We start from the raw sequence: 112,215 nt of genomic DNA, 5'->3' as shown, positions 1-112,215 counted from the left end.
GAACAGGTCGGCCATGTGGTGGGAGAGCTCGAGGTAGGCGACGCCGTCGTACCAGGCGCGCTGCTCCGCGCGCCAGCCGGCGATCTCCGGAGGCACGACCGGCACGGTGACCGGCGGCGTGCCCGGCTTCCAGAGGAGCTTCACCGGGCTACCGGCCTGGTCGATGCCGCTCTGCAGGGAGGGAAGGTTCACGTCGTCCTCTGTTCTGGGAGGGGGGCTGAGGAGGTGGTTTGCTCGATCGCGAGCTTGCCGACGGCCCCCGTCCGGAGCGTTTCGAAGGCTGTAGCGACCTCGTCGAAGGGGAAGGTGGCGGTGATCGGTGCGTGCAGCCGGCCGGCACCGACGAGGTCGGCGATGGTGCGAAGTGCGTCCTGGTCGACCTCGGCGCGCACGTTCGTGGCGCGGACGCCGGGCAGGCGGTCGGGGTCGGCCGCGTGACCGGTGCACGCGACCCGGCCCCCGCGGGCGAGCACCCGGGTGGCGAGTGCGGTGAACGTGTCCGTGTTGCGGTTGACCAGGTCGACGATCGCGGCGACGCCGTCGGGGTGCAGGGAGCGGACGCGCTCGGCGAGGTCGCCGGCGGACCAGTCGACGACGTCGGTCGCACCCATGTCCCGGACGTGCCTTTCCTCCTCGCCCGGTCGTGCGGTGGCCACCACTGTCGCGCCGCGGGCCACGAGCATCTGCACGGCGTAGCTGCCGACGCCTCCGGTGGCGCCGTTGACGAGCACCACCTCGCCCGGGGCGGGGGCGACCGCCTCGACGCAGCGGAGCGCCGTGAGCGCAGCCAGTCCCAGCGCCCCGGCGGCTGCGTCCTCCACGCCGTCGGGGACGGGCACGACCCAGTCCCGCGGGACGGCGACCAGCTCGCCGAACGAGCCGCGCGCGGCGACCAGTTCGCGCACCAGCCCGAACACCCGCCGGCCCACCGCAAGGTCGTCGACACCGGCACCGAGGGCCTCGACCGTGCCGGCGAAGTCGCTGCCGAGCACGACGGGGTAGTGGTAAGTCATGTAGCGAGCGGCGCCGCCGCTGGCGACCATGGCGTCGTGCGGGTTGACCGACGACGCGGTCACCCGGACCAGGACCTCGCCGTCGGCCGGCTCGGGCGGCGGGACGTCGCTGAATACCGGCGCAACGCCCTCGGTCGGCAGCACGTAGGCGCGCATCAATAGGCCTCCTGCGCGATGCGGGCCTGGGCGCCCGGGATGCCGAGCTTCAGCAGCTCGGTCTCGTCGGGGGTCAGGGTGTCCCCGCCGGACTCCTGCTTGAGCAGCGCCAGCGACATGTCGGCGACGAACAGGGCACGGTCGCGCCGGCGCTGGAACCAGGCGTCCAGCGCTCGGTCCAGCGTCTGCTGCTCGTCGAGGGCCGCGGCGAGGGTGACAGCGTCCTCCACGGCCATGGCCGCGCCCTGAGCCATGTGCGGGGGAGCCGTGTGGGCGGCGTCACCGGCGATCGCGATCCGCCCGCGGAACCAGGCTTCCCGGACGGTCACGTGGTACAGCGGCGAGTAGCTGACGTAGCTGTCCTCGGTGATGCTGTCGCGCATCTCGCCGATCCGGCCGGAGAAGCCCTGCATGCGCTCCTTCGCGAGCCGGACGAAGTCGGCGGGGTCGAACCTCGGGTTCCCCGGCTCGGGGGTGACGAGCCCGAAGTACATCTGCGCATCGCTGATCGGCGTGAGCACCGCTTTGGCAGGACCGCTGATGGCGAAGGCGATGTGGGTGAGGTCGGCCGGGCGCGGCATGGTGATCCGCCAGCACGCGGACCCGGTGTACTCCGGGGTGTACCGGTCACCGAACAGGTGTTCCCGGATTCTCGAGTGGAGACCGTCGAAACCGACCACCAGGTCGTAGCGGTTGCTGTCGGCGCCCAGGTCGCGGACGGGCGGGGTGCGCTTGCCGGTCCAGGTGGCCAGTTCGACCTCGACGCCGTCGGCGTCCTCCGTCATGTCCCACACGGTGGCCCCGGTGCGGATGCGGGCACCGGCCTTCTCCGCGGCGTCGCGAAGGATGCGGTTGTAGACGGGGCGGCCGATCGCGTTGTTGGACGGCTTGCCGTAGCGCCCGTCCGCCGGCGGGATCGCCGCGACCTGCACTCCCGCCGGGTTCCAGATGGCGAGCGGTTCGAAGGGGAAGCCGACCTCGAGGCAGGCGTCGCGGACACCGATCTCGTCCAGAGCGGTCAAGGCGTTGTTCGGTTGGCTGAGCCCGACGCCGAGGACCGCGTCCGGCCCGGAGGCCTCCACGACATCGACCTCGATGCCACGCTGGCCGAGCGCAGCGGCGAGCGTCAGGCCACCGATCCCCCCGCCCTGGATCAGGACCCTGTGAACGGCGGCCATCAGGGGCACAGCCCGGCGCCGGGGGTGGCACTGGTCAGCACATCAGCCATGGAGTCCTCCTTGAGCGGTGCGGGCGAGGGCCCGCCGTGGTGATGCCGGTCACGGTATGGACGGCGACTGCGGCCGGGAACACACGATTGGCGATGGCGCCTATCGATAGAATCGATATGCCGGGGCGGCTCAGGGGAGCGGCTTGAGCGTGCGGGAGGCGCGCCTCACGAGGGCCCGAAACCACGCGTGGGCCGGGTCGTCGTCGTGGACCGGGTGCCACCACATCGCCACCGTCAGGACGCCGGCGGGGAACGGACAGGGCAGTACCCGGACGTCGTCGCGCGGCGGCAGGGTGTCGACCAGTCGGCGCTGCATCAGAGCGATCCGCTCACTGCCGGCGACGTGCCCGGGCAGGCCCAGGAAGTGCTCGGTGACGACCCGCACGTCCGGCTCCACCCCGATCAGCCGCAGGGCGGCCATGCCCTGCGTCGTCCCCGCCGAGCTGTGGAAGGTGACCACCCACGGCAGCGCGCGCAACTGGTCGAGGGTGAGCGCATCACCGACCGCGGTGTTCGCCGTGGAGACGAGGCAGACCCACTCGTCGCGGTACAGGTCGTCGTGCCTCAGGTCGGTCACGAAGCCGTGCGGCATGACCACCAGGTCGGTGCCCAGCAGTGTCGGGTCGGACGAGTCCAGGGGGCGCGCCGTGTTGGCCACGTGGCGCAGCCGTGCCCTGGGGGCGGCATCGGCAAGCAGATCGGCGACGGGGGAGCCGAGCACCGCTTCCCCGTAGTCGCTGACCTGCAGGGTGAACTCACGATCCGAGGATGCCGGGTCGAACTCGTCGTGGGCGCCGAACACCCGCTCGAGCCCTACCCGAGCCATCCGCGCCCGCTCCCGGAGCTCCAGCGCGAGAGGCGTCAGGTGGTACTCGTTCCCCACGCGGGCCAGCAGGTCGTCACCGAAGTGTCGACGCAGGCGGGCGAGCGAGGAGGACATCGCCGGCTGCCCGACACCGGTCTGCACCGCAGCCTTGCTGACGCTGCGCTGCTGCAGCAGCGCGTCCAGCGCGACGAGCAGGTTCAGATCGAGGCGAGCCAGGTCCATCGCTGCAGTATCGATCCAATCGATGTGCCTGGACAGGCTGTCCCCCGGCGTTGGCTGCTTTCCGTCGAGCGGCCGTGAGTGCGCGTCAGCAGCGGCGGTAAGGGGCCACTGGCAGGCCCGGGAAGCGCCATCAGTCGGTGATGAGCGCCAACTGCTTGTTGATCTCCTTCGGGTTGGTGTCGCCGACCACCTTCTGCAGGAACGGCGTGCGGTCGAAGACGAGGTCCCGGATGGGCTGCAGCGGACGCGGGGCGTGGTGGAACATCTGACCGTTGCGGTAGGCCATGTCCACCTGGAACTTCGTGTGCGGCTTGCGGGGCTCCTCGTAGGACTGCAGTGCCTGGCGTACGGCGGCCAGGTCGGTGAGGTCGACACCCTCGAGCGCGCGGCCGATGAACCAGCCGTCCTCGATCGACATGCCCGCGCCGTAGGCGGCATACGGCGACGTGGCATGCGCTGCATCGCCCGCGAGCGTGATCCGCCCCTTCGACCACTGGTCGAGGTAGCCGCGGTCGCGGAGCACCCAGCGCTGCACGTTCTCCGGCTCGGTGCGCTCGATGAGGTCGGGGAGGGGGTGCAGGAACTCCCGGCCGAGCTCCGTGGCCCGGGCGTGCAGGTCTGTGGGCGCCGGCGCTTCGGGGTCGGTGGCCTCGAGCACCCACCACTGGTAGCCGCTCCGGCCCTTGTGGCGGATCGAGGTCCAGCTGCCCTGGACGCGGCGGCCGTGGCTGATCACGCACATGCCCGTCTCGCCGCCGATGTCGTCGGCGAAGGTGAACCCGGCGATGGTGTGCAGCCGGTGCTCGCGGATCGGCGTCTCACCCCACAGCGTCCTGCGGACGAGCGAGTTGATCCCGTCGGCGCCGACGAGCACGTCCGCCTCGTGGATCGTGCCATCGGCGAAGTACAGCGTCACCCCGCGGTCGTCCTGCTCGATCCGTTCGACCAGCTGGTTCGTGCGGAGCACCCCCGGCGGCAGCGCCGCCAGCATGCGCTCGTAGAGCTCGGGCCGGAGCAGGCCGATGAAGCCGCCACCTCTGCCGTACTGCTCCACGACCTCGGGTGCGGACCTGACCACGGCGCGCACCCTGCCCTTGCTGCTGCGGAACTCCGTCTGGCACGGTGCCCCCAGGTCCTCGGTGTCCACGCCCATCAGGCGCAACGCCTTGAGCGGCGGTGGCCAGAGGTTGAGCACGTTCCCGGCGGGGCGGGCCTCGGGGTAGCGCTCGAAGATCGCCACCTCATGGCCCGCCCCGTGCACCGACAGCGCGGTGGCCATGCCGGCCGGGCCGCCGCCGAGGACGGCGACCCGGCCCCGGGGGCCAGGCGTGCTGGAAGACATCGTTGTCCCTTCGTCGGAGGTCATGCGGGGGTGCTCACGGCGGCCGCCACGCGGCGGGTCACGCCCGGGACGTCGCCCTGGACGTGGTCGAGGTTCCACTGCGCCATCTGCATCGAGGCCTCGACGACGGTGCTCACCCGGTCGAAGCGGCGGGCGGTGAACGCGTCCCACAGCTCGTCGTCGACCCGGTCGCGGGTGGTCAGCAGCTCGGCGAGGACGACGGCGTCCTCGAAGCCCATCGCCGCGCCCTGGGCGATGGTCGGCGGGCAGGTGTGCACCGCGTCGCCGATGAGCACCACCCGGCCGCGGTTCCACGGGGCGTCGAGCAGGTGGTGCTCGAACCACGTGTAGTTCAGGTTCGCCGGGTCGGTGAACGAGTCCCGCACCTCGTCCCAGGGCCCGTGGTACGGGCGGCTGAGCTCCAGGAAGTCCGCGAGCCGCTCCTGGGGCGTCTGGGTCGTCCGGTCCCGGGCCGGCTCCACCAGCGACCAGTAGGCCGTCGTCTCCGAGGTGGGACACACGAGAGCCATGTACGACGGCCCGCCGAAGATGGCGTGGAACTCGGTGATGTCCGCCGGCTTCGGCCCGAACATCCGGAACGCGCCCATGCCCACCGATCGGGTCTCCAGCGGGATCTCGAGCATCCGGCGGGTCCACGACCGCAGCCCGTCGGCGCCGACGACGACGTCGTAGCGACCCGCGGAGCCGTCGGAGAGCGTGACGTCGACGCCGTCGTCGTCCTGGTCGAGGGACTCGATGGTGGTGGAGAAGCGGGTCTTCACCCCGGCCCGATCGGCGCGATCCATGAGGATCCGCGCCAGCTCGGGCCGGTACATGCCCATGGTCGACGGCAGGTCTGCGCCCCCGAACGGGATGTCGTCGACGCGGGCGACGATCGTCGCCGCCGGGTCGGGCACCCGAATCACCAGCTGCGAGAACGGGAAGCCGTACTCGAGGCACTCGTCGAGGGCCCCCAGCTGCCGTAGCACCCGCAGCGCGTTTCCCTGCAGGGTGATCCCGGACCCCAGTGCGGAGACCTCGGGCTTGATCTCCACGAGGTCGACCGCGACCCCGGCCTCGGCGAGCAGGATGGCGGTGGCGGTACCGGCGGCTCCGGCACCCACGACCAGGACGTTGTTCACGGCAGGCACGGCGGACTCCTTCGTCCTCAGCGGTACCGGGTCAGGGCTGGTACGGGTGGACGGCCTCGTTGGGCTGGAAGCGGAACTTGTGGCCCCACATCTCCTGCCGCTTGCCGTTGCGGAAGTTGAGGTTGTTGGGCGAGCGCTTGCTCATGTCGTCGATGGCGAGGCCGCCCCAGCCGTACTCGATCATGAAGCCACCGGCGGTGTGGATGTAGTACGAGATGACCTGGTCGCCGATGTGCCGGCCGAACGCCATCTGGAGGTCGGGGTTGGCGTCGCCGCCCAGCACGTCGTAGTACGAGTAGCCGACGTCGTCGAGGTCGACCGACTCGAGGTAGACGTGGTGCAGGCCGACCGAGTTGGGCACCTCGAGGAAGGCGACGCTGTGGTGGCGGGGGTTCACCCGCAGGAACCACATCTCACCGAGCGGCTCGTTCATCTTGAGGATCTCGCTGGGGATGAAGCCCATCGCGTCGATGTAGAAGTCGACCGCCTTGCGGGCGTCGGGCACCGCGAACACGACGTGGCCGAGGCCCTGCTCCTTGGTGACGAAGCCGGCGTGCGGCCGCGGCGGGTGCCAGAACGAGTAGTTCGACTCCTGGTAGCAGAACAGCTCGAGGGGCTGCCCGAAAGGGTCCTCGAACTGCACCAGCTTGTCGACACCGCGCTGGTCGGCGAGCTGCTGGTCGGCGAAGCGGGGCTTGGCGCCGGCGTCCTCGAGGCGCTTGACCGCGGCGTCCAGGTCGCGGTGGTTGAGCACCTCCCAGCCGGCGTAGAGGAACCGGTAGTCATCGCCGGGGTGGAAGGAGAGCCGGTAGTCCGCGTCGTCGATCTTGAGGCGGACGGCGCCGTCCGCGCCGTCAGGACCGAGCATGCAGCCGAGGACCTCCGGGCCCCAGGTACGGAACTCCTCGTAACGAGGGGTCTGCACCCCGACGTATCCGAGCTTCGCGATGTGGCTGCCCATGGCGCCCCTCCGGTGTGACGTGCGACTGCTGTCCCGACCGACGCTAGGAACGTGCGGAGCCGGGCGGAAATGATTCCCGGCTATCGCTGCGATCCACGGCGCGCATGAGCCAGGTCACACGTCCAGGACGAGTCGGTCCCCGGCTGCCGTGGACACGCAGCTGACGATGCGGGAACCGGCGGCCCGCTCGGCGGCGGTCAGGATCGAGTCCCGGTGCTCGACCGTGCCCTCGAGGACACCGACGACGCAGGCGCCGCAGATGCCGGCGCCGCAGGAGACCGGCACGTCGACCCCGGCCTGGTGCAGAGCCGTCAGGAGCGGCGTCCCTGCCTCGACGCGGACCCGCTCTCTGCGCCGGCCGAGCACGAGCTCGAAAGGACGGGCTGCACCCGACACCCCGACGGGAGCGTCGAACCGCTGCCGGTTCAGCGCGACGTGCTCGGGAGCGGCGTCGGCCACGGCGTCAACGAAGGAGCTGCTGCCCGCCGCGTAGACGGCCGTCCCCGGTGCTGCGTCCGCCAGGGCCGCGAGGGCGTCGTCGGCAGTGGCCACGGTGCGACTGCCCGTTCCCAGGGCGGCGACCTCCTCCCGCAATGTGCGGTGGCGTGCGGAGCGGTCGACGTGCACCAGGGCCCACGGATGGATCCGGGCGGCCGCGACCCACCGGGCCATCGGCAGCAGCGGCGCGATGCCGGAGCCGGAGCCGAGGAAGAGGTAGCGGGCGCCCCCGCCGAGGGCGAAGAGGTGGCGCGGTCCCCGTACCCGCAGCCGGTCCCCGGGGCGTAGCTCGTCGTGGATGTGGGCGGACGCGTCCCCAGGCGCCGAGCGGGCGACCAGCAGCCGCCACGACCGGGCGTCCGCCGGATCCCCGGCGAGCGAGTAGGGCCGAGCGACGCCAATCGGCAGGACGACGTCCACGTGCGCGCCCGGTGCCCAGCGGGGGAAGGGCGCGTCGTCCGCCGGCCCGAGGACGACCTCGACGATGCGGTCGGCGACCGGACCGACGGCGAGGACCGTGACGTCCCGGCCGCGGTCGACCGGCGGAGAGGTCACCCCTCCTCGGCCACGCAACGGTTGCGTTGCGCCCCCAGCCCCTCGATGGCCGTCTCCATCACGTCGCCCGGCTGGAGCCAGCGCTTCCAGTGGCCGCCGTTGCCGGCCGGGCTGCCGGTGAGCAGCAGGTCGCCGGGCAGCAGCACGGCGGCCGCGGACACCGACGCGATCAGTCCCGGGACGTCGAAGAGCATGTTGGCCGGGACGTCGTCCTGCATGCGCTCCCCGTTGAGGTCGAAGGTGATCCGCAGCTGCCGGTGGTCGGCCACCTGGTCGGCCGGGACGAGGAAGGGCCCGGTCGGCAGGAAGGTGGGCCGGCTCTTCGCCCGCAGCCAGTCGCCACCGAGCGCCTTGTGCTGGGGTGGGAACTGCAGGTCCCGGGCGCTGACGTCGTTGCACACGGTGAAGCCGGCGACGTGCTCCATCGCCTGCTCGCGCGGCACCCGATGGGTCCGGCGGCCGATCACCACCGCCAGTTCGGCCTCCCAGTCGACGCGCTCGGCCTCGGGGGGCAGAAGGACGTCGTCGTCCGGGCCGCAGATCGCGCTGGGCAGGGTGACGAAGACGAACGGGCTGCCGGTCCGCGCGGTCTCGTCCATGACCGACTCCGCGTGCCGGCGCAGTTCCTCCTCCGTCCGTGGGTCGTCGACCTCTTTCGAGGACACGATGATCTCGGCGACGTGCGAGCGGTAATTGGCGCCGGCCTGGAAGACCTGCCGTGGCTCGACGGGCGCGAGCACGGCCAGGTCGGCGATCGGCACCCCGTCCGCCTGGCCGACCTCGCTGGCGAGGTCGGCCAGGCGCGGGGCCACGGCCGGCCACTCGTCGAGCAGGGCCTGGTAGGTGGCCCGCCCCTTGACGAGGCCGTCGTCCTGCAGCCGGAGCACCCGGTTCCCGGCGACGAGGCCGGTGAACGGGCCCGCCCCGTCGTCGAACCGGCCCAAGGCGTATCCGTCGACGGACCGCGTCATGCTGTCGCTCATCTCTGTGCGTGGGGGAGGGCGGCCCGGCCCGCGTACTCGGCGCGGTCGCCGAGCTCGCTCTCCAGGCGGAGCAGGCGGTTCCACTTGGCGGTGCGCTCGGAGCGGGTGGTCGACCCGACCTTGATCTGCCCGGTACGCCAGCCGACGGCGAGGTCGGCCAGCCAGTCGTCCTCGGTCTCACCGGACCGGGCCGACAGCACCGTGGCGTACCCGGCGGCGTGCGCGGTGCGGACGACGGAGCGGGCGGTGTCCAGCGTGCCGATCTGGTTGGGCTTCACCAGCACCGCGTTGCCGACCTTCTCGTCGATGCCGCGCTGGAGGCGCTCGGGGTTCGTCACGAACAGGTCGTCGCCCAGGAGTTGCCGGCCCGCGAGCCGCTCGGTGCCGGTCCGCCAGCCCGCCCAGTCGTCCTCGGCGAGCGCGTCCTCGAGCGACACGATCGGATAGGCCGCGCACCAGGCGGCCAGCTCCTCGACCAGGTCGTCGGCGGTGAGCTCACGGTCCTCGGTCGCCAGCACGTAGCGACCGTCGTCCCGCACGAACTGCGTGGCGGCGACGTCGATCGCGATGCCCACATCGTCGCCGGGCCGCAGCCCGGCCCGTTCGATACCGGCGACGAGCACGTCGAGCGCCGACCGGTTGGTGGGCAGCAGGGGACCGAGGCCACCCTCGTCGGCGACCAGGGCGACCGGCAGGCCGCGCGAGACCAGCTCCTCGGCCGTGCCGGCCCGCACCCGGGACGCCCACTCGATCGCGTCGGCGAACGAGTCGGCGCCGACCGGGACGGCGAGAAAGTCCTGCACGTCGATCGACCGGCCGGAGTGGGCGCCGCCGGAGATGATGTTGACCATCGGCAGGGGCAGCAGCGGAGCGGCCCCGTCGTCGGCGACCGCCTCGTGCATCGGCAGTCCTCGCGCGGCGGCCCCGGCGACGGCGGTGGCGACGGACACCGCGAGAACGGCGTTCGCGCCCAGCCGACCCAGGTCCGGTGTGCCGTCGAGCTCGCGCAGCGTGCGGTCGAGCGAGGCCTGGTCAGTGCCGTCCAGTCCACTCACGGCCTCTGCGATCTCGTCGGTCACGTTGGCCACCGCCTGGCGGACCCCGTTGCCGCCGTAGCGGGCACCTCCGTCGCGCAGCTCCCGGGCCTCGTGCCTGCCGGTGGAGGCGCCCGACGGCACGGTCGCCCGCCCGGTCGCGCCGCCGTCGAGCCGCACCTCGCAGCCGACGGTGGGCTTGCCGCGGGAGTCCAGGGCTTCCCAGGCGAGCAGGCCGGTGATGGTGGTGTCGCTCATGCGAGCAGCTCCCAGGCGTCGGTGATGGTTTCCGGGGGGTCGATCAGCAGCCGTCGGGCGAGGTCGCGCACCCGTGGACGTTCGTCGGCCGTGAGGTAGTCGGCCGGGCTCTTGCCGTCGACGCGGGCCAGCAGCAGGCAGCCCGTCTGGCGCACGAGCTGTGCGGGGTCGATCGGCAGCGCGCCGGCGATCGACTCGGTGAAGGCCGTGAGGAAGGCCCGCCCGGCGGCAGCGAAGCCGGCCCCGGCCGCGGGGCGGTGAACCGTCTTGAGCAGCAGGTGGCCGATCGTCCAGGCCGGGTCGAACGTGGGGTCGCCGACGTGGGCGACCTCCCAGTCGATGACCCACAACCTCTCGCCGTCCGGATCGACCAGGACGTTCTTGGGGGTGTAGTCCCCGTGCACGAGGCAGACGCGGGAGGCCGCCATGACGTCGACCGTGTGCCCGATGGCCTCGGCGAGGTCGGGGTGCCGGGCGGCGATCGTGCGGTGGAACGGGTCGACCCGCAGCTGGCCGAACGCCGTGACGTCGCCGAACTCCCGGAGCACGTCGTCCCGGTCGGCCGTGGCGCGCTGGTAGGCACCGAGGACGGATCCGAGGCGGCCGGCGACGGCCGGGTCGGCCGTCCCCTCGAGCAGCTGCTGCTTCCACGGCACCCAGCTGTCGGGCGCCCGCTCGATGACCAGGTAGCCGTCGGAGAGGTCGAACACCTCGGGCGCGGAGCCGGGCGCGATGCGGCCGGCCAGCCGCAGGGCCCGGCCCTCGGTGTCCAGGCGCGCCGGGTCGGCGAGCCACTCCTCGGCGACCCGCAGCCGGCCGAGCGCCTGCTTGACGACCGCGTCGAGGCCCGGCGCCCGCACCGCGACGACGTCGTTGGAGACCCCACCGGCCAGCGGGTGGATCTCCACGCCGGCCGGTGAGGCGGTCAGTCCGCGCGCGACCAGGTGGGCGGTCAGCGCGGCGGTGTCACAGGCCGCGGCTGCCGTCACCGGGGCTCCAGCCCGCGGCGGAGGGCGGGGCTGGTGAGCACCTGGGGGTTGACCACGGTGGCAGGCACTCGCCCCTGCAGCACGTCCACGACGTTCGCGGCCGCCCTCGTGGCGAGCTCGGCCAGTGAGCCGTCGGAGGAGAACGCTGTGTGCGGGGTCAGGACGACGTCGTCGCGCCTGCGCAGGGGATGGTCGGCCGGCAGTGGCTCCGGGTCGGTGACGTCGAGCGCCGCCCCGGCGATCTCGCCGGCGTCGAGGGCGGCGAGCAGCGCCTCGTTGTCGACGAGCGGACCGCGTGCGGTGTTGACCAACCACGCGGTGGGCTTCATGAGCCGCAGCTGCTCGGCGCCGATCAGGTGGTGGGTGGCCGCGGTGAGCGGTACGTGCAGGGACACGGCGTCCGCCTCGGCGAGGACGTGATCCAGCGAGCTCACGACACGCACCCCGGGCACCGGGCGTCCCGACAGGTCGTAGGCGATGACCTCGAGACCGAGCGCCTGGGCGCGGGCGGCCAGCGCCGAGCCGATGACTCCCAGGCCGACCAGGCCCAGGACCTTGCCGCGCAGCCGCGTCCCGGCACCGGGTACGTCCCGGCCCCAGCCACCACGCACGATGTCGCGGTTGAGGGGCAGCAGCCGGCGGGCGAGGGCCAGGATCCCGAGCAGGGCCGAGTCGGCCACCTCGTCGACGCAGTAGACCGGCACGTTGCTCACGACCATGCCGAGTTCGGTGGCGCGGGCGACGTCGATGTTGTCGACGCCGACGCCGTAGCGGGCGACCGTGCGGCAGCGGGGGGCCGCCTCCAGGACCTCGGCCGTCACCTTCGCGAAGCAGGTGAGGATCGCGTCGGCGTCACCCGCGAGTCGAGCCAGCTCGGCCGGCTCCCCGCTCGGCGCGAGGACGAGCTCGGCGCCCGCGGCGGCCAGCACCTCGCGTTCCACGTCGACCGTCGGCCAGGCGACATCGGTGACCAGCACACGCATGCGGACGTCGGACATCGCACCTCCTCGTCGAGTGCACCCGACGCTAGGGAGGACCTGCGTCGACCGGAAATGCACAGCGTGGTTGGCTGCGATCCACGGTCGTGATGGCCGTCACGACGACTGGGACGGAGGAACCGTGAAGCTGGGGCAGGTGGACCTGAACCTGCTGGTGGTGCTGGACGCGCTGTTGCGGGAGAAGAACGTGACGCGCGCGGCCGAGAGCCTGTACCTGTCCCAGCCGGCGACGAGCACCGCCCTGGCGCGGCTGCGACGGGTGCTGGGCGACGAGTTGCTCTACAAGAACGGTCGCTACCTGGAGCTCACCCCGCGCGCCGAATCCCTCATCGAGCCGGTGCGGGAGGTGCTGGCGACCATCGAGCAGACGATCGTCCGGCCGCCGACGTTCGACCCCACCGCCGACACCCGGCGGTTCTCCGTCGTCGGCAGCGACTACGTCGGGGTGATGCTCGTGCGGCCGCTCATCGCCCGGCTCAGCGGGCTGACCACGGCCCTGCGGCTGGACGCCGCTCCCGTCGGCCCGCGCTACCTCGAGGCCCTGCAGCGCGACGAGATCGACCTGGCGATCCTGCCCGACCGGATCGTCGACGAGCGATCGCTGCGGGACTGCTCGGGGATCCCGGTCATCGCCGACCGTTTCGTCGGTGTCGTGTGGACCGGTCACTCGACAGCGGGCGACCGGCTGACCGCAGAGCTCCTGGCGAGCTCGCCGTACCTGGAGTACGTGATCGAGGGGCGGCGGTCGATCGTCGAGGAGGAGCTCGACGCGGCCGGCTGCACCCGGCGGGTCGCCGCCACCGCGGGTGGCTTCCTGCCGATGCCGTTCATGCTCGCCGGGACGGAGCTGGTCGCGGTGTTGCCGGAGCGGCTGGCGAAGCGAGTGGCCGCCGCGGCCGACATCCGGCTCCTGGAGCCGGAGATGGATCTCCAGCCGCTGCGGCAGTCGGCGTTCTGGCACGCTCGCCGGGACCGCGATCCGGGACACGTGTGGCTTCGGGAGCAGCTGCTCACCGTGGCCGGGTCCGAGTACCCGGCGTTGTCGGAAGGGTCAGCACCCCCGGGGGTGTGAGAGCGGCGCCCGCCTCCCCGGGTCGGTGACCGGGGAGGCGGGCGCCGGCGGCTCAGCCCTGGGCCAGGTCGGCGGCGTCCACGACATCGCCGGCGTCCTGCCAGCTCGTGCCGTCGAACTGCAGGATCCGGTACTGGTGGACCAGACGGCTGCCGGGACCGGCCGAGAGCTGCATGTCGGGCAGGATGGCCGGGTTGTCCACGCCGTCGATCGAGTCCCATGCCTCGGCGAAGGCGTCGCCGCCCTCGCCGCCGGACTCCTCGAGCGCAGCGACGATGGCCGCGGCGGCCCCGTATCCCTCGATCGCGAGGTAGGAGTCGGCGTTCGCCTCGTCGCCGTACTCGGCGATGTCCTCCTTGAAGGCCTGCACGCCCTCGTCGTCAGCCCACCGCGGGTCGGCCGGGTCCTTGAAGTACTGCGCCGTGAAGGCGTTCGTCGCGTTCTCCGGGCCGGCGGGGCCGACGGACGTCGCGAGGTCCGACGCGGCGCTGTACAGGTAGGTGGTCGGCTGGTATCCGATGTCGGCCATCGTGCGAAGGGTGGCCGGCTGGGCCGGGCCGACGACGGCGAGGAACAGCGTGTCCACGCCGGCGCCCCGCAGCTCGTTCAGCTGGCTGGTCAGGTCGACCACGCCCGGGGGCACGGTCAGCACCTTGTCCGGAGTGAGCCCCGCCGCTGCCATGCCGTCGACCTGACTGGTGGTCAGGTCGTTGGCGATCCCGAGGACGCCGACGACGGCGTCCGGAGACTCCTCCTGGATGTGCTCGGCGACGACCTGGCCCTCCCAGCTGCCGTCCGGGAACCACCCGCGCGTGTACGGCGTGGTGTCGGTGTCGGAGAGGGCAGCCTGGGTGCCGAAGGCGACGTGCGCCACCTTCTCCCCGTTCAGATAGGGCGCCGTCGCCGAGGAGATGCCGCCGAACGTGAGGACGACGCCTGCGTCCTCCTGGTCGACGAGCTGCCGGGCGTTCTCGGCCTGCCGCGCCGGGTCGTAGCCGTCGTCGAGGACCTGGTAGTCGATCTCGCGTCCGTCGACACCGCCCTCGGCGTTGACGCGCTCGAAGTAGGCGGCGGCACCGTCGGCCACCGCCGCGGCCCCGGAGAGCGGCCCGCTCAGCGGAAAGCTCATGCCGACGACGATGGGCTCGTCCGAGCCGGCACTCGAGCCGGACGCGGATTCGGACGAGTCGTCGGCGCGGCCGCTGCAGGCAGCGGTCAGCAGGAGGCTGCCTGCAGCCAGCGCGACCACCACGCGGCGTCGGACCAGGCCAGGGATATCGGACATGGGGGACCTCGCTCTCCACTGCGACGGCGCAGTGCGGGACGGGGAGGGGACGGCGGGCGCCGGCCCCCGGCGGAACGGGTGGTGCGGTCGTGGGTCAGGCCTTCGAGCGCCTTCGTGGACCTCCCGTGAGCCGGGTGACCAGCCGGCCGGCTCCACCGGCGACTCCGGCTGGGAGGAAGAAGAGGGTCAGGAGGAGGGCCACGGCGTAGACCAGCTGTGACCACTGGCCGCCGGTCGTCGACCCGATGTGCTGGCTGATCACGTCCGGCAGGTAGACGATGAACGCGGCCCCCACCAGGGACCCCGCCCACGTGCGGGACCCGCCGACGACGCAGGCCGACAGCAGGGTGAGCGAGAAGAACATCGAGTAGCTGTCGGGCACCGTGGACGCCAGGACCAGCCCGCCGAGAGCACCGCCCAGCCCGGCCACCGCGCTGCTGATGCCGAACATCGTGAGCGTCAGCCGGTTGACGTCGACACCCTCCGACCTCGCCATCAGCGGATTGACGCGCAGCGCCTCGACGGCCCGGCCGAGCGGACCGGTCGTGAGGTTGCGCAGCAGCACCAGGACCACGGCGAGGACGACGACCAGCAGGAGGAACTGGAACTGCTCTGGCGTCAGCGCCAGCCCGCCGGGCGGCGTGATGGGGGAGCCGGCGAGCTGCAACCCGATCGTGCCGCCGGTGATGCCTTCGAAGCGGGACAGCAGCAGCGGGAAGATCGCGGCGATCGCGATGGTCAGCAGGCCGAGGTTGAGCCCGCGCACCCGCAGCGCCGGGAGGCCGATCAGCCAGCCGGCCGCCCCGGAGACGATCACGGCGGCCAGGACCGCGAGCGGCCAGCCCCAGCCGAGCTCCTTCACCAGGATCATCGCCGTGTAGGCACCCAGCCCGTAGAGGGCACCGTGGCCGGCGCTGATCTGCCCGGCCCGCCCGATGAGCAGGTTCAGCCCGGCGACCGCGATCGCGACCGTCAGCACGCGGGTGGCCTTGAACAGGTCGTAGTCGCTGATCAGGAACGGCACGACCAGCGCGACGACGAACAGCGCCGTCCACGCCCAGGTGACCGGTCGTCGCCACAGCGGGCGCAGCTCGTCCAGAGCCGGCGCCGCCGCCCGTGGCGACCCGGGGGTCGCTGCGACCGTCCGCGTGGCGGGGCCGGAGATGGAGGTGGCCATCAGGCGCGCACCGCCGACGGGCGCCCGAACAGGCCCTGCGGCCGGACGAGCAGGACCAGGAAGATGACGGCGAACGGGACCACCAACTGCAGGTCACCTCCGATGCCGGGGACGTACCGGCTGGCCAGGTTGGACAGGACGCCGATCAGCAGGCCCCCCACGACAGCGCCCAGCCGGCTGGAGAAGCCGCCGAGCGTCACGGCCGCGAGGGCGAGCAGCAACGCGTTGGTCATGAGTTCCGGCGACAGGCCGAGCGTGGGGGCGGCCACCAGGCCGGCGACGGCGCCGACGGCGGCGGCGATGCCCCAGCCGACAGCCAGCATCAGGCCGGTCGAGATGCCGAGCAGCCTGGCGGAGTCGGGGTTGTCGGCGACCGCGCGCAGACGCAGCCCCAGCGGCGTGAACCGGAAGATCGCCCCGCACAGGACCATGGCCGTCAGCACGAGCGCCCCGCCTCCGAGGGCCTGAGCCGTGAAGGTCAGCGGACCGACGTGGTGGACGGCGTCGCCGAAGGGGCTGGGCATCGAACGGACGTCGGTGCCCCAGATCAGCGCCACGACCGCATTGGTGCCGAGAAGCAGCGCGGCGGTGACCGTCAGCAGCGCCAGCGGACCGTTGCCCTCGACCGGCCGCACGAGCAGCCGCTCCACGCCGGCTCCGAACACGAAGGCCAGGACCACGAGCACCGGGACGATCAACCACCACGAGAGCCCGGCGGTGCTGAGGGCGAAGGACACGAAGGCCGCCAGCGTGGCGAACTCGCCCTGGGCGAAGTTCAGCGTGCCGGTGCCCTGGAAGACCAGCGCGATGGCCAGTGCCAGGGCGGCGTAGACCAGCCCCGTCGTCAGCCCCGACACGGTCTGCTGGAGCAGCTCGCTCATGAGGACACCTCCGTCAGGCCGTCGGGGGATTCGCCCAGGTAGGCGGCGCGCAGACCCTCGTCGGCGGCGAGCTCGGCGGCCGGGGCGGAGGCGACGACGCGCCCCCTGGCCAGGACGACGCCGCGGTCGGCGACCTTGAGCGAGGCGCGCGCGTTCTGCTCGGCCAGCAGGACCGACAGCGACCATTCGTCGCGCAGCCGGGCGAGGACGGAGAACATGTCCGCCGACGTCAGCGGGGCCAGACCCAGCGACGGCTCGTCGATGAGCAGCAGCCGCGGCCGGGCGAGCAGCGCCCGGGACAGGGCCAGCATCTGCTGCTGACCTCCCGAGAGCGCGCCCGCCGGCCGGCGGCGCATCTCCCGGAGCACGGGGAACGTCTCGTAGATGCGCTCCACGTCGCCGTCCGCCTGGCCCCGCGTCGAGGCCGGCCGGGAGATGACGCCGAGCCGCACGTTCTCCTCGACCGTGAGGTCGGTGAACGTCCCCCGGCCCTGGGGGACGTGGCCGAGCCCGCCACGGGCGATGCGGGCGGCGCTCGTGCCGGCCAGCGAACGCCCGGCGAAGGCGACCTCGCCGCTGGACCTGACCGTGCCGGACAGCGCCCGGAGCAGCGTCGTCTTCCCGGCGCCGTTCGCACCGAGGACCGCGACGATCTCGTTCTCGCCCACCGCGATGTCGATCCCGTGCAGGACCCGGACCCCGCCGTACCCGGCGGTGAGGCCGGTGACCTCCAGCAGCCCGCTCACAGGGCGTCCCCGGTCGACGCGTGCAGCCGCTCGGGCGCCGGCCCGTCGGCGTCCTCCGCCCCGAGGTAGGCCTCGACGACACGGGGGTCGGCCCGCACCTCGTCAGGGGTCCCGATCGCCAGGAGCCGACCCGAGTCGAGGACGACGACCCGGCGGGCCACGGACATGACGAGCGCGACGTCGTGCTCGACCAGCAGCACGGTCGTGTCCGACCCGGCGTAGGCCTCGACCTCGGCCAGCAGGTCCTGGGCCTCCTCCGCCCCGAGTCCGGCGGCCGGCTCGTCGAGCATCAGGAGGCTGGGGGAGCTCAGCAGGGCGCGGGCGACCTCGACGCGCCGGCGGTCGCCGTGCGCCAGCCCCGCTACCGGGCGGCTCGCGAGCGCGGCGATGCCCAGCCGCTGCAGCAGGGCATACGCACGCTCGAGGGTCTCGCGCTCCTCACGGCGGCGGCGCCGGGTGGACAGCATCGAGTTCACCACCCCGACCCGGCTGTGGGCCACCGCGCCGAGTGCGACGTTCTGCAGAGCCGACTCGACGTCCAGCAGCGCGGGGGTCTGGAACGTGCGCGAGATGCCGCGACGGGCGCGCTGGTGGGGCCGGAGCCTGCCCAGCGGACGGCCGTGCAGTGTCAGTTCGCCCTCGTACCCGTAGAGCCCGCTGATGCAGTTGAACAGCGTGGTCTTCCCGGCTCCGTTGGGGCCGATCACGGCCGAGGTGCCTCCGGCCGGGATCTCGAAGGCCAGATCGTCGAGGGCGCGCAGGCCGGCGAACGACAGGCCGACACCGCGCGCCACCAGGGCGGGCGGAGCGCCGCCCCCGGAGTCGTTCGCGGAGCGATCCGGCGAGATTGCTTGGGTCACAGCGGGGAGTGTGGAGTGGGTCAGGTCACACGGGAAATGGTTCATCCGGATGTGAAGCATTCAGCCGGTGAATGTCGGCAGTACCGTGCGCGACACCACCACGAGGGAGGACCGCATGAACCTGGCGGGAGTGGACCTGAACCTGCTCGTCTCGCTGCGGGCACTGCTGCAGGAACGGAACGTCACGCGGGCGGCGCAGGTGGTCGGGCTGAGCCAGCCGGCGATGAGCAACGCGCTGGCCCGCCTGCGCCGGCAGTTCGGCGACGAGCTCCTGGTCCGCGAGGGGCGCGGCCTGACGCTGACCCCCGTGGCGCGGGAGCTCCAGCACGCCGTGGAGCCTGCCCTGGGGATGGTGGAGCGGGCTTTGCGCATCCAGGCGTCCTTCGACCCGTCGACCGCGGCCCAGGTGTTCCGGATCGCGGCCAGCGACTACGGCATGACGCTGATCGCCGGACGACTGCGCGAACTCGACCGGCTCGCGCCGCGCGTGGTGGTCGACCTGGTGCAGATCGACCACGGTTTCGTGCGGGACAGCGAGGCGGTGATGCGTCGCGTCGACCTCGTCCTGGCCCCTCGTGCGTTCCTCAACGGCTATCCGAACGAAGAGCTCTCCAGTGAGCCCTGGGTCGCGGTGGTCGATGCCGACGACCCCGGCGATCAGCTCTCGGAGGAGGACCTCCGGTCGCGCACGCTCATCGGCCTCTTCCACGACCTCGGCTCCGGTGCGCACATCGAGCGCCTGCTGACCGTCCGCGGCATCACGGCCACCGGATCGGTGAACGCCGAGTCGTTCTCCGCGGTGCCGGCCCTCGTCGAGGGCACCGACCGCATCGCGTTCCTGCCGGCCAGCCTCGCCGCACGGCTGCAGCCCGGGTACCGGGTGCGGACCCGCGCGGCGCCCTTCCTCACGGAGCCGCTGGTGGAGTGCCTGTACTGGCACCGGTCGGCCCAGCGGGACCCCGCCCACCAGTGGTTGCGCCGGCTGGTCCTCGGCACGCGCGCAACGCTTGAGGAGTCGCTGCCATCTGCGCCGTGAATGCCACGGCATACCGAATCAGTGGTTCCGCTCGCCGGACGCACGACCGATGCTGAACGCCGTTGTGTCACCGCCGTCACACGAGGAGTGGACGCTTGCCTGTCGTACCTGCCATCGACGTCCACGCCCATGTCGCCGTCCCCACCGCGGACGCGCTCCTGGAGGGAGAGCCGGGCCTGGCGCAGCAGCGCGGGGTCGATGCGGCCACCCTCGGCCCCGAGTCGCTCGCCTACAACATGCGGCACATCGCCGAACTGGCCCCGAAGCTGACCGATCTCGACCTGCGGCTGACCGCGATGGACGCGGCACGGGTCGACGTGCAGGCGGTCAGCGCGACCCCCTTGCCCCACGCCTGGGCCGACCGCGACCTGGCGGCGCGGCTCGTCGCCGTGACCAACGAGGGCGTCGTCCACGCGTGTGCGAAGCAGCCGGACCGGCTGCTGCCGATCGGGACCGTCTCCCTCCAGCACCCTGACCTGGCCGTCGGACAGCTCGAGACGGCGGTACGCGACCTCGGCATGCGCGGCGTGCAGATCTCGACCTCGGCCGGTCCGGGACGGGAGCTCGACGACCCCTCGCTGGCCGACTTCTGGGCTGCCGCCGAGGAGCTCGGGGCCGCCGTCCTCATCCACCCGTGGGGCTGCACGCTGGGCGAGCGGCTGAACGCCTACTACCTGTTCAACACCGTCGGGAACCCGACCGAGACGGCGCTGGCGCTGTCCCGCCTCGTCTTCTCCGGACTGCTCGAACGGCACCCGCGGCTCCGGGTCTGGTCGGCGCACGGCGGTGGCTACCTCGCCAGCTACGTCGTGCGCGCAGATCACGCCTGGGCCGCGCGCGGCGACGCGCACACCACGGAGCAGCCGCCCTCGACCCTGCTCCGCCGCACCTGGGTGGACTCCCTCGTCTACACGCCCGAGCAGCTGCGCCACCTCGTCTCGGTGATGGGCGCGAGCCAGGTGACGCTCGGCAGCGACTACCCCTTCGACATGGGTGTCGAGGACCCCGTCGACCGCCTGGAAGCGGCCGGGTTCGACCCCTCGACCACCGACGCCATCCGCGGCGGCAACGCCGCCCGACTCCTGGGACTCGACTCGTGAACGGCTACGACATCACGTCGGCCTTCGGACCCGACCCCGAGGCGGCCATCGCCGACTCGGCCAAGCGGTTCAGCAACTGGAACCGCTGGGGGGCCGATGACGCGCTCGGCACGGTGAACCACCTCGACGCGGCCAAGCGCACCGCGGCCGCGGGTCTCGTCCGGCGGGGGGACTCCTTCAGCCTGTCCCTGCCGTTCGACGAGGACGGCCCGCAGTTCGGCTGGAAGCGCCGGGTCAATCCCGTGCGCGTGATGACCTCCACCGGCATGGACACCGCCGAGCAGATGGGTCTCCCGCACGGACTGTCGGTCGCGGACGACTCGGTCTTCATGCCGCTGCAGTGCTCGACGCAGTGGGACGGCCTCGGCCACGTCTTCGACCACGGCGTGGCCTGGAACGGCCGCGTGGCGCGCGAGGTCGTGACCAGTGAGGGCGACTTCGCCACCGGCATCGAGCACCTCGCCGCACCGGTCGTCGGCCGCGGTGTCCTGCTCGACGTCGGCCGGGCGCTGGGTGAGGACGGTGAGCTGCCCGACGGCTGCCCGATCACGAGCGCCGACCTGGAGGAGACGATCCGCCGCCAGGGGGAGACCTCCCGGGTGGGCCGCGGTGACATCGTGCTGCTGCGCACCGGCCAGCTGACCCGGGTGCGCCGCCGCCTCGCCGCGGGCGAAGGGTGGGGTTCCTACGCCGGCGGCCCGGCGCCGGGCCTGTCGTTCGAGACGGCCGGCTGGCTGCACTCGACCGAGATCGCCGCGCTGGCGACCGACACCTGGGGGGCGGAGGTGCGGCCCAACGAGTGGCCGGGCGCCATGCAGCCCCTGCACCAGGTGGCGCTGCCGCACATCGGCCTGCTGCTGGGGGAGATGTGGGACCTCGACGGCCTGGCCGCCGACTGCGCCGAGGACGGCGTCCACGAGTTCCTCATCGCCGCGCAGCCGCTGCCGTTCACCCGCGCCGTCGGCTCGCCGGTCAACCCCGTGGCGGTGAAGTGACGTGCGGCTGACCACCGTGCGGAGCGCCGAGGGTCATCGGGTCGGGGTCCTCGACGGCGACGTGATCAGGCTGCTGGACGCCGGACCGACGCTGCGGGACGTGATCGCAGGCGGGGAGGAGTCGCTCGCCGACGTCGCCCGCCGGCTGCGCTCCGGCGACGGCGTGCCGGTGCCCGACGCCTCGTTCGGCCCGCTGCTGGACCCGCCCAGCGTCCGTGACTTCCTGACCTACGAGGCCCATCTGGCCGAGCTGGCCGGCAGCGTGCCCGACGAGTGGTACGAGAAGCCGCTGTTCTACTTCTCCAACCCCGCGTCCATCACCGGTCCCTACGACGACGTGCGGATCCCCCCGCTGGTCACCCAGCTCGACTACGAGCTCGAGGTGGGGGTCGTCGTGGGCCGCGCGGGCTCGGACCTGACCCCGGCACAGGCCGCTGACCACATCCTCGGCTACACGATCTTCAACGACTGGTCGGCCCGCGACCTGCAGGTCCACGAGTTCAAGTTCCCCATGGGCCCGTCGAAGTCGAAGGACGCGGCCATCACCCTCGGCCCGTGGCTCGTGACCGCCGACGAGCTCGCCGACTTCGTCGTCGACGGCCGGCTCGCCCTGACCACCGAGGTACGGCTCAACGGGGTGCGCACCGGCGGCGACGTCACCTCGAACATGGCCTGGTCGTTCGCCGACCTGGTCGCCTACGCCTCCCGCGGCACCGTTGTCCGCCCCGGGGACGTGATGGGCTCCGGCACCTGCGGCACCGGTTGCCTGGCCGAGATCCGCCGGACCGATCCCGACACCGCGCCGGACTGGCTGGCGCCAGGGGACGTCGTCCGCATCGAGGTCGAGCAGCTCGGGTTCATCGAGAACCGGCTCGTGCCCGGCCCGCAGCCGGTCGAGATCCCGCGCGGCCGGCGCCGGATCGGGGTAGGAGCCTGAGCATGGAGCTGAGGGACGCCGTCGTCGTCGTCACCGGTGCCGGCAGCGGGATCGGCGCCGCGCTGGCCCGGCGGTTCGCCGCCGAAGGGGCCGCTGCCGTCGTCGTGAGCGACCGCGACGGCGAGGCGGCCCTGCGCGTGGCCGAGGAGATCGGCGGGACGGCGGACACGACCGACGTGACCGACGAGGCCGCCGTCGCGGCACTCGTGGAGCGGACCCTGAGTGCGTACGGCCGGGTCGACCTGTTCTGCTCCAACGCCGGCGTCTTCTCCGGCGGGGGAGTGGAGGTGCCGACGGACACCTGGCAGCAGGTGTTCGCGGTCAACGTGCTCGCCCACGTGCACGCCGCCCGCGCCGTCCTGCCATCGATGCTCGAGCGGGGGAGCGGCTACCTGCTCAACGTGGCGTCCGCCGCGGGGCTGCTGACCACCCCCGGCGACGCCCCGTACACGGTGACCAAGCACGGAGCGGTGGCGTTCGCCGAGTGGCTTGCGGTCACCTACGGGGACCGCGGCATCAAGGTCAGTGCCGTCTGCCCGCTGGGCGTGGCGACGCCGCTGCTGCTCGATCCGCTCGAGGAAGGCCGGTCGGCGGCCTCCGTGGTCGCCGCCTCCGGGGCGGTGCTCACGCCCGAGCAGGTCGCGGAGTCGGTCGTCGCGGGGATCGCCGAGGAGCGGTTCCTGATCCTCCCGCACCCGGAGGTCGGCACCTACTGGGCGCAGAAGGCCGCCGACCCCGACCGCTGGCTGGCCGGCGTCCGGAAGCTGGTGCGGAAGACCGTCAGCTGAGCGCCCGGACCCGCTCGGCCACCAGGTCGGCGACCGCTTCCGGGCGGGTGGCGGCGGGGCTGTGGCCGCACGGCCACTCGACGGTTCGCGTCGCGCGCCGGGCCATCGCGCGCTGCCGCTCGGGGTGCACCACCTCGTCGTCCGCGCACACCACGTAGGTCGACGGGACGCTGCGCCAGGCGATGACCTCGGGCACCCCGCGGAAGACCTGGCGGCTCACCGGGCGCAGCCGTGCGGTGGCGGCCGCGGCCACCTTTGCGGGGGCGTCGCCGTACAGGAGCCGCGCGGCCAGGCCCGGATCGAGGCCCACCTGGTCCTCGGACACCCGCATCGCCTCGCCCAGCCGGGTGTCGGGCAGCCCGCCGATCGACCCCGGTCGGCTGACGGACTCGCCGTCGTCCAACTGGTAGGCGGCGACGTACACCAGCTCACGCACCAGGGGGTGCGTGCCGGCGCCCGTGATCACCGCGCCGCCGTAGGAATGCCCGACCAGCACGGCAGGCCGGCCGAAGGCGTCCACGGCGTCGCGTGTGGCCTGCGTGTCGGCGGCGAGGTCGGTGAGCGGCAGCTCCACGGCGGCGCTCTCGATCCCGCGGTCGGCCAGGGCTGCGCGGACGCCGTCCCAGCACCAGGCGCCGTGCCACAGGCCATGCACGAGCACGGCACCCGGCGTGGTCATGCCCAGCGGGGCGCGCGCTTCTCCGCGAACGCCGTCCTGCCCTCGACGTGGTCCGGGTGCGCAGCCGCCTCGCCCTGGTGCCGGGCCTCCAGGGCGAGCAGGGCCTCCAGCGGCAGCTCGCCGGCCGCGCGGAACTGGCTCTTGGTGAGGGCGAACGCCAGCGAGGGGCCGTCCGCCAGCATCCCGGCCAGCTCGCGGGCGCTCGCGGCCAGCTGCTCGGGGGGCAGGACGCGGTTGATCAGGCCGTAGGCCTTCGCTTCGTCGGCGGTGAATGTCCGGCCGAGGGTCGCCACGGCGAACGCGCGGGCATAGCCCAGTTCGCGGACCAGGTGCCAGGAAACCCCGGTGTCGGGGACGAGTCCCACCTTGCCGAATGCGCAGGAGAACGATGCCGACTCCGCTGCCAGGCGCAGGTCGCAGGCGAGCGCCAGGCCGAGGCCGGCCCCGACCGCCGCGCCGTTCACCGCTGCCACCACGGGCTTGGGCATGTCGGCGATCGTCTGGGCGATGGGGTTGTAGGAGCCGGCGACGGTCTCGTCGGCGTGCTCGAGCTCCTCGACAGCGGCGAGGTCCTGGCCCACGCAGAAGGCCCGCCCGGCGCCCGTGAGCACCACGGCCCGCACGTCGTGATCGACCGCGACCTCGCGGAGGGCGCCGATGAGCTCCCAGCGGGTGGACCGGTCGAGCGCGTTCAGCTTGTCCGGCCGGTTGAGGGTGACCGTGGCGACGGCGCCTTCCCGGGTCACGTCGACGGCGGTCACGATGTTCCTCCTGGTCCGTACTGCTGGGCGTCGGGATGGATCGTGCTGCGCTCGGCGCCCGGCACGGAGTAGCCGCGCTCGGCGTAGGGGAACCCCTCGAGCTGGGTCGTCTGCGGGCGCATCTGGTAGTAGCTGCGGATCTCGCGGATCAGCCCGTCCTCGCAGGTGAACCACTCGGCGCCGCGGGTGGCGACCCGCTCGGTCGCGCCCTCGGGCAGCCACCACATCGTCCACTCGATGACCGCCTGCGCGGGTGTGGCGCAGATGCTGTCGACCACCCAGCGGGCCTGCAGCATGCCGGTCACCTTGCGCCAGTAGCGGGCGAGGTGATCACCGCCCGCCACGGCCGCGGACCCGGTGTTGGGCGCCAGGAACCAGTGGACGACGTCGGGGTGCAGCGTCTGCAGCATCAGATCGACGTCGCCCGCGCTGCAGCCGTCGTAGTAGCGGCTGATCAGCGTCGTCCAGGCGGCGGTGGGGTCGGCCGCCGTGCTGGGATCGTCCAACGTCTGCATCACTTCTCCTGGTAGCTGTGGAACCCGGCGCCGGTCTTGCGGCCGAGCCGCCCGGCCGCGACCAGCTCGTGCAGCGTCCGGGCCGGGGAGAGGCGGGGGTCGTCCTCCACGGCGGCCATCGATTCCAGCGCCGCGACGGTGACGTCGAGGCCGATCAGGTCGATCAGCGCCAGGGGCCCCATCGGGTGCCCGGCGCCCTGCACCAGGAGCGCGTCGACCTCCTCGACGGGCACGCCGCTCTCGTGCAGCCGGACGGCGTCGTTGAGGAAGGGGATGAGCAGCCGGTTCACCACGAACCCACGCGAGTCGGCGCACCTGATCGGCGTCTTGCCGATGCCGCGCGCCCAGGCGGTCGCGGCCGCCTGCAGCCCCTCGGCGTCCTCGACGTCGTCCGGCACGACCACCTCGACCAGCTTCATGACCTGCGCCGGGTTGAAGAAGTGCAGCGCCAGCACCGGACGCGGGCCCGCGATGAACGGCTGCAGGTCGGACACCCGGAACGACGACGTGTTGGTGGCCAACGGCACGGACACCGGCAGGGCGGCGTCGAGCCTGCTCACGACGGCCGCCTTGACGTCGAGGTCCTCCGCGACCGCCTCGATGACGACGTCGGTGACCGCGAGGTCGGACGGGTCGAGGGTGAGCGACAGCCGACCGGCGATGGTGTCCCTCGTGGCCTCGTCGAGGCGCCCGCGGGAGACGGCCCGGCCGAGGCTCGACGCCAGCCGGGCACGGAGCCGCTGTCCTGCCTCGTCCGTCCGGGCGAGCACGCGCACCGCCCGGCCGCTCCGCGCGACCGCCTCGACGATGCCGCCGGCCATGTGGCCGGTCCCCACGACCCCGACAGGTCCCGTCCAGGCGACGGTCGGCGAGATGTCCGAGCCGGTAGGGATCTCGTCTCCAGCCGACCCAGGCGACCGAGCCGACCCGGCCGGGAGCGCGAGGCCGCTGAGGTCCTCCGGGCCGTTAGTGGCCAGGAGTTCGAAGGGCCCGACCGGGTGCCCGGCGCCCAGCCGCATGGCGGTGTCGATGTCCTGGGGCGCCGCAGTGCCCCTGGCGGCGAGCAGTGTGGCGTCGGAGAGCAGGCCGGACATCACCCTCAGCGCGTCCTGGTCCGGGGGTGCGCCTCGTTGCGCGGTGTCGGGCACGGTCGTCCTCCGGGTGTCGGGCGGCGCTCCGGTGACCGGCGCCACTCCGAGTCTGCGGACGAGCGGGCCCGACCGGAAATGACTCCTTCCCATGTGCAGCTATCCGCCGCGCCGATACCGCTCCGCGACGGCGCGCCCCTCGGCCCCGGGCCTCACCGCCCGACCGGTCGAGGATGATGACGCGGTGACCGGGCCGGGGGAGGGTGCGCCTTCGGCACCCGGGCTCCGGCAACGGGTGCGCCGGCCGAACGACGTCGCCGGGCTGGCGACCGCCGCGGCGGCCCTCGCCGTCCTCGTGCTGGCCGCCGTCCAGGCGCCGGAGGCGGTCGGAGCCGTCGTCGGCGTGGTCCCCGCCGTGGCCGGCGATCCGCTCCGGACGGTGTTCTCCGTCGCGTCGGCGGTCGCGTCCCTCGCTCTGCTGGGCGTGCTCCTCACGGTCGCGGTCGACGCCGCGCGGCACCGCCGGACGGCGCTGCTGCACGCCCTGGTGGCCCTCGTCCTCGGACTGGTGACGGGTGCAGCGGCGGAACGGCTCGGCGACGCGGTGGGCGGCGCGCTCGCCGTCGTCCTGACCGGTCCCCGGGACGACGCGGCGCTCGTCCCGGTCGTCGCCGCGGTCGCTTTCCTCGTCGGCGCGGACCTGCAGCGGCGCCGCCGCTGGGGGCAGCCCGCGCGGTGGGCCGTCCTCGGCGCCCTCGTCAGCGCCGTGGCCCTCGGCAACCTGACCGTGGCGGGCGCCTTCGCCGGAGTCCTGCTGGGGGCGGTCGCCGGGCTGACCGTGCGGGTGGCCGCCGGGGTGCCGCCCGCGCGTCCGGCCGACGACGTCGTCCGCGCCGAACTGGCCCGGGCCGGTGTCCACGTGGGCGCTCTGCGGGTGGCCGAGCAGACGGCGGGGTTCCTGCGCTTCACCGCAGCGGACGCCACCGGCGACGTCACCATCACCGTCGTGGACCCGGACGGTCGGGGCGTGCCGTTCGTGCGGCGGGCCGGACGTGCCCTGCGCTTCCGGACGTCCGTCGTCGGCCGTCCGTCGCTGACCCAGCGGGGCGGGCTGGAACGGCAGGCGTCGAGCGCCGCCCTGGCCGCCGCCGCCGGGGTGGCCGTGCCCCGGGTCCTGGCACTGCTGTCGGTCGGTCCTGCCCTCGTGCTGGCCGAGCGGCCGCTGACCGGCACGCCGTTGCCGGCGGCGGGGGAGTGCGCCGAGCAGGGGCTGGCCGCGGCGTTCGCCGCGCTGCGCCGGCTGCACGACGTCGGTCTGGCGCACGGCTCGCTCGCGCCCGACTGCGTCGTGGTGTTGTCGGACGGGGAGGCCGGGTTCCGCGACCTGCGGTCCGCGCAGCCGGCGGCCGGTGACCTCCAGCGGGACCTCGACGCGGTGGCCCTGCTCGTCGGTGGCGCGACGGTCGTGGGCGCCGGTCCGGCCGCGTCGGCCCTGCGGGCGGAGTACACCGCGGGCTCGGCAGCGCCCCGGCTGACGGCGCTGCTGCAGCCGGTCGCGTTGCCGCCGGCCGTGCGTCGTTCGGTGCGGGGTGCCGAGGTCCTGGCCGATCTGCGCAAGGAACTCGCCCAGCCGGACGGGACGACGGTTGCCGCGCCTCGCCTCGAGCGCTTCTCCGTGCGCGCGATCCTGACCGTGGCCGCGTCGACGGTCGCCGCGCTGCTCCTGGCCTCGCAGCTGTCGCAGGTGAGCATCGTCGAGTCGCTCCGGCGGGCGGAGGTCCCGTGGCTGCTCGCCGCGGTCGGCGGATCGGCAGTGACGTACGTAGGCGCGGCGCTGGTCCTGGTGGCGTTCGTGCCCACGGCGCTGTCGCTGGGGCGGACGACGCAGGTGCAGCTGGCCACGGCCTGGCTGACGCTCGTGACGCCGCCGACCGTCGGCCACGTGGGGCTCAACATCCGCTATCTGCAGCGCGCGGGGCTGACGGTGACGGGTGCTGCGGCCAGCGTCGCGGTGAGCCAGCTCGCGACGGTGGCGGTCACCGTCGCGATCCTGCTCGTCGTGGCCTGGGCCAGCGGGGTGTCGACGTCCCGGCTGTCGCTGGTACCCAGCTCCGACGTGCTGCTCGTCGTCCTCGGTGCCGTCGTCGTCGTGGGACTGCTGATCGCCGTTGCGCCGGTCCGGCGGATGCTGGGCCGCCGGCTCGAGCCACTGGTCCGGCAGTCGCTGCCCCAGCTGCTCGCCGCGGTCTCCGAGCCTTGCCGGCTGCTCACGGCGCTGGGCGGCATCCTGCTGCAGAACGCCGGGTACGTGCTGGCGCTGGACGCCTCCCTGCGGGCCTTCGACGTCTCCGTCGCCCTGCCCACGGTGATCGGCGTCTACCTCGTCGCCTCCACCGTGGGATCGGTCGCGCCCACGCCCGGCGGGCTCGGGGCGGTGGAGGCCGCGCTCATCGGCGGGCTGACGGCGACCGGCGTCCCGGTGTCCGCGGCGCTGGCGGTGGTCCTCGCCTTCCGGACGGCTACCTTCTGGCTGCCCGCGCCGGTGGGCTGGCTGGCCTTCGTCAGGTTGCAGCGCCGCCACCTCGTCTGACGCCACTCTCCGACGCCGGCCGAGAATTGTCGGTGGTCGCACCTACGTTCGATCCATGCAGCGGATGTCCGGCACCTCCGTCGTGGAGGGCGTGCTGATCGACTGGGTCCTCACCCAGCCGGAGTCCCAGCCGCAGCTGCCCGTGTCCTGGCTCGACGCCGAGGACGTCGCCGCTGAGCTGGAGCGGATCCAGCGCAACCGGGCGCGGGACACGGCAAGGGAAGCGGACCTCGTCCTCCGGCTGGCCGACCTGCGACCCGACGTCGAAGATCCGCCGCCCGGCAGTCCCGGTACCCGGAGCCGGACCTGGCGGAGGACCGACCCGGAGTTCCCCGGGGTGAGCGAGTTCTTCCCCGACGAGGTGGCCCACGCGATGAACGTCGGCCGGGGCACGGCTGCCTTCCGTGTCCGGCGGGCGTGGACCTGGCGGGAGAACCTGCCGGTGACCTTCGAGGCGCTGCGCCACGGCGAGATCGACGAGCGCCGGGCGGGTGTGCTCGCCGAGGCGCTGCAGCACACCTCGCCCGATCTGGCGCGGGCGGTCGAGGAGACGGTCCTGCCGGGCGCGCGCGACCTGTCCCTGGCCGCCCTTCGCCGCGAGGCGCTGGCTCGGCTGGCCGAGCTGGACGCCACCGCGATCGAAGAGCGCCACGAGCAGGCGAAGCGCGCGGCAGACGTGCGGCGCTACGACTGCGGCGACGGCATGGTCGCCTTGGCGACCGACCTGCCGGCCGACGAGGCGGCGGCCTGCTACGACGTGATCGACCAGCTGGCGGCGATGGCCAAGGCAGACGGCGATCCCCGGCCGATCGGGCAGATCCGGTCGGCGATCCACTCGATGCTGATCCTGCGGCCGGCCGATTCCGGCCTCCCGGGAGTGACGGTCAACCTGGCCGTCTCCGCCACCCTCGAGGGGCTCGAGGGCGTCTCGACCTGCGGCGGGGAGGTCAACGGCTTCCCGATCACTGCCGCGCACCTGCGCGACCTGCTTCGCCGACTCGGTGCACTCGGGCTGCAGAAGCCGGACGGCGGGTCGCTCACCGTCGCGATGTCCGACGCCGACGGGCGGCTGCTGGCCACCGTCACCGCTGCTGAGCTCGCCCGCCTGGCCGAGGCCGGCTGCCCCGAGCACCCTGCCGACGCCTGCGAGTGCCCGCTGCTCGGCGTCCCGGAGCCCACCGATCGCTACGAGCCCACGACGGCCCTGCAGCGGTTCGTGAGCACGCGCGACCGCCGGTGCAGGCAGCCCAACTGCGGTCAGCGGTCGGGCTGGGCGGACCACGACCACGTGGTGCCGCACGCCCAGGGCGGCCGGACGACGTGTACGAATCTCTGCTGCCTCTGCCGGTCCCACCACCGGCTGAAGACCTTCGCCCGTGGCTGGACCTTCCGCATGGACGCCGACGGCACGTTGCACGTGACCAGCCCGTCCGGGATCACCCGGACCACCCGGCCACCGGGCCTGCGACCACCAGATCCGGCACCACCCGATCCCGCGCCACCGCCGGACGACCCGCCACCGTTCTGACTCGCCGGGTCAGCCCGGGTCGGGGGTGGCGGGATGTCCGGTCAGTTCGGTCCGATCAGTTGACGACGTGCAGCTGGTCCATCCACCGGATCTGCCACACGTGGCCGTCCGGGTCGGCGAAGCTGCCGGTGTAGGTCGTCTCGTCGTCGGTGGCGGGGCGCGCGGTCCCGCCCGAGGCGAGCGCCGCTTCGACCAGCTCGTCGACCTGCGGTCGGTGCTCGACGGTCAGGCAGTGGACCGCCGTCGGACCGGCCGCGGGATCGCCGACGGGAACCGGGAACGAGTCGCGGGACAGCAGCGTCACCACGATGTTGTCGTCGACGACCACCGCAGCGGTGTGTTCGTCGGAGGAGTGCTCGTTGATCCGGAAGCCGAGAGCCTCGTAGAAGCGCCGCGAGGCCGGCAGGTCCCGCACCGGCAGCGTCACGAACAGCATGGGCACGGCGGTCAGTCCTTCAGCCCGGCGAAGGTGTCGGCCACCCAGTCGGCGACGAAGACACTGACGTGGGGGAGGTGATCCAGGCCGATGTGCTCCGTCGCGCCCTCCTCCGGCGTGAAGATCCGCAGCTCCCGCTTCGGCGAGTTGACGGCCTGCTCGTAGGAGCGGTGCGCGTAGTCGACCGGGATCTGCCGGTCGTTCGCGCCATGGGCGATGAGGAACGGCACCGTGATGTTCTCGACGACACCGTCCAGGTGGACGTCGTCGGCGAACGCCAGGAAGCCATCGAGGTCCTGCTCGCTGCCCTCCTGCCCCCACACCCACAGCACGTGCGACCAGTAGTGGGGAACCGGCCGCTCGCCCTCCCGCTCCTTGCGGCGGCGCTGCACCGCGCCCCAGTTGTGGTTGGCGCCCCAGGCCACGCAGAGCGCGAACCGCTTCTCGAACGCGGCCGCACGGGGCGCGTAGTAGCCGCCGAGCGACCAGCCGACGATGCCGATCCGGGTGCTGTCGACGTCGTCCCGGCTCTCCAGGTAGTCGACGGCGGCCGCGCCCCAGACCTCGGTGTCGATCCGCGCGGTGAGGCCCTGCAGCCGGATGGCCTCACCGGTGCCGGGCTGGTCGAGCATCAGGCACGAGATGCCGCGGGCGGCCAGCTCCTCCCAGTGGTTCGAGGCGTACATGTGCTCCTTGGTGGAGTCCAGGCCGTTGACCAGCACGATGACCGGGGCGGGACCGTCGTCCGTGGCCGGCGCCTGGCTGAAGTAGGCCGGCAGCGTCGTCCCCTCGTAGGGGACCTCCACCCGCGAGACCCGCGGGCTGTGCGTGTCGAACGCCTTCTGCGCGATCTCCAGCATCCGCCGGTAGGTGGGCACCCGGTCGGGGCTGGAGTGCGCGAGCATCCGCTCGGCCTGCGCGAGGTAGTTGTTGGCGCGGAAGTACAGCTGGCCGGCGGTGCGGATGTGCCCGGCCTTCTCGGCGTCCTCCGCCTGGCCGACGAGCTGGTCGGTGAGGGCGGTCCAGGCGCGCAGGAAGTCCGTCGTCCCCGCGTCCTCGCCGGCGCTCGCGGCGTCCTTGATGGGCCGGCAGGCGCGGTCGACCTCGTCGATGAGGCCGCCGGAGTTCAGGGTCGCGACGACGCTGAGGTTCCAGGTGTAGGGGGCAGTGGGGAAGTACTCGAACACAGTGGTTCCTCTCGGTGGTTCTCAGGAGTCGTGGGTAGCCAGGAGTCGCGGGTGGCTAGGAGGCGCGGACGGCGTCGCTGATCGACTTCACGCCGCCGTGGGCGGTCATGCCGCCGTCGACGGGGATCTCCGCGCCGGAGATGAAGGAGGACTCGTCGCTGACGAGGAAGAGCACCAGTGGCGCCACCTCGTCGACGGTCCCGGTGCGGCCGAGCGGTGTCTCGGCGACGTTCGCGTCGCGGAACGCCGGTGCCGCCGAGGCGGTCATCGGCGTCTCGATGTAGCCCGGGTGCACGGTGTTGACCCGGATGCCGCGCGGTCCGAGCTCGAGGCACGCTGCCTTGGCCAGCCCGCGCAGCGCCCACTTGCTGGCGGTGTAGGCGATCGGGAAGTGCCCTGTCAGCGCGGCGACCGAGCCGACGACGACCACGGACCCGCCGTCGGTCATCAGCGGCGTAAGCGCCTGGATGCCCAGGAGGGGGCCGGTCACGTTGACCTCCGACACCCGCGCGAGGTCGGCGGGGTCGAGGTCGGCGAGGCGCGCCCGCCAGGTGACACCGGCGTTGGCGACGAGCCCGTCGACCCGGTCCAGGCTCGCGGCGAGCGCGCTCCAGGCCCGGGCGTCGGTCACGTCGAGCTGCCGGTAGTCGACCCCGGGCAGCTCCTCGGCGGGCTCCGGGGTCAGGTCGCAGCCGACCACCGTCGCGCCCTCGGCCGCGAGCAGCCGCGCCTCGGCGGCCCCCTGGCCCTGGCCCGCGCCGGTGACGACGATCGCCTTGCCCGCCACCCGCCCCCCGACCATCCCCGCGGCCCTCACGAGCGCGTGCGCACCCGCGGTCGCGGCCGCGCCGGTGCCACCGGAGGCAGCTGCAGGCCCTCTACGACGCGGTTGCGGATGGTGCCGAGGCCCTCGACCGTCATCTCGACGACGTCGCCGATCTGCAGCGGCGGGGGAGCGTCGTCTCCCCGGGTGCCCCAGAGCTCGCCGAGGCAGCCGCCGTTGCCGCAGGTCCCGGAGCCGAGGACGTCGCCGGCGCGCACCTCGGTGCCCCGCGACGCGTAGGAGATGAGCTCCTCGAACGGCCAGCCCATGTTCGACAGCAGGTCCTGGCCGATCTGGACGCCGTTCACGGACACCCGCATGTCCAGGGCGAGGAAGCCGTCGTCGTCGCGGTAGGGCTCCAGCTCGTCGGCGGTGACCAGCCAGGGGCCGAGGGTCGTCGCGGAGTCCTTGCCCTTCGCCGGACCGAGCCGGACCGCCATCTCGCGGAACTGCAGGTCGCGGGCCGACCAGTCGTTGAGGATCGTGTACCCGAAGACGTGCTCGCGGGCCTGCTCCGGGCTCAGCGACGCGCCGTCGCGGCCCACCACCACGGCGACCTCGAGCTCGAAGTCGAAGCGCTGCGAACCCGGGGGCACCCGGACGTCGTCGTGCGCCCCGACCAGTGCGTACGGGTTGGTGAAGTAGAACGTGGGCGCCTGGTACCACTCCGGGGGCACGCCGTCACCGCTCGGCGCCACCATCCCCTCGACGTGCTCCTCGAAGGCGACGAAGTCGCGGACGGTCGGGGCCTGGAGCGGGGGCAGCAGGCGCACGGACGCGACCGGGATGGCCGGCCCCTCCATCGCGGCGGCACCGGCCTCGAGCGCGGCTGGGAGCCCCGCACGGACGAGGTCGAGCACCGTCGTCCGCGCGGGGAGTTCGTGGAGGCCGTCATCGGAGACCACTCCGGCGTGGACCTCGCCGGAGGACTCCCAGGTCGCGAAGCGCATCAGACGGGGGGAGCGACGAAGAGACCCTTGTCGGGGTCGTTGAACGACTTCTGGGCGACGAACTCGTTCATCGCGTTCGCCGTGCCCCACTGGTCGCTGACCTCGGGGTTGCTGATGTCGTACAGGTGCGGGTGCCAGGTGTCCTCGTCGAGGGTCTCCAGCTCCGTCGTGTACTCGACGGTGTTGCCGTGGGGGTCCAGGAAGTAGCTGAACGTGTTGTTGCCCGCGAGGTGCCGCCCGGGGCCCCAGACCTTCTCGACGCCCGCGCGCAGCAGGCGGCCGGTGCCGCGCATGTACTCGTCGATGCCCCGCATCTCGAACGAGGCGTGGTGCAGCGAGGCGTGCGGCCCACGCGCGATCGCCATGCTGTGGTGCCAGGCGTTCGTGCGCAGGAACCACATCATGTTGCCCATGCGCGGGTGCATGAGCGTGTCCGACAGCGCGAAGCCGAGGTGCTTGTCGTAGAACGCGACCGTGCCCTCGGGGTCGGTGGAGTTGAGGACGACGTGCGACAGCCGCACCGGGATGGACTCGCCCTCCTCGATCGCGCGGTGCTGCCGCACCTCGACGTCGGAGCTGATCTCGATCGTGCGGCCCTCGTTGTCGAAGAACCGGAAGCCGTAGCCGCCACCGGGCGTCTGCAGCGTGTTCGGCTCGCCGACGAGCTGCACGCCGTCGGCGGCGAGCTGCGCGGCCAGGGTGTCGACGTCCGCGGCGTTCGCCGCCCCGAAGGAGATCAGGTCGATCCGCTTGTCGGTCGCCTGGCGCAGCCGCACGATGTACTGCTCCGGCGAACCCTCGGCGGCCAGGAACGCCAGCCCGGTGTCGGTGTGCTCGGGCGTCAGGCCCCACACCCCGGAGTAGAAGTCGAGCTGCGTGGCGAAGTCGGGCACGGCGAGGTCGACGTGCCGCAGGTGGGTGATCAGGCGCTGGGTCATCGGAAGGTCCTCGTGTCCTTAGGCCGGCTGGCTGGTGAGCATGGCGATGGAGCGCATGAGGCTCGGGATGTCGCCCTGGACGTGGTCGAGCTGCCACTGGGCGAGTGAGTTGGAGGCATCGACGACCGTCTTCGCGCGCTCGTAGCGGCGCGCCATGAAGGCGTCCCACAGGTCCTGGTCGAGCGCGTCCCGCTCGACCAGGAGCTCGGCGAGGACGACGGCGTCCTCCAGGGCCATGGCGCCGCCCTGGGCGATGGTCGGCGGGCAGGTGTGCGCGGCGTCGCCGATGAGCACGACCCGGCCGCGGTTCCACGGTTCGTCGAGGACGTGGGTCTCGAACCACGTGTAGTTGACCCGCGTCGGGTCGGTCAGGCTCTCGCGGATCTCGTCCCACGGGCCGTGGTAGGCCTGCGACAGCTGCTTCATGGTGGCCAGCTGCTCGTCGGGAGTGAGGGCGCTGCGGTCCTGGGCGTCCTCGACGATGTAGGCGTAGAGCGAGTTCTCGCCGGTGGGGCAGTAGCCGGCGATGTAGGACGGTCCGCCGTAGTAGAGGTCGGTCCGCGTCACGCTGGCGGGGCGCGGCCCGAAGGCGCGCCATATGCCCATGCCGACCGATCTCGTCTCCAGGTTCACGCCCAGCGCCCGGCGCGTGTACGACCGGACGCCGTCGGCGCCCACGACCACGTCGTACCGGCCGGCGGAGCCGTCGGAGAAGGTGACGTCGACGCCGTCCGCGTCCTGGGTCAGATCGATGAACGTCGTCCCGAAGCGGACCTTGACACCCACCTCCGTCGCGCGGTCGGCCAGGATGCGGGCCAGCTCGGGCCGGGGCATGCCCATGGCGGCGGGAAGGTCCGGTCCGCCGGTCTTGGCGTCCGGGATCTCCGCCACGACCGTGCCGTTCGGGTCGGGAGCGCGGATGCCGGTGACGTCGAAGGCGTAGCCGGCCGCCTGCACCTGGTCCCACACCCCGAGCGACCGGAGCTCGCGCAGCGCGTTGCCCTGCAGGGTGATGCCGGAGCCGAGGGTGGCCAGGTCCGGCTTGATCTCGACCAGGTCGACGGCGACGCCGGCCGAGGCCAGGTGGATGGCGGTGGCGGCGCCGGCCAGACCACTGCCGACGACGAGCGTGCTGCTGACTGCGGGCACGGGGGGACTCCTTCGTCCGCTACTTGACGGCGATCGGGTTGACCGGGGAGCCGACGGCGCCGGTCACGGGCAGGGGGGCGGCGGTGAGCCAGAAGTCGTAGCGCCCGTCCTGCGCGCAGTCGGCGGCCAGGGCGTCGAGGTCCCACATCTCGCCGATGGACAGGCCGATGTTGGGGATGGCGACCTGGTGCAGGGGCTGGAAGGCCACGTCGAACTCGTTGGGCCGCACCTCGAAGCCCCAGGTGTCGGTGGCGATCCCGGCGATCTCGGTGCCGTGCAGCCAGTCGGCGGTGGTGAAGGACAGGCCGGGGGCGGCGCCGCCGGCGTAGTCACCCCAGCCGCGCCCCTCGGCGATGTCGCGGCGGGCACGGGTGAGCCGACCGGTCCGGACGACCACGAGGTCGCCGCGCCCGACGCGGGACGACTCGCCCTGCGCGGCGATCGTCGCCTCGAGGTGCTGCTGGGTGATGGCGAAGCCGTCGGGCAGTTCGCCGTCGGTGCCCAGGACCCGCCCGACGTCGAGCAGCACGCCGCGGCCGGCGATCAGCGAGGCGACGTTCTCGATGCCGGTGACCAGGTCGCCCTCGCTGGTGACGACGTCGCCGGCCCGGCGGCCGTTCCAGGCGAAGCCGTGGTCGAAGATGTGGCCGAGGCCGTCCCACTGGGTCGAGCACTGCAGGGGCATGGCGATGACGTCGTCGGCGCCCCCGATGCCGTGCGGGAAGCCCTGGTTCCCGCGCTCGGCGTCGGTGCCGGTGTCGGTCATCGTGTGCACGGGGTTGGTCCGGCGGCGCCAGCCCTTCTGCGGGCCGTCGGTGTCGAAGGACTGCGACAGCGAGAAGCTCGCGCCCCGCCGCACCAGGGCCGCACCCTCGACCCGCTTGGCGTCGTCGAGGAAGTTCATGGTGCCGATGACGTCGTCGGCACCCCAGCGGCCCCAGTTCGAGCAGCGCTTCGCGGCGGCCGCGATGGCGCTCTCGGGGTCGGTGCGGTCGAGCGCGGCAGCGGGGTCAGCGGCGGAGTCGTCGGGAGACTGGTGCACGGTCCCGACAGTGGTGCAGCCCACAGGGGTGAGGGAAGACCAGATGTCTGATGACTGGCATCACTGACGTCGATACCGTGCAGGCGTGAACCTCGCGAGCCTGGATCTCAACCTGCTCGTGTCGCTCGACGCCCTGCTCCAGCAGCGCAGCGTGACCCGGGCCGCCGCGCAGATGGGACTCAGCCAGCCCGCGCTGTCCGCGTCGCTCGCCCGGCTGCGCCGGCACTTCGACGACGAGCTGCTCACCCGGGTCGGCAACGACTACCGCCTCACGCCGCTGGCGGTGCAGCTCCGGGAGCTCGCCCGGATCGCGCTCAGCGGTGTCGAGCGCGTCTTCACGGCGCAGCCGGAGTTCGACCCGGCCTCCTCCACGCGCGAGTTCTCGCTGCTGGTGAGCGACTACGTCGTGGCGGTCCTCGGCGACACCGTCGCCGAGTTGCTGGCCGAGGAGGCGCCGAACACCCGCCTGCGGTTGTCGACGCACTCGCCGGCCGTGGTGGACCGTGCGGAGCAGGCGCTCCTCACCGCCGATCTGCTCTTCCTGCCTCCCGGGTTCCTGACCGACCTCTCCCGCCGGGACCTGTACCGCGACGAGTGGGTCTGCGTGGTGGCCGCCGACAACCCGGTCGCGGACGTGGGACTGACGGTCCAGGACCTGGAGACCCTTCCGTGGGTGGCCACCTACCACGGGCCGACGGCGTCGACGCCGGCCGCGCGCCAGATGCGCATGCTGGGCATCGAGCCGCACGTCCAGATCGTCGTCGAGAGCTTCCTGACGGTGCCCGCGCTGATCGCCGGCAGCAACCGCATCGCCCTGCTGCAGCGCCGGCTGGTGGACCTGCTGCCGCTCAACATCGGCATCCGGGCGCTGCCGTGCCCCTTCGACGCGGGACCGCTCATCGAGGCCATGTGGTGGCACCCGGTGTACGACGACGACCCGGAGCACGTCTACCTCCGCGACCTCGTCGTCCGGGCCGCGCAGCTGGCAGTGGGCGGTCCCCACGTCGATATCGACGTCGCTGATACCGCGCAGCAGAAGAAGTGATTTCCGCTCGGTCGCTCCGGTCCTGACACTTCGGCGGCAGTGATGCCCGTCACCGATGTCGGGCACCAAGCGTCGAAGGGATCTTCATGACCCGCTCCTTGCGCCGGCTCGGCGTGACCGCCGTCCTCAGCCTGGTCGCCACCCTGGGACTGGCCGCGTGCGGCTCCTCGGACGAGGACGCCGCCGGTTCCGGCAGCACGGCAGGCGCCGCCGGAGGTGGGTCGGCGGCCACCCAGGACCTGCTCCAGATCGCGTACGAGGGGCAGATGGGCACGCCCCCGACCACCCCGACGACACCGGCCGAGGATGTCGAGCTGTGGGCCATCTCCTGCGGTGAGCAGATCCCGAGCTGTGCCACGCCGACGGCCGCGGTGCAGGAGGCGGCCGAGGCCGTGGGCTGGAGCGTGCGGCTGTGCGACGGCAAGCTCAACCCCAACGGCTGGGGTGACTGCGTGCGCCAGGCGGTCAGCGCCGGCGCCGATGTCGTGGTCCCGGTGGGCATCGACTGCGCCAGCATCCAGCAGCCCTTCCAGGAGGCCAAGGACGCCGGGGGCACCGTCGTGGGCGCCGGTGGCGCCGACTGCGACGCCGTCGGTGGTCAGCCGCTGTGGGCCAGCGAGCGGTTGCAGCTCGAGGACATGAGCGTCCAGGAGAGCTTCGAGCTGCAGGGCAAGCTCGCCGCGGACTGGATCATCGGAAAGACCGACGGACAGGCGAAGGTCCTCCACCTCGTCTTCACCGACCCGCTCTGGGGCCCGTGGCTGGCCGACGGGTTCGAGAAGGAGATCGCCACCTGCGCCGACTGCGAGATCGTCGGCACGCTGGAGGTCGCCAACAACGACGTCATGACCGGAGCGCTGCCGCAGAAGTTCTCGACCGCCCTGCTGCAGGCACCCGACACCGACTCGGTCTTCGTGCCGCTCGGCGGGTGGATGCCGGCCGGTCTGGCGCAGGCCGTCGTCTCCTCCGGCCGCTCGGCCGACCTGAACGTCATCAGCGGCCTGGGCAACGTCGCCAACATGGAGCTGATCCGCTCCGACGGCGGCCAGGACGCCATCGTCGGCTACCCCACCCAGTGGGGCGGCTGGGGATCGGTGGACACCGCGATCCGGGTGCTCAACGGCGAGGAGCCCCTGGTCCAGGGTGACGGCTTCCAGGTCGTCGACGCGGAGAACGGCCTGCCGCCGCAGGGGCAGGACTTCGAGCCGGTCGACTTCCGGGCCGCCTACCAGGAGGCCTGGGGCGTCTGACCGCCCGCTCCGCCATCCCGGTGGCCGCTCCTTCGGGGGCGGCCACCGGCGAAAGGACCACCATGACGAGCACGGAATCCCTTCCGGCCTCCGCGACGGACGTCGTCCTGCGGATCGCGGGGATGACCAAGCGGTTCGGCGCGACGCTCGCCCTCGACGCTGCCGACCTGACGCTGCGGCAGGGCACGGTGCACGCCCTGGTCGGCGGCAACGGGTGCGGCAAGTCCACGACGATCAAAGTCCTGGCCGGGGTCCACCGCGCCGATGCGGGTCGGATCGAGATGGCCGGCTCGTCGTGGTCGGCCGCGGAGTACGACGCCCGCGCCGGGCGCGCCGCCGGCCTGCGCTTCGTCCACCAGGACCTCGGCCTGTTCCCCGAGCTCTCGATCGCGGAGAACGTCGCACTCGACGCCGGGTACCCCCGCGGGGCGACCGGCCGGGTCTCCTGGACGGCGCTGCACCGGCGGGTCGCCGGACTGCTCGCGGACTACGAGATCGACGCGTCGCCCGCGACACCCGTGGCAGCTCTCCGTCCGGCGCAGCGCACCCTCGTGGCGATCGCCCGGGCCCTGCAGGACCAGGAGGACGACCGGCACCTGGTCCTGGTGCTCGACGAGCCCACCGCCACGCTGCCCCAGCACGAGTCGCAGCTCCTCCTCGACGCCGTGCGGCGGCGGGCCGACCACGGGCAGACCGTGCTCATGGTCAGTCACCGGATGCCGGAGGTGCTCTCGGTCTCCGACGACTTCACGGTCTTCCGGGACGGGCGCTCCGTGGCATCCCTGGTGGGCGCACGGCCCACCGAGCGGGACCTGGTGGCCCACATGACCGGGATCGCGGGGAACCCTCCCGGCACCGGGCCGGCTGCCACCGGCGACGCATCCGCCGCGAGCGGCACGCCCGCTGGAACGGACGGTCCCGAGGTGGTCCTGGACGTGTCGGGCGTGTCCGGGGGACCCCTGCGCGGGGTCGACCTCCAGGTCCGGCGCGGCGAGATCGTCGGCGTCACCGGGCTGGTCGGCTCCGGCCGCACCTCCCTGCTCAAGACCGTGTTCGGCGAGCACACCCCCATCGCAGGCAGCGTGCGGATCGCCGCGGGCCCGCCGGGTGCGAGCACGGCCGCCACGGTGGCGGGGCGGATCGCCGGCGGGGTCGCCTACGTGCCCGAGGACCGCGGCGGTGAGGCCGCGTTCGCCGACCTCACGGTCCGGGACAACCTCTCCGCCACGGTCGTCCGCCGGTACTGGCGCCCCTGGGGGATGGCGGCTCGCCGGGAGCGGGTGGACGCCGCCGCGTTGCTCCGGTCGCACACCATCAAGGCCCCCTCCACCGAGGCGCCGTTCGCGGCCCTGTCGGGAGGGAACCAGCAGAAGGCGATCCTGGCCCGGTGGCTGCGTCGCGAGCCCGCGTTGCTGCTCCTCGACGAGCCGACCCAGGGGGTCGACGTCATGTCCCGGGCCGACATCTACCGGATCGTGCGGGAGACCGCCGGTCGCGGCTGCGCCGTCCTCGTCGCCTCCTCCGACCAGCTCGAGCTCTGCGGCCTCTGCGACCGGGTGCTCGTCCTGCGCGACGGACGCGTGGCGGCGGAGCTGAGCGGGCCGGAGCTCACCGCCGACCGCCTCACCGCACTCACCCAGAGCACCGAGCCCGTCGCCGGCCCCGCGCCGGCCCCAGGAGAGCGACGATGACCCTGACGAACACCGAGCACCTCGACACCTCCGACGGGAACGGCTCGGACGCCTCCGCACCCTCCCCGGTCGCCGCCCCGACGCCGTCGTCGCGGCTGAAGGGCTTCGCCGAGCGCAACGCCCTGCTGGCGCTCCTCCTGGCGGTGATCACCTTCTTCGCCGTGTACCCGGAGAGCTCGGCGACGTTCTTCACCAGTCAGAACGCCAGCGTGCTGCTGGGCAACCAGTCCGTGGTCGCCCTCCTCGCCCTCGCGGTCATCCTGCCGCTGGTCACGGGGTACTTCGACTTCTCGCTGGGGGCCATCGCCGCGACCTCCAGCGTCCTCACGGCCGGGCTGATGAGCTTCCACGACCTGCCGCTCGGGCTCGCCGTCGCCGTCGGCGTGGGTGTCGGCGCCGTGATCGGCGGGATCAACGGGTTGCTGGTCACCCGGTTCGGGCTCAACAGCTTCGTCACGACCCTCGGCATGGCGACCCTGCTGGGCGGCCTGATCCAGTGGTACACCGGTGGCCAGACGATCCTGGCCGGCATCGACCCGGCGCTCCCGCGCTTCGGCGGCTCGACCTGGCTCGGGCTGCCGCGGGTCGTCTTCGTCGTCCTGATCACCACCGTCGCCCTCTGGTACCTGCTCGCCCAGACGCCGTTCGGCCGGAGCCTGTACGCGATCGGGTCGAACCCCCGGTCGGCCCGGCTGGTCGGCATCCGTGTCGAGCGGTCCGTGTGGACGACGTTCGTGCTCGCCGGTGCCCTCGCCGGGGTGACGGGAGTGCTGCAGCTGGCCCGGGCCGGCAGCGCCACGGCCGACAACGGGACCAGCCTGCTGTTCCCGGCCCTGGCGGCCGCGTTCCTCGGCGCCACAGCGGTCGTGCCCGGCTTCTTCAACGCCGTGGGGACGATCATCGGCGTGCTGTTCGTCTCCGTGGCCGTGAGCGGGCTGACCCTCTCCGGCGCCAGCGCCTGGGCCAGCCCGGTCTTCAACGGGGCCGCCCTCCTGGTCGCGGTCGGACTGTCGCACTACCTGGGCCGGCACCGCGGGGTGCGGACCGGCTGAGCGGCGTTCCGCGGGCCATCCCGGCCACCCGGCGGCTACCCGTCGGCCAGCCAGGACAGCAGGCGGCCACGCGACCAGCAGCGGCCCACGGCGTCGGCCTGCCGGGAGTCCCCGTCGAACAGCGCGAGGCCGAGGATGCTGTGGCCGGAGGCGGGACGGTCGCCGAACGTCGGGATCGACGGCGCGACGCCGACCCCCTCCACCGAGACCCACGCCAGGGGCCGTCCGGCCGCAGCCTCGCCCAGGCGGTCCAGGAAGCGCTGCCGGCGTTCGGGGGAGAAGGTCGAGAGCGTCCACGTGGTGGTGACGACGGGGAGGGCTCCCTCGGGAACGCGGGCGACGGCGTCGGGCAGCCGGTCGACCGGATCGCCCCCGAGCAGCAGCGGTGGAGCGGACGCCACGACGGCCAGCGCTGCCTCGAGCTCCGCGAGCCGATCCGGACGGTCGGGCGCCAGGCAGGCACGCACCCACCGGGCGTCGTCCGGATCGGCCAGGTCGACGGGATGCGGGTCGACGGCCACCCGGGCGACGACCTCGGGAACCGCCCGCGCCGGGACGGGGCGGTCGCCCACGACCGTGGGCGACAACTGCACGGGGGACGACGGGTCACCGAGCACGGGCCCGTCGTCGTAGGCGATGCCGACGCGGTCGAGGTGCCCGTCGAGCCCGGCGGACGACCCGGCGCCGATCAGCCCGACCGCGTCGGCGCCGAGCCGGTGCGCCGCCTCGGCGACGGCCGGGTACAGCACGGCGCAGCGAGCGGTGTCGACGGTCCGGACCCGCCGTCGTCCGACGATCGCCGCGACCTCGTCGCTCATCCGCAGCAGCGTCTCGATCGCTGCGTGGCATGCCGCGTCGAGGTCTCCGGCCGCGTACGCGTCGGCGAGCGCCGGAGCGCGCCCCGCCAGGGCCAGGTCGTGCAGCGCCGCGAGGACCAGCGGCGGCTGCCGCCGCCGCGCCGGCGCGTCCTCGACGGCCCGCAGCGCCTCGTCGGACCCGCTCAGGGCCACGGCGACCCGCGCGTACAGCGGCGATGTCCCGGCGGCGTCGACCTCGCCGAAGTGCCGGTACGCCTCGGCCGGTGTGCGGGCCCTGCCCACGGGAACACCCCTTCTCTCCGGCGCCGCGGCCGAACCCGCGCCGCCGGGCCGAGAGTAGGGAACCGCGGGTGCCGGACGGCTGTCGGGCGGGCACCATGAGCGCATGCCGGGATCCGGGGAACCCGCCTACGTGGCGCTCGGCGACTCCATCTCGATCGACGACTACTCCGGCGGGCCCGGGCGGGGCGGGGCGAGCCTGCTGTTCGCCAACCAGGACGAGGACTTCCCGGAGTGGCGGGGACGGGATCTGCGCACGCTCCACCCCGGCATGGCCTTCTCGCTGCTGGCCACGGACGGCGCCACCACCCGGACCCTCTTGCAGACCCAGCTCCCGCGGCTGCGGGCGCTGGGGCTGCGGCCCACGCTCGTCACCGTGACGATCGGCGGCAACGACCTCCTCGGCGCCTACGGGAACACCGAGGCGGCTCGTGCGGTGATCGCCGGGGTGCGCGCCGCCGTCGACCTCGCGATGGCCGAGCTCGCCCGGACGGCGCCGGCCGCGCGGATCGTGGTCGGAACCGTGTACGACCCCAGCGACGGGACGGGGAACGCGGAGCGGCTGGGCTTGCCGCCATGGCCTGACGCGGTCGCCGCCATCGGCGAGCTGAACGACTCGCTGCGTGCGGTGGCTGCCGAACACGGCGCGGCCGTGGCCGAGATCGCGGAGTCCTTCCGCGGGCACGGCCTGCTCGCCGGGGACCCGTCCCGGCGCGAGGCGCGACCGGCGGAACGGGACCTGTGGTTCTGCAACCTCATCGAGCCGAACGCGTGGGGCGCCGGCGGCGTCCGGGCCGCCCTTTGGGCCGCCGTCCACGACGGCCGCCGGTGACGTGGCGGTGCCCGCGCGACTGACGGCACGACCGGGCGACGCGTCGGAGCGCCCGGACGTGCCGCTCGCGCCGGGCGACCACCCGCTCGGCCTCCGCCCCACGCGGGACCCGGTGCTGCACGTCCCGCCGGTGCTCGCCCCCGGACGTGCGGCCCCGCTGCTGGTGTGCCTGCACGGCGCGGGCGGCACCGCCGCCTCGGGCCTGGCGTTCCTCCGCGACGCGGCCGACGAACGAGGACTCCTGCTGCTGGCGCCGTCCTCCTCCGGTCCGACGTGGGACGCCGTCCGCGCCGGCTACGGCGTCGACGTCGACCTGATCGACCGGGCGCTGGCGACGGTCTTCGCCCGGACGGAGGTCGACGCCGGGCGGATCGCCGTCGGCGGGTTCTCCGACGGCGCGTCGTACGCCCTGGGCCTGGGCCTGGCCAATGGGCGCCTGTTCCGCCGGATCGTCGCGTTCTCCCCGGGATTCGTGCCGCCCGCGGGCCGGTCGGGCCGGCCGCCCGTGTTCGTCTCGCACGGCCACGCCGACGAGGTCCTGCCGATCGGGCGCACCAGCCGGCGGATCGTCCCGGCGCTGGAGAACGACGGGTACGAGGTGACCTACCGCGAGTTCGCGGGCGGGCACACCGTCCCGCCCGAGATCGCGCGGGAGGCCGTCGACTGGCTCGGGCGGTAGGTGCCCGGCCGACGGGCGGGAGGATCGCGTCTGGCCGGGACGGCCCTCGGGTAGTGCCGGGCCATGGATGCGAGAGCTGTGGGAGAAGCCGGGTTGCAGGGCTGGCGCGCGAAGCTGGCCGACGCCGTGGCGGCGCCGGTCGCCCGGCGGTCCGGGTTGTCCGACGAGCAGGTCCGCGCGGCGATCGGTGCGCTCTTCCTGGCGCTGTCGGTCCTCTACGTCGTCAACGCCGTCAAGCAACTGGCCGGCGCGCGCTGAGCACGGACGGCCCTCGGGAGGGCTCCGTGCGGTTGGCCGACGGCCGGACGCTCGCCTACGCGGAGTGGGGCGACCCCGCCGGCCGGCCGGTCCTGGGCTGCCACGGCTCGCCCAGCTCCCGGCTCGAGCGGCACGTCGAGGACCCGGGTGCATACGAGCGCTGGGGCGTGCGCCTGGTCGTCCCCGACCGCCCCGGCTTCGGCCGGTCCGACCCGCACCCGGGCCGGCGCGTCATGGACTGGCCGGACGACGTGCGGCAGCTGCTCGACCACCTGGGCATCGACCGGTTCGCCGTCCTCAGCCTGTCGGGGGGCGCCGCCTACGCGCTCGCCTGCGCGCACGTCTTCGGCGACCGGGTGGGCGCCGTCGGCGTGCTGGGCGGGGCGCCGCCGCCCGACGTCCCCTGGCCGTGGCCGCGCTGGGTGCCGGAGCGGCTCCGGGAGGCCGTGCACCGTCCCTCCCGGGCGGCGATGCTGCAGCCCGCCTTCGCCCCGCTCGCGATCCGGCCGGCACTCATCCCGAGGTACCTGCAGGTGCGGCTGAACGCCGCCGACCGGCGGGTCATCGGCCGGCCCGCGGTGCGGCACATCCTGGCCGAGACCTTCTCCGAGGGCCTGCGCAACGGGTCGGCCGCGCTCGCCGAGGACCGGGCGCTGCTGTTCCGGCCGTGGGGTTTCCCGCTGGCAGCCGTCCGCCAGCACGTGCACATCTGGCACGGGACGCAGGACTGGCAGGTCCCGGTCGCGCTCGGTCAGGTGCTCAGCGCGATGCTGCCGAACTCGACGGGTCACTGGTTCCCCGGCGAGGGGCACTTCCTGGTGTTCGACCACGCCGAGGAGATCTACGCGGCGCTGGACGCCTCACGGGAGGACCCCTGATCGCTGCCCCGGCCAGGGTGCGCGGAACCCCCGCGCGTGTGCTTGGCTGACGGCCGCTCGCTGCCGGCCCGAAGGGATCCGCGATGTCCGTGCTCTCCAGCTTCGCCGAGGCGCTGTCCACCGGAGCGATCGAGGTGGTGGACCTGACCGCCCCGCTGTCGTCGGACACCCCGGTGATCGCGCTGCCCGAGCAGTTCGCGCAGACGGCCTCCTTCCAGCTGGAGGAGCTCAGCCGCTACGACGACCGCGGCCCGGCCTGGTACTGGAACAACTTCCGGACCGGCGAGCACACCGGGACGCACTTCGACGCCCCCAACCACTGGGTCACCGGGAAGGGCGGCGACGACGTCGCGTCGGTGCCGGCGCAGCGGTTCGTCGCGCCGGCCGTCGTCCTGGACTTCTCCGCCGAGGCGGCCGCCGACCCCGACTTCCTGCTGGAGGTCGAGCACGTCCGCGCCTGGGAGGCCGAGCACGGCCCGCTGCCCGACGGCGGATGGCTGCTGTTCCGCACCGGGTGGGCCACGCGGTCGGCGTCGCAGCAGCAGTTCCTCAACGCCGACGAGACCGGCCCGCACACGCCAGGGCTCTCGCCGGCCTGCGCCCGCTGGCTGGCCGAGGAGACGCCGGTGATCGGTCTCGGGGTGGAGACCGTGGGCACCGACGCCGGCGGCGCCCACTCGTTCGACCCGCCGTTCCCGTGCCACTCCGCGTTGATGGGCAGCGGCAAGTACGGGCTGACCCAGCTGCAGAACCTCGACCGGCTGCCCGCGACCGGCGCGCTCGTCGTCGCCGCCCCGCTGCCCATCGTGTCGGGTTCCGGTTCGCCCCTGCGCGCAGTGGCCCTGGTCGAACGGGGATGAGCCGGACGGTCGCCGAGGTGGTCGGCGAGGTGCTCGTCCGGTCCGGCGTCGACGCCGTCTTCGGGGTGGTGGGATCGGGCAACTTCGCGGTGACCAACGCCATGGTCGCCGGGGGCGCCCGGTACGTGGCGGCCCGGCACGAGGGCGGAGCGGCCACGATGGCCGATGCCTATGCCCGCATGTCCGCACGGGTGGCCGCGCTCAGCGTCCACCAGGGCTGCGGCCTGACCAACGCGCTGACCGGGATCACCGAGGCGGCGAAGAGCCGGACGCCGCTGGTGGTCGTCACCGCGGAGGCGACCTCGCGCCGGTCCAACTTCTTCGTCGACCAGACGGCGCTGGCCTCGGCCGTCGGGGCGATGTCGATGCGGGTGGACACGGCGGAGGACGCGGCGGCCGTCGCCGCGGCCGCGGTGGTCACCGCCCGGGACCACCGGCGGGTCGTCGTCCTCAACCTGCCCCTGGACGTGCAGCAGCTGCCCGCCGACGCGGGGGAGCCGGTGCCGGTCGTGCCGTCGGTCGCGGTGCCTCCGGAGCACCTCGACCGGCTGGCGGACGCCCTCAGCGCGGCCCGGCGGCCGGTGTTCGTGGCCGGGCGCGGTGCCCGCGGCTCCCGAGCTGCGCTCGAGGCGCTCGCCGACCGGTGCGGCGCGCTGCTGGCGACGTCCGCGGTCGCCAAGGGGTTGTTCCGCGGCAGCCCCTGGGACCTCGACGTCTCGGGCGGCTTCGCCACCCCGCTGGCCGCGGAGCTGATCACCGGCGCCGACCTGGTCGTGGGCTGGGGGTGCGCGCTCAACATGTGGACGATGCGGCACGGCCGGCTGATCGCCGACGACGCCGTGGTGGTGCAGGTGGACGACGACCCCGGAGCGATCGGCGCCCAGCGCCCGGTGGACCTCGGGGTGGTCGGCGACGTCCGGTCCGTCGCCGAGACCGTCCTCGGCCTCGTCGGTGAGCAGGCGCCCGGCTACCGGACGGACGAGGTGCGGGCCGCCCTCACGACGCGCGGGCGCTGGCGGGACGAGCCGTTCGACGACGGCGGGGGAGCGGGGCTGGTCGACCCGCGGGCGCTCACGATCGCGCTGGACGACCTGCTGCCGGCCGAGCGCCTGGTCGCCGTCGACTCCGGCAACTTCATGGGCTACCCGAGCATGTTCCTGGACGTGCCCGACGAGTTCGGGTTCTGCTTCACGCAGGCGTTCCAGTCCGTCGGGCTGGGGCTGGCGACCGCGATCGGTGCCGCCGTCGCCAGGCCCGGCCGGCTGCCCGTCGCGGCCCTCGGCGACGGGGGAGCGCTCATGGGCGCCTCGGAGCTCGAGACCGTGGTTCGGCTCGGCCTCCCGATGGTGGTCGTCGTGTACGACGACGCCGCGTACGGCGCGGAGGTGCACCACTTCGGGCCGGACGGGCACCCGCTGGACACCGTCCGCTTCCCGGAGACCGACTTCGCCGCGATCGCCCGGGGCCACGGCTTCGCCGCGGTCACCGTGCGCAGCGTCGCGGACCTCGACGGCGTGCGGCAGTGGCTGGCCGGACCCCGGACGGCGCCGCTGCTCGTGGACGCGAAGGTGACCCGGGAGCAGCCCTCGTGGTGGCTCGAGGAGGCCTTCCGCGGGCACTGACCCGCTCAGCGCCAGGCGAACACCGGCTGCTCGAGGTGGTCGACCCGGGTGACCTCACCGCGGCACGCGATGCGGCAGAACTGGTGGATGACCGCCGCGGTCGGTGCGTGCAGGTGCCGGCCGAGCAGGGGCAGCGCGATGACCGGTGCCTCGGACTCGGGGATGCGGGTGAACGACGGGTCGACGTCGAGGTCGTCCAGTGGGATCTGCAGCACCTCGGCGACCTCCGCCTCGTCACCGACGAGCTCTCCCACCTCGCCCGCCCAGCACACGACCGGCGTCATCACGTAGCCGGACCGGGTCACGTAGTCGTCGAGCACCCCCAGGACGTCGGCCGGGTCCACGGTCAGGAGCACCTCCTCCCGCAGCTCGCGCAGCGCGCACCCGACGACGGTCTCGCCCGCGTCGAGGCGTCCGCCGGGCAGGGCCCACTGCCCGGCGTGCGCGCGGAGACCCGCGGCGCGGCGGGTGATCACCAGCGCCGGCCGGCCTCCGTGCACGGTCACGCACAGCGCGACGGCGGCCTGCTTCAGCTCGGGGCGGTGCGCCGGGCGCCTCGGGAAGTCCCGCAGGCGCCCGGCCACCGTCGAACGGTCGAGGGGCACGCGGCGTCAGACGGCGGAGTGGGAGACCGCGGTGGCCGGGACGTCCTCCTCCGCCGGCTGCGCGACCGTGTTGTCGGAGAACGCGGTCGCGCCGCCCGGCTGCCCGTCGCGGTTCGAGCGCTGCGCGGGCGGCCGCGGCGGCCCCTGGGGCAGGGCGGCCGGGTCGGCCTTGCCCCACTCGGACTCGACGTCGGTGATCAGCGCCTCGAGGTAGGAACGCAGCTGGACGCGGACCGCCGAGCCGAAGGCCTTGAGGTAGGCGACCTGCTCCTCGAGCTCCTCGACGCTCCGGCCGGGGACGTCGGCACCCGCGGGGGTCATCCGCGCCGCCGCCTCCTGGGCGCTCTGGATGATCGCGCCCGCGGTCTCCCGCGCCTGGCGGAGCTCCTCCTCGTAGACGGTGCGCGCCTCGCTGGTCATCTGGCGGCTGAACTCCTCGGCCTCCGCGACGTAGGCGTCCGCCGTCTGCTGCGCGGAGGAGAGGATGCGCACCGCCTGGTCGCTCGGCGCCTCGTGCACCGGGAGCCCCTCGACGTGGGCGCGCAACGCCCGCACCTCGTCGCGCAGCGCGGCCTTCTCGGCGATGTGCCGGGCCAGCTCCTCCGCCACGCGGCTCATCACGCGGTCGACCTCGGTGTCGACGTAGCCCGGCCGCATCATGGAGGCGCGGGTGAACCGCACGTTCTGGACGTCGGCCGGGTTCAGGCCGCGCTCCTCGTTCCCGGACTCGCTCTGGACGCTGCTCATTCCGTTACCTCTCCGTCAAGACTGGGCCCCGGTCGACTCGGGGCGAACACCTCGCTGTGGATGCGCTGGGGCGGCACGCCGTGCTCCCGGAGCCGGGCGACGGTGTCGTCCACCATCGGTCCCGGACCCGCGACGAAGACCTCGCGGCTGAGCCACGGGCCGTGCCGCATGACGACGTCACCCACGTCGCCCTGCTCCAGGGACGAGATCTTGTCCTCGGAGACGGCGAGGGTGACGGTCAGCCAGGGGTTCTCCTGCTCGAGCCGCTGCAGGGCCGCCCGGTCGTAGTGGTGGTCCTCGTTGCGTGCCCCGACGAAGAGGTCGACCCGCCGGGCCGGACCGCGGCGGGCCACCTGGTCGACGAGCGCCTTGAGCGGCGCGAGGCCCATCCCACCGGCGACCAGCAGCAGGTCCCGGTCGGAGTCGTCGTGGAGCGCGATGTGCCCGACCGGTGGCCCGAGCCGCACCACGTCACCCACGCCCACCCGGCGGACCAGGGCGGAGCTGACCGGCCCGCCGTCGCGGGCCTTGACGTGGATCTCCATGAGGCCGTCCGGGCGGGGCGCGTTGGCCGGGGAGTAGTAGCGCCACAGCCGCGGCCGGACCTCGGTCTCCAGCGAGAGCGACTGCCCCGCCAGGTAGTCGTACCGGGCGCGGGGCCGCAGCTGCAGGACGGCGACGTCGATGGCCCGGACCTCGTGGCCGACCACGTCGGCGTCCCACCACGCGGGTTGTTCCGCGGCCTCGTCGGCGGCGGCGACCATCACCTCGGCGACGAGGGTGTAGGCCTCGGTCCAGTCCTTGGCCAGCTCGGGGGACCACTGGTCGTCGAAGTGCTCGAGCGTGGCCAGCAGGCTGGCACCGACCGCCGGGTAGTGCGCGGCCAGGGTGCCGAACTTCCGGTGGTCGCGGCCGAGCTGCTGCAGGATCGGCACGAGCGCGTCCAGGTCGTCCACGCGGGCGACGACCTCACCGAGCGCGCTGAACAGCCGGTCGCGCTGGTGGGCCATGGAGACCGGGAACATCGCCCGCGTCTCGGGATGGCTCAGGAACAGGTGGGAGTAGAAGTACAGCGGTGCCTCGTCGCCGGTGGCCGCGGCCTTGGCGAAGTTGGCCCGCATCGCGGGGATGTCCACGCACGCCTCCTCGGGAGTGGGACGGTGGGAGAGGGAGCGTGCGTCAGGCGCTGTGGCGGCCGGTCCGCTCGGTGGCGCCCGGTGTCTGCTCGGTGGCGAGGTCCGCCTGCCACAGGTCGGGGCCGAAGACCTCGTACTGGATGTCGCGCGCCGGCACCCCGCGGTCGATGAGCGCGCTGCGCACCGACTGCATGAAGGGCAGCGGGCCGCAGAGGTAGAAGGTCGCGTCCTCGGGGAGCTTGACGTCGGTGAGGTCCATGACGCCGGCGTGGGCCTCCACCGGCAGGGTGCTGTCGGCCCTGCCCTCGTACCAGACGTGGACCGATCCGCCGGTGAGCGTCTCGAGGTCCTGGAGCACCTGGTGGCGCAGCGCGAACGAGGCCTCGTCGACGTCGGCGTGCAGCAGGGTGATCGGCAGGTGCGAGCCCGCGGCCGCGAGGTGGGACAGCATGCCCGCCATCGGGGTGATGCCGATCCCGGCGCTGGCGAACACGACCGGCCGCGAGTCGTCGAGGACGACGTCCCCGAACGGCAGCGACATCGTGAGCCGGTCGCCGACGCCGACGGTGTCGCAGAGCAGGGTGGAGACCTCGCCGGCGGGCTTGTCCCCGGCGCGCACCCGCTTGACGGAGAACTGGCGGTGCTCGCCGTCGTCCGCCTTGGTGAGGCTGTACTGCCGTGGCTGCCGGATCCCGTCGGGCATCGGCACCTGCACGGTCACGTACTGGCCCGGCAGCGACGTCTTCACCAGGCGGTCGTCGGTCCTCCGCATCCGGAAGGTGACGACGTCGTCGGTCTCCTGGACCTTCTCGGCGACCTCCCACTCGCGCCAGACCGTCTCCGGCCGCACGCCGTGGGCGCTGTACAGCCCGCGTTCCTGGTTGATCAGCGCGTAGGCCATCAGCCAGTAGACCTCGTCCCACGCGGCCGCGACCTCGGGGGTGACGGCGTCACCGAGCACGTCGACGATGGCCCAGAAGAGGTGCTCGTGGACGACGTCGTACTGCGCCGGCGTGATCCCGAGGGACGCGTGCTTGTGCGCGATCCGGGAGAGCAGGTGCTCCGGGAGCTGCTCGGGGACCTTCAACAACGAGCTGGCGAAGACCGCCACCGAGCCGGCCAGCGCCAGCTGCTGGGTCTTCTCCGCCTGGTTCCCGCGGTTGAAGACACCGTCCATCAGCTCGGGATGCTCCCCGAACAGGTGCGCGTAGAACCGGGTGGCGATCTCCTCGATGTTCGCCGCGACCGCTGGGAGCGTCGCCTCGATCACGGGACGGGATCGGTCGGAAAGCACGTGTCCTCCTTGCCAGTCGACTAGCCCCCCGCTGGCGCGGTCACGTTCCGCGTAACTCCGCTTACCCATCCGAACCTAGCTGAGGCATCCGAATTCCGCCCGGGCGTGTCCTGGATCGATCCCCCAGGGGGTCGTATAGCTCTGGACTTATATAAGCCGCGACTGTAGTCTCGCCTTGTGCACGCATTCGACGTCCTGGGGGACCCGGTCCGCCGGCGGATCCTCGAACTCCTGGTGGACGGCGAGCAGCCGTCCGGGGAGCTGGCTGCGGTGGTCCGGGCGGAGTTCGGCATCTCTCAGCCCGCCGTCTCCCAGCACCTGCGCGTGCTCCGGGAGAACGGGTTCGCCCAGGTGCGCGCCGAGGGGGCACGCCGCCTGTACGCCGTCGACGCGGCGCCGCTGCAGGAGGTCGACCTGTGGCTGCAGCGCTTCTCCCGGTTCTGGGGCCAGCACCTGGACGCACTGGCCACCGAGCTGGCCCGGGGCAGGCGTGGACGACGCACGAGCGCGGGAGGGGCGGCCGCACCGGCCGGCCCACCGCCGGACGAGGAGGAGGGCACGTGAACGACATCATCAGCGAGATCGGTGCGGCGCATCGCGGGGTGCGCCGGCAGCGGGCCGACGGCTCGGAGGAGGTCGTCGTCGTCATCCGGCGCAGCTACCCCGCCGACGTCGAGGACGTCTGGGACGCCGTCACCGACCCCGAGCGGCTGCGGCGCTGGTTCCTGCCGGTCAGCGGTGAGCTCCGCGTGGGCGGCTCCTTCCAGCTCGAGGGGAACGTCGGCGGGCAGATCCGGCAGTGCGAGGCGCCCCGGCACCTCAGCGTGACCTGGGGGATGGACGTCAGCGTCGTCGACGTCCGCCTGTCGTCGGAGGGGGACCGCACCGTCCTCGAGATCGAGCACTCGGTGCCCCTGGAGATCGCCGGCAGCGGCGCCGGCGCGCTCTACGTGGGGCCCGGATGGGACATCTCGGTGCGCGCGCTGGGGAACTTCCTCCGCGGGGAGGTCGACGACGACCCGACGGCCTGGGAGGGGACCGTGGCGGGCCAGCGCTGGTCCGCCGGGGCCATCGATGCGTGGGTGGCCGCCATCGCCGCGAGCGGCACCGCCACCGACGACGAGATCGGTGCGGCGGCCGGGGTCGCCCGAGCGCAGTTCACTCCCGACCTGGAGCCGGGGGAAGGCTGACCCGTGGTGGCGGCGGGGTGCTGTCGGCGACCACGGCACCGCGCTCGCCCATCGGCCGGTCGGGGCCGACGGTGGAGTCCTGGAGGGTCTGCCGCTCGGCCTCGGCGTTCACCGCCGCACCGAGGATCACCAGGAAGACGCTGATCCAGAGCCACAGCATGCTGATGGCCACCCCGGCCAGCGAGCCGTAGGTCTTCTCGTAGCTGCCCAGGCTCTGCACGTAGGCGAACAGGCCGACCGACGTGGCCAGCCAGAGGACCGTCGCGACGGCGGCACCGATGCTGGTCCACCGCCAGCGCGCCTGGCGCCGGTCGGGTGCGAACCGGTAGAGCACGGCGAGCACCGTCGCCATCAGCGTGGCCAGCGCCAGCCAGGTGAACGCCGGTCCGAGGGCGCGGAGCGGCCCGGGGGCCCGGTCGAGCGTGTCGGACAGGACCTCGGCCACCGCGATCGCGCCGCCGACCACGAGGGCGCCGCCGAGCACGAAGAGCAGCGCCAGCCCGCTCCGGCGGAGGAATCCGCGGGTCTCCGTCTCGTGGTAGGCGAGCGTGAGCGCGTCGATGAGATAGGTCGCCGCCGTCGTCGCGGTGTAGAGCGCGAGGACCAAACCGGTGATCCCGCGGACGGTGAGCACCTGCGTCGAGTTGGCCGTGATGGTGGTCAGCTGCTCGGCCACGAGCGGCTCGAGCTCGGGCGGAAGGGTGCGGGCGATCCCCGACAGCTGGTCGAGCGCCTCGTCGGGCGTGGTGACCGCGCCGTAGACCGAGACGGCGGTGACGAGCACCGGCGCGATGGAGAGCAGGGCGAAGAAGGAGATGCCCGCGCTCAGCACCATGAGCCGGTCGTTCAGCACGTGCCGCACGACCCGGCGGGCTATCCGGCCCCAGTGCCGGACCGGGATGTGGTGCGGCCACGACGCGTCGCTCGCGGGGCCGGCCGGGCCGGGGCGTGCGCGGACCTGCGACATGCCGGGTGGTGTTCCCACTCGGGCCCCGGCACACGCCCCGCAACCAGGCGGGTTCCTCGACTCTCGTGGTCCGACCGGCGCACGCGCCGCGCGGTGACGCTCCCGTGACGCCCCCGCCGCGACGCTGCACGGCACGGGCCGGTGTCGCGACCGGGGGGAGCCGATGGATCTCGAGCTGTTCTTCGAGGGGTTGGACGCCGACCTGCTCGACGCGGTCGTCGACGTCCGGGTGGCCGACCTCGCCGTGGCCGACGCGCCGGCCGACGGCCCTGGGGCGTCGTCGGGCGAGCTGAGGGTGTCGTCTGCCCGGCCGTCGGCCCGGATCTCGCTCGACCTGCCGGTCGGGGATGCCATGTACGAGCCGGGCCTGCTGGTCCGGGTGCGCGGCCGGACACCCGACGACGGCCGGATCGAGTTCTTCACCACCAGCGCGACGCCGGTGACGGCGCCGTCGAAAGGCCCCGTGCGGGTCCTCCTGTCACGGATCGCATGACACCGCAGCAGTACCGACGCAGGAAATGGGTGGGCAATGAGTACGCAGGACGACAGGCAGCTCGGCGTCGTCGACCACATGGCCGCCGGCCCGGTGAGCGGGAGCGGCTTCCTCACCGGCCCGGGGCTGTTCGAGCACCCGGTCCGGTACGCCGTCGTCGACGGCCGGGCCATCCACGACGGCTGCATCGACATGGGGCCGGTCGACGAGGTCGAGGCCCAGGCCGCCGAGGTGGCCGCCCGGCGGGAGGCCCGCCTCACGACCGCCTTCGCCGGCAGCGAGGACGGCGACGCACGGCTGACGGTGACGCCCTTCGGCATCGGGCTGCCGTCGGACTCCGCGTTCCTCTGGCCGGCCGGCCAGGTCGCCTATGCGATCGACGCGGGCCTGCCGAACCAGCAGCGGGTCACCGACGCGATCGCCCACCTGCAGCAGAACACCGGGATCCGCTTCACGCTGCGCACGGCGGCGAACGCGGGTTCCCTGCCCAACTGGATCCAGGTCGTCAGCAACGGCGCGGCCACGTCGAGCTCCTCGGCGATCGGCATGCGCGGCGGCCGGCAGGACCTGCGGCTCGCGGACGCGCACCCGTGGCCGATCCTCGTGCACGAGTTCCTGCACGCCCTGGGCGTCTACCACGAGCAGTCCCGGTCCGACCGCGACTCCTTCGTGGAGATCAAGTGGGACAACATCCAGGACGGCCCGCCGCCGGAGGGGGAGAACGACACCCGGCACAACTTCCAGACCAAGCCGGGTTCCACCGACTACTTCGGCTACGACTACGGCTCGCTCATGCACTACCACGCGACCGCCTTCGCGAAGGACACGTCGAAGCCGACGATCGTGCCCCGCCAGTCGGGCGTGACGATCGGCCAGCGCAACGGCATGAGCCCCGGCGACCGGCAGACGGTCGCGAAGATGTACGAGCGGTTCTTCGAGAAGGGCTACTCGGGTGTCTGGCGGGCCGGCAGCGGGCGCTACGCGCTGTGGGTCAACGACACCTGGGACGGCTTCGCCGCCAAGTGGCAGCAGTGGAGCGCCGACGGCCTGCGGCTCGTGGACGTGCACGTGCGGCCCGTGCGCGACGGCGCCCGGTACTCCGGGGTCTTCCTCCCCGGGAGCGGAGGCCACGCCCTCTGGGCGAACGCCAGCTGGAAGAGCTTCCAGGCGAAGTGGGACGAGTGGAGCCGGCAGGGCCTGCGGCTCATCGACATCCACGTGGCCAACGTCGGCGGTCAGGACCGGTACACCGGCGCCTTCCTCGCCGGCAGTGGCGGGCACGCGCTGTGGGTGGGCGCGAGCTGGGACAGCTTCCGCGCCCAGTGGGAGCAGTGGAGCACGCAGGGGCTGCGGTTGCACGACCTGCACGTGCACCAGGTCGCCGGTCAGGACCGCTACACCGGGGTCTTCCTTCCAGGCGGCGGCGGGCACGCGCTCTGGGTGAACGCCTCGTGGGCGAGCTTCGTGGCCAAGTGGCAGGAATGGGGCGGGCAGGGCCTGCGTCTGGTTGACCTCAACCAGCACCGCGTGGGCAACGAGATCCGGTTCTCCGGCGCTTTCCTGCCCGGGCAGGACGGCTACGCGCTGTGGGCCAACGTGACCTGGGAGAGCTTCCGGGCCAAGTGGGAGGAGCTGGCCGGCCAGGGCCTCCGCCTCGTCGACTTCGAGCAGGTCAACCCGGCGTCCGGGGCGCTCCTCGACGGTGCCGACGACCTCCCCGCGGGCGACGAGATCCCGGCCGCCTTCGGCGGGATCGTCTCGGCGGGAGTATCCGTGGCCGCCGAGGACGCGATGGCCGCGGACGGCCAGGGGGCGGCGGAGCTCGACGGTCCGGTCCGGACGTCGCACGAGGACACCGGGTCCGGCGGTGCCGAGCTGCCCAACGTCGTGATGCCCCGGACGGCCGCCGACGATCACGGTGGCGCCCTGACCGGCGCCGAGAACGGCGCGCCCGTCTCGGCCGGAGCGGGCGCCGGGGGCATGGTGCGGGACGACGGATGAGCTAGTTCTCCGACCCACGGAGGTGGTCGACGACGAGCCGCGGCACCGCGTCGTCGTCCGCCCCCGTGGACCGGTCGGGGAAGTCGAAGACCGCGATCATCAGCTGCATCGGGTAGGCCGGCGGGCGGGGGCAGCTCCGGACGACGGTGCCGTCGACGGAGAACTCCGCCCGCTCGGCGGTCCAGTCGACGGCGTAGGTGTGGAACTCCGCGACGTCGATCGGCAGCCGGACGCCGCGAAGTCCTCGGGGGCGTCCGGGTCGCGGAAGGCGTGCAGCCCCATGCCGACGGCCGCTGAGGTCCCGGGCTCGACGGCGTCGCCGAACACCTCGAAGACGCAGATCTCCGCGCACCGCTCCGGCACGTCCTCGAGGCCCACCAGCCACCACGCCGCCATGGAACGAGGGGTGAGCTGGGCCCGGGCCCGCATCTCCAGGCGGCCGTGGTCCGGGGTCCAGCCCCAGAAGGTCTCCTGCTCCTCGCAGACCACGGCGCCGGCCCGCCACGGCTGCTGGCCGACGGTGCTGCCCACCGGACCGGAGAAGTTGCCCGACTGGATCCCCGAGACCCGCAGCGGCGGCTCGTGCTCGCCTGGCAACCACAGCCCCTGGTCGGCCGGGATGGACAGGTGCAGGCAGCCGTCCCGGAGCTCGTAGGCGGCCGCCGTGGCCGCACGGGAGCTCCAGGCCGGCAGGTAGTGCGGCAGCCAGACGGACCGGTCGAGGTCCGGTCCGTCGAACTCGTCGGCGAAGCCGGGGCTGATCGGCAGCATGGCGACATCCTGGTGCGCGGTCAGGCCCTACGGGGCGTCGGCGGGCGCTTCGGCGGCCACCGCGCCGAACCGGGCGAGGAACAGCGCGCTCCCCACCGTGACCGCGAACCCGAGGGCTGCCAGCCAGCCCAGGCCCTCCGCGGGCCGGTCACCCACGGCCAACCCCAGCAGGGAGCCCAGCGTGGCCTCGGTGGCCACCATCGTCGTGGTCACCATGACGACGGTGCCCCGTTGCAGCGCCAGCGCACCGGCCAGCAGTCCGGCGGCGCTGGTCAGCCCGACGGCGTACGCGCTGGGATCGGTGAGCACCCCGGGCAGCGAGATGGGCCCCAGGACGCGGGCGGCGAGGGCGAGCAAGCCGAAGGAACTGCCGGCGAGCACGGCCACCAGCGCCGCGTTCAGCGGGGCGGGGCGGGTGCGGGCCGAGGCGACGGCCAGCACGGCCACCACCACGGCGGCGGCCAGCACCGCCCAGCGCACCGCGCCGGGCACCTCCGCGGGACCCTGCGGTCTCGCCGCGAGCGCCACCGCGACCAGCCCCAGCCCGACCCCGGCGAGGGCCTGCTGCTCCCGGCGCTGCAGGCGGGAGCCGAGGAAGACGGCGGCGAGCACGGCGGTCACCCCCAGGCTGGAGGCGCGCCCGGCCTGGACGACGAACAACGGCAGCGCCCGGATGGCGACGACGGACAGCAGGAACCCGGCCGCCACGAGGGCCAGCCCGCACAGGTAGCGCGGATCGATCGCCAGGCGTCCCAGGAGGCCGGTCAGGTCCGTCCGGCCCGACCGGGCGACGGCGGACGCCTGGAACACGGCCGACGCGCCGTAGCAGAGCGCCGCCCCGGAAATGGCCAGCACCGCGACCAGCACGCGTCCTCATTCCTTCGCGTAGCGACCGGCCGCCGGGCGCGGCGCGGTACCCCTGTGGGCAGGCCTGCCCCATCAGTCCCAGGTGTGCCGCGGATCGCGGGAGTTCCTGTACTCGCGTCCGCTGACGCCCCTACATTGCCCGACGTGACACAGCCGCGGGGGGACCTGCTCGAGGTGGTCGTCCGTCGTCTGCCGCTCTACACGCTGGCCGCCTTCCTCGTCGGGACCGTCGTCCTGTCGACGCTCGCGTGGGCGACCTACGCGACGGTGGGCCCGCCGATCAGCCACCAGTACCTCGACGGACCCGCCTGGCTGGACGTGTGGTTCCAGGGGGACTCGGGCTGGTACCACTCCATCGCTGCGGAGGGGTACTCCTACACACCCGGCCAGCAGTCGTCGATCGCGTTCTTCCCGGTCTTCCCGCTGCTGGTCCTCGCGGTCGGTCAGGTGCTCGGCGGGGACTACTCCACCGCCGCCGGCCTCGTGACGCTCGTCTGCGCGTCCGGCGCGCTCATGCTCTTCGCCGACTGGGTGCGCGCCCGGCTGGCACCGCGCACCGCCGTGGTCGCGGTGGCCGTGGCGCTGCTCTACCCCTACAGCTTCTTCCTCTACGGCAGCGGGTACAGCGACGCGTCCTTCCTGCTGACGACCCTCGGGGCGTTCGCACTGCTGGAGCGGCGGCACTACGTGCTCGCCGGGCTCGTGGGGGCCCTGGCGACGGCGGGCCGGCCGGTCGGGGTCGCGGTGGCCGCGGGGCTGGTCGTCCGCGCGGCCGAGCTGATCGCCGAGGAGCGATCCGCGCGCCGGGACGCCGCCGCCCTCGTCGGTAGCGGTGCGGGGACGGGCGCGCACGCGGAGCCCCCGGACGGCGTCGCGGTCCCGCCCCGTCCGCTCCCATCCCGTCCGCTCCCGCTCCGCGCGCTGGTCGACGCGGTTCCCCGGATGCGCTGGCGTGAGGCGTCGCTGCTCCTCTCCGGTGCCGGCCTGGTGGCGTGGATGAGCTACCTGGGGGTCCGCTTCGGTGACCCGGTCGCCTTCGCCACGGTCCAGGGTGCGCCGGGGTGGAACCAGGGAGCGGGCCCGTACACCTGGTTCAAGGTGCCGTTCATCGGCACGCTGCTGAAGGGCATCTGGCACGACGCCGTCCTGCTCGTCCCGCAGGCGCTGGCGTGCCTGGCGGCGGTCCTGCTGGTGCGCACGGTGTGGCGCCGGTTCGGCTGGGGCTACGCGGCGTACACCGTCATCGCCCTCGCGATCCCGATCATCGGCACCAAGGACTTCATGGGCTCCGGGCGCTACGTCCTCGCCGCCTTCCCCGTCCTCGCCGCGGCAGCAGTGGTGCTCACCGGTGACCGCCGGCCGCGCCGGCTGGTGCCGGTGGTGCTCGCAGTACTTCTGGTGGGGCTGTGCATCGCCACGGTCGCCTTCGTCAACGGCGTGGAGGTCTCATGATCCAGTCCAAGGTCGACCTGCTCTCGATCTTCTTCCCGATGTGGAACGAGGAGGACTACGTGGAGCGCGCCGTGCGCGCCGCGGAGGACGAGTGCCAGCGACTCATCGACATCGGTGAGATCGCCGCGTACGAGCTGCTCATCATCGACGACTGCTCGACCGACCGGACGGCGGAGATCGCCGACGCCCTCGCCGAGGCCGACCCCCGGATCCGCGTCGTGCACCACCCGGTCAACCGTGGCCTCGGTGGCAGCATCAAGACCGGCTTCGCCAACGTCCGCGGGGACGTCGTCCTCTACACCGACGCCGACCTGCCCTTCGAGATGCTCGAGCTGGGCCGCGCCCTGCGGGTGCTCCGGCACTACGAGGCGGACATGGTGAGCGCCTACCGCCTCGACCGCACCGGCGAGGGCCCCAGGCGCGCGGTCTACTCCTTCATCTACAACGCCCTGGTGCAGATGTCGTTCGGCACCCGGGTCCGAGACATCAACTTCGCGTTCAAGCTGGTGCGCCGGCACGTGCTGGACGTCGCCCAGCCGGTCAGCGAGGGATCGTTCATCGATGCCGAGCTGGTCATCCGGGCGCAGAAGCTCGGCTTCCACATCGTGCAGATCGGTGTGGACTACTTCCCCCGGTCGCGTGGGGTGTCGACGTTGTCGTCGCCGGCCGTGATCCGGCGGATGCTGAAGGAGATGCGTGAGCTGCGGTCCGAACTGGCCGGGATCGCGCCGATCGCCACCGCATCGATCGACCACGCGCCGAAGACAGAGTGAGCCGCCTGCTGGTGGTCAACGCCGACGACATGGGGCTGACCTCCGGGGTGTGCCGGGCGGTCCGGCGGGCTCACGACGGAGGCGTCGTGACCTCGACGTCGGTCCTCGCGGTCGGCACCGCGTTCGAGGAGGCGGCGGCGATCGTCCGCGACGCCGGCGACCTGGCCCTCGGCGCGCACCTGGCGATCGTGGGGGAGGACCGCCCACTGCTGTCGGCCGCCGAGGTGCCCACCCTCGTCGACCGTGAGGGCCGCTTCCCGCTGTCCTACCGGACCGTCGTCGCCCGGGGAGCGGCCGGACGTCTGGACCCGGCCGACGTCGCGCGGGAGTTCCGCGCCCAGCTGGAGCGGGTGCGCGGGATCGGCGTGCCGCTCACCCACCTCGACACGCACCAGCACACGCACCTGTGGCCGGCCGTGGCCGGCGTCGTCGTCGAGCTCGCGCGCGAGGCCGGCATCGGCGCGGTGCGCCTGCCCGGGAGTTCCCGCACCGGACCCCTCGGTGCCGGCGTGCGGCTGCTGGCCGGGCGACTGCGTCGTCGGCTCGGCCGCGCCGGGCTGGCCACGACCGACGGCTACGCGGGCCTCGACGAGGCCGGCGGCATGGACGGCGAGCGGTTCGCGGCGGCGCTGCAGCGGCTCACCGCGTCCGCCGCGACCACGGCCGAGATCAACGTGCACCCGGGCGAGGCCGGCGACCCCGGGCTCACCCGCTTCGCGTGGGACTACCGCTGGGCCGACGAGCTGATGATGCTGACGGACCCGGCCACCCGGGCGCTGGTCGAGGGCTCGGGTTGGCGGTTCGGTACGTTCGCCGACGTGGCAGGAACCCGGTGAGCCGTCGCCCGGACGCAGCGGGACGGCAGGCCCTCGGCGCCTACCGGGACGCACCCCGGGGCGATCGGCTGCACGTCTGGGTGCGTTGGCTGAGCTGCCCGTTCCCCCCGGTCGCCGACGTGCTGCCCTCGACGGGGCGGGTCCTGGAGATCGGCTGCGGGCACGGGTTGTTCAGCGCCTACGCCGCGCGGCGGTCCCCGGGACTGCAGGTCCTGGGCGTCGACATCGACGCCGAGAAGATCGCCGTGGCCGCGGCCTCCGCGCCGGTCGACGGCGGACGCCTGGAGTTCGCCGTGGGCCGGTCCGGCTCGGTGCCGGCCGGGCCGTGGGACGCCGTCGTCCTCGTGGACGTGCTGTACCTCCTGGACACCGCCTCCCAGCGGGCGCTGCTGGAGTCCGCCGCCGCGGCCCTGGCTCCGGGTGGGCTGCTCGTGGTCAAGGACATGGCCACCCGGCCCCGCTGGAAGGCCCGGTGGAACGCCGTCCAGGAGTCGCTGTCGGTACGCGTCCTCCGCATCACCGCGGGATCGCGCGAGTTCGCCTTCGTCGATCCCGAGGAACGGGCCGGCTGGCTCACCGGGAGCGGACTCCGCGACGTCCGGATGCGCCGGCTGGACCGGCACCGGATCCACCCCCACCACCTGCTGGTCGGGCAGGCGCCCGGCTGATCAGGAGGGGGACGCGTCCCCGACGACGCGGTCCCGGCCCTGCCGCTTGGCCAGGTACAGGTGGGCGTCGGCCCGGGCCAGCACCTCGGCGGGCTCGGAGTCGGTCAACCCTGGGGCGCACGCCGCACCGATGCTGACGGTGACCGGCAGGCCGGCGGTCAGGTCCGACCACGGGTGGGCGGCCATCGTCCGGCGGAGGTCCTCCAGCCGCGCGGTCGCCGCCGCGGGGTCGAGGCCCACCAGGACGAGCAGGAACTCCTCCCCGCCCATCCGGGCCACGAAACCGCCGTCGTCCCCGGTGCCGCCGGCCTCGCCGAGCAGCTCGGCGACCGTGCGCAGGACGCGGTCGCCGACCTCGTGGGAGCAGGTGTCGTTGATCCGCTTGAAGTGGTCGAGGTCGAGCAGGGCGACCGTGACCGTGCCGGCGGCGCCGGCGCCGCGGCCCAGCAGCCGGGGGAGCTGGTCGTCCACGTAGCGGCGGTTGTACAGGCCGGTGAGCGGATCACGCAGGGAGAGCTCGCGGTAGCGACGGGTCTGCCGGCGCGCCTCGTCCGTCTCGTACATCGCCTGCAGGGCCCGGGCGCGGGCGTCGCGCTCGGCGGACTGCAGGTCCATGAGCTCGTCGCAGTAGAGCTTGTGCTCGGCGTAAGCCGCGCGGAAGTCCCCGGCGGCGGCGTGCAGCTCGGCCTGCTCGCGCCGGGCGCGCACGCGGATGGCGGTGAGGCCGTAGGTGTCACACCGGCGCACGCACTCGTCCAGGGTCTGCTGGGCGCCGGTGAGGTGCCCCCGACGGCGTCGTACCTCGGCGAGGGTGAGCAGGAAGTCCGCGCCGGCGTCGCCGTCGAGCGACGCGTCGAGGGCCTCGGGTCGCTCGCCCGGCAGCATCGCGGCCTCGGCCTCGTCGAGGCGGCCCAGTTCCATGAGCGACCGGCCGACGGTGTCCAGCCGGCCCACCGCCAGCTCGGCGTCGTGCTGGTCGGTCAGCTCCTGGAGCCTGGTGCTCCAGAAGAGGGCCTCCTCGAACGCGCCGGCGACGGTCTCGCAGTAGGCGCGGTTGTTGAGGACCAACAGCTGGCGCTCGATGTCGCCGAGTGCCTCGGCCAGGCCGAGGACGTGGTCGTAGCGCTCCCGCGCGGCGACGTCGCCGCTGAGGCCCAGGCAGTCGGCGAGGCGGGCGAGGTGGTCGATGCGGGTCTCGGGCAGGGCCTCGTCGTCGAGCAGCTCCACCGAGCGGACGGCGTGCTCGAGCGCGAGGGACAGGTCGCCGAGTTCCTGGAACACCGACGCCAGGACGAAGTGCGTGCGCGCCCGGAGGTGGGTCGCGCCGTGCTCGGCGGCCCAGCGCTGGGTCTCCTGGGCCTGGCGACCGGCCTCGGCCACGTTGCCGCGGCGCCGGAGCAGATCGGCCTGCACCAGACGGGCGCGCAGCACGAGGTCGGTCAGCCCGAGCTCCTCAGCGGCGGCGAGCGCCTGCTCGGCCAGCGCGTCGACGTCCTCCCGGTCGAACCGGGACAGGATCTCCAGCTCCGCGACGGACGCTGCGAGCGCCCGGCCGCGACCGTCGACGTCGGGGAGCACGGCGCCGGCCCCGGCATCGTCGCGGGCGTGCGTGGAAGAGGTCACCCGTCCCCATCGACAGGACATACGTGCAGCTTGAGCGCTTGGCCGGGGTGATCTGCCACTCACGTCCCGCGACCGTCGTGCCCGCCGCCAAAGAGGCGAACCTGGTTCACTGGTGATTGAGCGCTTGACGGAAACGGGCCCGTCGACCGCACCGAACCGACCACGAGGACGGCCATGCATCTCGGTATCGACAGTTTCGTCTCGGCGGTGACCGACCCGGCATCCGGGCGGCTCATCGGACCCGAGGAGCGCATGGAGCACCTTCTGGAGGAGATCGAGCTCGCCGACCGGGTGGGCCTCTACTCCTTCGGCATCGGGGAGCACCACCGCAGCGAGTACTACGACTCCGCGCCGCCGGTCATCCTGGCGGCCGCCGCGGCACGCACGTCACGGATCCGGCTCGGCAGCGCCGTCGCGGTGCTGAGCGCCGCCGACCCCGTCCGCGTCTTCCAGCAGTTCGCCACGCTCGACCTGATCGCGAAGGGCCGGATCGACCTGGTCGTCGGCCGCGGCTCCTTCACCGAGGCGTTCCCGCTCTTCGGTCTCAGCCTCGCCGACTACGACGAGCTCTTCGCCGAGAAGCTCGACCTGCTGCTGCGGATCCGGGAGTCGGAGCACGTCACCTGGTCGGGGAAGCACCGTCCGCCGCTGACCGGGCAGGGCGTCTACCCGCGGCCGCTGCAGGACCCGCTGCCGATCTGGGTCGGCGTCGGCGGCACCCCGGAGTCGTTCGTGCGGGCGGGCCTGCTCGGGCTGCCGCTCATGGTGGCGATCATCGGCGGGCAGCCCCGCCAGTTCGGGCCGCTGATCGACCTCTACCGCCGTGCGGGGGCGCAGGCCGGCCATCCGCCCGAGCAGCTGCAGGTGGGACTGCACGTGTTCGGCTTCGTGGCCGGGAACACGCAGGAGGCGGCCGACACCATCTACCCGGGCTGGCACGAGATGTTCACCAAGGTCTCCCGCGAGCGCGGGTTCGCGCCGCCCAGCCGGGCGCAGTTCGACGCCACCAGCGGGCCGGACGGGGCCTTCTTCATGGGCGATCCGGACGCGGTGGCCGAGAAGCTGGTGCGCATCTCCGGTCAGCTGGGCGGTGTCGACCGGATCTCGCTGCAGATGACCAACCCGCGGCTGGCGCACGCCGACCTGCTCCGGGGGATCGAGCTGCTCGGTACCGAGGTCGCACCGAAGGTCGCCGCGGGCGCGTGAGGCCCGCCCGGCCGGGGCATGGGCGCCCGGAGGCGCGACGACGCGCCGCGTCCACGGAGGGGTGTGCCATGACCGGTTCCAGTGACTGGACCATCGACGGCCACGGCGGCCGCCTCGCCTGCCGGACGTGGGAGGGCGAGGGGGCACCGGCGTACGTGGTCCTGCTGGCGCACGGCTACGGCGAGCACGCGGGGCGGTACGAGCACGTCGCCCGTGCCCTCGTCGACGCCGGTGCCGTCGTCCACGCCGTGGACCACGTCGGTCACGGCAGGAGCGAGGGCGAGCGCGTGCTCGTCGCGGACTTCGAGCCGGTCGTGGACGACCTGCACGCCGTCGCCCGCCGGGCCCGCGAGCAGCATCCCGAGCTGCCGGTGGTGCTGGTCGGTCACTCGATGGGCGGCCTCATCGCGGCCCGGTACGCGCAGCGCTACGGGGACTCGCTGGCCGCGCTGGTGCTCTCCGGCCCCCTCGTCGGGGAGTGGGCGGCCGCGGGCCAGCTGCTGGCGCTCCCGGAGATGCCCGACGTCCCGCTGGACATCACGACGCTGTCCCGCGACCCGGAGGTGGGCCGGACCTACGACAGCGATCCGCTGGTGTGGCACGGCCCGTTCAAGCGGACCACCGTCGAGGCGATCGACCGCGCGCTGGCGGACGTGCGGCAGGGCCCGCCCCTGGACGGCCTGCCGGTGATGTGGGCCCACGGCGGCGACGACCAGCTCGTCCCGGTGTCCGGCTCGCGGGTCGGGATGGAGCACCTCCGCGGCGAGCACTACGTCGAGCGGATCTACCCGGGCGCCCGCCACGAGATCTTCAACGAGACCAACGCCGACGAGGTCCTCGCCGACGTCGTCGCGTTCGTCTCCGAGGTGCTCGCGCGCCGCGGTAGCTGACGGGCGGGTGCTCGCTCACCCCCCGGCCAGCAGGGCGCGGATCGCCTCGATCGAGTCGGCCTCCGCCGGCGTCTTGTCGGGGCGGTAGCGGAGCACCCGCGCGAACCGGAGCGCGACGCCGCCGGGATAGCGCGTGCTCCGCTGGGCGCCGTCCAGCGCGATCTCGACGACCAGCTCCGGCCGCAGCAGGACGCCCCAGTCGGGGCGCTCGCGGGCCAGCCCGGGGAACGTGGCCGTCTGCCACTTCAGCAGTTCGTCGGTCATCCCCTTGAAGGTCTTGCCGACCATCACCGGCTCGCCGCCGTCGGGATCCCGGGCGCCCAGGTGGATGTTGGACAGCTTCCCGGTGCGCCGTCCGTACCCCCACTCCGCGCCGAGGACGACGAGGTCGAGGGTGTGCACCGGCTTGACCTTCTGCCACGACCTGCCGCGGCGACCGGCCGCGTAGGGCGCGTCCAGCGCCTTGACGACGACGCCCTCGTGGCCCGCGGTCAGGGCGCCGTCCAGCACGTCGGCGGCCTGCTGCGCGGTGGGGGACCGGACCCCGGGCATGCGCAGCGGCGCGTGCTCCTCGTCGGCCAGCAGGCCGGCGAGCGCGTCGAGCCGGACGTGCAGGGGCTCGTCGATGAGGTCGCGGCCGTCGAGGTGCAGCAGGTCGAAAAGGAAGGGGCTGAGCAGGATCCCCTCGTCCGATGCGTCACTGCCGAACCGGCTCATCGTGTCCTGGAAGGCGCGCGGCCGGCCGTCGTCGTCCAGCGCGAGGGTCTCCCCGTCGAGGACGGCGGCGGAGCACGGCAGCGCCCGTACCCGCTCGACCAGCTCGGGCACGCCGTCGGTCACCTCGCGCAGGGTGCGGGTCCACACCCGCACGTCGTCGCCGTCGCGGTGGACCTGGATGCGGGCGCCGTCGAGCTTGTACTCGACCGTCACCCCGGTGCCGAGGTCGGTGAGCGCTGCGTCCAGCGAGGACCCGGGGCTGGCCAGCATCGGCCGGACCGGCCGCCCGACCTCCAGCCGCGTGGCGTCCAGCGCCGCGACGCCGCCGGTGAGCGCGGCGGCCGCGGTCTCGGGGAGCCGGCCGGAGAGCATGAACGCCCGGCGGACGGCCGCCGGGGGGACGTCGGCCGCCCGCGCGACCGCGTCGAGGACGACGCCCTCGAGCGCGCCCTGCCGCAGCTCGCCGGCCAGCAGGCGGACGAGGAACTGCTGCTCCTCGGCCGTCGCCGCGGACAGCAGCACCGTGAGCACGGCGTCGCGGCGCGCGGCAGAGCCGGCGCCCGACGTGGTCGCGAGCTCGGTGAGGGCGTCGTCGACCGCGGTGACGGTCAGGGAGGGTTCCGCCGCGGGTGGGCCGCTCAGCGTGGCGAGCGTGCGCCAGCCCACGCCGAGCCGGCCCTGGCGGACCTCGCCGGACAGCCACGCCGTCACGGGTCCGATCTCCTCGGCGGCCGCTGAGCGGAGCACCCCGGCGATGGTGCCCGCCTTCGCCGTGCGCGATCTGGTGGCAGCGACGGCGACGGAAGCGGTGACCACGTCGGCGAGCAGCACCCGGACATCGTGGCAGCCGCGTCGCGCTCCGGTGCGCCGGCGGGGAAGGATGGCGGCATGGCAGCACCGGCACGCGACCACGACCTCGTCGTCTTCGGGGCCACCGGCTTCGTGGGACGGCTGCTCGCCGCCTACCTCGCCGAGCACGCCCCGGCCGGGCTCCGCATCGGGCTGGCCGGGCGGTCCCGGGCGCGGCTGCTCGAGGTCCGGGCCGGCCTGCCGGCAGCGGCGCGGGAGTGGTCCGTGCTCGAGGCCGACTCCGGGGATCCGGCGTCCCTCACGGCGCTCGCGGAGTCGACCCGGGTCCTGGCCACGACGGTCGGCCCCTACGCCCGGTACGGACTGCCGGTGGTGGAGGCGTGCGCCGCGGCGGGCACCCACTACGCCGACCTCACCGGGGAGGTGTTGTTCGTCCGCGACGCGATCGACCGCGTCGACGCCGTCGCCCGGAGTACCGGCGCCCGGATCGTGCACGCCTGCGGGTACGACTCCATCCCCTCCGACCTGAGCGCGTTCCTGCTGGCCGAGCGGGCCCGGGCCGACGGCGCGGGTGGGCTGTGCGACGTGCAGCTGGTCGCCACGCTGAGCGGTGGCTTCAGCGGCGGGACGATCGACTCGATGCGCGCCCAGCTCGAGGCGCTGCAGGCGGACCCGTCGCTGCGCCGCGTGGCCGGGCACCCCTTCGCGCTGAGCCCCGACCGGGACGCCGAGCCGCGCACCCGCCAGCCCCGGGACGCCGGCCCGCCGGCGCGGACGGCGGACGGCCGGTGGACCGCGCCGTTCGTGATGGCCCCGTTCAACACCCGCATCGTCCGGCGGAGCAACGCGCTCCAGGGCTGGGCGTACGGGCGCGGCTTCAGCTACGGCGAGGTGATGGGCGTCGGGCGCGGTCCGGTGGGTGCCGTCACCGCCGCCGGGGTCACGGCCGGGCTGGCCGGGACGCTGGCCGCGATGGCCTTCGGGCCCACCCGCGCCGTCCTCGACCGCGTGCTGCCGGCACCCGGCACCGGGCCCAGCGAGTCCGTCAGGGAGAAGGGCTGGTTCCGGATGACCGTGGACGCGACCGCCGAGGACGGCCGCCGCTACCGGGCCGTCGCGTCGGGGACGGGCGACCCCGGATACGCCGCCACCGCCGTCATGCTGGGGGAGAGCGGCCTGGCACTCGTGCTCGACGGCGACCGGCTGCCCGACCGCGCCGGCTCCCTCACCCCGGCCACCGCGATGGGCGACGTGCTGGTCGAGCGGCTGCGCGCCGCGGGGCACACCTACGAGGTCACGCCGGCCTGAGATCTTTCTGTGTGATCGGCGTAACCGTTACGGCTGTTCCGCGTTCTCCTACCGACCCCACCTCGGATGGAGAAGCCCGTGCAGCGCATCGCCGCCTGTGTCCTCGCCGCCCTCGCCTTCGTGCTGCTCGGAGCGCCCGCCACGGCGTCGGCGCACGGGCCGATCCGCTACGTCGCCCTCGGTGACTCCTACAGCGCGGCGTCCGGCGTCCTGCCGCCCGACCTCACGGCGCCGCCGCAGTGCCTGCGGTCCACCAGCAACTACCCGCACGTCATCGCCGCGGCCATCGGAGCCCAGCTCACCGACGTGACCTGCGGCGGCGCCGACACGGGGGACTACACGGCCGAGCAGTACCCGGGGGTCGCGCCGCAGCTGGACGCGCTGGCGCCGGACACCCAGCTGGTCACCATGACCATCGGCGGGAACGACAGCAGCGTCTTCATCAACTCGATCCTCCAGTGCGGCGCCGCCGGCCTCTCCACCCTCGGCAAGGGCAGCCCCTGCAAGGACAGGTACGGGTCCTCCTTCGAGAACACGATCCGGAACGTCACCTACCCGTCCCTGGTGCGCACCCTCCAGGCCGTGCGGGCCGAGGCGCCCCGGGCCCGGGTCGCCATCCTGGGCTACCCCTGGATCATGCCGAGGACGGGCGGTTGCTTCGACCGGATGCCCGTCGCCGAGGGCGACGTCCCCTACCTGCGCAGCCTGCAGACGACGCTCAACGACGCCGTCCGGCGCGCGGCCGCGGCCACCGGCGTCACCTACGTCGACATGAACCGGGTGTCCGAGGGCCATGACGCGTGCGCGCCGATCGGGGTCCGCTGGGTCGAGCCCGTGCTCCAGGGCACGAACCCGGTGATCGTCCACCCGAACGCGCTCGGCGAGCAGGGCATGGCCGCCCAGGCGATGAAGGTCCTCCGCCTGCGCTGAGGCGCCTGCCGGTCCACAGCGGTTCGGTGGGCCGGACACAGCTCCGGCACAGGTCTGCCATCGACGCTCTCCGGAACGGCCGGGACGACCGGCCCTGGGGACGAGGAGCACCACGTGCGCAAGAAGCTGATCATCGCCACCACCGCGGGCGCGCTGACCCTGACCGGTCTCGCGGTCGCCGTGCCCGCTCTCGCCTCGCCCGGCGCGGGCGGCACGGCGGCGGTCGAACGGATCACCGAGGCGCTCTCCGGCCTCGTCGATGACGGGTCCCTGACGCAGGAGCAGGCCGACGAGGTCGCCGCGACGCTGAGCGAGGCCGGCATCGCCGGCCGCGGCGGCGGCCACCACGGCGGGGGGCCCGGCCTGGCCGCCGCCGCCGATGCCCTCGGCATGACCGAGGAGGAGCTCCGCACGGCCCTCGAGCAGGAGGGGACCACGCTCGCCGACGTGGCGGAGGAGCAGGGCGTCGACGTCGGCACCCTGGTCGACGCGCTCGTCGAGGCGCAGCAGGAGCGCATCGCCGAGGCCGTCGAGGACGGGCAGCTCACCCAGGAGGAGGCCGACGAGCGGCTGGCCGACCTGAAGGAGCGGATCACCGAGCGGGTGAACAGCGACACCCCGCCGGCCGGGCGCGGTCCCGGCGGGCGCGGCGACCGGGACGACGCCCCGGCCGACGAGGGCGACTGACCCGTCGGAATGCCGGGGGCGGGCCGGTGCGACAGGCTGACGGTCGCGCCGGCCGGCGCCCGTGCGTCCTGCTGTGCTGAGGAGATCCATGCCCGAGGTCGGAGTTCCCGGCGGTGCGAGCGCCCCCGAACTGCGTGCGCACCTGGCCACGCCTCCCGTCGGGACGGGCCCGTGGCCGGGCGTCGTCGTGATCCACGAGGCCTTCGGGCTCAACGACGACACCCGTGACCAGGCCGACCGGCTGGCCGCCGCCGGGTACCTGGCGCTCGCGCCCGACCTGTTCAGCGCCGGTGGCGCGCTCCGCTGCCTGAGGTCGACGTTCGGCGCGATGCTGCGTGGCCAGGGGGCGGCGTTCGGCGACCTGGAGGCGTCCCGGTCGTGGCTGGCCGGCCGTGCCGACTGCACGGGGCGCATCGGCGTCGTCGGCTTCTGCATGGGTGGCGGGTTCGCGCTGCAGGCCGCCACCCGCGGCTTCGACGCGGCCGCGCCGAACTACGGCCTCGTCCCGAGACGGGCGGAGGAGGTGCTGCAGGGGGCCTGTCCGGTGGTCGCGAGCTACGGCCGGCGGGACCTCGCGCTCCGCGGAGCGGCCGGACGGCTGGACGACGCGCTCACCGGGCTGGGGGTGCCGCACGACGTGAAGGAGTACCGCGACGCCGGGCACTCGTTCATGAACCGGCACGACAGCGGTCCCTTCGGCGTCCTCGAGCGGGTGGCCGGCTTCGACTACCACCAGCCGTCGGCCGAGGACGCGTGGGCGCGCATCCTGCGGTTCTTCGACCAGCACCTGCGGACGGCGGCCCCCGCGACCTGAGCGCCCCGGCTCACAGGCGCTTCCCAGCCGGGGTCGAGGTCCCTGGAAGGCGCCGGGCGGATCGTCGGGTGGTGGAACGCGGAGCGGTGCTGACGGCGCCGGTGCGGCCGGACGTCGATCCCCCCGTCCTGGTGGTGATCGGCGGGCTGCCCGGCAGTGGCAAGACGACGCTGCTGAAGCGCCTGCTCGCCGAGGGGGCCCCCGAAGTGACCGGCCTCGACTCGGAGTTCGTGGCCGAGCGCTTCCGACAGGCGGCGGCCGGTGTCCCGTACCGCTTCCTGCGCCCGTGGGTGCACGTCGTCCACCGCTGGCAGGTGGTGCGCCGCGTGCGCGGCGAGGGCCGGGTCGTCGTCCTGACCGACCCCTGGACCAGCGCGCGCTGGCGCGCCGTCGTCCTCCGCGCGGCGGCGTCCGCGGGCCGGCGCGTGCGCGTGGTGCAGCTCGACGTGACCCCGGAGCTCGCGGTCCAGGGGCAGTCGCTCCGCGGCCGGGGTCTCTCGGACCGCGCCATGCGCCGTCACGTCGCCCGGGCCCGGCGCCTCTCGGCGAGGCCGGGAGCCGGCGCGGTGGTGATCGACCGGGAGCACGCCGGACGGCTCACGCTCACCGAGGTCCTCGGCCGCTGAGCGCGGCCAGGCCGAGGGCACGCTCGAGCAGGCGGGAGCGGTAGGCCAGGCTCAGCACGGCGAACCACAGCACGAGCGCCGGCAGCACCGTCCGGAACACCGGGTCCGCTGCCTGGGTGAGCCCGAAGTAGTCGGAGAACCAGGGCACGAACAGCAGCCCGGAGAAGACCACGGCCAGCACGACGACCAGCACGGCCGGCCGCCGGTCGCCGTCCGGCCGCGTCCAGGCCGCGAAGAACCGGTGCGGCGGCTTGAGGAACAGGATGAGCAGGAAGGCGGCGTAGGAGACGAACGTCGACAGCGCGGTCTGGGCTCCGATCGTCGCCGCGGCGTCGGCGAAGCCGACGTCGTCCGAGGAGAGCCCCGTGTAGCTCTCGAAGTCGGCGAGCACCTCGGCGGGCGTGCCGGACCGGCTCAGCCCCTCGAAGAGGAACGTGTAGTGGTAGGCGTACAGGCCGACGCCACCGGCCGCCGTGATCACCGCCGCCGGGACGACGAAGCGGCCCAGGTTCGCCAACAGGTGCGGGTCGGGTGCGGTCGGGCGCGCCCATGACGTCAGGAACAGCGTGGGCACTCCGACGGTGAGCAGCGTGAGCCCGACGTTGGCGGGGGAGTACGGGAAACCGAGGCCGAGCATGGTGACCGCGAGGATGACCAGGCCCTGGGTGCCGACGCGGGCCAGGAAGACCTGCATCGACGTGCCGATCCCGTCGATGATCCGGCGTCCCTCGTGCTGTGCCGGCCGGAGTGCCCCCAGCGAGTCGTCCGTGAGCACGATGTCGGCGACGTCCCGGGCCACGGCGCTGCCGCTGGTCATCGCCACCCCGACGTGCGCCCGCTTGAGGGCCCGGGCGTCGTTGACGCCGTCGCCGATCATGGCGACGTAGCGGCCCTGCCGGCGCAGCGACTCGACCAGGCGTTCCTTCTGCTCCGGAGCGATCCGCCCGAAGACGGTCGTGCGCGCGACGAGCCGGTCGAACTCGGGGTCGGGCAGCCCCTCGAGGGCGGGACCGGCGACCGGCACGCCGGCGTCGATGCCGGCCTGCCGCGCGAGGGCGGCGACCGTCCGCGGGTCGTCCCCGGACACGACCTTGAGCCCGATGCCGTCCCGGGCGAACCCGGCGACGGTCTCGGGGATGTCGGGGCGCAGCTCGTCGGCGAGCGAGACCACGGCGACCGGCTCGAGGGCCGGGAGCCGCGGCCGTCCGTCGGCGTCGCGCACCGGGGCGTCGGCGTCCGCGCGGGCGACGACGAGGACCCGCAGCCCCTGGGCCGTCCGCTCGGTCACGGCCTCGTCGAGCGGTGGCCCGGCCAGGACCAGGGCCAGCCGGTCGGGTGCGCCGAGGACGTAGACGCCGTCGTCGGTGTGCAGGGCGCTCCACCGCAGCGTGGAGGAGAACGGGATCTCGTCGACGACCGGCCAGGCCTCTCCGGGCAGGGCGGCGGCCAGCGCGCCGGTGGTCAGGTTGGGGGCCGCCGCGCTCCGGGCCATCGACCCCAGCAGGCGTCCGGCCTCGGCCGCGTCCAGGGCACCCACGGGGTGGACCTCGGCGAGGGCCAGCCGGCCGGTGGTCAGCGTCCCGGTCTTGTCGGTGCAGACGAGGTCGACGTGACTGACCGACTCCACGGCGTTGACCTGCTGCACGAGTGCGCCCCGCTGGCTGCTCCGCGCCGCACCGACCGTGTAGGCGACGGCGACGAGGAAGAACAGCCCGTAGGGGACCAGCCCCGACAGCACCGCCGTGGTCTGCACGACCCGGACGAGCGTGAAGCCCTCGAGGGCGGCCTGGAACAGGATCGTCGCGCTCATCAGCGCGACGAGCAGCATCACCAGCCGGACGACGAACTCGATGCGGTCCTGCAGGGGCGTGCGGTCGGTGGTGGTCTCCCGCGCGTCGGCGGTCAGCCGACCGGCGTGGCTCGCGGCGCCGACGTCCCGCGCGAGCTGGTAGGCCTCGCCGCCGACGCAGAAGCTGCCGGACAGGAGGTCGTCGCCGGGCATCTTGAGCAGCGGCTCGGACTCACCGGTGAGCAGGGACTCGTCGACGTCCACCCGCCCGCCGTCGAGCACCGGTCCGTCGACGACGAGCTGGTCGCCCGGCCGCACGTGCAGCACGTCGCCGCGCACGATCTCCTCGGGCGTCACCTGGACGTCCCGGCCGTCGCGGACGACGGTGACCCTGCTGCGGCCCAGCAGCTGCAACCGGTCGAGCTTGCGCTTGGCCCGGATCTCCTGGACGGCGCTGATCCCCGCGTTGACCAGGCCGAGTCCGACGCTGGTGAAGGCATCGCTGTAGCGGCCGAGGGCGAGGAGCGCGGCGCCGATGACGAAGAGGATGACGTTGAAGAAGGAGAAGACGTTCGTGCGGACGATGCGTGTGTAGCTGCGGGACGACGCGCTGACGGCGACGTTCCCCTCACCGCGTCGGTGCCGGTCCGCCGCCTCGCGCCCGGTCAGCCCGAGGGCGACCTCGCTGCCGAGCGCTGTGCCCGACGCCTGCACGTCCATGCGACCCCCCCGTCAGCCGGCCCGGGCGGAACCGTGCGTCGCTCCGGAGTGCCCGGCGGGAGGGCCGGCTACCCGCTCGTCGGCGGTTCTCCCGCGCCGGTGCCGCCCGTCAGGCGGGTCGGCCGGCGACCGGGCTGCGGGCACCCGCCTTCTCCCTGGGCAGGGCGAGCGTGGCCACGACCGCGGCCGCCAGGACCGCCGAGCTCGCCGCGAAGGCCCACTGGTACGAGGCGACGTCGGTCAGCCAGCCCGCGATCAGCGGCCCGGCGATCGCCCCGAGGTCGGCCGCCATCTGGAACACCGCGACCACGCGTCCGCCCCGGGCGGGACTGATGTCGGCCACGAGCGCGGCAGGGGCGCTGGCCAGCAGCGAGGCGGCGAGCCCGAACACGGCCATGGACAGCAGGAACGCCCCGATCGCCGGCGGGAGCACCAGCACCAGCATCGACGCGGTGGCGAGAGTGCTCCCGAGCAGGAGCGCGGGCCGGCGGCCCCACTCGTCCACCAGTCGTCCGGAGCGCAGCAGTCCCAGGGCCTGGGCCAGCGAGCCGGCGAGCAGGCCGGCACCGGCCCACGCGACGGTCCGGCCCAGCTCCTCGGTCACGTAGAGCGGGACGAGGGAGTTGCGGACGCCGAACAGCACCCAGCCCACGCCGAGGTTGGCCACCAGCGCGGCGAGGTAGGCGCGGGAGCGGAAGGCGGCGGCGAGGCCGACCGGGCCGGCGCCCAGGTCGGGACCGGCCGCGGCCGGGTCGTCCGGAGCAGTCGGAGGCGGCGCCTTCAGGAGCAGCATCCCGACGGAGCCGGCCACCAGCAGGAACCCGGCGTAGAGGAAGAAGGGCAGCCGCGGGGAGAGCTCGGCCAGGAGCCCGCCGGCGGCGGGGCCGGCGATGCCGCCGAGGATGAAGCCGCCCTGCCACGTCGCGGCGGCCCGCCCACGGTGGGTCGGCGGGGCGACACGCAGGAGCAGGGACAGGGCCGCGACGGTGAACATCGCGCTGCCGACGCCGCCCGCGGCCCGGAGCGCCAGGAAGACGGGGAAGGAACCCGCCAGGCCGGCCAAGCCCGTCGTCACCGCCACGATGACCAGGCCGGCGGCCAGGACCAGCCGCTCGCCGAACCGCTCGACGAGCGAGCCCCCGCCGAACGCCGAGACGAAGCGGAAGAAGGCGAAGGCGCTCACGGCCAGCCCGACGGCCGTCGTCCCCACCCCGAAGGCCCGGGCGAACAGCGGGATGGCCGGGGCCACGATGCCGAACCCGAGCGCGACCACGAAGGCGATGACGGCCAGCACCCCGACGTCCCGGGGGAGGTCACCTCGCCCGAAGACCCGCACGAGCTCCGATCCTGGCACGCCTCGGGAGTGCGCCCGATCACCGGGGGGCAGGCGCCTCGTCAGCGCCCGTCCGGGCCTCCCGCGTCGAGGAGTGCCTCGAGCTGTGGGGCGCGGTGCAGCGCCAGGGGTCGGCCGGCGGTCCGCGCGGCGTCGAGGTGGTCCTCCACGAGTTCAAGCGCGGGCGTGGACAGGAAGACCGCCGAACCCGTGTCGATGCCGTCGATCCGCACCGGCTCGCGCCCGTAGCGCTGCAGGAAGCTGTCGACGGCTGCCACGTCCACGACGCCGGCCAGCACGAGCACCCGCCCGCCCGCGGTGTTGAGGAGGCGGACGATGCCGCGCCCCGCCGAACGCTGCGCTGCCGGCCGGGTCACGCTCTCAGTGTGCCGCCCGCGAGCGCGGCCGGAGCGCGGGCCGGGCGTCGACCGACGGGTCAGCCGTCGGCCACCTGGACGCGGCCGGGTGCGCCGTCGCCGAGGAACCCGGCGAGCTGCTCGCCCTCGGCCGCCACGTCCTCCCGCTCGGCTGCGGTGAGCCGGCGCAGCGGCTGGACCGTCACGGCGACGTCGCCCCGGGCATCGCCGGTCGCCGTCCAGGTGGCCGCCACGAAGCCGTCGACGAGGACGAACCGTGCGCCGGTCACGCTGAGGGCGCGGTGGTCGTCGTCGATCAGGCGGGTCCGGTCGTCGTAGCCGAGGACGGCGTTGTCGAATGCCGGCAGGAACCGCACGGGCACTGGCTCCTCCCGGTGGGGCAGGGGGCCGTCGGGCACGTCCAGCAGCCGCCGCCCGCGCTCGTCCCGGAACGTCCGCAGGCGGGGGAGGACGCGCTCGACGACCCCGGGGAGCCCGCTGAGGCCGCACCAGGCCCGGAGGTCGGAGCTCGACGCCGGCCCGTAGGCCGTCAGGTAGCGCAGGACCATGTGCTCGAGCACGGCGTGCGGGTCGTCCGGCGTCTGCACATCCCGTCCGAGCCAGGCCAGGACCGTCGTGTTGCGGGCCGGCGCCTGCACCCGCCACACGCCCCGCGGGGTCGTCTGCACGAGGGGGACCAGGCTCGACAGGGCGTCGCCGAGATCCCGGGCGGTGGCGCCCGGCCATCGCGGGGTCAGCAGACGCCCCACGTCGGGCAGGGTCCGGGGCTCCTCGGCGAAGAGCGGACCGCCCGCGTCGGCGAGCGCCTCCAGGTCGACCCCGGGCAGCCGGCGCCCGAGGACGCCGATCATGCGCGCCACCAGCATCGTGTGGTGGACCGGTCGCAGGGCCAGGCAGTCCTCCGCCGTCACCAGGTGGAGGGTGCGGCGCATGAGCTGCGTGCGGACGACGACGCGGCGCTCGAGCAGCTCGACGAGCTCCGCCGGGTCGAAGGCGGACAGCCGTGACCAGAGCCCGACGTAGGGCTCGTGGGGCTCCTGCGCCTGCAGGCCGAGGAGGTGCTCCACGACGGCGGGCACGGAGCGCCGCTCCCGTCGGTGCAGCAGCTGCCGCGCCAGGGTCGCCCGGTTCAGCGTCCGGCGGTCCAGAACCGCCGGCAGAGGGGCCATGACGCGGGTGTCTACCGCATCCGGGTTCGCAGCGGGGGTGTCAGGCGCCGATCGCGTCCCTGCGCACGAGGCGCAGGCGGCGCCGCTCGCGCTCGGACAGGCCTCCCCAGATGCCGAACCGCTCGTCGTTGGTCAGTGCGAACTCGAGGCACTCGGCGCGCACCGCGCAGCCAGTGCAGACGCGCTTGGCCTCCCGGGTGGAGCCGCCCTTCTCCGGGAAGAACGCCTCCGGGTCGGTCTCGGCGCAGAGCGCGTCCAGCCGCCAGCCGTCCTCGGACATCTCGATCACCGGGCGCGGCGAGGAGGGGAGGGGTTCCGCCACCGGGAGGGCGGAGGTGTCGGTCAGCAGGGTCAGGAACGGGCGGGAGAAGGAAGACACGGGAAGCTCCTCGGGGTGGTGCGGGGTCACTCGACGCAACGGAACGGCGCCGGGTGAATGCTCTCTGTGACGTTACGGAGGCCGAGGGGTTCCTGGCATCGGCACAATGCGAACGAAACGGGTGCGTCCGATTGGTGCTTTATGTCGACTCGCCGATACGGCGACACGGCGACACGGCGCTTTGTCGACATGACGCCCGCACGGCGTGGGCCTGCGCCGGCCGGTGGTGTCCGACCCCTCGGGAAGACTGACCCGGTGGACCGCGTCGTGCTCGTACGCCGCGGCGAGTCGACGATCGAGGCGACGATCGAGGCGACCGTCGAGGCACGGTCGTCCTCCGATGTCGGTACTGCTCCCTCGGTGGTGCGCATGACGACCGACGAGCTCCCTGGCTTCGTCCGGGAGCGCGAGGCCTCGCCCGTCCGCTGGGTCTGGGACGACACGACCCGGTGGTACCCGGGCCTCCTGGACGCCGGTGTTCGCGTCGAGCGCTGCTGGGACCTGCGGCTGAGTCACGCCCTGCTCCGCCGGACCCCGTTCGTGGACCAGCAGCTGCTCGCCGACGACCAGGCACGCGGCTGGGACGTGCTGGCACCGGTGACCGGCACCGACGCCGCGCTCTTCCCGCTGGCGGATCCGGCCGACCAGCTCGATCCGGCCGCAGAGGATCGACGCCAGCAGCGGGCACTCGCCGGCTCGACCGAGCGGAGCCGGCTCACCCTCCTGCTGGCGGCGGAGTCGTCGGGTGCCCTGGTGGCCGCCGAGATGACGCACGCAGGGCTGCCCTGGCGCGCCGAGGTGCACGAGGAGCTGCTCACGGACCTGCTGGGTCCGCGCCCGGCCGCCGGGTCCCGGCCTGCCGGGCTGGAGCGTCTGCTGGCCGTCGTCCGGGACGCGTTCGCAGCGCCGGCGCTGAACCCGGACTCGCCGGGTGAGGTGCTGCGCGCGCTTCAGGCCGCCGGCCTCCCCGTGGAGGACACGCGCTCGTGGACCCTGGAACAGCTCGACCACCCCGGCATCCCGGCGTTGCTCGAGTACAAGAAGCTGTCCCGCCTCGTGCAGGCCAACGGCTGGACCTGGTTGGACACCTGGGTGCGCGACGGTCGGTTCCGCCCCCGGTTCCTCCCCGGCGGCGTGGTGACCGGGCGCTGGGCCTCCACCGGCGGCGGCGCCCTCTCCATGCCCCTCCAGGTGCGCCCCGCGGCCGTCGCCGACGACGGCTGGCGGTTCGTCGTCGCCGACGTCGCCCAGCTGGAGCCGCGGGTGCTGGCGGGCATGAGCCGGGACGCCGCGATGGCCGAGGCCGCTCGGTCGACCGACCTGTACGCGGGCATGGTCGCCTCCGGGGCGGTCGCCAGCCGCGCCGATGCCAAGCTCGGCATGCTCGGCGCGATGTACGGCGGCACCCGGGGGGAGAGCGGCCGCATGATGCCGCGCCTGACCCGTCGCTACCCCCACGCCATCGGGCTGGTGGAGGAGGCGGCCCGGGCGGGGGAGCGGGGCGAGGTGGTGCACACGCTGCTCGGCCGCGGCTCCCCGGCGCCCTCGCGCGGGGACGGTTCGGACGCACCGGGCGAGCCGCCCGAGGAGCGGGGCTCGCCGGCCGACCGCGACCGCCACCGCCGCGCCTGGGGCCGCTTCACCCGCAACTTCGTCGTCCAGGGGACGGGTGCCGAATGGGCGCTCTGCTGGCTCGCGGACCTGCGCAACCGCCTCTGGCGGCTGGGCGGCACGGGCACCGTCGAGCAGCGCCCGCACCTGGTGTTCTTCCTGCACGACGAGGTGGTGGTGCACACGCCGGAGGAGCTGGCGCCCGCCGTCGTGGAGGAGGTGCGACGGTCGGCCGTGCAGGCCGGCCGGCTGCTGTTCGGCGACTTCCCGATCGACTTCCCGCTCGACGTCGCCGTCGTCCGGTCCTGGGCGGACGCGGACTGACCGGTCATCCTGTCCCGACCACGCGGAAGCCACGGGGAGGAGCGCGTCGATGCGCCTGCGCAACGGCCCGCACGGCTACGGCGCCGTCACCAAGGTCCTGCACTGGCTGACCGTGCTCGCGATCGTCGCGCAGTTCGCCATGGGTTGGGCCATGGACCTCGACGACGGGGCCGACCGGCAGGACGACCTGCTCGACGCCGAGGCCGACCGGCTGGCGGACGCCGCCGAGGGCCGGGGCGAGGCGGCCGAGGAACGGGCAGAGGCGGAGATCGAGGCTCGCGAGGACGCGCTGGACGCGGCGGAGGACGACGAGGCGTCCCGGCTGTTCACCGACGTCGTCACCGGCGACGCGTTCGGTGACGGGCTGTCCCTGCCGGAGGTGCACGTGCTGCTCGGGCTGCTGGTGCTGGCGCTCGGCGTCGTCCGCATCGTCTGGCGCCGCACGACCCCGCTGCCCCCGTGGGCCGAGCACCTGTCCGCGGGGGAGCGGCGGTTCGAGGGGCTCCTGGAGAAGGCGCTCCTGGCGCTGCTCGTCGTCGTCCCGGTGTCCGGGCTGCTGCTGGTGGGCGCCGGGACGGACTGGCTGCCCCTCCACGTGGCCGCGCAGATCGCGTTCCTCGCCGCGGTCGCCGGCCACGTCGGACTCGTGCTGCGGCACACCGTCCTGCGCCGGAACCGGCACCTGCTCCGGATGCTCTGACCCCGGCGGACGGTCAGCCGGCGCCGAGGAGGTGGCGCTCCAGCCAGTCGTTGCGGAAGGCGCCCCGAGGGTCGAGCCGCTCGGCGAGGGCCAGGAAATCGGCGTGCCGCTCGTACAAGGGGGCGACGGTGGCGGCGTCGGCCCGGAAGACCTTGCCCCAGTGCGGCCGGGCCCCGAAGGGCTCGAGCGCCCGCTCGAGGTCGAGCAGCACGTCACCGACCGGCCCGGGCTCCGGGCGCCAGGTGAAGTGCAGCGCCACGCTCTGCCGGCCGTGGGCGGTGCTCAGCCACAGGCGGTCCGCGGCGACGGTGCGGATCTCGCAGGTGAGCAGCAGCGGTGCGATCCGGTCCGCGAGCTCCCGGACGGCCTGGATCGCCGGCACCGCGGAGTCGTGCGGGACGAGGTACTCCGACTGCAGCTCGTCGCCCGCGCTCGGCGTGAAGCCCATGCGGAAGTGCGGCAGGCGGTCCGACCACAGGCCGGGCCGGCCCAGCTGCGGCGTGCACGGGGTGGGGTCGAGCCCGATGACGGGGTTCCGCTCGACCTCCGCGGGGGTGGCGCCGAACAGGTCGCCGTCCGGGACGGCGTCCCGGTCGGTCCGGCTCTTGACCCACACCATGTCCACGTCCGCGCCCCAGAGCGTGAAGAGGCTGACGCTGTACCCGGCCGCGGTGATCTCGTCGAAGTTCTCGAAGAGCGCGTCCCAGGCCAGGCCCTCGTACACCCGCTGCGCCACGTCGAAGGCCGGCTCGATGTCGAGGGTGAGGCGGGTGACGGCACCGAGGGCGCCCAGGCCGACCACCATGCCGTCGAAGTCGGCGTCGCCCCGCGCGACCTCGCGCAGCTCGCCGTCCGAGGTCACCAGCTGGAGCGCCGCGACGGCGGTGGCCAGGTTGCCGTTGCCGACGCCGGAGCCGTGGGTGGCCGTCGCCACCGCGCCGGCGACGGAGATGTGCGGGAGCGAGGCGAGGTTGTGGAGGGCGGCGCCCTCGTCGCGGAGGACGTCGACCAGCTCCCCGTACTTCAGTCCACCGCCGACCGTGACGGTCCCGGCGGCGAGGTCGACGTCGATGCCGGACGTCGCGGAGGACTCGGCCTGCACGGCCTCCAGCGACACCAACTCGGTGGAGTCGGCGATGTCGGTGAAGGAGTGCCGGGACCCCAGCACGCGGATGCGCTCCGCCCGCGAGACGAGCTCCTGCACCTGCTCGAGGGTCGTCGGCCGGTGCAGCTGCTGCGCCCGGTAGGTGTGGTTGCCCGCCCAGTTCGTCCCCACTGTCACGACCCGACGATACGGACGACCACCCGTCAGCCGAGCTGGTCCATCGCCTCCGCCCGGAACTGGGCGAGGAACTGGTCGCGGGTGATGCCGCGCCGCTCGGCCTCGCGCTCGCACAGCATGGCGATGACCAGCGACGACTGGCGGACGACGTCGGCCCGGGTGTCGTCGTCGAGGGAGCCGAGCACCTTCGTCCACGCCGCCCAGTCGCCGTCGCCGGCGGCCTCGGCCATCTCGAGCACCAGACCGAACCGGCGCAGCGACTCCAGGTTCGCCATGCGGCGTGCCTCCGTTCCGGCCGCCCGGTGCGGCACCTCGACCCCGACGGTAGCGACGGGCTCGGCGTCGGATGCCGCCGGTGCGTATCAGGACCGCGGTCCCGCCCCTCGTACCGGCGAGGCCCGCGTGGGACCTCGCGGATCGGGGTTCCGATGGACGGCATCTGGGCGTTCCTGGCGATGACGGTGCTGCTGTCGGTCTCGCCCGGCCCGGACGACGTCCTGGTGCTGCGCAGTGCGCTGCGCGGTGGGCCCCGTACGGGGCTGGCCACCGTCGGGGGAGTGGCGGTGGGCACGCTGGCCTGGGGGACGGCGGCGGCGTTCGGCGTCGCCGCCGTGGTCACCGGCTCTGACTCCACGGTCGAGGCGCTGCGGCTCGGGGGCGCCGGATACCTGGTGCTGCTCGGCGTCGTCCCCCTGGTCGCCGAGGCGCGCGGGCGGGCCCAGGCGCTCCTGCCGGTCGGCGCTGCGGCCCCGCCCGCGCCCACCGGACTGGGCCGGTCCTTCTCCGCAGGGCTCCTCAGCGACTTGCTCAACCCGAAGATCGGGCTCTTCTACCTCGCCGTCGTCCCGCAGTTCGTCCGCGAGGGTGCCCCGGTCCTGCAGTACTCGTTGCTGCTGTGCGCCATCGACGTCGGCGTCGCGGTGGTCTGGCTCTCGACCCTCGCCTGGCTCGCCTCGGCCGCGGCCGACTGGCTGATGCGGCCGGTCGTCGTCCTCTGGTCGCAGCGCTCCTTCAGCGTGGTCCTCGTCGTCCTGGGGGCGACGACGGCGCTGGGTGCCTGAGCGCGGCGTCCGAGGAACGCGGCGGAACCCCGGGGTGGCCGTACTCCTCGCGGACCAGGTCCAGCAGGGCCGGCAGGTCGGGCGGCGGGCTGTCCGCCCACCACGCCAGCCACACCGGGACCGGCGGGGCGTCGCGGACCAGCCGGTAGGCCACCCCGGGGCGCGGGTGCTGGGCGGCGGTGGCCTCGGCGGAGATCCCCACGGCCTGCCCCGCGGCGATCACGGTGAGCCAGTCCTCGATCCCGTGCACCGTGCGCGTGGCCGCGGGCGCCGTCGGCGGCGTCCAGAGCTGCTCGCTGGTGGTGCCGGTGCGGGCGTCGACGGCCACGGTGCGCCCCGCGAAGTCGGCGAGGGTCAGGCTGCGGCGGCGGGCGAGCGGATCGTCCGACGCCATGGCGGCGAAACGACGCTCGCTGCCGACGAGAGCCGTCCGGACGCGCGGGTCGTCGAGTTCGCGGCGCAGCACGCTGACGTCCGCCACGCCCTCGGTGAGCCCGGCCGTGCGGCTGCCCGACTGGACGAGCGTGAGCGCTGATCCCGGCCGGGCCGCGGACCAGCGCCGCTGGACGGTGGTCGTGTGCCGGCCCAGCGCCGACCAGGCATAGCCCACCCGGAGGTCACCACGGGACTGCTCGGCCGCCCGCCGGATCGCCGCGACCTCCTCGAGCACCCGACGGGCGTGCCCGACGACCTGCGCGCCCACTGCCGTGAGCGACACCTCGCGGGTGGTGCGGTGCAGGACACGGGCGCCCAGTGCGCGTTCGAGGGCCGCCACGGTGCGCGAGACGGAGGCCTGCGAGAACCCGAGTTCGTCGGCCGCGGCGGTGAACGAGCCGGTGTCCACGACGGCGAGCAGGGCGCGCAGCTGACGGACCTCCGGATCCATGCGCCCAGCGTATGGGCGGGTGCGCGTCCGGCATTTCCCCCGCCGTCCGACCGTGCTGATACTCGGCCGGGTGACCAGCCGCGTGACCAGCCGCGTGACCAGCCAGGTGACGAGTGGGGCGACCGTCCGGGAGGCCGTCCAGGCGCCCCGACCGTCCCTCGTCCGGGGCACCGGGATCATGCTCGCCAGCGCGCTGAGCAACCAGGTGGGCGCCGCCCTCGGCGCCCGCGCCTTCGGCACCATCGGCCCGGCGGGCGTCGTGGCCGTGCGCCAGCTGGTGGCCGCACTCGTGCTCCTGCCGCTGGCCCGCCCGCCGTTGCGGCGGATGACGTGGCCGCAGTGGTGGCCGGTGCTGCTGCTCGCCGTGGTCTTCGGCTGCATGAACCTGTCGCTGTACACCGCGATCGACCGGCTCGGTCTCGGTCTCGCCGTCACGCTGGAGTTCCTCGGGCCCCTGGCGGTCGCGCTCGCCGCGTCCCGGTCGCGGTCGGACCTCCTGCTGGCCGCCGCGGCCGCCGCGGGCGTCTACGTGCTCGTCCTCCCCGGGCCGTCGAGCGACTGGCCGGGCCTGGCGCTGGGCCTGGTGGCGGCCGCCTGCTGGGCGGGCTACATCGTCCTCAACCGCATCGCGGGGGCCCGGATGCCGGGGCTGCAGGCCCCCGCCGTGGCCGCCCTGCTCTGCGCACTGGGGTACCTGCCGGTCCTGGTCGTGCTCGTCCTCGACGGGCGGTTCACCGCGACGGCACTGGGCTACGCCGTGGTGGCGGGTGTGCTGGCGTCGGTGGTGCCCTATGCGGCGGACCTCACCGCCCTGCGTTTCGTCCCGGCGCGCTTCTTCGGCGTCTTCATGAGCGTGCACCCGGTGCTGGCGGCGCTGGTCGGCGTCGTCCTGCTCGGCCAGCTCCTGCATCCGCACGAGTGGCTCGGCATCGCGATGGTGGTGGCGACGAACGCGGTCGCGGTCACCCTGACCGGTGGCGCGGTGACCTCTCCGGTCGAGGTCGATCCCGCGGCGCCCATGCCGGCCGCGGATCAGCCCACCGCGCCTCAGCCCACTGCGCCTCAGCCCACTGCGCCTCAGCCCACTGCGCCTCAGCCCACTGCGCCTCAGCCCACTGCGCCTCAGCCCACGTAGCCCTGGCGCATGTCCTCGACGATCCGGGGGCGGTCCAGCGTCGACGGCGCGAGGACCTGCGGGCGCCGGTCGGCGGGGAAGACACCGGCGGCCTGCAGGCCGGCGTCGTCGAGGAAGCGCAGTGCCGGCGCCTGGGTGGACAGCACCAGCCCCGGCGGGTCCGTGCCGGCCTGCCCGAGCACGAACCCCCAGTCCCCGAAGCTCGGGACGAGGACGTGGTACGGCGACGTCCCGAAGCCGGCCGAGGCGAGCGTGGCGACCGTGCGCCAGTAGGCGGTGGGCGTCGAGTAGGGGCTGCCGGCCTGCACGACCACCAGCCCGTCGGGCGCCAGCGCGGCGGACACCAGCCCGTAGAACTCGGTGGAGTACAGCCGGCCGAGCACCGGCGTGTCCGGATCCGGCATGTCCACGACGACGGCGTCGAAGCCGCGCGCGTCCGGTGTGCGCAGCCATCGGAAGGCGTCCTCGACGACCACGTCGACGCGCGGATCGGCCAGTGCGTCGCCGTTCAGCGTCGCCAGGCGGCCCCGGGCGAGGTCGATCACTGCCGGGTCCAGCTCCACCTGCACGACCTCGCGGACCGATGGGTGGCGGAGCACCTCGCGTGCGGCCAGCCCGTCGCCACCGCCCAGGATCAGCACCCGGGCCGGGTCGCGCGCGAGCACCGGGTGCACCAGGGCCTCGGTGTAGCGGTGCTCGTCGACGCTGGAGAACTGCAGGTCGCCGTCCAGGTAGAGCCGGACGTCGCCGGCCCGCTCGGTGACCACGATCTCCTGGTAGGCCGAACGCTGGGCGGACACGATCGGGTCGTCGTAGAGCCGCTGCCGTGCCGTGACCTCGATGTCCTGCGCCCGCACGAGCAGCACTCCGAGCACGGCGGCCGCCGCGAGCAGGGCGGCGGTGGCGCCGCGCCTGGCCCGGGTGCTGAGCTGACGGCGCAGCAGGAACGCGGCGACGACGGCTGCCGCGACCAGGTTGATCATGCCGGTCAGTGCGGCGCCGCGGACCTGGCCGGCCAGGGGGAGCAGGACGAAGGGCCAGGCCAGACCACCCAGCAGCGCTCCGGCGTAGTCGGCGGCGTTGAGATCGGCGAGCAGTTTGCCCGACCCCTCGGCGTCGATGCCGCCGCGGCCGGCCTGCAGGAGCGTCATGAGCAACGGCACCTCGGCACCGACCAGGATGCCGATCACCGCGGTGGCCACCAGCAGCACGGCGCTGCTCGTGCCGTAGTAGGAGAAGGAGACGTACAGGGTGACGGCGCTGAGACCGCCGGCCACGCCGAGGGCGATCTCCACGGCGACGAAGGTGGTGGCCGCCCGGCCGAGGAAGGGCTTGACCAGCAGGGCTCCGGCCCCGAGCGCGGCGACGAAGCCGGCGACGATCAGCGAGGTCTGGGTGATGCCGCCCCCGGTGAGGCTGGCGGAGAGGGTGAGGAGGACCAGCTCGTAGATGAGCCCGCAGGCGGCGCAGACGGCGACGGCGGCCAGCAGCAGCGGCCGGGAGCGGACACCGGTCGCGTTCGGCCGGGCCGGTGCCGACCCCGGGGTCGTACCTGGGGCCGTCGCCGGGGTCTGACCGGTCGCCGTCGTCACGGGGATCAGGACAGCGCGGCGGCGTTCACCGCGCCGATGGCGACGAGGCTCACGCCGACGGCCCACGCCGACCCACTCATCCGCGGGGTGTTCACGATGTCGCGCAGGTGGCCGGGCACGAAGGCGTCGAGCAGGCGCAGCGCGGCTGCCTGCAGCACGACGCCCAGGAGCCCGTAGACGGCCGAGTCGACCAGGCCCTGTCCGAGGCTGTCGGCGCTGGTCATGATCGCGGTGACCACGATGATCGCCAGCGCGAGGTGGTTGGAGGCCAGGAGGATGGCCGCGTTCGGGTTGTGGTCGACGTAGACCTGGGTGCGCAGGTTGCCCGGGGTCAGCAGGTCCAGCGCCAGGAAGCCGAGCGCGAGCACGCCGAAGCCGATCAGGAAGAACAGCAGCGTCGCCACGACGCCCTGACCCAGCAGGTCGCCCTCGACGGTGCCGAAGTCCAGTGCCTGGTAGGTCGCGGTCACGTCGGGTCACTCCCAATGTCGGTGTCGGTGTCGGTGTCGGTGGGGGTCGGGGGGAGGGTGGCGGCCGGGCTCACTTGCCGTCCCCGGGACCGCCGTCGCCGCCGCCCCCCGCGGGGGAGCCGGGACGGAAGCCGGGTCCGAGGAAGATGAATGCACCGCTGCGGTAGCGGCCGTCGAGGTCCTCGACGCGCACGCTGCTCCCGCTCGTGGCCGGGCTGACGATGACGATGTCGTCGTCGTAGCGCAGGTACTCGTTGCCGCCGTCGGCCTGCCGTTCGACCGGGTCGACGGCGTCGACGATGGTCTCTGTGGTGGTCCCGACCGGGTCGGGGGAGGAGTACGTGGCGGTGTCACCGTCCGAGCTCTGCTGCTCGTAGGTGTCGCGGATGAAGCCGCGGGCGTCGTTGCCGCTGCCGCAGGCGGTGAGCGCCAGGGCGGTGACGGTGACGACGGCGACGCGCCGGGCCCTCACGGCGTCCACCTGCTGCAGGTCGTGACCATCTCGCCCGCGTCCGTGTCCGTAGAGGTGGCCGGGTACAGATGCCACGTGTCCCAGGTCCAGCCTCCCTCGGCCAGCGCGGTGCCGGTCATCGCGGTGAGTGCGCTGCCGGAGCCGGGGAAGGCACCGCACAGCCACGCGGGGTCCTCCAGGGCGAGGGCGCGCAGTCGGGCGGCGGTGGCGTCGAGCTCGGTGCGCGGCAGCACGGACACGGTGGAGGTCAGCTCGTAGCCGCCGGACCGGGTCCGGCGCGGGAGCGGCCGACCGCCGGCGGCGACCGCGTCGCAGGACACCTGCTCGGTGAGACGGTGCCCGGCGACGCTCGCCGTCACCACGTGGGAGGCGCCGAGCACACCCAGGACCAGGACGCCGCCGGCGCCGTCGTCCAACCGCAGTTCCGCGAGCGCCGTGGGGGCCGGGGCGTCGAGGACGAGTCCGAGCGCGCCCGCGGCGACGTCGCGCGGCTGCACCTCGAGCTGGTGCACCGTCATGCGTCGGGGGTGGAGTGGTAGACGGTGAGCTCCCCGCGGGTGACGGCGCGCCCCGTCGAGACCTCCCACGACTGGGTGGGCGCCCATCGCTCGAAGGCGATCAGCCCGGTCTTGTCGGCGGTCGCGTAGTCGGCGTAGTCCATCGAGCCCGACGGCGGCGTCCCCGTGGTGCCCTCGGCGGTGTAGGCGGCCCGGCCGCGCTCGATCTGGCGGTGGACGCGGTCGTCGAGGACGACGTCGCCGTCAGGGGTCAGGTTGGTGCCCTCGCGGCGCATCCACAGCGTCATCTCGAGGTCGCCCTCGTCGTCCTCGACGGTGAGCCAGCGTCGGCCGGTGGAGCCGTCGAGCAGGTGCTCCCGCCAGACCGTGCCACCCTCTTCCAGCACGATCGTCCCGCGGACGACGTGGTCGATCCCCGCGTAGGTGATGACGTCGCCGACGCCGATCTTGTGCGGGTCGTAGACGTCGGGCTCGTCCGCCAGCGGGTCGACCCGCCGCCGGGGTGCCCGCTGAGCCGCGAGGTTCCGCCGGCGCAGGACGAGGATGATCACGGCCAGCACGGCGAGGACCGCGACCACGGCGAGCAGCACTTCGGTCATGGGGCGGCCTCCTGTGCAGGTCGAGTGGGCCGGTCGACCGTATCGCGCCGCCCTACAGGAGGAGGTCGGCCAGCTCGCTCCACGACGACACGACCGTGTCCGCGCCCGTGGCCAGCAGCGCCGCCGAGCGCACCGCCCGGTCCTCCTCGGGGACGAAGAGCACGATCCCGATGGTCCGGTAGCCGGCCGCGACCGCCGAGCGGGCGCCGTTGAGGGAGTCCTCGACGGCGATGCCCTGCGCCCGGTCGATGCCGAGCTCCCGGCCCGCGTGCAGGTAGACCGCGGGGTCCGGCTTGCTGACCGGCTCGGGCAGCGAGTCCTCGGCGCTGAACCGCCGGTCGGCCGCGAACAGCGGGGCCAGCCCGGTCACCTCCAGGCAGGCGTCCATGCGCGAGCGGGCGCTGGAGGTGACGATCGCCAGCCCGAACCGCTCGGCCAGGCGGGTCAGCGGCTTCTGCACCTCCGGGTCCGGACGCAGCACCGTGCGCAGGTGCGCGGTGACGACGTCCTTCTCCTCCGCGATCCAGCGCTCGAGGTCGGACGGGACCGGCTCGCGCCCGAAGGCCCCGGCGAGCTCGGCCGCCGCGCCCCGGAAGTTCTTGCCGTTGGTCATCCGCTGGAGCTCCCGGGGACCGTACGGCCGGTCGGCACCGAGGGAGGCCAGGTACCGGTTGGTCACCCCTGCCGACGCCTCGTAGGCCGGCTCCTCGGACGGGAACAGCGTCCCGTCGGCGTCGCACAGCAGAACCGTCCCCGGCTGCACGTCCACGTGCCCGGTCACGCCGCGTCCTGCTGACCGGTCGCGAGGTAGCGCTCGATGACCTCGCGGGGGCCTTCCCGCTCCAGGGCCTCGAGGGCCAGCCGGACCGGCTCGGCGAACCGCGGGTCGCGGCCGATGTGGTCAAAGATGCTCATCTCCGACAGCAGCGGCCCGGGATCGATGCCCGCCTCGCGGGCGATGGGCACCAGATCGGGGCGGGGCCCCTCGATCGGGACCTCCTCGCCGGCGTAGTCATGGCCGCGGATGTAGCGCAGCCAGCCGGCGACGGCGAGGCACAGCAGGTCGTACGGACGGCCCTGGTCGATCGCCTCGCGGACCGAGGGGAGCAGGTAGGAGGGGATCTTGCTGGAGCCCCGCCGGCCCAGCCGGGCCAGCTGGTCGGCCATGCGGGGGTTGCTCAGCCGCTCGAGCAGCGTCACCTGGTAGGCCTCGATGTCCACCCCGGGCACCGGCGGGAGCAGGGGAGCGATCTCGTCGGCCATCAGCCGGGTGATGAAGGCGCAGAACACCGGGTCGGCCATCAGCTCGTCCGTCGTCCGCAGACCGGCGAGGTAGCCGAGGTAGCCGATGGCGGTGTGGCCCGCGTTGAGCAGCCGGGTCTTGAGGATCTCGTAGGGCCGCACGTCGTCCACGAACTGGACGCCGACCCGCTCGAGCGGCGGCCGACCGTTGCAGAAGGAGTCCTCGACCACCCACTGGCGGAAGGGCTCGGTGACGACGGGCCAGCCGTCGTCCACCCCGGTGTGGGCAGCGACGGCGTCGCGGTCCTCCGGGCTCGTGGACGGCGTGATCCGGTCGACCATGCTGCTCGGGAAGGCGACGTGCTCGTCGATCCAGTCGGCCAGCTCCCCGTCGCGCAACCGGGCGAAGGACACCACGGCCGTGCGGGCGGCGGCACCGTTGTTCTGCATGTTGTCGCAGGACAGGACGGTGAACGGCGGCAGCCCGGCGTCGCGCCGCCGGCACAGACCCTCGACGAGGTAGCCGAACACGGTGTCCGGGTTGCCCGGGTCCTCGAGGTCGCGCTCGATGTGGATGTCGTCGGCGTCGAACTCCCCGGAGTGGGCGTCGATCCGGTAGCCGGTGCCGGTGATCGTCAGCGACACCACGCGGGTGCTCTCGTCGGCGAGGGCGGCGAGCACCGCCTCCGGGTCGTCAGGCGCGTAGAGGTAGCGCGTCATGGCGCCCACCACCCGGGCCTCGTCGCCGTCGGGGGCCCGCTCGACGACGAGGTAGAGGCGATCCTGCGCCTCCAGCACCTCGCCGATCTCCCGGCTGTGCAGGCCCACGCCGACGACGCCCCATCCGGTCTCGCCGAGCCGGGCGAGCTCGTCGAGGTAGACGGCCTGGTGGGCACGGTGGAAGCCACCGACGCCGATGTGCACGATGCCGGGGCGGAGGGCGCCGCGATCGTAGTCCGGCGTGGAGATGTGCGACGGCAGCTGGTCGAGGGTCTGGTCGTTCAGGGCGAGCGTCCGGGCAGGGGCGTGCGTCATCGAGGGTCCTCAGCGGCGGGGAAGGACACGGGCGGCTGTTGGACCCGGTGTGTGCGGGAGCGTCATGCCCGCGCGGGCGGCTACTCGAACTCCGCACGGCGTGTCGCCGGAGAGGTTCCGGTCACGGTCGTCGGCGGTCGGGCCGGGCCACCCCCGTCCGGCCAGGCGGAGGAAGTCCTCGCGGGACCGCCCTGCGGGTAGCTTCTCCCCATGACGGCTGCGCAGGAGGACCGGCAGGACCGGAGCGACGCCCCGCCGCGCCTGGGCGACGTCATGAGCAGCGTCGCGCGGCACCTGCAGGCGGAGCACGGCGACGTCGAGGAGACCCTCCGGGCGATCACCGCGGCCGCCGTCCGCACCGTCCCGCACACCGACGAGTGCGGCGTCAGCTACGTCGTCGGACGCCGCACGATCGAGTCGCGGGCCGCGACGAGCGACCTGCCGCGCACCCTGGACGCGTCGCAGCAGGAGCGGGGCGAGGGCCCCTGCCTGGATGCGGCATGGGACCACGAGGTCGTCCGGGTCGACGACCTGCCGAACGAGGACCGCTGGCCCCAGTTCGCCCGCCGGGCCGCCGACCTGGGGGTCGGCAGCATGCTGTGCTTCCAGCTCTTCGTGGCCGGCGACCAGCTCGGTGCCCTGAACCTGTACTCCCGCACGAGGGGGGCGTTCGACGACGACAGCGTCGACATCGGCCTGGTCTTCGCCAGCCACGCCGCCGTCGCCCTCGCCGGCGCCGAGCACGAGGCGCACCTGCGCACGGGCATGCAGAACCGGGACGTGATCGGGCAGGCCAAGGGCATCCTGATGGAGCGGCACCGGCTCACCGCGGATCAGGCCTTCGGCGTCCTCGCCCGCGTCTCGCAGGAGCTGAACCGGAAGCTGCTGGACATCGCCCGCGAGCTCACCGACACGGGCTCGGTGCCCGAGAGCCGGCACCGGCGCGACTGAGCGGAGCCTCAGGCCGGTTCGGGCACGCCGCCGGGGTCGCCGCCCGGATCGTCCGGTGTCGCCTCGATGGGCGGCGGCGGGAGCGGCTCGGGCGCGTCCGGGAGCAGTTCGGACGGGTCGTCCGGCACGGGCTCGGTCGGATCGATCAGCGGGTCCGGCTCCGGCAGGGGGGTGACCATGCGGTGAGTCAACCAGGGCGGACGATCCGTCGGGAGTGCCTTCCGAGGGCCGGCTACCTCCGGGCGCCCTCCGGCCGGGCGGCCGGCAGGCGCACCGCCAGCACCGTCTCCCCGGGACGCAGCTCGATGCCGATGGCACCGTGGTGCCGGTCGACGATGCGACGGGAGATGTCCAGCCCGAGCCCGGTCCCCTCGCCGACGCCCTTGGTCGTGAAGAAGGGGTCGAAGGCGTGCCGCTGGGTCTCCGGTGTCATGCCCGCGCCGGTGTCGCCGATCTCCACGACCACATCGCCGTGCTCGAGGCGCGTCGTCACGCGCAGGGTCCCGGAGCCGTCCATCGCATCGAGGGCGTTGTCGATCAGCTGGGTCCACACCTGGTTCAGCTCGGCCGCGAGGGCCTCGATGCGGGGGACCTGCGGATCGTGGTCGCGGACGACGGCCACACCCGCGGGGATGCGGTAGGCGCGCATGGCGAGAGTGCTCTCCAGCCCCTCGGCCACATCTGTCAGCTGCATCGCCGCGCGGTCGAGCTGGGAGTAGCTCCGCATCGCGGCGACGAGGTCGGAGATGCGCCGCGTGGACTCCTTCACCTCCTCGAGCAGGCTCGTCGCGGACACCGTGCTCGCGACCCAGTCCAGGGCGGGGTCGAGACGGTCATCGCCCAGCGCCTCCGCCATCCGGTCGCACCACGCGACGTCGGCTCCGGCGGCGGCGAGCGCCGGGGCCAGCACCCACTGGCGTCCGACGCCGTGCCCGGTGAGCCAGTCGGACACCTCGTCCTCGCGATCCGCGGCGGCGAGCAGGCTCTCGGCCGGCCGTGGGCCCAGCTCGGCGCGCAGCGCGTCCAGCCGGGAGAACTGCTCGGCGGTGACAGGGGCGGCGGCCAGCCGCCGGAGGGCGGACAGCATCCCGTCGAACGCGCTCCCGAGCGCGTCGACGGCGCGGGTGGCCGCGGCCGCCGGATTGTTGAGCTCGTGGGCGAGTCCGGCGGCCAGCGTGCCGAGCGCCAGGAGAGCCTCCCGCTGCCGGGCCATCGCCTCGTAGTTCCGCGCCGAGCGGGACACCCCTTCGATCAGGGAGAGCCCGAGCGGGAAGCGGTCCGTCCAGAGCGCGAGCAGGGCGCCGGCGGGCACCCGCAGCATGCGTCCGGACGTCGTCGCCCGTCCGGTGGCGAGGTAGGCGCCGTGCTCGTCCCACGCGCGGAACCCGCCGGCCCACCTGCCGGGGACGTCCATGGCACCGAGCCGGGTCTCCTCGCGCCCGACGTGCCGCACCAGGTCGATGGCGCCGTCCAGGAGGACCCACCAGAACTCCGCCGGCTCGTTCTCCCGGAAGACCACGTCGCCGGGTTCGAAGCGGACCTCGGTGCCGCTGTCGAGCAGGGTGCGCAACTGGTCGTCCCCGGTCCGGGAGAAGAGGCCGATGCCCCGGAGGTCGTCGAGCTCCATGTCGCCTCCTCGCCCAGGGCGTGCTCCGGTTCTCCGGTCGCGGTTCCGTGATCATGCCGATGCTCCGGCCGCCGGGGAAGGTCCGCGACCGGCCCGGCGTCGCGTGTCAGGGCGGTGGGGCCAGGCATGTCCCCACCCGCGTCCCGCGGGACGGCGGCCCCGTCGTCGTCCTGGCCGACACGCCAGGTCAAGCCGACAGCTGCTCCGGGGAGGGGAGCGTGCGGGAGCCACGGCCGAACAGCGCGGCCAGCGCGGCGTCCGACGCCGCCAGCGCGCCCCGGTCGAACGTGCTGCTGCTGGCGACCAGCTCGGCGGCGCCGGTGCGCTCGAGGAGCTCGGCGAGCCGGCTCTCAACCTGGTCCGGAGTGCCGGCGACGGCACCGGCGGCCGTCTGGTCGAGGTACTGCTGCTGCCGCGGCGTGCGCGTGGCCCTCCGGACGACGGCCACCGGGTCGAGCGGGGGGAAGATCCCGGTGGTGCGCGCCTGCGCCATCGCCCACGCCTCGGGCAGCACCAGGTCCGCGGCCTCGGCGGCCGTGTCGGCGACGAGCACGTCGAGGCTGATCGCCACCCGAGGCGCCGGCTGCTGCGCCGAGGGCCGGAAGGACCGGCGGTAGCCGGCCAGTGCCGCGAGTCCCGGCTCCGGATCACCCGCGACACCCAGCAGCGGGCCACCCACCACGACCGGCAGGCCGAGGTCGGCGGCGACGTCGAGGCCGCGACCAGTGGCGAGCACGTGCAGTGGCACCGGACCGTCCGGCTGCGGGTGCAGGGTGATCTCGGCGTCGCCGGTGAGGTAGCAGCGCAGTTCGGCCAGGTCCGAGGCGAAATCGTGCTCGGTCTCGCGCAGTGCCCGGCGCACCGGCGCGGTGAAGCCCGAGGACCGGCCCAGTCCGAGGTCGATCCGGCCGGGCGCGAACGCCGACAGGGTGGCGAACTGCTCCGCGACGACGAGCGGCTGGTGGTGCGGCAGCATCACGCCGGCCGAGCCCAGCCGCATCGTCGTCGTCCGCCCTGCGATGGCCGCCAGCAGCACCGCCGGCGCGGCGCCGGCGACGCCGGGCACGCCGTGGTGCTCGGCGACCCAGAAGCGCTCGAACCCGAGCTGCTCGGCGGACACGGCTCGTCCGACGGTGCCGGCGAGGGCCGCGGAGTCGGCCTCGCCGGCCCGGGTGCGCGACCGGTCCAGCAGGGAGAGCCGCACCGCCGCATCCATCACAGGTGGTGCAGCGCCGGACGGCTGCGCGCTGTTCCGTCCGGCGTTCCCCCGGACATCTACCGCGCGGTGAGCCATCCCGACACGGTGGCGACGACCATGGCCAGCTGGATCCTCAGGACGTCGTCGGGCTTCGACAGGTCGACGCTCAGCATCTCCTCGATCTTGCGCAGCCGATAGGCCACCGTGTTGCGGTGCAGGTACATGCGCCGGCTGCACTCGTGCACGGACGTGCCGCTGGCCAGCCAGTTCTCCAGCGTCGCCAGCAGAGCTGATCTGCTGCTCGCGTTCGAGGTCGCCAGCGGTTCCAGGAGCGTGCGGGCGAAGTCGGTCAGCGCCTCGCCGGGGCCCGAGTCCAGCATGACCCCGTAGAGACCGAACTGGCCGATGTCCAGCAGGTCGGGGGAGTGCTCGGTCAGCAGTTCGGCGGCTCGCGCGAGCAGGAGGTACGTGCTGCGGTACGCCGCCACGCCGAGGACGTCGCGCCTGACCAGGACGTGCACGCGGCGGTCCGGGTACAGGGCCGCCGCTGCGTCGGTCAGGAGCGTCAGCATGGCGCCGTCGCCCGTGTCGACCGGTGTCGGCCCGGACGGCTCGGCGGCGCGCTGGGGGACCAGTGCCAGCAGCTTTCCGTCCATGATCCCGATCAGCGGCCGGGGTGACATGTGCACGAGCCGCGTCGTGAGGCGAGAGAGGTCTCGCGCCTGGGCGATGCGCTCGGGCCGCCGGCCCGCAGCTGTCGGCGTCGGAGTCAGGAGAGCTGCGAAGTGAGGTGCGCGGAGGTCGTGGCCGAGCGCTTCGGCCCGCGAGTGGAGCATGGGGGCCCGGATCTCCGCCGTGTCGGCCAGCAGCTCGGTCAGCAGGTCGCTCGCGATACGGGCCTCGATCTCGACCTGGTGCTGGGTGGCCTGCAGCTCGAGGGCCACGGGCAGCGTGATGTCAGCCGGGTCGGCCGACGACAGCAGGTCCAGGCCGGGGCCTGTGACGGTCAGCCATCCGCGCACGTGGTCGTGGACAGCGATGGGGGCGACCCAGGTCGGCGGACCGACAGAGCCGGCCCGCAGCACCCCCACCGTGCTCGTCGGCGGGCTCGTCTGCGCGGCCTCCGCCGCCGCGCGGAGGCGGGACAGCAGCTCCTCACGGTCGTCGGTGCCCCGTCCGGTGCTCGACCAGGCACTGACCCGCAGACCGGTGTCCCACATTGCGGCGGAGCCGTCGACCGCCTCGGCCACGGCCTCGACGATGCCGGCGACTCCTCGGCTGGCCAGCACGGCGTCGCAGAGCTCGACGTGCAGGCGCAGCAGCCGGGCGCGGCGTTCACCGTCAGCGGCCGCCTGTGCGCTCCGCAGCCGGAGCTGGTCGGCCTCCACGTTCTGGTCGTCACGACGGCGCGCCGCTTCCAGGGCGCCCGCCGTGTGCTCGGCCAGCAGTTCGATCAGACGCACGTCCTCAGGGGTGAAATCGCGAACGGTCCGGCTGTACGCCGTGATCGAGCCCAGGGCGACACCACCCAGCCCGTGCATGGGGGCAGCGAGCAGCGCGCGGTAGCCCTGCATCTTCGCCATGTCGGCCCACTGGGCACTGTCGGGATCGGCCAGGGCGTCGGACAGGGCGATGGCATGGCCGCCGAGCACAGCGCTGGTGCTCGGTGTCCGGAAGCTCCGGACCGACAAGGTGAGCGGTTCGGCGTTGTTCACCAGGTCGACGTACTGGGCGCTGAGGCCGTGCGAGCCACCGACCACCAGGCGGTCGCCGTCGGCCACCTGGAAGACGGCGGCGAACTCCGTCCCCAGCAGCCGGCATGCGTGGCGCGCCGCCAGGGCGAGCACATCCGGGACCGTGGCGTCCCGGTTGACGGCACGCAGCAGGTCGGCGCTGATCGACATGGCCGCGGCCCAGCGGTGATCGGGACCGGCCACCGGCGGCGCGACGGCGCCCGTCCCCCGAGGAGCGCGGCGGCCGGTCACGCGGGCCCCGGGTTGTCGGGATGCACTACGAGACCCGACATGTCTGTGCACATGGGCATCGCCGGAGACTAGCGACCGCGGGAGCGCCGGAGCGCCTCCGCCGTCGTCCGCTGACCATCGTTCAGCGCAGCGGCACGGCCGCGGGTCCGGGGACGACGTTGGCGTCGATCACGCCGACGTGCTCGACCTCGAGACGGACCTGGTCGCCGGCTCGGAGCCAGGGAAACTTCTCCTCCCCGTGCACGCGGGACAGCTCGAGGATGCAGCCGGTGCCCACGGTCCCGCTGCCGATGACGTCGCCCGGCCGCAGGGTGGTGCCCCGCGAGGCATAGGCCATGAGTTCGGCGAAGCTCCAGTAGATCGTGGAGAACGTGCCCCGGGAGTACTGCTCACCGTTCACCTGCGCCGTCATGGCCAAGTCGTAGGCGTTGCCGGCGCGGTAGGGCGCCAGCTCGTCCGGTGTGACGAGGTAACGGCTGAAGCTGGTCGCCCCGTCCTTGCCCTTGGCGGGCCCGAGCAGGCCGCGCATCTCCTGCTCCTGCAGGTCGCGCGCGCTCCAGTCGCACAGCACCATGTAGCCGGCGATGTGGCCCTCCGCCGTGGCCGGCTCCAGGTTGCTGCCGCCACGGCCGACGACCGCGGCGATCTCCAGCTCGTAGTCGAACCGCACGGACCCGGGGGAGACGGCGACGTCGTCGTGCGGGCCGTGCACCGCGGCCGGATTGGTGAAGTAGAACAGGGGGATCTCGTACCAGACCGGGTTGACGCTCTGGCCCAGGGCCTCGCTGCTCGTCCTGACGTGCTCCTCGAAGGCCATGAAGTCGCGGACGGACGGTGGCGAGGGGATCGGCGCGAGGAATCGGGCCCCCTCTTCCTCGACGACCTCGAACGGGTCGCGCACAGCGAGCTCGGCGGCTTCGGCCATCCGCTCCTCGAAGCCGTCGCCCAGCAACTCGAGCAAGCTGGAGACGTTCCGCAGCCCGTGCAGGCGGCCGTCGCGGGAGAGGGCCACGTGCTCGCGGCCGTCGGTGGGGGAGAGGTAGGTGGACCAGCGCATGGGAGTGCTCCTGTCGGTCAGGCGAGGCAGGTGAGGGGGCGGCCGCCGTTGTAGGCGACCATGTCCTGGAGTGCGGCCACGATGTCGATCGGGGCGCCCCGCTCGGCACCGTCCAGCTCCCGGTAGGCCCGGTGCAGGTTGCCGACGATGCGCTCGGCGTCGGTGAGCTCGGCATACGCGCCGAGGTCGGTCTCCCGGGCGGTCTCGAGCGGGGTGAGGCCGGCCGCCCGGCCCTTGGCCGCGACGTCGAGGACGAACCGCAGGTAGCCGGCGATGTCGTCGACGAGCTCCGGTCCGGAGACGGGTCCGTGGCCGGAGACGATCGTCTCGGCGCCCAGCGGCTGGACGACGGTCTCGAGGACCTCGAGCGCGCCGGCCACCGAGCCCATCAGCAGGAACGGTGTACCGCCGTTGAACAGCAGGTCGCCGCAGAACAGCACCGACCGCTCCGGGATCCAGACGATGGAGTCGTTGGTGGTGTGCGCGGGCGTTCCGACGTGGCGGACCTCGCACCGGAGGTCGTCGGCCCAGAGCGTGACCCCGCGGTCGTAGGTGAGGAAGGGAGGAGCCACCGCGACGTCCCCCCAGTCCACGTCGTCGAACAGTCCCAGGTTCGCCGGCGGGCCGGCGGCCAGCAGCTCCTCGCGGGTCCGGTCGTGGGCGACGATGGTGGCCCCGGCGAACAGGTAGTTGCCGTAGGTGTGGTCACCGTGGTGGTGCGTGTTCACCAGGGTCCGCACCGGTTGGTCGGAGATCCGGCTGATGGTCTCGAGGTAGGCGCGCGTGCGCCGTTCCGTGGACGTCGCGTCCACGCTGATCACGCCGGTGCGCGTGACCAGGAAGCCGGTGTTGTTGAGGTACCAGCTGCCGTCGGGCTGGAGGTAGGCGTAGATGCCGTCGCTGACCTCCTGCAGGGTCGCCGGCCCCGGCGGGAAGGGGCTGAGGGAGGTCGGGTGCATCGGTTCTCCTCGGGTGCTCGGGGAGCGCCGGTCTCCCGCTGATGACGGACGAGCTGCCGTGCGCCCGGACAGGCGCCGCGCGCCGCGCAGGCCTCCACGCCCGGGAGGCGGGAAGTGATGTGGGCGACAGCTCAGGACGGACGCTAGTGCGCTGACCCTGGGCATCGCTTTGGCAGCGTGCACGACAGACCTGGTGAATCCTGTTCACTGCGCCAACCGAGATGGCGCCATCAATCCGTACTGTCCGGTGTCATGCGTCACACGAGCCCACCGGGTCGGATCACATGACCGCCCCTCCGAGCGCCGCCTCGACGGGTCGGACGGACGACTCCGCGCAGCAGCGTCCCGTCCTGTCCATCCGGGATCTGTCGATCACTTTCAGCGGGCTCCGCGCCCTGGACGGCGTGAGCTTCGACGTGCCCACCGGCGGCGTCACCGCGGTGATCGGGCCGAACGGCGCGGGCAAGACCACGCTCTTCAACTGCATCAGCGGGATCTACCGCGGTGAGGGCGACATCGAGCTGGCGGGGGAGTCGCTCGAGGGCAAGTCGCCGCACGCCCGTGCGGCCCTCGGCATCGCGCGCACGTTCCAGACACCGACCCTGATCGAGGACGACACGGTCCTGGCCAACGTGATGCTGGGCGGGTTCTCGCAGACCCGCGCAGGGCTGCTTTCGCACATGGTGCTCACGCTGCGGTCCCGCCGCGAGGAGACCGACCTGCGCGAGCGCTCCGCCGAGGCGATGGACCTGATGGGCCTCCTGCCGCTCGCCGCCGCCAGGGCCGCGGACCTCCCGCACGGCCTGCGCCGGCGGGTCGAGCTGGCGCGGGCGCTCGTCGCCCAGCCGCGGCTCGTCCTGCTGGACGAGCCGGCGGCCGGCATCAGCCACACGGAGGCCCTGGAGTTCGCCGACCTGCTCACCGGGCTCGCCGAGCGCTCGGGAGCGACGCTGCTCCTCGTCGAGCACAGCGTGGCACTCGTGATGCGCGTCGCCCGGCGGATCGCCGTCCTCGACTTCGGGAAGCTCGTCGTCGAGGGCGAGCCCTCGCTCGTGCGGCAGGACCCCCGCGTGCTCGCCGCCTACCTCGGTGACGAGGCCGAGTCATGACCCTCCTGCAGCTCACCGGGGTGCGGGCCGCGTACGACGGCGTCCAGGCACTGCACGGCATGGACCTCGCGGTCACCGGGGGGGAGATGGTGGCCCTGCTGGGCGCCAACGGTGCCGGCAAGACCACGACGCTGCGGGCCATCTCGGGAACGGTCTCGGTGGAGGGCGCGGTCGTCTTCGACGAGCGGGACGTCACCGGCTGGGCGGCACACCGCGTCGCCCGGCTCGGCGTGGGCCACGTGCCGGAGGGCCGCGGCACCTTCGTCGACCTGACCGTCGAGGAGAACCTCACGCTGGGGACTCTCGCCCGCGGATCGCGGCTGCGTGGTCAGGTGAAGGAGGACCTCGCAGCGGTTCACGAGCTGTTCCCGATTCTGCGCGACTTCTCCCGGCGCCAGGCCGGCGCGCTCTCGGGTGGCCAGCAGCAGATGCTCGCGATCGCGCGCGCCATCCTCGGCCGTCCGCGGCTCCTGCTGGTCGACGAGCCGTCGCTCGGGCTCGCCCCGATGGTGACCACCGAGATCCTGCGCAGCCTCCGCGTCCTCCAGGCGGAGTGGCAGCTGGCCGTCCTGCTCGCGGAGCAGAACGCCCGGCGGGCTCTCGCGGTGGTCGACCGCGCCTACGTCCTCGAATCCGGCCGCGTCGTCGCGTCCGGCAGCGCCGCCGAACTGAGGGAGAACACTGCCGTGCAGGACGCGTACCTCGGCGCCGAGCAGACCGGCCGGCCGGCATGACCGAGCTCTGGCAGCAGGTCCTGTCCGGCCTGGGCAGCGGTTTCATCTACGCCAGCCTCGCCCTGGCCATCTGCCTCGTCTTCCAGGGCACCGGGGCGGTCAACTTCGCCCAGGGCGTGATGGCGACCGCGTCGGCCTACCTGGCGTGGAGCCTGGTGAGCAACGGGATGAACTTCTGGCTCGCCCTCGTGCTGGTCCTGGCGGCCAGCTTCGTCCTGGGGGCCCTGATCGAGCGGGTCTTCATCCGTCCGGTCGAAGGATCGAGCCCCCTCGTCATGCTCACCGTGACGGTCGCGCTGCTGATCGGGCTCCAGGCGGTCGTCGCGCTGATCTGGGGCGACGACCCGCAGCAGCTGCAGAGCCCCTTCGGTGGCGGCAGCGTCGAGGTGTTCGGCGCCCGGCTGACCGCCCAGCAGCTCGGGGCCGCGGCAGTCGTCCTGGTGACGCTGCTGCTGGCCGGCGCCTTCTTCCGGTTCACGACCCTCGGCCTGCGGATGCGGGCCGCCGCGCAGAACCCCGCCTCGGCCCGACTCCTCTCCATCGACGTGGGCCGGATGCTGGCGCTCGGCTGGGGGCTGGCCGCGACCGTCGGTGCGGTGGCCGGCGTCATCTTCGCGCCGACGCTGGGGGTGTCGCCCGCGATGATGGACAGCTCCCTCCTGCTGGCGCTGGCCGCCGCCACCCTGGGCGGGTTCGAGAGCCGCGGCGGCGCAGTCGTGGGCGGCCTCGTGCTCGGCGTCGCCGCCAACCTCGCCAGCCGCTACATCCCGGGCATCGGCTCGGACCTGCAGCTGGTCGTGCCGTTCGCGGTGATCTTCCTCGTCCTGCTGCTCCGCCCGCAGGGTTTGTTCGGCCGGGTCTCGAGCGTGCGGGCATGAGCGGCGCGCGGACCCCGGCCGTCGTCCGACCCCCGGCCGAGAGGGACAGCGAAATCACCGTGTCGACGTCGCACGCACTTCCACCCGCCCCGCGAGTCGGCCTGCGGACTGCCTGGTGGACGGCGGCTCTCGCCGTCGTCCTGCTGCTGGCCGCCCTCGCCCCGGCGAGCGTCATCAGCGACTTCCAGTTCTTCCAGCTCAACCGGGTGGTCACCTTCGCCATCGCGATCGGCGGACTGAACCTGCTGCTGGGCTGGGCAGGCACCATCTCGGCCGGCCACGGCGCGCTGTTCGGGATCGGCGCGTACACGACGGCGATCCTGGTGGCCGACCACGGCGTCCCGTGGCCGCTGGCGGTCCTGGCGTCGCTGGTGGTCGGCCTGGTGGTCGGGGCCCTGCTGGGTCTGCCGGCGTTGCGACTGGGTGGCATGAACCTCGGGCTCATCACTCTGGCCATCGCCTTGCTCCTGCCACCGCTGCTCACCCGGCTGGACTGGCTGACCGGCGGCCCCTTCGGGAAGACCACCCCGCGGGTGGAGGCCCCACCAGGCCTGCCCTTCTCGTCCCCGCAGTGGCTGTTCCTCGTCAACCTCGTCGTCCTGGCGGTCGTCTTCTGGCTGCTCTCCAACATGCTGCGCGGGCGGATGGGACGAGCCCTCGACGCCGCGGCGTCCTCGCGCGTCATGGCGGCGGCGCACGCCATCCCGACCAACCGGATCACCGTCGCGGTGTTCGCCGTGAGTGCGGCGGTGGCGGCCCTGGGCGGTGCCCTGTTCCACCTGACCACCCGCACGTCGACGCCGGACAGCTTCACCTTCCTGCTGTCGATCTCGCTGATCGCCGGCGCCGTCGTCGGCGGTAGCCGGTCGTTCGTCGGGGCGATCATCGGCGCCGCGTTCGTCGTCTTCGTCCCCGAGAGCCTCGGCGGGTTCGTCGATCCCGCGGCGGCGGGTCAGTGGCAACAGGTGGTCTACGCCGCGGCCCTGCTGCTCGTCATCTACTTCTTCCCCCGCGGACTGGCCGGACTGGTCAGGCAGGCGCGCAACCGGCTCGTCCGGCGCAGCTCAACCAACGCTCGATCACAGGAGGAACAGTCATGAGCCGGTCCACCAGACGCACGATCCCGCGGACGCGGGGGGTTGCCGCCATCACGTTGGTGGTGGCGATGTCGGCCACCGCCTGTGGCGGTTCCGACCGCCGCGAGGCGGAGAGCGGCGGTGGCGCGCAGGGGGTCACCGACGAGGCCATCAAGATCGGCGGCAGCTTCCCGTTCAGCGGGCCGTACGCCGTCTTCTCCAACGCGAGCCAGGCCATCGCCGCCTGCTTCGCCGCGGCCAACGAGGACGGCGGCGTCAACGGGCGCCAGATCGAGTACACCGCCGCCGACGATGCGTACGACCCCGCACGGCTGACCGCCAACGCCCGGGAGGCCGTCGAGCAGGAGCAGGTCGCGGCGTTCATCTCCTTCGGCGGCACCAACGTCGCCATCCAGCCCTACATGAACGAGAGCCAGGTCCCGCACATCGTCCTGGCCGGGAACGCGGAGTTCAGCCGCGTCGACGAATTCCCCTTCACGCACGCCTGGTGGCCGGACCTCAGCTGGGAGGCCGAGGCCGTCACCAGCTACGTCATGGACCACCCGGAGGAGTTCCCCGCGCCCGAGATCGGGCTGATCTCCCTGAACAACACGCTGGCCGACAGCCACATCGCGGGCATCGAGGCAGGTCTCGGCGGGGACGCCGCGACGGTCTTCCCGGAGGAGAACCGGCTGCGGGTCGAGCCCACGCTCGCCGACTGGACCTCGCAGCTCAACCAGCTGCAGGCCGCCGGAGTGAACGTCCTGTACATGAACCCCGGCACCGCGGGCCAGGCCAACGCGATCAAGTACATCGACGAGATCGGCTGGCCGGTGAAGGTCATCGTGTACTCGGGTGGCACCTCCATCAAGACCAACTTGGAGCCCGCCGGCCTGGACGCGGCCGAGGGCATCTACGGAGCAGCCTGGCTCAAGGACCCGTCCGACTCCCGATGGGCCGACGACGAGGGCATCCAGCGCTACCGCGAGGTCATCGAGCAGTACGGCGAGGGGGCGGACCCGGATCTCACCTTCACCGCCAACGGCTACGGGGCCTGCCAGGCGGTCCTGTCCGCGCTGGAGTCGATCGGCGACGAGGAGATCACCAGCGAGGCCTTCAACGAGGCCTGGATGGCGATCGACGGCGAGGAGAGCGACGTGCTGGTTCCCGGCGCCGACCTGATCGCGGGGGAGAGCGGCCGCCTGGTGCACGACTACCAGATGCTGCGTTTCGACGGCACCTCCTGGGAGGACGTCGGCGAGCTGATCGACGTCTACGAGTCCGGCATCACCGAGTAGTCCCGACCGCACACCCGCCTACAGCCAGGAGGACCGGGCGATGTCGCCTACGAGTTCAGCCGCAGCATCGTTCCGCGGCGCAGAGATCATCGAGGACTACATCGCCCGGTTCTCCAACTGGGGACGCTGGGGCGCCGAGGACCAGCGCGGCGCCATGAACCATGTCGGGCCGGAACAGGTGACCGCGGCGGCGCGGCTGGTCCGGCAGGGGAAGGTCATCTCGATGTCGCTTCCCTACGACCTGCACGGGCCGCAGTCGGGGGGGTTCCGGGCCAACCCGCTGAACATGATGACCGCCACCGGCACCGATCACCTGGCCGGTGCGCAGGATCCGCTGCCCGCCGGCTTCGGACCGGCGAAGGGCTTCGGTTTCGCCGACGACGTCCTCGTGATGCCCAACCAGGCAGGAACCCAGTGGGACGCGCTGGCGCACATCTTCTGGCACGGCAAGCTCTACAACGGTTTCGATGCCGCGACGGTGACCTCGGCCGGTGCCGGTCGCTGCGGCATCGAGAAGTACCAGCAGGACTTCGTCACGCGCGGCGTCCTTCTCGACGTCGCGCGGCATCTCGGTCGCGACAGCCTCGACCCGGGTCACGCGATCAGCCCCGACGAACTGGACGCCACCGCGGAGGCGCAGGGCGTCGAGATCCGCACAGGGGACACCGTGATCGTGCGGACGGGCCTGCTGGAGGCACGCCGGGGTGCCTGGGGTGATTTCGCCGGCGGCCCGGCACCGGGCCTGTCACTGCACGTCGCACCCTGGCTGCACGCCCACGACGTCGCCGCCGTCGCGTCGGACACGTGGGGATGCGAGGTGCGACCGAACGAGATCGACCTCTTCCAGCCGCTGCACGTCGTGGCCCTCGTGCACATGGGCATCCCGTTCGGCGAGATCTGGGACCTCCAGGCGATCGGTGAGGACTGTGCTGCTGACGGCGTCTACGAGTTCATGCTCTCCGCGGCTCCCCTCCCGATCACCGGTGGCGCCGGCTCACCGGTGAACGCCCTGGCCCTGAAGTAGCGGACGGGCCGACGGCCGACGGGACCTCGTGCCGGTGGTGGTCACGGCACGGGCTGGAGTCCGCGGTGCCCCACCCTTCGCCGGACGCCGGACCGTCGCACCACCACCGTGCACATGCGCGCGCCCCTCTGCGCGCCCGTCGGTCGAGGATTGGCCGGGGCGGGGCCGGGGGACAGTCGAGACATGACTGAACCGAACCCCGGGGTGGAGCAGCGGCTGGCGCAGGACCTCGACCCGGAGCGGCACGAGAAGCCGTCGGAGGGCGTGCCCCAGGATTTGCCCGAGGACGACGGCGGCGCCGCGGCACAGGACTGACCGCGCCGGTGACGGGTGGAACGGCCTTCGTCCTCGGTGGCGGGGGAGTGCTGGGCGCGGCCGAGGTCGGGATGCTGCAGGCCCTGTTCGAGCGCGGCGTCCTTCCCGACCTCATCGTCGGGACCTCGGTGGGGGCGATCAACGGGGCCTTCGTCGCAGCCGACCCGGGACCGGGCGCCGTCGACAGGCTGCGCGGCGTCTGGGAGCAGCTCGCCTCGGACCGGGTCTTCGCCGGTTCCGTGATCTCCCGCATCAGCACACTCGCGCGGACCCGGACCCACGTGCACGCACGCGAACCGCTGCGGGACCTGCTCGCGGCGCACCTGCCCGTGCGGACGTTCGCCGAGCTCCGCGTCCCGTTCCAGTGCGTCGCGGCGAGCATCGAGCGGGCGGCCGAGCACTGGTTCACCGACGGCCCGCTGATCGAGGCGGTGCTGGCCTCCTCCGCCGTGCCCGGGCTGCTGCCGCCGGTCGAGGTGGACGGCGAGCACTATCTGGACGGCGGCCTCGTGCACAGCATCCCGGTCGGCAGAGCGGTAGCGCTGGGCGCCGATACCGTCTACGTGCTGCACGTCGGGCGGATCGACCGCCCCCTGCGCCCGCCGACCCGACCGTGGGAGGTCGCGACAGTGGCCTTCGAGATCGCCCGCCGCCACCGGTTCGCCGCCGACATGGCCGGGCTCCCGCCAGGCGTCACGGTGCGCGTGCTGCCTGCCGGAGACCCGTCCCCGCCCGGCGCCGCCAACCTGCGCTACCGCGACTTCTCCGGTGTGCCCGCCCGCATCGAGCAGGCTCACCTGGCGGCCGGCGCCTACCTGGACAAGGCCGGGGTGGCCTGACGTGCTCCCGCCCCGCCGCGTCCGGCGGATCACCGGCCCGCTCCTGCTCGCCGCGCTGACGGCCGGGGTGGTCCTGCTGCCGGTGCTCCTGGTGGTGGCGGTCGTCGTCTCCGTGTGGTTGCCCGGGCGCTGGCGCGGCCTGCGGTTGCTGGCCTTCGCCCTGGCGTACCTGGGGGCGGAGGTGGCCGCGCTCGCGGCCGCCGCGCTGCTGTGGGTGCGCTTCGGGTTCGGGCGCCGGTGGGACACGCCGGCCGCACGAGCGGCGCACTACACCGTGCTGCGTCTGCTGCTCGACGCGCTGATGCGGATGGCCCAGCGGCTGTTCGCCCTGCGCCTGGTCACCGAGGGCGACTCCTGGTCACCGCTCGACGACGGGGTCCCCGGGTCGACGAACGCCATGGTCGTGCTCTCCCGCCATGCCGGCCCGGGCGACTCGTTCCTCCTCGTGCACACCCTGATGAACCGCGACCACCTGCGGCAGCCGAGGATCGTGCTCAAGGACGTGCTGCAGCTGGACCCGTTGATCGACGTCTACCTCAACCGGCTGCCCAACCACTTCGTCACGAGCGATCCGGCCGTCGCCGGACGAGGCTCCGAGGCTGCCATCGCGGACCTCGCCCGGGGGCTGGGCGACGAGGACGCGCTGCTCATCTTCCCGGAGGGGGCGAACTTCACCCCCGAGCGCCGGACCCGGGCCATCCAGCGACTGCGCGACCGGGGACTGCTGTCCGCGATGCGCCGCGCCGAGGCGATGCGGCACGTGCTGCCCCCACGCCCGGGCGGGGTGGTCGCGGCGCTGCGCGCCGCCCCGCACGCCGACGTCGTCTTCGTCGCGCACACCGGGCTGGAGCACCTCAGCACGGTGCGGGACGTCTGGCGGGGCCTGCCCATGGACAAGACGCTGCACCTGCGCTGGTGGTTCGTGCCGGCGGCGGAGGTGCCGCGGGACGAGGCACAGCAGACGGAGTGGCTGTACCGGTGGTGGGAGCGGATCGACGCGTGGATCGCCACCACCTCGGCGGCCGCGTCCACCGAGGAGAGCGCAGTGTGACCGGTCAGCCCGCGGGCGAGCCGTTCCGTCCGGTGAGCCGGGACCGCATGACGAGCCGCGCCGGCCTCAGCCGGCGGCCTCGCCGACAGCCGGAGTCATGGGAGCGGCGAGCCGGGCGCGCACCTCTTGGGCCCAGCGGCGGGTCAGGCGTGCGGACGCCCGTGTCTGCCGCGCGCGGGCGATGAGCGCCTCCAGGTCCGCGACGGTCGCCGGCGCACCGGAGGGCTCGTTCTCCAGGAAGCCAGCGAGCGGACGGAGCGGGCTCAGCGATTCGTCGAGGAGTGCGTCGTTCAGGGCCACCGCGAGGAAGAGGTCCTCGCGCGACGGCCACGTGCTCCGGCCGGCGATGTGCTCGGCGAGCTCGCCCGGGGTGCAGCTGCCGCCGACGGCCGTGTAACGGCTCCACAGCTCCGGGATCGGCAGCCCGACGAGCCGGGCAGTGAGCTCAAGATCCGGAATGGGCACGGCCACCTCCATCGACAGGTCGACGGTATCCCGAGCCCACGGACCCGGGGAGCCGGCGATCCTCGGACGACGGCGGACCGGGCGCCGTGCGTCCGGTGAGCTCCTCGGCGACACCGATCTCCCGGTCGGCGAACTGCTCGGCGTCGAGCGCACGGGCCTCCCGCCGGTCAGCCGCCGCGATCGCCTTCGGCACCCGGGCTGTGCCTCGCGGCAGGCCTGCGATGGTCGCGCGGTTCTCCGCCGGCCGCCTGCGCCAGGCGGCGGCCTCCTCGGCCGGTGGCTCCGCCGGGTCCGGCGCGGTCGCCGCCTCGTCCATGGGACGACGGTGTCACGTCCGGCCGCAGGCGTCACCTCCGGGCGTGCCGGCGTTGCTGCACACTCCTGATCCGCAACATCGCGACCCTGGCGGCGACGGTGCTGACATGCTGAGCTGTACACCGGTGCTCGGCCCGCTGGGAGGCGTACGCCATGGAGCCACAGGACGCCAGAGAAGCGGCAGAAGCGCGGGCCGAGGCAGCGGGACGGCGGACCCGGGAGATCTCCGACCGGCTCACCCGGCTGGCCGAGGGACAGCGGCCGAGCGAGACCGACCTGAAGGACGCTCAGCAGCGCGCCGACGACGCCCAGGAACGCGCGAAGAAGTCGCTGGACCGTGCGGTGATCGGGCACGAGCGCGCGGCGCTCAGTCACGAGCGGACGGCGGCGGTGCACGACGAGGCCCGCCGGCGTGGTTTCGGCGATGCGGCGGAGCACGCGCGGCTCGCGGAGCAGCACCGGCGTGATGCCGCGGCGGATCGCGAGGGGGCCGCGGCGGATCGGGCGCGCCGCGAGGCCGCCCATCCGCCGGCCGGCAGCGAGGCCGAGCCGGTATGACCGCCCTACCGGAACCGGCGGAGCCGGAGGAGGCGGCCGGTCCGTCGGAGTTGGCCGACCTCCTGCGCTCGCTGCCGGGCGGACGGGACGTGGCCGACCGGGTGATGGCCGAACTCGCCGCTGTCCAGGTGGCGCACGAGGAGCTGCGGACGGCGGAGGAGGAGATGCGGGCCCAGCAGGAGCAGATCACCCAGCTGCTGGTACAGCACGACACCGAGCGCAGGTGGCGGGGGCACATGGCCGCCCTCGTGCCCATCGGGCTGTGCGCCACCGACGGGACCGGGGCCCTGGTCGACGTGAACCAGGCGTTCGCCACGTTCCTGGGCACGAACCTGCCGCGCCTGCGCGGCAAGCCCCTGAGCGTCTTCCTGCTGCCGGAGGACGTCGCCGCCTTGAGGGCGGCTCTGAGGACGCTCGGCACGGGAGAGGTCTCCGAGACGAGGCTGACGGTCACGTTCAAACCGCGACACCTCCCGCCGGCCCCCGCGCAGCTGTTCGGGTTCACCGAGATCGCCGACCACCGCAGCTCGACGGCCCGCGTCCAGTGGGTCCTGGTGCCGGGAGATGCCGACCCGGCGACGGCGGCCTCCGTCGCGCCCGTCGGGGAGGCGTCACCTGCGCTCGAGCGGAACCCCGCGGCGGAAGCGTCCATCCCGGCCGAGGAGGTGATCGGACTTGCGTCCGCCCTCGCGGAGCTCTCCGCCCTCCCCACGGGTGAGCACGACCGGCACCGCCTCTTGGGCCGGATGGCCACGCTGGTGGGCGGCGCCGTGCCCGGGGGCGACTGGGTGAGCATCACCGTGGGCTCGCCGTTGGACCCGCAGCGCCTGGGCAGCGACTCGGCTGAGGCCCAGGACTTCGACGGTCGTCAGGTCCGGGCAGGAGAGGGGCCCTGCTGGGACGCCTACCGGTCCGGGACCGTGGTGCTCACCGACGACGTCACGTCCGACCCCCGGTGGCCGGCCCTCGCCCGTCTGGCGCAGCAGGGCGCGGTCCGCAGCGTCATCTCCGTCCCGGTGAGCGAGGAGGGGACGACGACCGGTGCCGTGAACGTGTACTCCGGTCGCACCGCGACGTTCGGCCCGGCGGGTCGACGCATCGCCGAGCTCGCCGGCGCGGCGGTCGCCGGCATCCTGCAGAACGTGTCGGAGCGGGAGGCCATGCAGGCGCTCGCCGCCAACCTCGAGCGCGCGCTGACCTCGCGCGCGGTGATCGACCAGGCCAAGGGGATGGTGATGGCCCGGCTCGGCGTCGACGCGGACGAGGCGTTCGCCCGGCTGGTGAAGCTGAGCTCGCGCCTGAACGTGAAGCTGCGCGACCTGGCCGGTCTGATCGTGGAAGGGCACGTGGACGAGCTGCTGCGCGCCGGGGAGCGCGGCCCGGGGCAGTGACGCCGCGGACGACCGATGGTCAGCCGTCCGTCGGGTCGATCAGCACGACCGCCCCGCTGCGCTGGTCGGGCAGCTGCGAGAAGGGGCTCACGGTCACCCGCACCCGGATCTGGCGCCCCCGCCGGTTGACCGCGTCGATCTCCACCGTCTCGTGCGGTTCCGCGGCGCCGGCCACCTGTCGTCGCAGCAGCGGCTGCAGGTCCGCGACGGGAAGGCCGATGTCGAGGCCCAGCAGGTGCTGTCCCTGTGCCTCGTCGGCCCGGACCCCCCACAGGTCCTCGGCAGCGGCGTTCCAGGCGAGGACGCGCAGCTCGGGGTCGACCACGACGACGCCCACCCGGAAACTGCCGAGCACGCCCCCCATGAAGCGGTTCAGGGCCGCGACCTCGTCGGTCGTGGTGCGTAGTTCCTCGTTCGTCGAATGGAGCTCGTCGTTCATCGACTGGAGCTCCTCGTTCATCGTCTCCAGTTCCTCGTTGGTCGACTGGAGCTCCTCGTTGGTGGTCTCCAGCTCCTCGACGGTGGACTGGAGTTCTTCGTTGGTGGTCTCCAGTTCCTCGTTGGTGGACTGGAGCTCCTCGTACGCGGTCTCCAGCTGCCGGTTGGCGTACTCCAGCTCCTGCCGGAGCCGGTTGTACTGGGTGACGTCCTCGAAGATGGCCGTGGTGCCGAGCAGCGTCCCGTCCTCCCGGTAGAGGGGGACGACCTGCACGTCGAACACGTCGGGCTCCTGCCCGGGACGACGGCGCTCGACGCCGCGCAGCTGCACCGTCGTCCGTGCCGCCTGCGCGTCGGCGAGCGCGGTGCGCAGCTCGACCGGCCGGTAGGAGACCTCGAGGTCCTGGATGGGGCGGCCGACGTCCCGCGCGTCCACGCCGAGCACCCGCTCGGCCTCCCGGTTCACCATGGCGAGCCGGCCGTCGGCGTCGAGGGCCAGCTGGGCCGCCGGTGACGCCAGCATCGCCTCCCGGCGCAGCCGGGACAGCTCGCCCTCGCCCACCCCGAAGCCGTCCGGCGCGAGGGCGAGCACGGCCCTCCGCGGTGCGGTGGGCTGCACCCCGCGGCGGCGGAAGAACCGCCGGCCGAGGTCCACGGGCGCGAAGAGCTGGCTGTGCGAGGGGAGCATCTCCGCCTTGCCCAGGAACAGCAGGCCCTCGGGGTTGAGCGCGAAGTGCAGCCGGCCCAGGATCCGGCTCTGCGTCTCGGCGTTGAAGTACATCAGGGTGTTGCGGCACAGCAGCAGGTCGACGTGGGAGATCGGCGCGTCCTGCACCAGGTCGTTCCGGCCGAAGATCACCGAGCGGCGCAGGTCCTTCCGGAAGCTGAACCGGCCGCCTTCCGGGGTGAAGTACTCCTCCACCTGCGCCGGGCTGAGACCCGCCAGCTCGCGCTCGGAGAAGGTCGCCGTCCGGGCGTGGGCCAGGGCCTCCTCGTCCACGTCGGTCGCGTAGACCTTCACCCGCTGCCGGAACTGCTCGGCGCCGAGCGTCTCGGCCAGCAGGATCGCGAGGCTGTAGGCCTCCTGGCCCGACGCGGACCCGGCGCTCCACACGCGGATCGTCGGGCCGGCGGAGGCCAGCAGGTCCGGCAGGAGCCGGTCCTTGAGGTGCTCCCACGATGTCCGGTCGCGGAAGAAGCTGGTCACGTTGATCAGCACGGTGTTGAACAGCGGCGCGAACTCCTCGGGGTGCACCTCGAGGAAGTCCTGGTACTCCGCCGTCGACTCGATGCCCACCTCGGCCATGCGGCGCCGCACCCGCCGCATCAGGCTGGGGCGCTTGTAGCCGGTGAAGTCGAACCCGCGGCGTTCGCGGAGGAAGATCAGCAACGCCTCGAAGGCCGGGTCCAGGCCCTGCACGCCGGTGTCCGTATCCGCGCCGTCCGGCGTGGTGACGTCCTCGTCGCGGAGCTCCGACTCCTCCTGCTCGGCCTCCTGTGGCTGGCTCACGCGGTCACGCCTCCTCGACGTCGTCGGGGAGGCCCTCCCCGTTCAGCTCACCCTTCAGCAGGAGCTGCCGCAGGACGACGGCAGCCTCCTGTGCCTCGTCGTGCCGCTGCTGGAACGTGCGCGCGCTGAGCCGGTGACCACGCTGCTCGGCCCGGTCACCCATCCGCAGGCTCAGTGCGGCGCGCTCCTCCAGCCCGCGCAGCGCCATCCACAGCGCACTCTCGAGCGCGTGGGACTGCTCGGCCGCGAGGGCGTCCGGGGACCAGGCGTGGCCGACCCGGCAGCGGAAGCGCTCCATCCCGCCCTCGGCGATGGAGAACAGCGCGCCGTGGCAGCTCGGGCACCCGAAACCGGAGGGGGTCCCGGGCCGGTCGTCGGCATTCAAGGCATCGCTGTCAAGGTTGGCCATGGCCGTCTCCGTGTCCATCAGACCGCTTGCCGGGGGCTCGGGCGCGAGGGAGATGTCCTCGCTCAGCAGTTCGCCCAGGAGGGCTCCCATGTCGTCGACCGGCACGACGTGCTCTGCGCCGCCCTCCTCGGCGGCGTGCCGCGGCATGCTGGGGTACATCGCGTCCGCGGGGTCCTGGGCGATGCCCGTCCCGCCGCGAGCGCGGACGGCGATCATGCCGGCGGCGCCGTCGTCCAGCGCGCCGGAGAGCACGATGGCCACCACCCGGCGGCCCGCCGAGCGGGCGGCGGAACGGAACAGGACGTCGACTGCCGGCCGGTGACTGTTCTCCCGCGGTCCCCGCGCGAGGACGATGTGGTCATCGGCCACGAGCAGGTGCCGGTCCGGTACGGCCACGCGCACGGTCCCCGGCTCGAGCGGGGCGCCGTCCACGGCCTGGGCGACCGGGAGGGCGCAGACGCGGTCGAGGATCTGCGGCAGTGCGCTGCGGGCCCCGGTGGGCAGGTGCAGGACGACGAGGACGGCCGCCGGCAGGTCGGCCGGGAGGGTGCGCAGGAGCTGGACCAGCGCCTCGACTCCGCCGGCCGAGGCACCGACCACCACGAGATCGCGCCGCGCCATACCGACTCCTCTTCGCCGCCGACCGTCAGCTGCAGCCGGTGGACCGGCGGCGTGCACCCAGACCGTAACGCCCCTGGGGTGCTGTCGACGACAGCCGTCCTGCCTGGTGCGGGCCCCGCACCCCTGCTACTTTCGGAACGGGTCGAAGCTCCGGCCCGGTAGCCCGCTCGGTGTTCGAGCGGCCTCCGGGAGCAGCCTCCCGGAACGTCCTCCAGAGGACCGCCCATGACGTCGTTGTCGTCCCGTCCCGCCCCGCCTGCC

112 protein-coding genes and 1 pseudogene (2 of these 113 running past the window's edge) are annotated in these 112,215 nt (G+C 73.6%); 50 read left to right on the top strand and 63 right to left on the bottom strand.

From position 1 onward, the window contains the following. The 12 genes from CRP30_RS08240 to CRP30_RS08185 form a co-directional block, all read right to left on the bottom strand. Positions 1-192: the 5' end (the start) of an aminomethyltransferase family protein gene (locus tag CRP30_RS08240; RefSeq protein WP_097183474.1), read on the bottom strand. The gene continues 1,140 nt to the left of window position 1, outside the view; only the first 192 of its 1,332 coding nucleotides appear in the window; it begins with the start codon at positions 190-192; its stop codon lies off the left edge, out of view. After that, a complete protein-coding gene (locus tag CRP30_RS08235; protein ID WP_097183473.1) occupies positions 189-1,169 on the bottom strand; it encodes a quinone oxidoreductase family protein in 981 nt (326 codons plus the stop codon). Before CRP30_RS08235 ends, CRP30_RS08240 begins: the two co-directional genes overlap by 4 nt. After that, on the bottom strand, positions 1,169-2,347 hold the full coding sequence (locus CRP30_RS08230; RefSeq protein WP_097184059.1) for an FAD-dependent monooxygenase: 1,179 nt from the start codon (positions 2,345-2,347) through the stop codon (positions 1,169-1,171). The genes CRP30_RS08235 and CRP30_RS08230 overlap by 1 nt, the downstream gene beginning before the upstream one ends. Positions 2,348-2,527: 180 nt before the next feature. After that, on the bottom strand, positions 2,528-3,445 hold the full coding sequence (locus CRP30_RS08225; protein ID WP_097183472.1) for a LysR family transcriptional regulator: 918 nt from the start codon (positions 3,443-3,445) through the stop codon (positions 2,528-2,530). Between the two features lie 130 nt (positions 3,446-3,575). After that, entirely contained in the window at positions 3,576-4,787 is a 1,212-nt protein-coding gene (locus CRP30_RS08220) for an FAD-dependent oxidoreductase (RefSeq protein WP_097183471.1), read from the bottom strand. A gap of 20 nt (positions 4,788-4,807) precedes the next feature. Then, complete coding sequence (locus CRP30_RS08215; RefSeq protein ID WP_097183470.1) at positions 4,808-5,938, bottom strand: FAD-dependent monooxygenase; 1,131 nt, start codon at positions 5,936-5,938, stop codon at positions 4,808-4,810. A 31-nt stretch (positions 5,939-5,969) separates the two neighbouring features. Then, the gene (locus tag CRP30_RS08210; protein ID WP_097183469.1) at positions 5,970-6,899 is read right to left on the bottom strand and encodes a VOC family protein; all 930 of its coding nucleotides are present in this window, start codon (positions 6,897-6,899) and stop codon (positions 5,970-5,972) included. Between the two features lie 114 nt (positions 6,900-7,013). Beyond that, positions 7,014-7,952 (bottom strand): flavin reductase family protein, encoded by a 939-nt coding sequence (locus CRP30_RS08205; RefSeq protein ID WP_097183468.1) that lies wholly within the window; start codon positions 7,950-7,952, stop codon positions 7,014-7,016. Further along, positions 7,949-8,923: a fumarylacetoacetate hydrolase family protein gene (locus CRP30_RS08200; RefSeq protein ID WP_200814622.1), complete on the bottom strand. Its 975-nt coding sequence runs from the start codon at positions 8,921-8,923 to the stop codon at positions 7,949-7,951. Before CRP30_RS08200 ends, CRP30_RS08205 begins: the two co-directional genes overlap by 4 nt. Positions 8,924-8,931: 8 nt before the next feature. Beyond that, entirely contained in the window at positions 8,932-10,227 is a 1,296-nt protein-coding gene (eno, locus tag CRP30_RS08195) for a phosphopyruvate hydratase (protein WP_097183466.1), read from the bottom strand. Continuing rightward, positions 10,224-11,216: a phosphotransferase gene (locus tag CRP30_RS08190; protein ID WP_097183465.1), complete on the bottom strand. Its 993-nt coding sequence runs from the start codon at positions 11,214-11,216 to the stop codon at positions 10,224-10,226. Before CRP30_RS08190 ends, eno begins: the two co-directional genes overlap by 4 nt. Further along, complete coding sequence (locus CRP30_RS08185; RefSeq protein ID WP_200814621.1) at positions 11,213-12,214, bottom strand: C-terminal binding protein; 1,002 nt, start codon at positions 12,212-12,214, stop codon at positions 11,213-11,215. The genes CRP30_RS08190 and CRP30_RS08185 overlap by 4 nt, the downstream gene beginning before the upstream one ends. A 121-nt stretch (positions 12,215-12,335) precedes the next feature. Between CRP30_RS08185 and CRP30_RS08180 the strand changes: the two genes are divergently transcribed. Further along, positions 12,336-13,286 carry a LysR family transcriptional regulator gene (locus CRP30_RS08180; RefSeq protein WP_159961617.1) on the top strand — a complete coding sequence of 317 codons (951 nt, stop codon included), beginning with the start codon at positions 12,336-12,338 and terminating at the stop codon, positions 13,284-13,286. Between the two features lie 52 nt (positions 13,287-13,338). Here the strand turns inward: CRP30_RS08180 and CRP30_RS08175 are convergent, their stop codons facing one another. The 5 genes from CRP30_RS08175 to CRP30_RS08155 form a co-directional block, all read right to left on the bottom strand. Then, positions 13,339-14,571, bottom strand: coding sequence for an ABC transporter substrate-binding protein (locus tag CRP30_RS08175; RefSeq protein ID WP_097183462.1), 1,233 nt, complete (start codon positions 14,569-14,571; stop codon positions 13,339-13,341). Positions 14,572-14,665: 94 nt separating this feature from the next. Beyond that, a complete protein-coding gene (locus CRP30_RS08170) occupies positions 14,666-15,748 on the bottom strand; it encodes a branched-chain amino acid ABC transporter permease (protein ID WP_097183461.1) in 1,083 nt (360 codons plus the stop codon). Further along, the gene (locus tag CRP30_RS08165; protein WP_097183460.1) at positions 15,748-16,629 is read right to left on the bottom strand and encodes a branched-chain amino acid ABC transporter permease; all 882 of its coding nucleotides are present in this window, start codon (positions 16,627-16,629) and stop codon (positions 15,748-15,750) included. Before CRP30_RS08165 ends, CRP30_RS08170 begins: the two co-directional genes overlap by 1 nt. Next, positions 16,626-17,375, bottom strand: a complete 750-nt coding sequence (locus tag CRP30_RS08160) for an ABC transporter ATP-binding protein (RefSeq protein WP_097183459.1) — start codon at positions 17,373-17,375, stop codon at positions 16,626-16,628. Before CRP30_RS08160 ends, CRP30_RS08165 begins: the two co-directional genes overlap by 4 nt. Continuing rightward, positions 17,372-18,235: an ABC transporter ATP-binding protein gene (locus CRP30_RS08155; protein ID WP_159961614.1), complete on the bottom strand. Its 864-nt coding sequence runs from the start codon at positions 18,233-18,235 to the stop codon at positions 17,372-17,374. The genes CRP30_RS08160 and CRP30_RS08155 overlap by 4 nt, the downstream gene beginning before the upstream one ends. A gap of 115 nt (positions 18,236-18,350) precedes the next feature. On the opposite strand from CRP30_RS08155, the gene CRP30_RS08150 reads away from it, so the two are divergent. The 5 genes from CRP30_RS08150 (at position 18,351) to CRP30_RS08130 (ending at position 23,091) form a co-directional block, all read left to right on the top strand. After that, entirely contained in the window at positions 18,351-19,271 is a 921-nt protein-coding gene (locus CRP30_RS08150; RefSeq protein WP_097183457.1) for a LysR family transcriptional regulator, read from the top strand. 95 nt (positions 19,272-19,366) lie between these two features. After that, positions 19,367-20,371: an amidohydrolase family protein gene (locus CRP30_RS08145; protein WP_097183456.1), complete on the top strand. Its 1,005-nt coding sequence runs from the start codon at positions 19,367-19,369 to the stop codon at positions 20,369-20,371. Continuing rightward, positions 20,368-21,366 (top strand): cyclase family protein, encoded by a 999-nt coding sequence (locus CRP30_RS08140; protein ID WP_235003266.1) that lies wholly within the window; start codon positions 20,368-20,370, stop codon positions 21,364-21,366. The genes CRP30_RS08145 and CRP30_RS08140 overlap by 4 nt, the downstream gene beginning before the upstream one ends. Position 21,367: 1 nt before the next feature. Beyond that, the gene (locus CRP30_RS08135) at positions 21,368-22,303 is read left to right on the top strand and encodes a fumarylacetoacetate hydrolase family protein (RefSeq protein WP_097183455.1); all 936 of its coding nucleotides are present in this window, start codon (positions 21,368-21,370) and stop codon (positions 22,301-22,303) included. Positions 22,304-22,305: 2 nt separating this feature from the next. After that, positions 22,306-23,091 (top strand): SDR family oxidoreductase, encoded by a 786-nt coding sequence (locus tag CRP30_RS08130; RefSeq protein ID WP_097183454.1) that lies wholly within the window; start codon positions 22,306-22,308, stop codon positions 23,089-23,091. Here the strand turns inward: CRP30_RS08130 and CRP30_RS08125 are convergent. From CRP30_RS08125 to CRP30_RS08110, 4 genes are read right to left on the bottom strand one after another with little or no spacing between them, the layout of a single operon-like run. Continuing rightward, positions 23,084-23,770, bottom strand: a complete 687-nt coding sequence (locus CRP30_RS08125; protein ID WP_097183453.1) for an alpha/beta fold hydrolase — start codon at positions 23,768-23,770, stop codon at positions 23,084-23,086. The genes CRP30_RS08130 and CRP30_RS08125 overlap by 8 nt on opposite strands. Then, entirely contained in the window at positions 23,767-24,531 is a 765-nt protein-coding gene (locus CRP30_RS08120; protein ID WP_097183452.1) for an enoyl-CoA hydratase/isomerase family protein, read from the bottom strand. The genes CRP30_RS08125 and CRP30_RS08120 overlap by 4 nt, the downstream gene beginning before the upstream one ends. Beyond that, positions 24,528-25,046, bottom strand: a complete 519-nt coding sequence (locus tag CRP30_RS08115) for a nuclear transport factor 2 family protein (RefSeq protein ID WP_097183451.1) — start codon at positions 25,044-25,046, stop codon at positions 24,528-24,530. Before CRP30_RS08115 ends, CRP30_RS08120 begins: the two co-directional genes overlap by 4 nt. Further along, positions 25,046-26,194, bottom strand: a complete 1,149-nt coding sequence (locus CRP30_RS08110; protein WP_159961611.1) for a 3-hydroxyacyl-CoA dehydrogenase family protein — start codon at positions 26,192-26,194, stop codon at positions 25,046-25,048. The genes CRP30_RS08115 and CRP30_RS08110 overlap by 1 nt, the downstream gene beginning before the upstream one ends. A gap of 184 nt (positions 26,195-26,378) precedes the next feature. On the opposite strand from CRP30_RS08110, the gene CRP30_RS08105 reads away from it, so the two are divergent. After that, positions 26,379-28,724 (top strand): lysylphosphatidylglycerol synthase transmembrane domain-containing protein, encoded by a 2,346-nt coding sequence (locus CRP30_RS08105; RefSeq protein ID WP_143278423.1) that lies wholly within the window; start codon positions 26,379-26,381, stop codon positions 28,722-28,724. A 55-nt stretch (positions 28,725-28,779) separates the two neighbouring features. Beyond that, positions 28,780-30,252 (top strand): HNH endonuclease signature motif containing protein, encoded by a 1,473-nt coding sequence (locus CRP30_RS08100; RefSeq protein ID WP_097183448.1) that lies wholly within the window; start codon positions 28,780-28,782, stop codon positions 30,250-30,252. A gap of 55 nt (positions 30,253-30,307) precedes the next feature. On the opposite strand, the gene CRP30_RS08095 is transcribed toward CRP30_RS08100, so the two are convergent. From CRP30_RS08095 to CRP30_RS08065, 7 genes are read right to left on the bottom strand one after another with little or no spacing between them, the layout of a single operon-like run. Then, positions 30,308-30,688: a VOC family protein gene (locus tag CRP30_RS08095; RefSeq protein WP_235003330.1), complete on the bottom strand. Its 381-nt coding sequence runs from the start codon at positions 30,686-30,688 to the stop codon at positions 30,308-30,310. An 11-nt stretch (positions 30,689-30,699) separates the two neighbouring features. Further along, positions 30,700-31,875 (bottom strand): alpha/beta hydrolase family protein, encoded by a 1,176-nt coding sequence (locus CRP30_RS08090; protein WP_097183446.1) that lies wholly within the window; start codon positions 31,873-31,875, stop codon positions 30,700-30,702. A 55-nt stretch (positions 31,876-31,930) separates the two neighbouring features. Continuing rightward, complete coding sequence (locus CRP30_RS08085; protein ID WP_200814620.1) at positions 31,931-32,692, bottom strand: SDR family NAD(P)-dependent oxidoreductase; 762 nt, start codon at positions 32,690-32,692, stop codon at positions 31,931-31,933. Continuing rightward, a complete protein-coding gene (locus tag CRP30_RS08080; protein WP_097183444.1) occupies positions 32,689-33,648 on the bottom strand; it encodes a fumarylacetoacetate hydrolase family protein in 960 nt (319 codons plus the stop codon). Before CRP30_RS08080 ends, CRP30_RS08085 begins: the two co-directional genes overlap by 4 nt. Then, a complete protein-coding gene (locus CRP30_RS08075) occupies positions 33,648-34,586 on the bottom strand; it encodes a VOC family protein (protein ID WP_097183443.1) in 939 nt (312 codons plus the stop codon). Before CRP30_RS08075 ends, CRP30_RS08080 begins: the two co-directional genes overlap by 1 nt. 18 nt (positions 34,587-34,604) lie before the next feature. After that, positions 34,605-35,735: an FAD-dependent oxidoreductase gene (locus tag CRP30_RS08070; RefSeq protein ID WP_097183442.1), complete on the bottom strand. Its 1,131-nt coding sequence runs from the start codon at positions 35,733-35,735 to the stop codon at positions 34,605-34,607. Between the two features lie 19 nt (positions 35,736-35,754). After that, positions 35,755-36,777: a cyclase family protein gene (locus tag CRP30_RS08065; RefSeq protein ID WP_097184057.1), complete on the bottom strand. Its 1,023-nt coding sequence runs from the start codon at positions 36,775-36,777 to the stop codon at positions 35,755-35,757. Between the two features lie 85 nt (positions 36,778-36,862). On the opposite strand from CRP30_RS08065, the gene CRP30_RS08060 reads away from it, so the two are divergent. The 4 genes from CRP30_RS08060 (at position 36,863) to CRP30_RS08045 (ending at position 41,815) form a co-directional block, all read left to right on the top strand. After that, positions 36,863-37,822, top strand: coding sequence for a LysR family transcriptional regulator (locus tag CRP30_RS08060; RefSeq protein ID WP_097183441.1), 960 nt, complete (start codon positions 36,863-36,865; stop codon positions 37,820-37,822). Positions 37,823-37,908: 86 nt separating this feature from the next. Further along, a complete protein-coding gene (locus CRP30_RS08055) occupies positions 37,909-39,072 on the top strand; it encodes a sugar ABC transporter substrate-binding protein (protein WP_097183440.1) in 1,164 nt (387 codons plus the stop codon). A 62-nt stretch (positions 39,073-39,134) separates the two neighbouring features. Next, complete coding sequence (locus CRP30_RS08050) at positions 39,135-40,763, top strand: sugar ABC transporter ATP-binding protein (protein WP_200814619.1); 1,629 nt, start codon at positions 39,135-39,137, stop codon at positions 40,761-40,763. Further along, the gene (locus tag CRP30_RS08045) at positions 40,760-41,815 is read left to right on the top strand and encodes an ABC transporter permease (RefSeq protein ID WP_097183439.1); all 1,056 of its coding nucleotides are present in this window, start codon (positions 40,760-40,762) and stop codon (positions 41,813-41,815) included. The genes CRP30_RS08050 and CRP30_RS08045 overlap by 4 nt, the downstream gene beginning before the upstream one ends. A 35-nt stretch (positions 41,816-41,850) precedes the next feature. Here CRP30_RS08045 and CRP30_RS08040 read toward each other — a convergent pair whose 3' ends face one another. Then, entirely contained in the window at positions 41,851-42,915 is a 1,065-nt protein-coding gene (locus CRP30_RS08040) for a DUF2332 domain-containing protein (RefSeq protein WP_200814618.1), read from the bottom strand. Positions 42,916-43,018: 103 nt separating this feature from the next. Between CRP30_RS08040 and CRP30_RS08035 the strand changes: the two genes are divergently transcribed. The 6 genes from CRP30_RS08035 (at position 43,019) to CRP30_RS08010 (ending at position 48,041) form a co-directional block, all read left to right on the top strand. Next, entirely contained in the window at positions 43,019-43,744 is a 726-nt protein-coding gene (locus CRP30_RS08035; RefSeq protein ID WP_097183437.1) for a GDSL-type esterase/lipase family protein, read from the top strand. A gap of 7 nt (positions 43,745-43,751) precedes the next feature. Next, on the top strand, positions 43,752-44,423 hold the full coding sequence (locus CRP30_RS08030) for an alpha/beta hydrolase (RefSeq protein WP_235003265.1): 672 nt from the start codon (positions 43,752-43,754) through the stop codon (positions 44,421-44,423). A gap of 63 nt (positions 44,424-44,486) precedes the next feature. Beyond that, a complete protein-coding gene (locus tag CRP30_RS08025; RefSeq protein ID WP_097184055.1) occupies positions 44,487-44,681 on the top strand; it encodes a hypothetical protein in 195 nt (64 codons plus the stop codon). A 26-nt stretch (positions 44,682-44,707) separates the two neighbouring features. Beyond that, complete coding sequence (locus tag CRP30_RS08020; RefSeq protein WP_235003264.1) at positions 44,708-45,559, top strand: alpha/beta fold hydrolase; 852 nt, start codon at positions 44,708-44,710, stop codon at positions 45,557-45,559. An 83-nt stretch (positions 45,560-45,642) separates the two neighbouring features. Beyond that, positions 45,643-46,419: a cyclase family protein gene (locus CRP30_RS08015; RefSeq protein ID WP_097183435.1), complete on the top strand. Its 777-nt coding sequence runs from the start codon at positions 45,643-45,645 to the stop codon at positions 46,417-46,419. Continuing rightward, entirely contained in the window at positions 46,416-48,041 is a 1,626-nt protein-coding gene (locus CRP30_RS08010) for a thiamine pyrophosphate-binding protein (RefSeq protein ID WP_097183434.1), read from the top strand. The genes CRP30_RS08015 and CRP30_RS08010 overlap by 4 nt, the downstream gene beginning before the upstream one ends. A gap of 5 nt (positions 48,042-48,046) precedes the next feature. On the opposite strand, the gene CRP30_RS08005 is transcribed toward CRP30_RS08010, so the two are convergent. The 4 genes from CRP30_RS08005 to CRP30_RS07990 are packed head-to-tail and all read right to left on the bottom strand — an operon-like array spanning position 48,047 to position 51,823. Then, positions 48,047-48,625, bottom strand: a complete 579-nt coding sequence (locus tag CRP30_RS08005; protein WP_235003263.1) for an NUDIX hydrolase — start codon at positions 48,623-48,625, stop codon at positions 48,047-48,049. A 27-nt stretch (positions 48,626-48,652) separates the two neighbouring features. Then, complete coding sequence (locus tag CRP30_RS08000; RefSeq protein ID WP_097183432.1) at positions 48,653-49,393, bottom strand: DivIVA domain-containing protein; 741 nt, start codon at positions 49,391-49,393, stop codon at positions 48,653-48,655. Next, complete coding sequence (locus tag CRP30_RS07995) at positions 49,390-50,529, bottom strand: globin domain-containing protein (RefSeq protein ID WP_097183431.1); 1,140 nt, start codon at positions 50,527-50,529, stop codon at positions 49,390-49,392. Before CRP30_RS07995 ends, CRP30_RS08000 begins: the two co-directional genes overlap by 4 nt. A gap of 43 nt (positions 50,530-50,572) precedes the next feature. Beyond that, positions 50,573-51,823, bottom strand: a complete 1,251-nt coding sequence (locus tag CRP30_RS07990) for a globin domain-containing protein (protein WP_097183430.1) — start codon at positions 51,821-51,823, stop codon at positions 50,573-50,575. A gap of 177 nt (positions 51,824-52,000) precedes the next feature. Here CRP30_RS07990 and CRP30_RS07985 point away from each other — a divergent pair, with 177 nt between their 5' ends. Both CRP30_RS07985 and CRP30_RS07980 read left to right on the top strand, forming a co-directional pair. Next, positions 52,001-52,387, top strand: a complete 387-nt coding sequence (locus CRP30_RS07985; protein ID WP_097183429.1) for an ArsR/SmtB family transcription factor — start codon at positions 52,001-52,003, stop codon at positions 52,385-52,387. Continuing rightward, complete coding sequence (locus tag CRP30_RS07980; protein ID WP_097183428.1) at positions 52,384-53,013, top strand: SRPBCC family protein; 630 nt, start codon at positions 52,384-52,386, stop codon at positions 53,011-53,013. Before CRP30_RS07985 ends, CRP30_RS07980 begins: the two co-directional genes overlap by 4 nt. Here the strand turns inward: CRP30_RS07980 and CRP30_RS07975 are convergent. Next, positions 52,982-53,980 carry a YihY/virulence factor BrkB family protein gene (locus tag CRP30_RS07975; RefSeq protein WP_097183427.1) on the bottom strand — a complete coding sequence of 333 codons (999 nt, stop codon included), beginning with the start codon at positions 53,978-53,980 and terminating at the stop codon, positions 52,982-52,984. The two genes, CRP30_RS07980 and CRP30_RS07975, sit on opposite strands and share 32 nt — an antisense overlap. 163 nt (positions 53,981-54,143) lie before the next feature. Between CRP30_RS07975 and CRP30_RS07970 the strand changes: the two genes are divergently transcribed. Both CRP30_RS07970 and CRP30_RS07965 read left to right on the top strand, forming a co-directional pair. Next, positions 54,144-54,473, top strand: coding sequence for a hypothetical protein (locus CRP30_RS07970; RefSeq protein WP_097183426.1), 330 nt, complete (start codon positions 54,144-54,146; stop codon positions 54,471-54,473). Between the two features lie 36 nt (positions 54,474-54,509). Then, entirely contained in the window at positions 54,510-56,474 is a 1,965-nt protein-coding gene (locus tag CRP30_RS07965) for a M12 family metallopeptidase (RefSeq protein WP_097183425.1), read from the top strand. Between the two features lie 148 nt (positions 56,475-56,622). Here the strand turns inward: CRP30_RS07965 and CRP30_RS23325 are convergent. Beyond that, positions 56,623-56,826, bottom strand: a pseudogene (locus CRP30_RS23325) (hypothetical protein); the annotation flags it as partial. A 446-nt stretch (positions 56,827-57,272) separates the two neighbouring features. After that, complete coding sequence (locus tag CRP30_RS07955) at positions 57,273-58,112, bottom strand: hypothetical protein (protein WP_097183424.1); 840 nt, start codon at positions 58,110-58,112, stop codon at positions 57,273-57,275. Positions 58,113-58,256: 144 nt separating this feature from the next. On the opposite strand from CRP30_RS07955, the gene CRP30_RS07950 reads away from it, so the two are divergent. The 4 genes from CRP30_RS07950 to CRP30_RS07935 are packed head-to-tail and all read left to right on the top strand — an operon-like array spanning position 58,257 to position 61,841. Continuing rightward, complete coding sequence (locus CRP30_RS07950; protein ID WP_143278422.1) at positions 58,257-59,564, top strand: hypothetical protein; 1,308 nt, start codon at positions 58,257-58,259, stop codon at positions 59,562-59,564. After that, positions 59,561-60,337, top strand: coding sequence for a glycosyltransferase family 2 protein (locus CRP30_RS07945; RefSeq protein ID WP_097183422.1), 777 nt, complete (start codon positions 59,561-59,563; stop codon positions 60,335-60,337). Before CRP30_RS07950 ends, CRP30_RS07945 begins: the two co-directional genes overlap by 4 nt. Continuing rightward, positions 60,334-61,173 carry a carbohydrate deacetylase gene (locus CRP30_RS07940; RefSeq protein ID WP_097183421.1) on the top strand — a complete coding sequence of 280 codons (840 nt, stop codon included), beginning with the start codon at positions 60,334-60,336 and terminating at the stop codon, positions 61,171-61,173. Before CRP30_RS07945 ends, CRP30_RS07940 begins: the two co-directional genes overlap by 4 nt. After that, positions 61,170-61,841, top strand: coding sequence for a class I SAM-dependent methyltransferase (locus tag CRP30_RS07935; RefSeq protein ID WP_097183420.1), 672 nt, complete (start codon positions 61,170-61,172; stop codon positions 61,839-61,841). The genes CRP30_RS07940 and CRP30_RS07935 overlap by 4 nt, the downstream gene beginning before the upstream one ends. Here the strand turns inward: CRP30_RS07935 and CRP30_RS07930 are convergent, their stop codons facing one another. Beyond that, positions 61,842-63,464 carry a sensor domain-containing diguanylate cyclase gene (locus CRP30_RS07930; RefSeq protein ID WP_235003261.1) on the bottom strand — a complete coding sequence of 541 codons (1,623 nt, stop codon included), beginning with the start codon at positions 63,462-63,464 and terminating at the stop codon, positions 61,842-61,844. A gap of 174 nt (positions 63,465-63,638) precedes the next feature. Between CRP30_RS07930 and CRP30_RS07925 the strand changes: the two genes are divergently transcribed. Both CRP30_RS07925 and CRP30_RS07920 read left to right on the top strand, forming a co-directional pair. Next, a complete protein-coding gene (locus tag CRP30_RS07925) occupies positions 63,639-64,670 on the top strand; it encodes an LLM class flavin-dependent oxidoreductase (RefSeq protein ID WP_097183418.1) in 1,032 nt (343 codons plus the stop codon). Positions 64,671-64,738: 68 nt separating this feature from the next. After that, positions 64,739-65,560, top strand: coding sequence for an alpha/beta hydrolase (locus CRP30_RS07920; protein ID WP_097183417.1), 822 nt, complete (start codon positions 64,739-64,741; stop codon positions 65,558-65,560). Positions 65,561-65,575: 15 nt separating this feature from the next. Here CRP30_RS07920 and CRP30_RS07915 read toward each other — a convergent pair whose 3' ends face one another. Further along, positions 65,576-67,108 (bottom strand): ATP-dependent DNA ligase, encoded by a 1,533-nt coding sequence (locus tag CRP30_RS07915; RefSeq protein WP_097183416.1) that lies wholly within the window; start codon positions 67,106-67,108, stop codon positions 65,576-65,578. A gap of 57 nt (positions 67,109-67,165) precedes the next feature. Here CRP30_RS07915 and CRP30_RS07910 point away from each other — a divergent pair, with 57 nt between their 5' ends. From CRP30_RS07910 to CRP30_RS07890, 5 genes are all read left to right on the top strand, one after another. After that, positions 67,166-68,395 carry a saccharopine dehydrogenase family protein gene (locus CRP30_RS07910; protein WP_097183415.1) on the top strand — a complete coding sequence of 410 codons (1,230 nt, stop codon included), beginning with the start codon at positions 67,166-67,168 and terminating at the stop codon, positions 68,393-68,395. Positions 68,396-68,461: 66 nt separating this feature from the next. Further along, positions 68,462-69,325, top strand: a complete 864-nt coding sequence (locus CRP30_RS07905; RefSeq protein WP_097183414.1) for an SGNH/GDSL hydrolase family protein — start codon at positions 68,462-68,464, stop codon at positions 69,323-69,325. Between the two features lie 114 nt (positions 69,326-69,439). Next, entirely contained in the window at positions 69,440-70,012 is a 573-nt protein-coding gene (locus tag CRP30_RS07900; RefSeq protein ID WP_097183413.1) for a hypothetical protein, read from the top strand. Positions 70,013-70,100: 88 nt separating this feature from the next. Next, on the top strand, positions 70,101-70,826 hold the full coding sequence (locus CRP30_RS07895) for a dienelactone hydrolase family protein (RefSeq protein ID WP_097183412.1): 726 nt from the start codon (positions 70,101-70,103) through the stop codon (positions 70,824-70,826). Between the two features lie 71 nt (positions 70,827-70,897). Next, positions 70,898-71,452 (top strand): AAA family ATPase, encoded by a 555-nt coding sequence (locus CRP30_RS07890; protein ID WP_159961608.1) that lies wholly within the window; start codon positions 70,898-70,900, stop codon positions 71,450-71,452. Here the strand turns inward: CRP30_RS07890 and CRP30_RS07885 are convergent. From CRP30_RS07885 to CRP30_RS07865, 5 genes are all read right to left on the bottom strand, one after another. Continuing rightward, complete coding sequence (locus tag CRP30_RS07885) at positions 71,430-73,961, bottom strand: HAD-IC family P-type ATPase (protein ID WP_097183410.1); 2,532 nt, start codon at positions 73,959-73,961, stop codon at positions 71,430-71,432. The two genes, CRP30_RS07890 and CRP30_RS07885, sit on opposite strands and share 23 nt — an antisense overlap. 109 nt (positions 73,962-74,070) lie before the next feature. Continuing rightward, a complete protein-coding gene (locus CRP30_RS07880) occupies positions 74,071-75,315 on the bottom strand; it encodes an MFS transporter (RefSeq protein WP_235003260.1) in 1,245 nt (414 codons plus the stop codon). Between the two features lie 41 nt (positions 75,316-75,356). Further along, the gene (locus CRP30_RS07875) at positions 75,357-75,671 is read right to left on the bottom strand and encodes a hypothetical protein (protein WP_097183408.1); all 315 of its coding nucleotides are present in this window, start codon (positions 75,669-75,671) and stop codon (positions 75,357-75,359) included. A 59-nt stretch (positions 75,672-75,730) separates the two neighbouring features. After that, positions 75,731-76,840 (bottom strand): winged helix DNA-binding domain-containing protein, encoded by a 1,110-nt coding sequence (locus CRP30_RS07870; RefSeq protein ID WP_097183407.1) that lies wholly within the window; start codon positions 76,838-76,840, stop codon positions 75,731-75,733. Between the two features lie 40 nt (positions 76,841-76,880). Further along, on the bottom strand, positions 76,881-77,219 hold the full coding sequence (locus CRP30_RS07865) for a WhiB family transcriptional regulator (RefSeq protein ID WP_439647019.1): 339 nt from the start codon (positions 77,217-77,219) through the stop codon (positions 76,881-76,883). Positions 77,220-77,474: 255 nt separating this feature from the next. Between CRP30_RS07865 and CRP30_RS07860 the strand changes: the two genes are divergently transcribed. Both CRP30_RS07860 and CRP30_RS07855 read left to right on the top strand, forming a co-directional pair. After that, positions 77,475-79,154: a bifunctional 3'-5' exonuclease/DNA polymerase gene (locus CRP30_RS07860; RefSeq protein ID WP_235003259.1), complete on the top strand. Its 1,680-nt coding sequence runs from the start codon at positions 77,475-77,477 to the stop codon at positions 79,152-79,154. A 49-nt stretch (positions 79,155-79,203) separates the two neighbouring features. Next, positions 79,204-79,854: a cytochrome b/b6 domain-containing protein gene (locus CRP30_RS07855; RefSeq protein WP_097183405.1), complete on the top strand. Its 651-nt coding sequence runs from the start codon at positions 79,204-79,206 to the stop codon at positions 79,852-79,854. Positions 79,855-79,867: 13 nt separating this feature from the next. Here the strand turns inward: CRP30_RS07855 and CRP30_RS07850 are convergent, their stop codons facing one another. Together CRP30_RS07850 and CRP30_RS07845 are read right to left on the bottom strand one after the other, a co-directional pair. After that, positions 79,868-81,136, bottom strand: a complete 1,269-nt coding sequence (locus CRP30_RS07850) for a D-arabinono-1,4-lactone oxidase (RefSeq protein ID WP_097183404.1) — start codon at positions 81,134-81,136, stop codon at positions 79,868-79,870. Between the two features lie 26 nt (positions 81,137-81,162). Continuing rightward, positions 81,163-81,411 carry a hypothetical protein gene (locus tag CRP30_RS07845; RefSeq protein WP_097183403.1) on the bottom strand — a complete coding sequence of 83 codons (249 nt, stop codon included), beginning with the start codon at positions 81,409-81,411 and terminating at the stop codon, positions 81,163-81,165. Between the two features lie 153 nt (positions 81,412-81,564). Between CRP30_RS07845 and CRP30_RS07840 the strand changes: the two genes are divergently transcribed. Continuing rightward, positions 81,565-82,197 (top strand): LysE family translocator, encoded by a 633-nt coding sequence (locus CRP30_RS07840; RefSeq protein WP_097183402.1) that lies wholly within the window; start codon positions 81,565-81,567, stop codon positions 82,195-82,197. Here the strand turns inward: CRP30_RS07840 and CRP30_RS07835 are convergent. After that, the gene (locus CRP30_RS07835; protein ID WP_097183401.1) at positions 82,148-83,083 is read right to left on the bottom strand and encodes a LysR family transcriptional regulator; all 936 of its coding nucleotides are present in this window, start codon (positions 83,081-83,083) and stop codon (positions 82,148-82,150) included. The two genes, CRP30_RS07840 and CRP30_RS07835, sit on opposite strands and share 50 nt — an antisense overlap. Before the next feature lie 70 nt (positions 83,084-83,153). Between CRP30_RS07835 and CRP30_RS07830 the strand changes: the two genes are divergently transcribed. Further along, a complete protein-coding gene (locus CRP30_RS07830) occupies positions 83,154-84,218 on the top strand; it encodes an EamA family transporter (RefSeq protein WP_200814615.1) in 1,065 nt (354 codons plus the stop codon). Here CRP30_RS07830 and CRP30_RS07825 read toward each other — a convergent pair. The 7 genes from CRP30_RS07825 to CRP30_RS07795 all read right to left on the bottom strand — a co-directional run bounded on the left by CRP30_RS07825 (position 84,206) and on the right by CRP30_RS07795 (position 90,146). Beyond that, on the bottom strand, positions 84,206-85,810 hold the full coding sequence (locus CRP30_RS07825; RefSeq protein ID WP_097183400.1) for a polyamine aminopropyltransferase: 1,605 nt from the start codon (positions 85,808-85,810) through the stop codon (positions 84,206-84,208). The two genes, CRP30_RS07830 and CRP30_RS07825, sit on opposite strands and share 13 nt — an antisense overlap. A 5-nt stretch (positions 85,811-85,815) precedes the next feature. Continuing rightward, positions 85,816-86,280, bottom strand: coding sequence for a DUF350 domain-containing protein (locus tag CRP30_RS07820; protein ID WP_097183399.1), 465 nt, complete (start codon positions 86,278-86,280; stop codon positions 85,816-85,818). Between the two features lie 70 nt (positions 86,281-86,350). After that, positions 86,351-86,752: a DUF4247 domain-containing protein gene (locus CRP30_RS07815; RefSeq protein ID WP_097184051.1), complete on the bottom strand. Its 402-nt coding sequence runs from the start codon at positions 86,750-86,752 to the stop codon at positions 86,351-86,353. After that, entirely contained in the window at positions 86,749-87,270 is a 522-nt protein-coding gene (locus CRP30_RS07810) for a DUF2617 family protein (protein WP_097183398.1), read from the bottom strand. The genes CRP30_RS07815 and CRP30_RS07810 overlap by 4 nt, the downstream gene beginning before the upstream one ends. Next, the gene (locus tag CRP30_RS07805) at positions 87,267-87,869 is read right to left on the bottom strand and encodes a DUF4178 domain-containing protein (RefSeq protein WP_097183397.1); all 603 of its coding nucleotides are present in this window, start codon (positions 87,867-87,869) and stop codon (positions 87,267-87,269) included. Before CRP30_RS07805 ends, CRP30_RS07810 begins: the two co-directional genes overlap by 4 nt. 52 nt (positions 87,870-87,921) lie before the next feature. Beyond that, a complete protein-coding gene (locus CRP30_RS07800; RefSeq protein WP_097183396.1) occupies positions 87,922-88,650 on the bottom strand; it encodes an HAD family hydrolase in 729 nt (242 codons plus the stop codon). Beyond that, a complete protein-coding gene (locus tag CRP30_RS07795; protein ID WP_097183395.1) occupies positions 88,647-90,146 on the bottom strand; it encodes a mannitol dehydrogenase family protein in 1,500 nt (499 codons plus the stop codon). The genes CRP30_RS07800 and CRP30_RS07795 overlap by 4 nt, the downstream gene beginning before the upstream one ends. Before the next feature lie 210 nt (positions 90,147-90,356). On the opposite strand from CRP30_RS07795, the gene CRP30_RS07790 reads away from it, so the two are divergent. Further along, positions 90,357-91,097 carry a GAF and ANTAR domain-containing protein gene (locus tag CRP30_RS07790; protein WP_097183394.1) on the top strand — a complete coding sequence of 247 codons (741 nt, stop codon included), beginning with the start codon at positions 90,357-90,359 and terminating at the stop codon, positions 91,095-91,097. 8 nt (positions 91,098-91,105) lie between these two features. On the opposite strand, the gene CRP30_RS22730 is transcribed toward CRP30_RS07790, so the two are convergent. The 6 genes from CRP30_RS22730 to CRP30_RS07765 all read right to left on the bottom strand — a co-directional run bounded on the left by CRP30_RS22730 (position 91,106) and on the right by CRP30_RS07765 (position 97,923). Then, positions 91,106-91,276 carry a hypothetical protein gene (locus CRP30_RS22730; protein WP_200814614.1) on the bottom strand — a complete coding sequence of 57 codons (171 nt, stop codon included), beginning with the start codon at positions 91,274-91,276 and terminating at the stop codon, positions 91,106-91,108. 53 nt (positions 91,277-91,329) lie between these two features. After that, positions 91,330-92,724 (bottom strand): ATP-binding protein, encoded by a 1,395-nt coding sequence (locus CRP30_RS07785; protein WP_097183393.1) that lies wholly within the window; start codon positions 92,722-92,724, stop codon positions 91,330-91,332. Positions 92,725-92,911: 187 nt separating this feature from the next. Continuing rightward, positions 92,912-93,928: an MsnO8 family LLM class oxidoreductase gene (locus CRP30_RS07780; protein WP_200814613.1), complete on the bottom strand. Its 1,017-nt coding sequence runs from the start codon at positions 93,926-93,928 to the stop codon at positions 92,912-92,914. A 71-nt stretch (positions 93,929-93,999) separates the two neighbouring features. Then, positions 94,000-95,907, bottom strand: coding sequence for a helix-turn-helix domain-containing protein (locus CRP30_RS07775; protein WP_143278421.1), 1,908 nt, complete (start codon positions 95,905-95,907; stop codon positions 94,000-94,002). Positions 95,908-96,028: 121 nt separating this feature from the next. Beyond that, positions 96,029-96,964, bottom strand: coding sequence for a fumarylacetoacetate hydrolase family protein (locus CRP30_RS07770; protein ID WP_200814612.1), 936 nt, complete (start codon positions 96,962-96,964; stop codon positions 96,029-96,031). A 17-nt stretch (positions 96,965-96,981) separates the two neighbouring features. Next, positions 96,982-97,923 carry an MBL fold metallo-hydrolase gene (locus CRP30_RS07765; protein ID WP_097183390.1) on the bottom strand — a complete coding sequence of 314 codons (942 nt, stop codon included), beginning with the start codon at positions 97,921-97,923 and terminating at the stop codon, positions 96,982-96,984. Positions 97,924-98,207: 284 nt separating this feature from the next. Here CRP30_RS07765 and CRP30_RS07760 point away from each other — a divergent pair, with 284 nt between their 5' ends. From CRP30_RS07760 to CRP30_RS07725, 9 genes are all read left to right on the top strand, one after another. After that, entirely contained in the window at positions 98,208-99,032 is an 825-nt protein-coding gene (locus CRP30_RS07760) for an ABC transporter ATP-binding protein (RefSeq protein WP_159961605.1), read from the top strand. After that, positions 99,029-99,766: an ABC transporter ATP-binding protein gene (locus CRP30_RS07755; protein WP_097183388.1), complete on the top strand. Its 738-nt coding sequence runs from the start codon at positions 99,029-99,031 to the stop codon at positions 99,764-99,766. Before CRP30_RS07760 ends, CRP30_RS07755 begins: the two co-directional genes overlap by 4 nt. Continuing rightward, on the top strand, positions 99,763-100,644 hold the full coding sequence (locus CRP30_RS07750; RefSeq protein ID WP_097183387.1) for a branched-chain amino acid ABC transporter permease: 882 nt from the start codon (positions 99,763-99,765) through the stop codon (positions 100,642-100,644). Before CRP30_RS07755 ends, CRP30_RS07750 begins: the two co-directional genes overlap by 4 nt. Continuing rightward, positions 100,641-101,744, top strand: a complete 1,104-nt coding sequence (locus tag CRP30_RS07745) for a branched-chain amino acid ABC transporter permease (protein WP_097183386.1) — start codon at positions 100,641-100,643, stop codon at positions 101,742-101,744. The genes CRP30_RS07750 and CRP30_RS07745 overlap by 4 nt, the downstream gene beginning before the upstream one ends. Further along, complete coding sequence (locus CRP30_RS07740; RefSeq protein ID WP_097183385.1) at positions 101,741-103,018, top strand: ABC transporter substrate-binding protein; 1,278 nt, start codon at positions 101,741-101,743, stop codon at positions 103,016-103,018. The genes CRP30_RS07745 and CRP30_RS07740 overlap by 4 nt, the downstream gene beginning before the upstream one ends. 40 nt (positions 103,019-103,058) lie before the next feature. Continuing rightward, positions 103,059-104,042: a cyclase family protein gene (locus CRP30_RS07735; RefSeq protein ID WP_097183384.1), complete on the top strand. Its 984-nt coding sequence runs from the start codon at positions 103,059-103,061 to the stop codon at positions 104,040-104,042. Between the two features lie 183 nt (positions 104,043-104,225). Next, entirely contained in the window at positions 104,226-104,357 is a 132-nt protein-coding gene (locus tag CRP30_RS23210; RefSeq protein ID WP_255407333.1) for a hypothetical protein, read from the top strand. An 8-nt stretch (positions 104,358-104,365) separates the two neighbouring features. Next, a complete protein-coding gene (locus CRP30_RS07730; protein ID WP_097183383.1) occupies positions 104,366-105,196 on the top strand; it encodes a patatin-like phospholipase family protein in 831 nt (276 codons plus the stop codon). 1 nt (position 105,197) lies between these two features. Beyond that, entirely contained in the window at positions 105,198-106,247 is a 1,050-nt protein-coding gene (locus CRP30_RS07725) for a lysophospholipid acyltransferase family protein (protein WP_097183382.1), read from the top strand. 66 nt (positions 106,248-106,313) lie between these two features. Here CRP30_RS07725 and CRP30_RS07720 read toward each other — a convergent pair whose 3' ends face one another. Together CRP30_RS07720 and CRP30_RS07715 are read right to left on the bottom strand one after the other, a co-directional pair. Next, complete coding sequence (locus CRP30_RS07720) at positions 106,314-106,712, bottom strand: hypothetical protein (protein WP_143278420.1); 399 nt, start codon at positions 106,710-106,712, stop codon at positions 106,314-106,316. Further along, a complete protein-coding gene (locus CRP30_RS07715; RefSeq protein WP_097183380.1) occupies positions 106,693-107,028 on the bottom strand; it encodes a hypothetical protein in 336 nt (111 codons plus the stop codon). Before CRP30_RS07715 ends, CRP30_RS07720 begins: the two co-directional genes overlap by 20 nt. Before the next feature lie 152 nt (positions 107,029-107,180). On the opposite strand from CRP30_RS07715, the gene CRP30_RS07710 reads away from it, so the two are divergent. Together CRP30_RS07710 and CRP30_RS07705 are read left to right on the top strand one after the other, a co-directional pair. Further along, positions 107,181-107,585, top strand: coding sequence for a hypothetical protein (locus CRP30_RS07710; RefSeq protein WP_097183379.1), 405 nt, complete (start codon positions 107,181-107,183; stop codon positions 107,583-107,585). Beyond that, positions 107,582-108,976 carry an ANTAR domain-containing protein gene (locus CRP30_RS07705; RefSeq protein ID WP_097183378.1) on the top strand — a complete coding sequence of 465 codons (1,395 nt, stop codon included), beginning with the start codon at positions 107,582-107,584 and terminating at the stop codon, positions 108,974-108,976. The genes CRP30_RS07710 and CRP30_RS07705 overlap by 4 nt, the downstream gene beginning before the upstream one ends. Positions 108,977-108,995: 19 nt before the next feature. Here CRP30_RS07705 and CRP30_RS07700 read toward each other — a convergent pair whose 3' ends face one another. After that, positions 108,996-110,924, bottom strand: coding sequence for a CheR family methyltransferase (locus tag CRP30_RS07700; protein WP_200814611.1), 1,929 nt, complete (start codon positions 110,922-110,924; stop codon positions 108,996-108,998). 4 nt (positions 110,925-110,928) lie between these two features. Beyond that, the gene (locus CRP30_RS07695; RefSeq protein WP_097183377.1) at positions 110,929-111,954 is read right to left on the bottom strand and encodes a chemotaxis protein CheB; all 1,026 of its coding nucleotides are present in this window, start codon (positions 111,952-111,954) and stop codon (positions 110,929-110,931) included. A 225-nt stretch (positions 111,955-112,179) separates the two neighbouring features. Between CRP30_RS07695 and CRP30_RS07690 the strand changes: the two genes are divergently transcribed. Beyond that, positions 112,180-112,215, top strand: partial view of an STAS domain-containing protein gene (locus tag CRP30_RS07690; protein WP_097183376.1) — the start only. The gene runs 318 nt beyond the window's last position; 36 of the gene's 354 nt are visible here — the first part of the coding sequence; it begins with the start codon at positions 112,180-112,182; its stop codon lies beyond the right edge, outside the window.

The sequence above is a fragment of the Blastococcus haudaquaticus genome (assembly GCF_900230285.1).
Taxonomy (GTDB): domain Bacteria; phylum Actinomycetota; class Actinomycetes; order Mycobacteriales; family Geodermatophilaceae; genus Blastococcus_B; species Blastococcus_B haudaquaticus.
Note: the sequence above shows the minus strand (reverse complement) of the source record. Positions and strands in the feature narration are given on the sequence as shown.

Bases quoted from the DNA above. Each gene is read 5' to 3' on its own strand.
- CRP30_RS08235 (WP_097183473.1), bottom strand. From the start codon at position 1,169: ATGCGCGCCTACGTGCTGCCGACCGAGGGCGTTGCGCCGGTATTCAGC.
- CRP30_RS08230 (WP_097184059.1), bottom strand. From the start codon at position 2,347: ATGGCCGCCGTTCACAGGGTCCTGATCCAGGGCGGGGGGATCGGTGGC.
- CRP30_RS08225 (WP_097183472.1), bottom strand. From the start codon at position 3,445: ATGGACCTGGCTCGCCTCGATCTGAACCTGCTCGTCGCGCTGGACGCG.
- CRP30_RS08220 (WP_097183471.1), bottom strand. From the start codon at position 4,787: ATGTCTTCCAGCACGCCTGGCCCCCGGGGCCGGGTCGCCGTCCTCGGC.
- CRP30_RS08210 (WP_097183469.1), bottom strand. From the start codon at position 6,899: ATGGGCAGCCACATCGCGAAGCTCGGATACGTCGGGGTGCAGACCCCT.
- CRP30_RS08200 (WP_200814622.1), bottom strand. From the start codon at position 8,923: ATGACGCGGTCCGTCGACGGATACGCCTTGGGCCGGTTCGACGACGGG.
- eno (WP_097183466.1), bottom strand. From the start codon at position 10,227: ATGAGCGACACCACCATCACCGGCCTGCTCGCCTGGGAAGCCCTGGAC.
- CRP30_RS08185 (WP_200814621.1), bottom strand. From the start codon at position 12,214: ATGTCCGACGTCCGCATGCGTGTGCTGGTCACCGATGTCGCCTGGCCG.
- CRP30_RS08175 (WP_097183462.1), bottom strand. From the start codon at position 14,571: ATGTCCGATATCCCTGGCCTGGTCCGACGCCGCGTGGTGGTCGCGCTG.
- CRP30_RS08170 (WP_097183461.1), bottom strand. From the start codon at position 15,748: ATGGCCACCTCCATCTCCGGCCCCGCCACGCGGACGGTCGCAGCGACC.
- CRP30_RS08165 (WP_097183460.1), bottom strand. From the start codon at position 16,629: ATGAGCGAGCTGCTCCAGCAGACCGTGTCGGGGCTGACGACGGGGCTG.
- CRP30_RS08150 (WP_097183457.1), top strand. From the start codon at position 18,351: ATGAACCTGGCGGGAGTGGACCTGAACCTGCTCGTCTCGCTGCGGGCA.
- CRP30_RS08130 (WP_097183454.1), top strand. From the start codon at position 22,306: ATGGAGCTGAGGGACGCCGTCGTCGTCGTCACCGGTGCCGGCAGCGGG.
- CRP30_RS08125 (WP_097183453.1), bottom strand. From the start codon at position 23,770: ATGACCACGCCGGGTGCCGTGCTCGTGCATGGCCTGTGGCACGGCGCC.
- CRP30_RS08115 (WP_097183451.1), bottom strand. From the start codon at position 25,046: ATGCAGACGTTGGACGATCCCAGCACGGCGGCCGACCCCACCGCCGCC.
- CRP30_RS08100 (WP_097183448.1), top strand. From the start codon at position 28,780: ATGCAGCGGATGTCCGGCACCTCCGTCGTGGAGGGCGTGCTGATCGAC.
- CRP30_RS08095 (WP_235003330.1), bottom strand. From the start codon at position 30,688: ATGCTGTTCGTGACGCTGCCGGTGCGGGACCTGCCGGCCTCGCGGCGC.
- CRP30_RS08080 (WP_097183444.1), bottom strand. From the start codon at position 33,648: ATGCGCTTCGCGACCTGGGAGTCCTCCGGCGAGGTCCACGCCGGAGTG.
- CRP30_RS08075 (WP_097183443.1), bottom strand. From the start codon at position 34,586: ATGACCCAGCGCCTGATCACCCACCTGCGGCACGTCGACCTCGCCGTG.
- CRP30_RS08055 (WP_097183440.1), top strand. From the start codon at position 37,909: ATGACCCGCTCCTTGCGCCGGCTCGGCGTGACCGCCGTCCTCAGCCTG.
- CRP30_RS08050 (WP_200814619.1), top strand. From the start codon at position 39,135: ATGACGAGCACGGAATCCCTTCCGGCCTCCGCGACGGACGTCGTCCTG.
- CRP30_RS08045 (WP_097183439.1), top strand. From the start codon at position 40,760: ATGACCCTGACGAACACCGAGCACCTCGACACCTCCGACGGGAACGGC.
- CRP30_RS08035 (WP_097183437.1), top strand. From the start codon at position 43,019: ATGCCGGGATCCGGGGAACCCGCCTACGTGGCGCTCGGCGACTCCATC.
- CRP30_RS08025 (WP_097184055.1), top strand. From the start codon at position 44,487: ATGGATGCGAGAGCTGTGGGAGAAGCCGGGTTGCAGGGCTGGCGCGCG.
- CRP30_RS08015 (WP_097183435.1), top strand. From the start codon at position 45,643: ATGTCCGTGCTCTCCAGCTTCGCCGAGGCGCTGTCCACCGGAGCGATC.
- CRP30_RS08010 (WP_097183434.1), top strand. From the start codon at position 46,416: ATGAGCCGGACGGTCGCCGAGGTGGTCGGCGAGGTGCTCGTCCGGTCC.
- CRP30_RS08000 (WP_097183432.1), bottom strand. From the start codon at position 49,393: ATGAGCAGCGTCCAGAGCGAGTCCGGGAACGAGGAGCGCGGCCTGAAC.
- CRP30_RS07975 (WP_097183427.1), bottom strand. From the start codon at position 53,980: ATGTCGCAGGTCCGCGCACGCCCCGGCCCGGCCGGCCCCGCGAGCGAC.
- CRP30_RS07970 (WP_097183426.1), top strand. From the start codon at position 54,144: ATGGATCTCGAGCTGTTCTTCGAGGGGTTGGACGCCGACCTGCTCGAC.
- CRP30_RS07965 (WP_097183425.1), top strand. From the start codon at position 54,510: ATGAGTACGCAGGACGACAGGCAGCTCGGCGTCGTCGACCACATGGCC.
- CRP30_RS07945 (WP_097183422.1), top strand. From the start codon at position 59,561: ATGATCCAGTCCAAGGTCGACCTGCTCTCGATCTTCTTCCCGATGTGG.
- CRP30_RS07925 (WP_097183418.1), top strand. From the start codon at position 63,639: ATGCATCTCGGTATCGACAGTTTCGTCTCGGCGGTGACCGACCCGGCA.
- CRP30_RS07920 (WP_097183417.1), top strand. From the start codon at position 64,739: ATGACCGGTTCCAGTGACTGGACCATCGACGGCCACGGCGGCCGCCTC.
- CRP30_RS07910 (WP_097183415.1), top strand. From the start codon at position 67,166: ATGGCAGCACCGGCACGCGACCACGACCTCGTCGTCTTCGGGGCCACC.
- CRP30_RS07905 (WP_097183414.1), top strand. From the start codon at position 68,462: ATGGAGAAGCCCGTGCAGCGCATCGCCGCCTGTGTCCTCGCCGCCCTC.
- CRP30_RS07895 (WP_097183412.1), top strand. From the start codon at position 70,101: ATGCCCGAGGTCGGAGTTCCCGGCGGTGCGAGCGCCCCCGAACTGCGT.
- CRP30_RS07885 (WP_097183410.1), bottom strand. From the start codon at position 73,961: ATGGACGTGCAGGCGTCGGGCACAGCGCTCGGCAGCGAGGTCGCCCTC.
- CRP30_RS07870 (WP_097183407.1), bottom strand. From the start codon at position 76,840: ATGGCCCCTCTGCCGGCGGTTCTGGACCGCCGGACGCTGAACCGGGCG.
- CRP30_RS07855 (WP_097183405.1), top strand. From the start codon at position 79,204: ATGCGCCTGCGCAACGGCCCGCACGGCTACGGCGCCGTCACCAAGGTC.
- CRP30_RS07845 (WP_097183403.1), bottom strand. From the start codon at position 81,411: ATGGCGAACCTGGAGTCGCTGCGCCGGTTCGGTCTGGTGCTCGAGATG.
- CRP30_RS07840 (WP_097183402.1), top strand. From the start codon at position 81,565: ATGGACGGCATCTGGGCGTTCCTGGCGATGACGGTGCTGCTGTCGGTC.
- CRP30_RS07835 (WP_097183401.1), bottom strand. From the start codon at position 83,083: ATGGATCCGGAGGTCCGTCAGCTGCGCGCCCTGCTCGCCGTCGTGGAC.
- CRP30_RS07810 (WP_097183398.1), bottom strand. From the start codon at position 87,270: ATGACGGTGCACCAGCTCGAGGTGCAGCCGCGCGACGTCGCCGCGGGC.
- CRP30_RS07805 (WP_097183397.1), bottom strand. From the start codon at position 87,869: ATGACCGAAGTGCTGCTCGCCGTGGTCGCGGTCCTCGCCGTGCTGGCC.
- CRP30_RS07795 (WP_097183395.1), bottom strand. From the start codon at position 90,146: ATGACGCACGCCCCTGCCCGGACGCTCGCCCTGAACGACCAGACCCTC.
- CRP30_RS07790 (WP_097183394.1), top strand. From the start codon at position 90,357: ATGACGGCTGCGCAGGAGGACCGGCAGGACCGGAGCGACGCCCCGCCG.
- CRP30_RS22730 (WP_200814614.1), bottom strand. From the start codon at position 91,276: ATGGTCACCCCCCTGCCGGAGCCGGACCCGCTGATCGATCCGACCGAG.
- CRP30_RS07785 (WP_097183393.1), bottom strand. From the start codon at position 92,724: ATGGAGCTCGACGACCTCCGGGGCATCGGCCTCTTCTCCCGGACCGGG.
- CRP30_RS07770 (WP_200814612.1), bottom strand. From the start codon at position 96,964: ATGCGCTGGTCCACCTACCTCTCCCCCACCGACGGCCGCGAGCACGTG.
- CRP30_RS07765 (WP_097183390.1), bottom strand. From the start codon at position 97,923: ATGCACCCGACCTCCCTCAGCCCCTTCCCGCCGGGGCCGGCGACCCTG.
- CRP30_RS07760 (WP_159961605.1), top strand. From the start codon at position 98,208: ATGACCGCCCCTCCGAGCGCCGCCTCGACGGGTCGGACGGACGACTCC.
- CRP30_RS07755 (WP_097183388.1), top strand. From the start codon at position 99,029: ATGACCCTCCTGCAGCTCACCGGGGTGCGGGCCGCGTACGACGGCGTC.
- CRP30_RS07750 (WP_097183387.1), top strand. From the start codon at position 99,763: ATGACCGAGCTCTGGCAGCAGGTCCTGTCCGGCCTGGGCAGCGGTTTC.
- CRP30_RS07745 (WP_097183386.1), top strand. From the start codon at position 100,641: ATGAGCGGCGCGCGGACCCCGGCCGTCGTCCGACCCCCGGCCGAGAGG.
- CRP30_RS07740 (WP_097183385.1), top strand. From the start codon at position 101,741: ATGAGCCGGTCCACCAGACGCACGATCCCGCGGACGCGGGGGGTTGCC.
- CRP30_RS07735 (WP_097183384.1), top strand. From the start codon at position 103,059: ATGTCGCCTACGAGTTCAGCCGCAGCATCGTTCCGCGGCGCAGAGATC.
- CRP30_RS23210 (WP_255407333.1), top strand. From the start codon at position 104,226: ATGACTGAACCGAACCCCGGGGTGGAGCAGCGGCTGGCGCAGGACCTC.
- CRP30_RS07715 (WP_097183380.1), bottom strand. From the start codon at position 107,028: ATGGACGAGGCGGCGACCGCGCCGGACCCGGCGGAGCCACCGGCCGAG.
- CRP30_RS07710 (WP_097183379.1), top strand. From the start codon at position 107,181: ATGGAGCCACAGGACGCCAGAGAAGCGGCAGAAGCGCGGGCCGAGGCA.
- CRP30_RS07705 (WP_097183378.1), top strand. From the start codon at position 107,582: ATGACCGCCCTACCGGAACCGGCGGAGCCGGAGGAGGCGGCCGGTCCG.
- CRP30_RS07695 (WP_097183377.1), bottom strand. From the start codon at position 111,954: ATGGCGCGGCGCGATCTCGTGGTGGTCGGTGCCTCGGCCGGCGGAGTC.